Source organism: Nissabacter sp. SGAir0207 (assembly GCF_005491205.1).
Lineage (GTDB): Bacteria > Pseudomonadota > Gammaproteobacteria > Enterobacterales > Enterobacteriaceae > Chimaeribacter.
Genome location: NZ_CP028035.1, coordinates 3544855 through 3660197 on the forward strand (window position 1 = coordinate 3544855; position 115343 = coordinate 3660197).

Consider the following 115343-nt stretch of genomic DNA (forward strand, 5'->3'; position numbering starts at 1 on the left):
TTTGCGCTCTACCCGGCTGGCAACCAGTGGCGGTTGCAGCTCACCCGCCCGGAGAACAATGAGCAGTGGATCTCCCAGCCCTTCAGTTTCGGCACCCTGCCGTCCGCGCTGGAGATGCAGGCGCAGCAGACGCCGCCCGAGGGGGAGAAGGCCACCCTGCGCGTGATCACCCAGAACCGGCAGGCGATGACGTCGCTGGTGGCGCACCTGCCGACCGGCGGCGACCTGCGCATGAGTTCGCTGCGCCAGTTCTCCGGCACCGCCCCGCTCTACACGCTGGCGGAGGATGGCACCACCCTGACCAACAACCAGACGCAGGTCACCTATCGCCCCAACCCGGACACCGGCTTCTATCAGGCGGTGGACGCCAGCGGCCAGTGGCAGGCGGAGCGGCTCAGCCCCGGCTTTACCGTCGGTATCGGCTGGAAAAACTTCAGCCGCGTGATTGAGGATAAGGGCATCCAGCAGCCGTTCCTGTCGATCTTCCTCTGGACGGTGATCTTCTCGGTGCTGACGGTGATTTTGACCGTGGCGGTCGGCATGGTGCTGGCCTGTGTGGTGCAGTGGGAGGCGCTGCGCGGCAAGGCACTCTACCGCGTGCTGCTGATCCTGCCCTACGCGGTGCCCTCGTTTATCTCGATCCTGATCTTCAAGGGGCTGTTCAACCAGAGCTTCGGTGAGATCAACCTGATGCTCGGCGCGCTGTTTGGCGTGAAGCCAGCGTGGTTCAGCGATCCGACCACCGCCAAGGCGATGGTGCTGATCGTCAACACCTGGCTCGGTTACCCCTACATGATGATCCTCTGCATGGGGCTGCTGAAGGCGATCCCGGACGATCTCTACGAGGCCTCGGCGATGGATGGCGCGACGCCGTTCCAGAACTTCTTCCGCATCACCCTGCCGCTGCTGATCAAGCCGCTGACGCCGCTGATGATCGCCAGTTTCGCCTTCAACTTTAACAACTTCGTGCTGATCCAGCTGCTGACCAACGGCGGGCCAGACCGGCTCGGCACCACCACGCCCGCCGGCTACACCGACCTGCTGGTGAGCTTCACCTACCGCATCGCCTTTGAGGGCGGTGGCGGGCAGGACTTCGGCCTGGCGGCGGCCATTGCCACCCTGATTTTCCTGTTGGTGGGCGCGCTGGCGATCCTCAACCTGAAAGCCACCAAGATGAACTTTGATTAAGGAGAGCGCCATGGGCATGGTTAAACCAAAATCGCAGCGTGTGCGCCTGCTGGTGACCCACCTGCTACTGATCGCCTTTATCGCGATGATTATGTTCCCGCTGCTGATGGTGGTGGCGATTTCGCTGCGGCCCGGCAACTTCGCCACCGGCAGCCTGATCCCGGATCAGGTCTCCTGGGATCACTGGCGGCTGGCGCTCGGCTTTAGCGTCACCCACGCCGACGGCAGCGTGACGCCGCCGCCCTTCCCGGTACTGCTCTGGCTGTGGAACTCGGTGAAGATTGCGGTGATCACCGCCATCGGCATTGTGGCGCTCTCGACCACCTGCGCCTACGCCTTTGCGCGTATGCGCTTCCGTGGCAAGGGCAATCTGCTGCGCGGGATGCTGATCTTTCAGATGTTCCCGGCGGTGCTGTCGCTGGTGGCGCTCTACGCGCTGTTTGACCGCCTCGGCCAGTACCTGCCGTTCATTGGCCTCAACACCCACGGTGGGGTGATCTTCGCCTATCTGGGTGGGATCGCGCTGCATGTCTGGACGATCAAGGGGTACTTCGAGACGATCGATAATTCGCTGGAGGAGGCGGCGGCGCTGGATGGCGCCACGCCGTGGCAGGCGTTCCGGCTGGTGCTGCTGCCGCTGTCGGTGCCGATTCTGGCAGTGGTGTTCATTCTGTCGTTCATTGCCGCCATTACCGAGGTGCCGGTGGCCTCCCTGCTGCTGCGCGACGTGAACAGTTACACGCTGGCGGTGGGGATGCAGCAGTACCTGAACCCGCAGAACTACCTGTGGGGAGACTTTGCCGCCTCCGCCGTGCTCTCCGCGATTCCCATCACCGCCATCTTCCTGTTGGCGCAGCGCTGGCTGATTGGCGGCCTGACCGCCGGCGGGGTGAAGGGCTGACATTTTCGCTGTGGCAGTATGATTCCCTGTGTCTTGGGCGGCCTGGAGGCCGCCCTCTTTTTTTACTCGCGCTTCAGGCGGTCAGAGTTGGCGAGCCAGAGCGTCACCACCAGCACCAAAATGGCGGCGGAGTAGAGCAGCGTATCGACCGGGTTTTTGTGGTCGACGATAATCAGCCGCACAATCGCCGTGATGCCGATGTAGATGAAGTAGCGCAGCGGGAAGTGGTAGCCCGAGGCGAAGTACTTCACGATCAGGGCAATGAATTCAAAGTAGAGGAAGTAGATCACGATCCCCTCAATCAGCAGGTACGATGACGGCTCATCACCGTTCACAAACAGCACCAGCGTCAAGTGGTAGGTTTCCCGTCCCAAGAACAGCAGCAGGATCGCTCCCAGCCCCATTAAAAACAGATTCAAAATCCGCTGCATGGTTTTCGCCACCACCATGCCGCGTTGTGACGCAGCCATAAGATACTCTTTAGTAATGTAAATTGGTTGCGCAGCATACCGAAGCGCAAGGAGAGGCGGCAAGGGGAGATAAGAAGGAAAAACGGCCCGGTGGGGAGGGCCGTTGTTTGGCGGTCAGGCGTCGGCTGGCAGGCACTCTTCAGGATGGGCAAGGATAGAGACGCGTTCAGCGATCATCGCTTCATTTTGCGAAGCGCGGATACGCAGGGCCAGGTTCCAGGCATTTAACTCTTTCGCATTGTCGACCAGACCCGACTCAGCCGCTATGCGGCCACAACCCTCCAGCCAGGCCGCCACTTCAGCCCAATCCCACAGCGGTGACTGGCCTGAGAGTCGCTGGATCGGGTTGGGAAAGTCCCCCCTTCCCCGGTCGCCATCTTTCAGCATGGTAATGGCCTGACGTGACAAGTTGGAAAGCTGCGCAATATCACTCAGCCCCACCAACGTGGAGTCGACCGACTCCACGCGCGCGCCAATACCGGCCCCTTCAATGTCCCGGATGGCGGACGCGATGGCGCGCTTCAGGGAGGGGGCGTCGCGCTCGAATTCCAAATAGATGGCTTTGCCGTAATAGCTCAACAGCGCGTCATCACAGCCGGCGGCAAAGAGCGCGTCTTCGTGGCCCGCTGTCTCAAGGGTGATCCCGGAAAGGGTCAGGGTGAAATTATAGAGTGCCATGCGGACTCCTTCTCTCCTGGGGTAAATAAGGCGGCGGAAAGCACCGCCTTAATGTCAGTTAACTCGCCTTGTGCCCGGCCAAGCGCCCATTACTGTGAAGGGGGCTGGCACTTACTGACCGCACGGAGAATTTGGCGGGCAAATCGTTCAGGGTCTTTGGGCGTGCTCCAGATACTGTGCATATGCTCGGTATGGCCTGGTATGCCACAGCGGATTTTACAGAACCCATGCGCATGGCCGTTACACGGCACGACGACCCATCCATTGGCTAGCGCATACTCTATGGCGTCTTGAATGGCTTTGTGAGGATGCCTTTTCATCACTCTCCTGTCGCAGGAATAGTACATCGGGTGTGAACATCCGTCAACACTGTGCGGTTGGCGTGTTTACCCCTCTCCCTCCGGGGCGACTCCACGCCCTGGCTGCGCCACGTTATCACTCTCACGCCTTTCTGAATTTTCTATTTTTTTCTGAATCCTGATGCAGATCATGGCTCCCTCCATCATCAGATTTCCCGGGCCGCGCCCCGTTTTGCCCATAAAAAAACGGCCCTCCTGAGAGGGCCGTTTGGATTGCCGGGCCGTCAGTTGAAGAACGGCGAGCGGCTGTCGGTGATGCTGTAGAGCGAGTATTTGCGGTTGAGCATCTGGCCGCCGTCGCGGGTGAGCGGGATCCAGTTGATCTGCGCACGCGAGCGGGTCGGCTGTACTGTCAGGATATCCAGCGGCACCGAGATGTAGAAGCCCTTGGTGAACTCCCCTTCGCCATACTCGTCCGCCGAGACGTTGGTCTTGGTGGCGAAGGCCCCGACGATCACGCCGCTGTCGAAGCGTTTGGAGACGTCGAGGGTCGCGCCCTTGTCCTTCGCCAGATACTGGCCGACGCTCGCCTTGACCAGCACGCCATCCATAAAGCGCGGCTGCCAGTAGGCGGTCAGGTGGCCGGTGGCCGCCTTGTAGTTCGTGAAGCGCATCGGGCTGTCCCAGTCACGCTGCTTGACGTAGTTGGCGTCCACGCCCACCGCCCAGCTGCTGTCCAGCGGGCGGTAGAGCAGCTCGCCACCGGCACCGCCATACATCTGCTCCAGATAGCCGCCATAAATCTGGCCGTACCAGCCATCGCCGAGGCGGTTCATGTAGGTCAACTGCGCGTTGGTCAGGTAGAGGTCGTTGTTATCGACATACTCGCGGATGCGGGTACGCACGCGCGGCAGGCTGCTGTCTCCCGGCGGCCCCTTGTAGTTGAACTTGTCGTAGTTGTTGTAGAGGTTGAGGAACAGCGAGCCGGAAGCGAGGAAGTGCTCCGTCATCCACCAGTCGGCATCACCTTGCAAGCCCACTTGGTACATGTAGAAGGACTCCGGGCCGCCGAGCGACTGGTTCAGCACCGGTGACAGGCGCGCGTCGAAGTGGCTCTTCTCGGCGTAGTAGCCCTGCTCGGCGCTCTCTGGCAGGTGCGGATCGGCGCGGTGCTGCAACAGCGGCTTCTCCTGGCCGAGCGGGTAACCCTGCAACTGCTGCTTCAGGCTCTCGGCATTGGTGACCGTGCTGGAGATCGGCATGTTCATGCTGGTGTCAGTGACCGTGATGGTCTCCACACCTGCTGGCAGGTGGTTCACCAGAATGCGGTTGGCGCGGGCCACCGCCTCATCATTGTCGCGGTAGCGGTTCTGGCTGCCGGTCATGTAGAGCGTGCGATCCTTCACCTGGATATGCGGCGCGCTGTAGCCCGCGTTGTCCTGCAAGTCCGCCAGTTGGCCGCCCACGACCTGATGGTCGAGCAGCGCGTCCTGCGGCTGCGGCTGGTAGGGTTGCGGCGGCGGGTCGATGTGGCGTTGCTTCAGGTCGTTGAAGTTGGTGCGCAGGGTGACACCCGCCATCAGGGTATTGCCGCGCTCCCAGCTCAGGTTGACGTCGGCCCAGTCAAAGACGCGGTAGATCGCCCCGACGTTCACCTTCGAATCCTGTTTCAGCGTGCCCGCAAAATCGCCCTGATAGTCGTTGCCCTCATACTCCACTTTCAGGCGCAGCGGCTGCCACGGGGTCTGGTACTCGACGCCGCCAAACAGCGCCGCCGGGCCGTGGAAGAAGTTTTTGCCGTTGAACTGGCCAGCCTCGCCCTGCTGGTTGTCGCGGTAGCAGAAGCTCGCTTTCGCCTCACAGAACGGGTTTTTGATATTGCCGCTGTTGCCGAGGTAGCCCCAGCCGATGCCGAGGGTGAAGTCCAGCGGCCCCCACGCCTTGCTGGCAGCAAGGTACTCGCTGTCAAACAGGCCGGTGCCGCCGAAGTCGCGGATGCCGACCGAGGTCTCCGGCAGCCAGAAGCCCTCTTTCCACAGACGCAGCTTCAGGTCGAGGCCCTTGTCCTTGTAGGTCTGGTCGCCGCTGAAGGCCGCATCCTGGCTATATTGGCGGGTGCGCACGTCGGTATAGCGGATGGTCGCCTCCAGCCAGTCAAAGGGCTGGACTGCCAGTGAGTAGAAGCGGTACTGGTCGTTGTCACGGTAGTTGAGGCTGAACTCCCCCTCTTTCGCCATGCGTCCGGTCGGGGTCTGCAACAGGCCGACGCCGCCCAGATCCCCTTGGGATGGCCCCAGCGGCTCGGTGTAGGTGGCGGCCTGCGCGCCCGCCGCCACGGACAGCGCCAGCGCGCTGATCACAAATGGTATTTTCATCAGTCAGGGACCCGGTTGGTCAACAGTGCCAGAATCTGCTGGTTCAGATCGCGGTAGGCGCGGGGTAAGGAGGAGAAGCCGACAAACAGCGTGCTGCCGGGAGCCGGTTGCACATGGCGGTGGTTCCAATAGGCCACCGGCACCAGCTGCACCGTGCCGTCAGGCTGGATCAGCCACACCTGATTGCGGTCACGCCCGGCCAGCCTGTCGTGGCCTGCCAGGTAGTCACGCGTATCCTGCCCCGGCACAAAGGGGGTCAGGCCGCTGTGGCTGATCAGGCCAAACAGGCGAAGGGTGGTGGGGCGTGGCAGGGTGTAGAGGTGGTACTCCCCCTCCAGCCGACGGTTCCACTCCGGGCGGATGCGCACCGCGTCCGGGTCCAGCGTGACGAACTGGCGACCCGTGACGGCCAGTTGCGTCACCTGCTGGTGCAGGTTCTCCACTGCCGCCGCCAAATCGTTATCCTCGTCTGCGCGGTAGTGGGCCGCCAGCGCGCCCAAAGACGCCAGCACCTGGCGCTTGAGCGCCTGCTGTTTCAGCGTGGCCTGCGGGGTGGCAATCACCGTGCCCGGCCACCAAGTCTGCCCGGCAAGCGCCGGGTTCATCACCAGTTCACTGAGATCGTTGGCACCCTCAAGGGTGACGGTCTCAGCCCGCTGCGGGAACGACACCACCACGCGGCTCTGCGCCAGCGCAGACGCGGCCAGGCCAACGCTCAGGCTGACCCCAAGTAAGAGACGTTTTTTCATCGTATTCAGGGCTTTAAGATAGTGAGGTTAACGTGGAAATCCGGGCCGACGGACTGCTCGGCCTTCCTGACGATGCCCGTGGCGGGATCGATCCAGAACCGGTTGCGGTAGTGCTGGCCCAGCGCCGGCACCGAGACCTCCTCCTTCACGCGCAGCGTGTTGAGGGTGGTGCCAGCCAGCGTCAGCGGCTCGGCGCCGTCCAGGTGGAACACCGAGGTGACGGTGGCGCTGCGGAAGGCCTTGCCCTCCGTCCAGCTCAGGGTGCGTGTCCAGCTGTCGCCCTCTTTCAGGCGCAGTGGGTGCAGCAGAGGATCATGGCGCAGATCGGTGGTCTCCAGCAGGTTATCGGTGTAACCCACGGTCTTGACCAGACGGCCATTCTGGGTGACCAGCAGTACGCGGTCGGAGGTGAGCCACTTGACCTGATCCTCTTCGGCGAAGGCCGCGACCACAAAGATTTGTGGGCCGTCATTGATCGTCGCGTAGAGGCTGGAGTACGGCAGGTCGTTGATCGCCTGATCGTCCATCTCCACATCCGGCATCCCGACGGTGGCGAGCGCCAGCGTATCCTGGATGCTGTGTTGGGTTTGGCTACAGGCGGCCAGCAGCAGGCACAATAACAGTGAAAAATAGCGCACGTTTCTTTCCCGAATAAACAGGCCCGTAACAGGTGCCGGCACAGGCCGGCAGCCGATAAACCTCCCCCGTAGCCGGGAGAGCATATGGTTATTGGCCGGGCCGGGGCGTTCCCGGTCAGTGTCTGCGGGCCGGAGAGCCGGCATCCCCTTCCGCCAGCGCGGCAAAACCGGCGCTGATTCCTTGCGAAAAGCGGGGCGCATCCACTGAATGGCCAGAGCAAGCCGCCTGCCGATACATTCCGAAAACTAAATGGTGTCCCTATGCTTATCAAATGGTTGCTGCATGGGTGACCCAAAGGGTATTCAGGCGTGCAGGCGTGGCTGGCTGCTTATTTATAATGCAATAAACAGTTACGAAGTGTCATCATGGATGGGGTGAATGAGTCGGCCAGCGGCGTTTTCACGCGTGGATCTGGGATTTTATAAATTAACTTAACGTTATGATTTAGCGGAATTTTTATTGGGCGGCACTGGCGGGTATTTCACTTGACGCTTTTTCAACCTTCTGGAAAATCTTGCAGCCGAGTGGACAGAAAAGCGCCTTAACAGCATCTCCTGCTGACAGGATGACTTAAGTTAAGCATTTTATTCGACCAACCGGCTGTTAGCAGGGTAAATCGCCGGGTATGGCTGGTGAAATAATAAACGCCTTAGGAACTCGCTGATTTTATGCTTTTTCAGATAAAACCCACCCTATCCGGCGGAAAAGTCACGAAAAAAATGGCCCGCGGGGAGATATCCACGCGGGCCATGCCACTTTTAACGCTCAAAGCTTAATCGTTTGTTAAGTATTAGCGCCAGGATTTGAACTGGTTGATCAGCGCATTGGTAGAGCTGTCGTGGCTGCTTACCGGCTCATCGCCCTGCAACTCAGGCAGGATGCGGTTGGCCAGCTGTTTGCCCAGCTCCACGCCCCACTGGTCGAAGGTGAAGATGTTCAGGATCGCGCCCTGGGTGAAGATTTTGTGCTCATACAGCGCGATCAGCGCGCCCAGGCTCTCCGGGGTGATTTCACGCAGCAGGATGGAGTTGGTCGGGCGGTTGCCTTCGAACACCTTGAACGGCGCAACGTGTTTCACGTCGTCCGGCTGTTTGCCCTGCGCCGCGAACTCCTGCTCTACCATCTCCAGCGACTTGCCGAACGCCAGCGCCTCGGTCTGGGCGAAGAAGTTGGAGAGCAGCTTGGCGTGGTGGTCGCTCAGCGGGTTGTGGCTGATGGCCGGCGCGATGAAGTCACACGGCACCAGCTTGGTGCCCTGATGGATCAGCTGGTAGAAGGCGTGCTGGCCGTTGGTGCCCGGCTCACCCCAGATGATGGGGCCGGTCTGGTAGCTCACCGGGTTGCCGTCGCGGTCAACGTACTTGCCGTTGGACTCCATGTTGCCCTGCTGGAAGTAGGCAGCGAAGCGGTGCATGTACTGGTCATACGGCAGGATTGCTTCGGTTTCGGCCCCGAAGAAGTTGTTGTACCAGATGCCAATCAGCGCCAGCAGCACCGGCAGGTTCTGCTCCATTGGGGTGTTGGCGAAGTGTTTGTCCATCTCGTGCGCGCCGGAGAGCAGCTTCTCAAAGTTATCAAAGCCCAGTGAGAGCGCGATGGAGAGGCCGATGGCCGACCACAGGGAGTAGCGGCCGCCCACCCAGTCCCAGAATTCGAACATGTTGTCGGTGTCGATGCCGAACTCGCCGACCGCCTTGCCGTTGGTGGAGAGCGCCGCGAAGTGCTTGGCGACGTGCTGCTGGTCGCCCGCCGCCTGCAGGAACCAGTCACGCGCGCTATGGGCGTTGGTCATGGTCTCCTGGGTGGTAAAGGTCTTGGAAGCCACCAGGAACAGGGTGGTCTCCGGGTTGAGATCCTTCAGCGTCTCGGCGATGTGGGTGCCATCAACGTTGGAGACAAAGTGCATGTTGAGGTGGTTTTTGTACGGGCGCAGCGCCTCGGTCACCATGTAGGGGCCAAGGTCGGAGCCGCCGATGCCGATGTTAACCACGTCAGTGATTGCCTTGCCGGTGTAGCCCTGCCACTCGCCGCCAATCACGCGCTCGCAGAACTGCTTCATCTTCGCCAGCACCGCGTTCACGTCTGGCATCACATCCTTGCCATCCACCACAATCGGGGTGTTGCTGCGGTTGCGCAGCGCGATGTGCAGCACGGCGCGATCTTCGGTGCGGTTGATCTTCTCGCCCGCGAACATGGATTTGATTGCTGATTGCAGATCGGTTTCCGTGGCCAGCGCCTGCAGCTTTTCCAGGGTCTCCGCCGTGATGCGGTTCTTGGAGTAGTCCACCAGCATCTGGTCGTTAAACGTGCCAGAGAACGTGGAAAAGCGCTCGCTGTCCTGCGCGAACAAGTCGCTGATCTGGACATCCTTCATCTGTTCAAAATGCTGCTGCAGGGCCTGCCAGGCAGCGGTTTGGCTTGGATTGATATTTTTCATAGCAACGCTCTCGTTTGAGTTTCACGTAGTGAGATTAAAGACCGCATTGAGCCGATTGTATCTTGTAACTTCCCCGATGATATCCCTTTTCTTGCAATAGGCGACAACTGTTAATGGATATTTATTAAACAGTTACCTAGTGTGGCAGAAGAAGTGCTTTCAGCGTTAATAATTCAAAAATGAAAATCCCTCACCCCCCCGCCATTGACAGCGCAAGCAGAGTCGGTTATTCCTACTCCCCTACTCGCGCAGCCAGCGCGAGCCAGAAGAGGCGCGTCGCCCAGGTAGAGTGTCAGAGGAGCCGTAACCCGCTGAAGACACTTGAGGGGGAGCAACGCCGAGGTGCGGTGACAGGCGGCTGTCCCCGTATCGACTACAGAGGCTGAATCCTCTGGGTTGTCACCAGAATCGCCCCAGAAGGGCGATTAACAAGGTGGGGCGCTTCTGGGTGTATCGTAGCCATCTCTACGTCTGCCCCCTGTTTACTGCTCTCCCCTTGTGCCAAGGTTATGTTTTTGATTGTTGCCATCACGAATGGCCCCTGACACGAGGTCTACCATGACTCAAGCAGTACCCCCCAGCGCCGCCCAGCCGATTGTCGTTGCCAAATTTGGCGGCACCAGCGTGGCCGATTTTGATGCCATGAACCGCAGCGCCGATGTTGTGCTCTCCAACCCTGACAACCGTCTGGTGGTGCTCTCCGCGTCGGCGGGCATCACCAACCTGCTGGTCGCGCTGGCCGAGGGGTGCGACCAGCCGCAGCGCGACGCGCATCTGGCTGAGATCCGTCGTATCCAGTACGCCATCATTGACCGTCTGGCGCAGCCAGAGGTGATCCGGGAAGAGATTGACCGGATGCTGGAGAATATCGCCATGCTCTCTGAGGCGGCCGCGCTGGCCACCTCGGCGGCGCTGACCGATGAGCTGGTCAGCCACGGCGAACTGATGTCCACCCTGCTGTTCGTGGAGATCCTGCGGGAGCGCCAGGTGGCGGCGGAGTGGTTCGACGTGCGCAAAGTGATGCGCACCAATGACCGCTTTGGCCGCGCGGAGCCGGAGACCGCCACGCTGGCGTCACTGGCCGCGCAGCAACTGGCACCGCGTCTGGCACGTGCGCTAGTGATCACCCAGGGCTTTATCGGCAGTGAAGAGAAGGGGCGCACCACCACGCTGGGCCGCGGCGGCAGTGACTACACCGCCGCGCTGCTGGGCGAGGCGCTGCACGCGGTGCGCGTCGATATCTGGACGGACGTGCCGGGCATCTACACCACTGACCCGCGCGTGGTGCCGACCGCCAAGCGCATCGACAAGATCGCCTTTGAAGAGGCGGCGGAGATGGCGACCTTCGGTGCGAAGGTGCTGCACCCGGCCACCCTGCTGCCGGCGGTGCGCCGTGGCATCCCGGTGTTTGTCGGCTCCAGCAAGGCCCCGGAAGCGGGCGGCACGCTGGTGTGCGGCAGCACGGAGAACCCGCCGCTGTTCCGTGCGCTGGCGCTGCGCCGCAAGCAGACCCTGCTGACGCTGCACAGCCTGCACATGCTGCACGCGCGCGGTTTTTTGGCAGAGGTGTTCAACATCCTGCTGCGCCACAACATCTCGGTCGATCTGGTCACCACCTCTGAGGTGAGCGTCTCCCTGACCCTCGACACCACCGGCTCCACCTCCACTGGCGAGAGCCTGCTGACCACCTCGCTGCTGACCGAGCTATCTTCGCTCTGCCGGGTGGAGGTGGAAGAGAACCTGGCGCTGGTGGCCCTGATCGGCAACCAGCTCTCACGCGCCAGCGGCGTGGGCAAAGAGGTGTTTGGCGTGCTCGACCCGTTCAGCATCCGCATGATCTGCTACGGTGCCAGCAGCTATAACCTCTGCTTCCTGGTGCCGGGCGACGATGCCGAGCAGGTGGTCCAAACCCTGCACCGCAACCTATTTGAATAACTGACGGCGCGCAGGGCGAAGCCGGGCGCATGCCCGGCTTTTTTGTCTCTGCCGTCTGGCGAAAAAACACCCCACCCTGCACCATGAAAAGAAGGAATCTGCTCCATGTTAGCGAAGATTACCCGGCTGTTCCCGTTATGGGCTGTGTTGCTCTCCGTCGCGGCCTACTTTGCGCCCGCCACCTTTACGCCGATTGGCCCGCACGTCAGCACGCTATTGATGCTGATTATGTTTGGCATGGGCGTGACGCTGGAGTTCGCCGACTTCAAGCGCGTGCTGTCACGCCCGGCCCCGGTGGCCGCCGCCACTTTCCTGCACTACCTGATCATGCCGCTGGCCGCCTGGGTATTGGCGAAACTGTTCCAGATGCCGCCTGACCTGTCCGCTGGCATGGTGCTGGTCGGCAGTGTCGCCAGCGGCACCGCCTCCAACGTCATGATCTACCTGGCCAAGGGCGACGTGGCGCTCTCGGTAACCATCTCGGCAGTTTCGACGCTGGTGGGGGTGTTCGCCACCCCGCTGCTGACGCGGCTCTACGTTGATACCCACATTCAGGTGGATGTGGCGGGGATGCTGTTGAGCATCCTGCAAATCGTGGTGATCCCGATTTTCGCCGGGCTGGTGATCCACCACCTGTTCACCGGGCTGGTGAAGCGGGTGGAACCGCTGCTGCCGCTGTTCTCGATGGCCTGCATTTTGGCGATCATCAGTGCGGTGGTGGCCGGCAGCCAGGGCTTTATCGGGTCGGTTGGGCTGGTGGTGATTGTTGCGGTGATCTTGCACAACGGCATCGGGCTGCTGAGCGGCTACTGGGGCGGCAAGCTGTTTGGCTTTGACGAAACCACTTGCCGCACGTTGGCGATGGAGGTGGGAATGCAGAACTCCGGGCTGGCCGCCACGCTCGGCAAGATCTACTTCACCCCGCTGGCCGCCCTGCCCGGCGCGCTCTTCTCGGTGTGGCACAACCTCTCCGGCTCGCTGCTGGCGGGCTACTGGTCTGGCAAACCGGTCGATAAATCAGATGCTAACCCGGCCACCGCGCAGCGCGCGGACAAGGCCTGACTCCCCGGCGCTGCACTTGCAGCGCCTTTTTTTGCCTAGAGCGACGCGGCCTCGCCGCTCTCCTCATCCCGCTCATCATCCTCCAGCTCCTGCTCCAGCACGTTATAGGCCACGGCGCAAAACAGCGAGTTGAGGCGCTTCATGTCCCCCAGCAGGCCCAGATGCAGTGAACTGGTTTCGATGCTCTGCACGTTTTGCTGGTGCAGGCGATCGACGTGGGCGTGGGCGTAGCGCCGATCCAGTAGGCGAAAACGGTGTTTGGAGCGGCGCAGGCGGCGGGCGCTGGTCAGGTCGCCAGAGAGGAACACCGATAAACTGAGGCGCAAGTTGGAGAGCAGCCGCTCATGCAGCGCATCCAGCTCTGCCAGCCCGGCGGCGGAGAAGGCGCGGCGGGCGTTGTGGGATTTCACCGCCACATCGCCGGTCATGCGTTCGATGATGTCGCCCGCTTGCTCCAAATTGAGCGCCATCTCAATGATCTCCGCCCAGCGGCGGGAGTCGCTCTCGCCCAGATCCTCCTTCTGTATCTGCGCCAGATAGAGCTTGATGGCGGTGTAGAGCACGTCCACATCATCATCCAGCCGGCTCACCTCACGCTCCTGCGTCAGGTTGCCGTGCATCACCTCATGGTGGAGGATCAGCATATGCTCCACCACGTCGCCCATGCGCAGCGTCTCGCGCGCGGCATTGGCCAGCGCCAGCGAGGGGGTGTCCAGCGCGCTGGTGTCGAGGTGACGCGGTGCCAGCCGGGGATCGTCCTGCGGCGAGGCGGCCACCAGCCGCTGGCAAAGGTGCGCCATCGGCTCCGCCAGCGGCACCATCGCCAGGCAGCGGATCAGGTTGTAGAAGACGTGGAAGTAGATCACCAGCTCCTCGTCGGAGACCGGCAGGCGGTCGAAGTAGTCCGCCAGCGGGGTGACGAACGGCAGCACCACCACGCAGCCCACCAGCTTGAACAGCAGGCTGCCGAGTGCCACCCGACGCCCCTCGGCGTTCTGTTTGCTGGCGTTGATCATCGCCAGCAGGCCGCTGCCAAAGTTGGCACCAATTACCAGACAGAGCGCGACCTTCAGCGAGATGACGCCGGTGGAGGTCAGGGTGGCGGTCAGCAGCACCGCCGCCAAGCTGGAGTAACTGATGATGGCGAACAGCGCACCGGTCAGGGCATCGAGTAGCACGTCGCCGGTCAGCGAGGAGAAGAGCACCTTGACGCCCGAGGCTTGGGTGATGGGCGTGGCGGCGGTGACAATCAGCTCCAGCGCCAGCAAAATCAGCCCCAGCCCGATGGCGACCCGCCCCATCTGCCCGGCGCGCATCTGTTTGCGGCTGAGGAACATCGCCACGCCAACAAAGATCAGCAGCGGCGAGAGCCAGGAGAGATCGAATGTCAGGACACGCGCCATCAGCGCGGTGCCGACGTCCGCCCCCAGCATGATCACCAGCGCTGGCGAGAGCGCCACCAGCCCTTGCGCCACAAAAGAGGTCACCAGCAGCGCGGTGGCGTTGCTGCTCTGCACCAGCGCGGTGACGCCGATGCCAGCGGCGAAGGCCAGCGGTTTCTTTTCCACGCTGCCGCTCAATACCTGACGCAGGTTTGCACCATACACCCGCATGATGCCGGTACGGACAATATGCGTTCCCCAGACCAACAGTGACACGGCTGAAAGCAAGTGAAGAAGCGTTAACACAAATAGTCACTCCTTTAACCCCAGGCATTAACCGGCCCCGCCGCCTGCCTGGTGAGTCGGAACGGCGGGGCATCCACATCGGCGCGGCGGCGTCCTGCCCCGGCCAACGGCAAAGAGATTAAGGGAAATTAAGCATCATAGATGGCCCGCCCGCCTGCCCAGAAAGAGGCGTTGGCGGTGAGCGCCCGTTAATCAGTGACTTACCACTTAAAACTGCAAGCAAGTGGCGTGCCACACCCCCAACGGGGGCTGTAGTTAACTGTAGACCAAGATGACTTTGACCAGCCGGCAGCCCGGTGAATATGCGCCGTCCGCCGCAATTTTAGGGCGCGTGTGAGAAAAGATGAGGGAGGTGATGGCCTGCGCGGCGAACGCGCGCAGGCCAAGGGGGATCAATCGGCGTCATAGCCCAGGTTGGGTGCCAGCCAGCGCTCCACCTCGCTGGCGCTCATCCCTTTGCGCCGGGCGTAATCCTCCACCTGATCGCGCTGGATCTGCGCCACGGCAAAGTACTTGCTCTGCGGGTGGCTGAAGTACCAGCCGGAGACCGCCGCACCCGGCCACATGGCAAAGGACTCCGTCAGCTTCATGCCGGTGTGCGCCTCGACATCCAGCAACTGCCAGATCTGCCCCTTCTCGGTGTGCTCCGGGCAGGCCGGGTAGCCGGGCGCGGGGCGGATGCCCTGATAGTTCTCGCGGATCAGCTCCTCGTTGCTGAGGTTCTCATAGGGCGCGAAGCCCCAGTAGACCTTGCGCACCCGCTCATGCAGGTACTCGGCGAACGCCTCCGCCAAGCGGTCAGAGAGCGCCTTGACCATGATTTTATTGTAGTCATCATGCTGCCGCTCATAGGCCTCGGCCAGCGCATCCTCCTCCAGCCCGGCGGTGACGGCGAACGCGCCGAGGTAGTCGGGCTGGGTGCCCTTTGGCGCGACAAAATCGGCCAGACAGTAGTTGGCAAAGTCGCTCTTCTCCGTCTGCTGGCGCAGGTGGTGACTCACCAGCAGCACCTCGTCGCGGCGCTCATCGCGGTAGATTTCGATGTCATCGCCCACGCGGTTGGCCGGGAACAGCCCCACCACGCCGCGCGGCGTCAGCGCACTATTGGCTGCCAGCCTGTCGAGCATCTCGTTGGCGTCGGCGAACAGGCGCGTCGCCTCCTCGCCCACCACCTCATCTTGCAAAATGCGCGGGTACTTGCCAGCCAGCGACCAGGTCATGAAGAACGGCGTCCAGTCGATGTAGTTGCGCAGCGTGTCGATGCTGGCGCTCACCTCCTGCACGCCAAGGCGATGGGCCACCGGCGGGGTGTAATCTTCCCAATCCAGCGTCAGGGCATTCTCGCGCGCCGCCGCCAACGTCACGGGCGGGGTACGCGGCTTTTTGCGGCCATGCTGGATGCGCACCGTCTCATACTCCTTACGGGTACGGGCGACAAAGTCATCGTGCTGGGTCTCTGAGAGCAGCGCGGAGACCACGCCCACGGTGCGCGAGGCGTTCTGCACGTAGACCGTCGGGCCGCTGTAGTTCTGCTCAATTTTCACTGCGGTGTGCGCCTTCGAGGTGGTCGCGCCACCAATCAGCAGCGGCAGGGTGAAGCCCTGCCGTTCCATCTCCTTCGCCACGTTGACCATCTCATCCAGCGACGGGGTGATCAGGCCGGAGAGGCCGATGATGTCCACCTTCTCCTCAATCGCGGTCTTTAGGATCTTGTCGGTCGGCACCATCACGCCGAGGTCGATAATTTCGTAGTTGTTGCACTGCAACACCACGCCGACGATGTTTTTGCCGATGTCATGCACATCGCCCTTTACCGTCGCCAACAGGATTTTGCCAGCGCTGCTGCCCTGCTGCTTGCTGGCCTGAATATAAGGCTCAAGGTAGGCCACCGCCTGCTTCATCACGCGCGCCGATTTCACCACCTGCGGCAGGAACATTTTGCCCTCGCCAAACAGGTCACCGACCACGTTCATGCCATCCATCAGTGGGCCTTCGATGACCTCAATCGGCCGCGCTGCCGCCTGCCGCGCCTCTTCGGTGTCCTGCTCAATGAATTCGGTGATGCCCTTGACCAGCGAGTACTCCAGCCGCTTGTTGACCGGCCAGCCGCGCCACTCGGCCTGCACTTTGTCCGCTTCGCCGCCGCCCTTGTTGCCGCGATACTTCTCCGCCAGCTCCAGCAGGCGCTCGGTGCCATCCGCCCGGCGGTTGAGCACCACATCCTCCACCGCATCGCGCAACTCGGCCGGCAGGTCATCATAGATCGCCAGCTGGCCAGCGTTGACGATGCCCATGTCCATGCCATTGCGGATGGCGTGGTAGAGGAACACCGCGTGGATCGCCTCGCGCACCGGGTCGTTGCCGCGGAAGGAGAAGGAGACGTTGGAGACGCCGCCGGAGATCAGCGCGTGGGGCAGCTCCGCCTTGATGTCGGCGCAGGCCTCGATAAAGTCCACCGCGTAGTTGTTGTGCTCCTCAATGCCGGTCGCCACCGCAAAGATATTCGGGTCAAAGATGATATCTTCCGGCGGGAAGCCCACCTGCTCGGTCAGGATCTGGTAGGCGCGGCGACAAATCTCAATTTTGCGGGCGCGGGTGTCCGCCTGCCCCACCTCATCAAATGCCATCACCACCATCGCCGCGCCATAGCGCCGCACCAGTTTGGCGTGATGGACAAAGGCTTCTACCCCCTCTTTCATCGAGATGGAGTTGACGATGCCCTTGCCCTGAATGCACTTCAGCCCCTTCTCCACCACCTCCCATTTCGAGGAGTCGATCATAATCGGCACGCGTGCGATGTCCGGCTCGCCAGCGATCAGGTTGAGGAAACGCACCATCGCTGCCTCGGCGTCGAGCATCCCCTCATCCATGTTGATGTCGATGATCTGCGCGCCGCTCTCCACTTGCTGGCGTGCCACCTCCAGCGCCTCGCTGTACTTTTCCTCTTTGATCAGGCGCTTGAAGCGGGCGGAGCCCGTGACGTTGGTACGCTCACCGACGTTGACGAACAGGGTGTTGGCGTCAATGGTCAGCGGCTCCAGCCCAGAGAGGCGACAGGCCACCGGAATGGCGGGCAGCGCGCGCGGTGCCACGCCCTCCACCACGGCCGCGATGGCGGCAATGTGCGCTGGCGTGGTGCCGCAGCAGCCGCCGACGATATTCAGGAAGCCCGCGCGTGCCCACTCGCCAATCTGCGCCGCCATCTCATCTGCCCCCAGATCATACTCGCCGAAGGCGTTGGGCAGCCCGGCGTTGGGGTGCGCGGTGACATAGCACTCGGCGATGCGCGACAGCTCTTGCACATACTGGCGCAGTTCATCTGGCCCCAGTGCGCAGTTCAGGCCGAAGGAGAGGGGCCGGACGTGGCGCAGCGAGTTGTAGAAGGCCTCGGTGGTCTGGCCGGAGAGTGTGCGGCCAGAGGCGTCAGTGATGGTGCCGGAGATCATCACCGGCAGCTCAACGCCCAGCGCCTCAAACTCGCTCTCCACCGCGAAAGTGGCGGCTTTGGCGTTGAGGGTGTCAAACACCGTCTCAATCATGATCAGGTCAACGCCGCCCTCAATCAGCGCGCGCGTCGATTCGCGGTAGGCATCCACCAGCTGGTCAAAGGTGACGTTGCGATAGGCCGGGTCGTTGACGTCTGGCGAGATGGAGGCCGTGCGGTTGGTCGGGCCGAGCACCCCGGCGACGTAGCGCGGTTTCTCCGGCGTGCGGGCCGTCCACTCATCGGCGCAGATGCGCGCCAGCCGGGCCGCCTCATAGTTGATTTCAGCGGAGAGCGACGCCATCTGGTAGTCCGCCATCGCGATGGGCGTGGCGTTGAAGGTATTGGTTTCCAGGATGTCCGCGCCCGCCTCCAGATAGGCGTAGTGGATGGCGGTGATCACCTCCGGCTTGGTCAGCACCAGCAGGTCGTTATTGCCCTTCAGGTCGCTGGGCCAATCGGCAAAGCGCGCGCCACGGTAATCCTCCTCCTCCAGCCGGTAACTCTGGATCATGGTGCCCATACCGCCATCCAACACCAAAATACGCTGGTCAAGCTGCGAACGCAGCGCTTCTGCTCGATTTGTCACTGTAACCTCAACCTTACTGCCGGGGCACAGCCCGGAACCTGTAAACGACGGCGCACCTGCGGGGTGCCGAAAAATCAGACAAGCGCCATCCTAACACAAGTTTTTCACCGGCCACTGCGGCGTATATTGAGACTTTTTCAGTTAGCGTGTTAAACAGATCGGATGAGCAAAGCAGCGCCTTGCCAACCATACTGAGTAAATGAAAATAAATTCCAATTTCCTTCCCTTTTCCGCTTACAAAAGGATGCCCCATGGCTACCCCACTTCCTGTCAAACGCGGTAAAAAGCCCCGTGCCGCAGCCGCCAGCCCGGCCGCCACGGGCCAGGTGCAGTCGTTGACCCGCGGCCTGACGCTGCTGGAATTTATTGCCGCATCGCACAACAGCGTGGCGCTCACTGAACTTGCGCAACAGGCTGGCCTGCCAAACTCCACCACCCACCGTCTGCTGACCACCATGCAGCAGCAGGGGTTTGTACGGCAGGTGGGCGATCTCGGCCACTGGGCGATTGGCGCGCAGGCATTTATTGTCGGCAGCAGCTTTTTGCAGAGCCGTAACCTGCTGGCGATTGTGCACCCGGTGCTGCGCCGCCTGATGGAGGCCTCCGGCGAGACGGTGAATCTGGCGGTGTTCGACCACGCGGATTCCCAGGTGATCATCATCGATCAGGTGCAGTGCAACGCCCTGATGCGCATGTCCGCCCCGATAGGTGGCAAGCTGCCGCTGCACGCCTCGGGTGCGGGCAAGGCGCTGCTGGCGCAGTTCAGCGAGGCGAAGGTGAGTGAATTGCTGCACCGTACCGGCCTGCACAGCTATACCCACGCCACGCTGACCTCACCGGCGCACCTGAAGGAGGATCTGGCGCATACCCGCAAGCGCGGTTACTCCTTTGATGATGAGGAACATGCGCTGGGGCTGCGCTGCGTGGCTGCCTGCCTGTTTGACGAGCATCACGCGCCCTTTGCCGCCCTCTCGCTCTCCGGCCCGCTGTCGCGCATCACCGACGACCGCGTCACCGAACTGGGCGCGCTGGTGATCCAGGCCGCGAAAGAGGTAACGCTGGCCTATGGCGGCGCCCGAGGTTAGCGCCGACGGCAGCGTAACGGGGTTAACGCATTGCGCTAGCCCGTGCCCGCTTGCCGTGCAACCTGCCCAATTGCCTCCTACTGCTGGCTGAAACGCTGGCAGTGCGGATAGGCAAACACATCCTCAATATATCCCTGCCGGATGCGCTGTTGCAGGCTGCGCCAGTAGGCGGCGCTGAAGAGATCGGCGTGCAGCTCCTCAAACAGCGCGCGGTTACGGCGGTCAGCGCACAGGAAGTGGCGAAACTCCTCCGGGAAGACATCATTCGGCGCGACGCTGTACCACGGCTCGGCACCCAGCTCCTCCTCAGGGTGGCGCGGCGGCGGGATGTCACGGAAGTTCACCTCCGTCATGTAGCAGATCTCGTCATAGTCATAGAACACCACCCGCGCATGGCGCGTGACGCCAAAGTTTTTGAACAGCATGTCGCCGGGAAAGATATTGGCGGCGGCCAACTGCTTGATGGCGTTGCCATACTCTTCAATCGCCGCACGGCGCGCGGCGTCATCTGCCTGTGCCAGATAGAGGTTCAGCGGGATCATGCGCCGCTCCATATAGAGGTGTCGGATCAGCAGGCGATCGCCCAGATCCTCCAGCTTCTCCGGCACCTCTCGCCACAACTCCTCCAGCAGCGCCGGGCTGATGGCCGCCTTGGCTATCACAAAATTTTCATACTCCTGGGTATCGGCCATGCGCCCCACGCGGTCATGCTCCTTGACCAGCTGGTAGCAGTCCCGCACCCGCGCCGCGCTCATCTCCTTCTGCGGGGCGAAGCGATCCTTGATCACCTTGAACACCCGGTCAAAGGAGGGCAGCGTGAACACCAGCATCACCATCCCCTTCACGCCGGGCGCAATGATGAACTGCTCGCGATGCTGGACCATAAAGGCCAGATACTCACGGTAATACTCCGTCTTGCCATGCTTCTGGCAGCCGATGGCCATATACAGCTCTGACAGGTTTTTGCCCGGTAAGATTTCGCGCAGCCAGCCCACCAGCGCCGCTGGATGGGGCGCATAAACCATGAAATAGGCGCGGGCAAAACCAAAGACAATGCTGGCCTCATCCGGCTCCGTCAGGCAGGTATCGACAAACAGCGCCCCCTGACCGTTGTGATGGATCGGCAGCAACAGCGGCAGCACCCGATCGCCCAGACGGATCTTGCCCACCAGCCACGCCGCCTTGTTGCGGTAGAACAGCTCATTGGCGATCTCAATACGTGCGTCAGCCAGCGCCCGCCAGCCAATGCGTTTTTCCAGCACCTGCACAATGGCCGAAACATCCCGCATGAGATCCTCCCACGGCAGGCGCAGCGGCAGGGTGCCCAACAGCCCCTGAAACAGCGCGGGAAGGCCCTCACGCGGCATTAAATGACGATCCAGCGGCCGCGCCACCGTGTGGGTGCCCCCTTCAGGCTGGGAACTGAAGAGAAATAGCGTGTCCGGGGTGATCGCCCGATGGTGGAACAGCCGACAGTAGACGGAGTTGAAAAAGCTTTCGGCAATCTCATAACGCGGGTACTCCGGCAACAGCGTGGTGTAGATCGCCTTGACCCGGCCGATAAAGGCTGGCTCCTCCACCCGGCTGCCCACAATCTGATGCAGTTGCGCCACCACCAGCCCTACATGGTGGTCATAGAGATGGATGCGCTGCTTCATGGCGCGCTGTATGCCATGCCAGTCCGCCTGTTCAAAACGCTGCTGGGCACCGGCGGTGATCTCCAGAAAGCGTCCATACTGGGCATCAAACCCTTGCAGGATGGTGTGGGCGGTCAGGCTCTCGACGCTCTGCTCCATCGCTTTTTCCCTCGCGAGTGGGGAGGATTACCCTCCCCGCCGCATCAGAACTGCCGCTCTTCCGTGGAGCCGGTGAGCGCCGTAACCGAGGAGCTACCGCCCTGAATCAGGGTGGTGACCTTATCAAAGTAGCCGGTGCCCACCTCCTGCTGGTGCGAGGCAAAGGTGTAACCATGCTGGCCAGCGGCAAACTCCGGCTGCTGCACCTTTTCCACGTAGTGCCGCATCCCCTCCCCGCGCGCATAGGCATGGGCCAGGTCAAACATGTTGAACCACATGCTGTGGATACCCGCCAGCGTAATGAACTGGTAGGCATAGCCCATCTCTGCCAGCGCATCCTGGAAACGGGCGATGGTGGCGTCGTCCAGATTTTTCTGCCAGTTGAAGGAGGGCGAGCAGTTGTAGGCCAGCAGCTTGCCGGGGAAGCGAGCGTGAATGGCATCAGCAAACTGGCGCGCGGCGCGCAGATCGGGGGTCGAGGTTTCACACCAGACCAGATCGGCATAGGGCGCATAAGCCAGCCCGCGACTGATGGCCTGCTCAATGCCAGCATGGGTACGGAAGAAGCCCTCCGGCGTGCGTTCGCCATTGAGGAAGGGGTGATCGTTGGGATCGCAATCTGAGGTCAACAGGTCGGCGGCATCCGCGTCGGTACGCGCAACCAGCAAGGTGGGCACGTCCAGCACATCTGCCGCCAGACGCGCCGCCACCAGTTTTTGGATCGCTTCCTGCGTCGGCACCAGCACTTTCCCGCCCATATGGCCGCACTTCTTCACCGCCGCCAATTGGTCTTCAAAGTGCACGGCTGCCGCGCCCGCCTCAATCATGCTTTTCATCAGTTCAAAGGCATTCAGCACGCCGCCAAACCCGGCCTCAGCATCCGCCACAATCGGCAGGAAGTAGTCGATATACCCCTCATCCCCCGGCCCGATGCCGTTTGCCCACTGGATTTGGTCTGCCCGTCGGAAGCTGTGGTTGATGCGCCGGATCATCGCCGGTACGGAATCCGCCGGATAGAGCGACTGATCCGGGTACATCTGGCCGGCGGTGTTGCCGTCTGCCGCCACCTGCCAGCCGGAGAGGTAGACCGCCTCCAGCCCGGCTTTCGCCTGTTGCAGCGCCTGCCCACCGGTCAGCGCGCCCAGGCAGTTCACATAGCCTTTGCGCGCCTCACCGTGCAGCAGCCGCCATAGTTTTTCCGCGCCCAGCTGCGCCAGGCTACAGGCCGGGTTTACCGAGCCACGCAAGTTGATAACCGCTTCTGCCGCATAGGGGCGAACAATTCCCGCCCAGCGCGGGCTGCGCCACTGTTGCTCCAGCATCTCTGTCTGTTGGCTACGTGAAAGGGTCATGGCAAAGACTCCTTATATCAGGAAGGGTTACGCCAGCAGGGCGTAGCCGGGCAAGGTCAGGAAATCGACCAGCGTGTCTTGGGTGGTGATCTGCGCCATCAGGCGCGCCGCATCGGCAAATCGCCCGCTGTCGTAGCGTTGTGCGCCCAGCTCCTGCCGGATGGTCTCCAGCTCTTCAGCCAGCATCTGTCGGAACAGCGCTTCCGTTACCGGGCGTCCATCACTGAGGTGTTTTTGATGGTGAATCCACTGCCAGATAGAGGTGCGTGAAATCTCTGCCGTTGCCGCATCCTCCATCAGGCCATAGATCGGCACACAGCCATTGCCGCCGATCCACGCCTCGATGTACTGCACCGCGACGCGAATGTTGGCGCGCATTCCCGCCTCCGTGCGCTCGCCGTCACAGGGTGCCAGCAACTGGTCGGCCGTGATGGGGGCGTCCTCTTCACGCAGCACATCGAGCTGGTTCTGCCGCTCGCCCAGCGCCTGATTGAACACCTCCATCACCGTATCCGCCAGACCCGGATGGGCAATCCAAGTGCCATCATGACCGTTTGCCGCCTCGCGCATTTTGTCGGCCCGCACTTTCTCCAGCACTTCAGCATTGCGAGCCGGATCCTTACTCGGGATGAGGGCCGCCATGCCCCCCATAGCGAAGGCGCCGCGCCGATGGCAGGTTTTTATCAGCAGCCGCGAGTAAGCGTCGAGGAAGGGTTTATCCATGGTGACAGACTGGCGATCGGGCAGGACGCGCGACGGATGGTTTCGCAGTGTTTTGATATAGCTAAAGATGTAGTCCCAGCGCCCACAGTTCAGACCAACGATGTGGTCGCGCAGGTGGTAGAGGATCTCATCCATCTGGAATACAGCTGGCAAGGTCTCAATCAAGACGGTGGCTTTGATGGTTCCCCGTGACAGGCCCAGTCGATCCTCCGCAAAACTGAACACCTCTGCCCACCAAGCTGCTTCCTGCCAGGATTGGGTTTTCGGCAGATAGAAGTAGGGGCCACTGCCCTTCTCGAGCAGTGCACGGGCGTTATGGAAAACGTAGAGGGCAAAATCAAACAGGCAGCCAGCAATCGCCTCACCCTGCCACTGCACATGCTTCTCCGGCAAGTGTAGGCCGCGCACCCGGCAGACCAACACAGCGGGGTTGGGCTTCAATTGGTAGATTTTACCGCTCTCATTGGTGTAAGAGAGGGTGCCGTTGACCGCGTCACGCAGGTTGGTCTGGCCATCCATTATCTTGTCCCAACCTGGCGCCAGCGAATCTTCGAAATCTGCCATGAAGACCTTCACGTTGGCATTCAGCGCATTGATGATCATTTTGCGCTCGACGGGGCCGGTGATCTCCACCCGTCGATCGCACAGATCCGCAGGGATGCCACGAATTTTCCACTCTGTTTCGCGAATGGAAGCCGTTTCTGAAAGAAAATTGGGCAGTGCACCCTGATCGATCTGCTGCTGAACCTGTTGTCGCATCACAAGTAACTGGTTGCGGCGCGGCATAAATTTGCTCACCAGCTCGTTAAGGAACTGGATCGCGGGTTCCGTCAGGATTTTGCTGTCGCTCTCCCGGAACATGCGGGTGAAGTGCAAAGGTGAAGTCAGTGTGGGCTGGTTCATCACATCCTCCTGCTTATGCATCATGGTGTTAGTGGATAGTCGCATGTCGGGACAGCGAATCTGCTCGGGCTAAACATCAGCTACCGGGCAAAATTGATGAATATTCATCCGACCTTATTGAGCATAATCTAACCATTCCAAAATGCAAAAACCATTTCCATTTTATTTGTATTTCTTGGAAACGTCATACAAAGCAGTATGTTGAATGAGGTAATAATGCAGATGCGTTGGGAAACAGATCCCAGATTTTAAAAAGGGGAGTAGTCAGAGAGGTGGCAATGGAGGAGAGTGGCGCTGCGGCAACAAGGGGCTGCCGCAGCGAGAAAATCAGTCGAGCGTGGGGTTCATCTGGCGCAGATCAAACGGCGTGATCTGATAAACGTAGTAGTTCAGCCAGTTGGAAAACAGCAGATGACCATGACTGCGCCAGCTCGCTTTCGGCGGCAGGTCAGGGTTGTCATTGGTGAAGTAATTCACAGGCAGCACCGCCTCTACGCCCGCGGAGATATCCCGTAGGTATTCACCAGCCAGCGTGCCAGCATCATACTCTGGGTGGCCGGTAACAAACGCCATGCGCTTATCTTTAGTCGCGAACAGGTAAGCGCCCGCCTCTTCTGATTCGGCCAGAATATCCAGGTCGGTCAGTTCACGCAGCGTGTGCGCCGGGAAGTCGGCATAACGTGAATGGGGCGCCAGGAAGGTCTCATCGAAACCACGGGTCAGCAGCGCGTGTGGTTGCAGCGTCTGATGCTGGTACACGCCCGACAGCTTGGTTTCACGTGTCATTTTCGGCAAGCCATACAGCACGTTCAGTGCGGCCTGTACTGCCCAACAGACAAACAGAGTGGAAGTGACATGCTCCTTCGCCCAGTGAATGATGCGTTCAATCTGCGGCCAGTAAGCCACATCATTAAAATCGACCAGTCCTAATGGGGCGCCAGTCACAATCAGGCCATCGAAGTTTTCATTCTGCACATCTTCAAAGTTGCAGTAGAAATTATTGAGATGCTCAGCCGGCGTGTTTTTTGACTCACGGCTGTCGATGCGCAGCAACTGGATGTCGATTTGCAGCGGGGAGTTGGAAAGCAGCCGTAGAAACTGATTCTCAGTCTCGATTTTCTTCGGCATCAGATTGAGCACCAGAACCTTTAACGGACGGATCTCTTGTGTTTTTGCTCGTGAAGAGGTCATGACAAAGACATTCTCTTCACGCAAGAAATTCACGGCTGGTAACTCATCCGGAACCCGAATCGGCATAGCTTCTTTCCTCGCAACATACGTTTATACGTTTAGACTTCTAGATGCCCGAAGATAGCCAATTTAGGCCAAGTTGTCGAGCTTTCATGCGGTTTATGAAAATGTTTCACTACATTTCGCATAAGGATCTGACACGAGTAAATACGTGCTTAATAGCGCCAGTAGAGAGTAATAAACAGGCAGTTTTGATCGATCAAAGAGGATCTGAGAGAGGCCACGGCCAAGAGATAAACATGCTAAATGATGAAATAACGCGCAAATCATAAAGCAGTTGAGAGGAAAAGGCTACTTTTTGAACTCGATGGGTATCCATAAGACAAACAAAAAAGCCCCATGCTTATCGCATGAGGCTTTTCTGTTTTTTTGATGCCTGGCAGTTCCCTACTCTCGCATGGGGAGACCCCACACTACCATCGGCGCTACGGCGTTTCACTTCTGAGTTCGGCATGGGGTCAGGTGGGACCACCGCGCTCGTGCCGCCAGGCAAATTCTTTTTAAATGCCGAACATTAACCACTAAAAAACTGGTGCTGATACCCAGAGTCGAACTGGGGACCTCACCCTTACCAAGGGTGCGCTCTACCAACTGAGCCATATCAGCACGCTAAATTGGATGCCTGGCAGTTCCCTACTCTCGCATGGGGAGACCCCACACTACCATCGGCGCTACGGCGTTTCACTTCTGAGTTCGGCATGGGGTCAGGTGGGACCACCGCGCTCGTGCCGCCAGGCAAATTCTGTGCTCTGACCGCCCATCGGGCCATCAGATATCTGAACCAAGCTGAATATTGTGTCTCTGAAAACACCTTCGGTGTTGTAAGGTTAAGCCTCACGGGTCATTAGTACCGGTTAGCTCAATGCATCGCTGCACTTACACATCCGGCCTATCAACGTCTTCGTCTTAAACGTCCCTTCAGGGGACTCAAGGTCCCAGGGAAGACTCATCTTGAGGCAAGTTTCGCGCTTAGATGCTTTCAGCGCTTATCTTTTCCGCACTTAGCTACCGGGCAGTGCCATTGGCATGACAACCCGAACACCAGTGGTGCGTTCACTCCGGTCCTCTCGTACTAGGAGCAACCCCTCTCAATCTTCCAACGCCCACGGCAGATAGGGACCGAACTGTCTCACGACGTTCTAAACCCAGCTCGCGTACCACTTTAAACGGCGAACAGCCGTACCCTTGGGACCTACTTCAGCCCCAGGATGTGATGAGCCGACATCGAGGTGCCAAACACCGCCGTCGATATGAACTCTTGGGCGGTATCAGCCTGTTATCCCCGGAGTACCTTTTATCCGTTGAGCGATGGCCCTTCCATTCAGAACCACCGGATCACTAAGACCTGCTTTCGCACCTGCTCGAGCCGTCACTCTCGCAGTCAAGCTAGCTTATGCCTTTGCACTAACCTCACGATGTCCGACCGTGATTAGCTAACCTTCGTGCTCCTCCGTTACTCTTTAGGAGGAGACCGCCCCAGTCAAACTACCCACCAGACACTGTCCTCACCCCGGATAACGGGGCCGAGTTAGAACATCAAACATTAAAGGGTGGTATTTCAAGGTTGGCTCCATGCAGACTGGCGTCCACACTTCAAAGCCTCCCACCTATCCTACACATCAAGGCTCAATGTTCAGTGTCAAGCTATAGTAAAGGTTCACGGGGTCTTTCCGTCTTGCCGCGGGTACACTGCATCTTCACAGCGAGTTCAATTTCACTGAGTCTCGGGTGGAGACAGCCTGGCCATCATTACGCCATTCGTGCAGGTCGGAACTTACCCGACAAGGAATTTCGCTACCTTAGGACCGTTATAGTTACGGCCGCCGTTTACCGGGGCTTCGATCAAGAGCTTCGCGTTGCCGCTAACCCCATCAATTAACCTTCCGGCACCGGGCAGGCGTCACACCGTATACGTCCACTTTCGTGTTTGCACAGTGCTGTGTTTTTATTAAACAGTTGCAGCCAGCTGGTATCTGCGACTGGCTTCAGCTCCGGGAGCAAGTCCCTTCACCTACATGCCAGCGTGCCTTCTCCCGAAGTTACGGCACCATTTTGCCTAGTTCCTTCACCCGAGTTCTCTCAAGCGCCTGAGTATTCTCTACCTGACCACCTGTGTCGGTTTGGGGTACGATTTCGTGTTACCTGGAGCTTAGAGGCTTTTCCTGGAAGCAGGGCATCAGCTACTTCACCACCGTAGTGGCTCGTCATTGCGCCTCAGGGTTAACAAGAAAGCGGATTTACCTGCCTTCTCCCCCTACACGCTTAAACCAGGACAACCGTCGCCTGGCCAGCCTAGCCTTCTCCGTCCCCCCTTCGCAGTAACACCAAGTACAGGAATATTAACCTGTTTCCCATCGACTACGCTTTTCAGCCTCGCCTTAGGGGTCGACTCACCCTGCCCCGATTAACGTTGGACAGGAACCCTTGGTCTTCCGGCGAGCGGGCTTTTCACCCGCTTTATCGTTACTTATGTCAGCATTCGCACTTCTGATACCTCCAGCAGACCTCACAGTCCACCTTCGCAGGCTTACAGAACGCTCCCCTACCCAACAACGCCTAAGCGTCGCTGCCGCAGCTTCGGTGCATGGTTTAGCCCCGTTACATCTTCCGCGCAGGCCGACTCGACCAGTGAGCTATTACGCTTTCTTTAAATGATGGCTGCTTCTAAGCCAACATCCTGGCTGTCTGTGCCTTCCCACATCGTTTCCCACTTAACCATGACTTTGGGACCTTAGCTGGCGGTCTGGGTTGTTTCCCTCTTCACGACGGACGTTAGCACCCGCCGTGTGTCTCCCGTGATAATATTCTTCGGTATTCGCAGTTTGCATCGGGTTGGTAAGCCGGGGTGGCCCCCTAGCCGAAACAGTGCTCTACCCCCGAAGATAAATTCACGAGGCGCTACCTAAATAGCTTTCGGGGAGAACCAGCTATCTCCCGGTTTGATTGGCCTTTCACCCCCAGCCACAAGTCATCCGCTAATTTTTCAACATTAGTCGGTTCGGTCCTCCAGTTAGTGTTACCCAACCTTCAACCTGCCCATGGCTAGATCACCGGGTTTCGGGTCTATACCTTGCAACTAGACGCCCAGTTAAGACTCGGTTTCCCTACGGCTCCCCTATACGGTTAACCTTGCTACAAAATATAAGTCGCTGACCCATTATACAAAAGGTACGCAGTCACCCTGATAAATCAAGGCTCCCACTGCTTGTACGTACACGGTTTCAGGTTCTATTTCACTCCCCTCGCCGGGGTTCTTTTCGCCTTTCCCTCACGGTACTGGTTCACTATCGGTCAGTCAGGAGTATTTAGCCTTGGAGGATGGTCCCCCCATATTCAGACAGGATGTCACGTGTCCCGCCCTACTCATCGAACTCACAACTTGTGTATTTTTGTGTACGGGACTATCACCCTTTACTGTGCGACTTTCCAGACGCTTCCACTAACACACAAACTGATTCAGGTTCTGGGCTGTTCCCCGTTCGCTCGCCGCTACTGGGGAATCTCGGTTGATTTCTTTTCCTCGGGGTACTTAGATGTTTCAGTTCCCCCGGTTCGCCTCACTGCACTATGTATTCATGCAGAGATAGTGTGACGTATCACACTGGGTTTCCCCATTCGGGTATCGTCGGGTATAACGCTTCATATCAGCTTACCGACGCTTATCGCAGATTAGCACGCCCTTCATCGCCTCTGACTGCCTAGGCATCCACCGTGTACGCTTAGTCGCTTAACCTCACAACCCGAAGATGTTTCCATCAGGGTGTGATTATTTGAGAGACTCTCTTACATGCGCCATCTCTCAAGACTTCTACGGAGAGAGACAGGGCTGTAAGGTTTCAATTTTCAGCTTGTTCCAGATTGTTAAAGAGCAAATATCGTAAACCTGACTCGTAAGTCAGCTTTAAGATATCGGTTGATAATGTCTTTCACCCATCATCAGCAAGTGGCGTCCCCTAGGGGATTCGAACCCCTGTTACCGCCGTGAAAGGGCGGTGTCCTAGGCCTCTAGACGAAGGGGACACGTGGTCAGCTTCGCAGACGCTTTGCTCGTACATCTATCAGACAATCTGTGTGAGCACTGCACAGTCAAATATCTCTAGGTAAGGAGGTGATCCAACCGCAGGTTCCCCTACGGTTACCTTGTTACGACTTCACCCCAGTCATGAATCACAAAGTGGTAAGCGCCCTCCCGAAGGTTAAGCTACCTACTTCTTTTGCAACCCACTCCCATGGTGTGACGGGCGGTGTGTACAAGGCCCGGGAACGTATTCACCGTGGCATTCTGATCCACGATTACTAGCGATTCCGACTTCATGGAGTCGAGTTGCAGACTCCAATCCGGACTACGACGCACTTTATGAGGTCCGCTTGCTCTCGCGAGTTTGCTTCTCTTTGTATGCGCCATTGTAGCACGTGTGTAGCCCTACTCGTAAGGGCCATGATGACTTGACGTCATCCCCACCTTCCTCCGGTTTATCACCGGCAGTCTCCTTTGAGTTCCCGACCGAATCGCTGGCAACAAAGGATAAGGGTTGCGCTCGTTGCGGGACTTAACCCAACATTTCACAACACGAGCTGACGACAGCCATGCAGCACCTGTCTCAGAGTTCCCGAAGGCACCAAGGCATCTCTGCCAAGTTCTCTGGATGTCAAGAGTAGGTAAGGTTCTTCGCGTTGCATCGAATTAAACCACATGCTCCACCGCTTGTGCGGGCCCCCGTCAATTCATTTGAGTTTTAACCTTGCGGCCGTACTCCCCAGGCGGTCGATTTAACGCGTTAGCTCCGGAAGCCACGCCTCAAGGGCACAACCTCCAAATCGACATCGTTTACAGCGTGGACTACCAGGGTATCTAATCCTGTTTGCTCCCCACGCTTTCGCACCTGAGCGTCAGTCTTCGTCCAGGGGGCCGCCTTCGCCACCGGTATTCCTCCAGATCTCTACGCATTTCACCGCTACACCTGGAATTCTACCCCCTCTACGAGACTCTAGCTTGCCAGTTTCAAATGCAGTTCCCAAGTTAAGCTCGGGGATTTCACATCTGACTTAACAAACCGCCTGCGTGCGCTTTACGCCCAGTAATTCCGATTAACGCTTGCACCCTCCGTATTACCGCGGCTGCTGGCACGGAGTTAGCCGGTGCTTCTTCTGCGAGTAACGTCAATCGATAAGGTTATTAACCTTACCGCCTTCCTCCTCGCTGAAAGTACTTTACAACCCGAAGGCCTTCTTCATACACGCGGCATGGCTGCATCAGGGTTTCCCCCATTGTGCAATATTCCCCACTGCTGCCTCCCGTAGGAGTCTGGACCGTGTCTCAGTTCCAGTGTGGCTGGTCATCCTCTCAGACCAGCTAGGGATCGTCGCCTAGGTGAGCCATTACCCCACCTACTAGCTAATCCCATCTGGGTTCATCTGATGGCGCGAGGCCCGAAGGTCCCCCGCTTTGGTCTTGCGACGTTATGCGGTATTAGCTACCGTTTCCAGTAGTTATCCCCCTCCATCAGGCAGATCCCCAGACATTACTCACCCGTCCGCCGCTCGCCGGCAAAGTAGCAAGCTACTTTCCGCTGCCGCTCGACTTGCATGTGTTAGGCCTGCCGCCAGCGTTCAATCTGAGCCATGATCAAACTCTTCAATTAAAAGCTTGATGTGCTACACAAGGTAGCGATGCTCAAAGGTTACTGTTTGAATTTTACTTCAGTTAGTCACTCTTCAAGACTTAATATTTTGTGCATCCGAGAATGCTTGATATCGTCTTGTGAGTGCCCACACAGATTGTCTGATAAATTGTTAAAGAGCAGTGAGTTACGCGCTTTCGCTTGCTAACTCGAGGTGGCGTATATTACGCTTTCCTCTTTCAGAGTCAACATCTTTTTTCAGAAGTTTTTTCTCTTTCGCTCCGGTCGCTCTGTGAAGTGAATCACTTGCGCCGTGTCGATGGAGGCGCATTATAGGGAGTTCCGCGCAGGCCGCAATAGGTTTTTTGAAGAAAAATGCCTGTTTGCTGCATTCCACAGCAGATCGCGCCCTTATACCCTTTTTTACACAAACTTATCCACAAAGACGATCTCAGGCCAAATTTTACGGGCGCTGCGCAATCGTTTTCGCTACAATCCCTGCCGACATTAATGACGTTAAACTGGCTGCCCCCGTGGGGGCGTTATCTGAATCTTGCTCTTTATAGAGAGAGACAAGGGCAAAATTCACGTAACGCTCTTTATTGAGACTCCAAAGCCAAGGGATAAAACCACCATGCAACAACGTCGTCCTGTTCGCCGCGCACTGCTCAGTGTTTCTGACAAAGCCGGTATCGTCGAATTCGCCCAAGCTCTGTCTCAGCGTGGGGTTGAATTGCTCTCTACAGGCGGAACCGCCCGTCTGCTGGCAGACGCGGGTCTGCCGGTCACTGAAGTGTCTGACTACACCGGTTTCCCGGAAATGATGGATGGACGCGTCAAAACCCTGCACCCGAAAGTCCACGGCGGCATTTTGGGCCGTCGCGGTCAGGACGATGCGATCATGCAACAGCATGACATCTCGCCTATCGACATGGTGGTCGTTAACCTCTATCCCTTTGCCCAGACCGTGGCCCGCCCGGACTGCTCATTGGAAGATGCGGTAGAGAATATTGATATCGGCGGCCCAACCATGGTGCGCTCCGCTGCCAAGAACCATAAAGATGTCGCCATTGTGGTGAAGAGCAGCGACTACCGTGCCATCCTGCGTGAGATGGACGACAACGATAACTCCCTGACGCTGAAGACCCGCTTTGACCTGGCGATTAAGGCCTTCGAGCATACTGCCGCCTATGACAGCATGATCGCCAACTACTTCGGTACTCTGGTGCCAGCGTACCACGGTGAAACCCAAGAGCCGTCTGGCCAGTTCCCGCGTACCCTGAACCTGAACTACATCAAGAAGCAGGATATGCGCTACGGTGAGAACAGCCACCAGAAAGCCGCCTTCTATATAGAAGAAGAGATCAACGAGGCCTCCGTGGCCACGGCCGAGCAGTTGCAGGGCAAAGCGCTCTCCTATAACAACATTGCCGATACCGATGCGGCACTGGAGTGCGTGAAAGAGTTCAGCGAGCCGGCCTGTGTGATCGTCAAGCACGCCAACCCGTGTGGCGTGGCAATTGGCAGCTCCCTACTGGATGCCTATGAGCGCGCCTATAAGACTGACCCGACCTCAGCCTTCGGCGGCATCATTGCCTTTAACCGTGAGCTGGATGCTGAGACCGCCAAGGCGATCATCAGCCGCCAGTTTGTGGAGGTGATCATCGCCCCGTCAGTGAGTGAAGAGGCGCTGGCGCTGACGGCCAGCAAGCAGAATGTGCGTGTGCTGCGCTGCGGCGAGTGGAGCGGCCGCCATGCGGCGCTGGACTTCAAGCGCGTCAACGGTGGCCTGCTGGTGCAGGATCGCGATCTTGGTATGGTCGCCGCCCGTGACCTGCGCGTGGTGTCCCAGCGCCAGCCGACTGAGCAGGAGCTGCGCGACGCGCTGTTCTGCTGGAAAGTGGCGAAATTCGTGAAATCCAACGCCATCGTCTATGCGCGCGATAACGTCACTATCGGCATTGGTGCAGGCCAGATGAGCCGCGTCTACTCCGCCAAAATCGCCGGCATCAAAGCCGCGGACGAAGGGCTGGAGGTAAAAGGCTCGGTCATGGCGTCAGACGCCTTCTTCCCGTTCCGTGATGGCATTGATGCCGCTGCGGCCGTGGGCGTGACCTGCGTGATCCAGCCGGGTGGCTCTATCCGTGATGACGAAGTGATTGCCGCCGCCAATGAGCACGGCATCGCCATGCTGTTCACCGACATGCGCCATTTCCGCCACTAGTTTTTACTGCGGGTGCATGAGGCACCCGCCGCTCCGGAGTTATGTAAATGAATATCTTGATTATCGGTAACGGTGGCCGCGAACACGCGCTGGCCTGGAAAGCCTCCCAATCCCCGCTGGCGGATAAAGTCTTTGTCGCACCGGGCAATGCTGGCACCGCCCTGGAGCCGCTGCTGGTGAATGTCGATATCGCCGCCACGGACGTCAACGGCCTGCTGGAGTTCGCCAAACAGAATGAGATTGGCCTGACCATCGTTGGCCCGGAAGCGCCGCTGGTGATTGGCGTGGTAGACGCCTTCCGCGCCGCGGGCCTAAAGATCTTCGGCCCGACGCAAGCGGCTGCCCAATTGGAAGGCTCCAAGGCGTTCACCAAGGACTTCCTGGCGCGCCATGCCATTCCGACAGCGGAGTACCACAATTTTACTGACGTCGAGCTGGCGCTGGCCTATGTGCGCAGCAAGGGCGCGCCGATTGTCATCAAGGCCGACGGTCTGGCGGCGGGCAAAGGGGTGATTGTTGCTATGACGCTGGAAGAGGCGGAAGCGGCAGTGACTGACATGCTGGCAGGCAATGCCTTTGGCGACGCCGGCCACCGCATCGTGGTTGAGGAGTTCCTGGACGGCGAAGAGGCCAGCTTTATCGTGATGGTCGATGGCACCCACGTCTTGCCGATGGCCACCAGCCAGGATCACAAACGCGTTGGCGATGGCGATACCGGCCCGAACACCGGCGGCATGGGCGCTTACTCCCCTGCCCCGGTGGTCTCTGAAGAGATCCACCAGCGCATCATGGAACAGGTGATCTACCCGACCGTGCGCGGCATGGCGGCGGAAGGCAATACCTACACCGGTTTCCTCTACGCCGGCCTGATGATCTCCGCCGACGGCCAGCCGAAGGTGATTGAGTTCAACTGCCGCTTTGGCGACCCGGAGACCCAGCCGATCATGCTGCGTCTGCGTTCCGATCTGGTTGAACTGTGTCTGGCGGGCGCGGAAGGCGACCTGAGCGGCAAAAGCTCTGACTGGGACGAGCGCCCGGCGCTGGGCGTCGTGCTGGCCGCGGGCGGCTATCCGGGCAACTACCCGACAGGCGACGTGATCCACGGCCTGCCGCTGGAAGAGGTTTCAGATGGCAAGGTGTTCCACGCCGGTACCCGCTTGCAGGATGAGCAGGTGGTGACCAGCGGTGGCCGCGTGCTGTGCGTCACCGCGCTGGGCGAAACCGTGGCCGCCGCGCAGCGTCGCGCCCACCAGCTGGCCGAGAGCATCCAGTGGCAGGGCTGCTTCTGCCGCCATGACATCGGCTACCGTGCGATTGCACGGGAAAGCCAGCAGGATAAATAAAGGTACAGGTTTACAGGGGCGCTACGGCGCCCTTTTTTATGGGCGGCATTTGGCGGGATTTACAGATTGTCGGGCTTGGGTTCCCAGCGGCAGAAATCCTCATTCGCCACCAGCAGCAGTTCCGTGCCTTCCGGCGCGCTCAGCCACGCCAGCCCCAGCCGGTCATTGGACTGACTCGCCCGTTTCGCCAGCCAGACTTGTGAATAGGCACCGAATTGAGGTTTCACCGTCTCACCACTGCACAGGGTAATGACGCCCTGATTCCAGCGCCCCTGATTCAGGCTAACCTGCCCGGCGCGCAGGGTATCGCTCAGCTCACGCACGGCCTGCGCCTGATACTGGTAGCGGCCAATATCATCCGCAGAGAGCTTCTGCCGACCGCTGGCTCGCTGGCGCTGCATAAAGCTCACCTGCCCCTCACGGTCAAAGCGGATCTGGATGGTCTCCCCCTCTGGGCCAAGATGGGTCTCGCGGATCTGGTGCAGGAGATTGTCCTGATACTCGTAGCGCGTGATGACCGTCTCTTTGCCACGATAGGGGCTGTAGACATTGATAAGCGTTTGTGGATGGTTCTGAGCATCATCCTGACGCCAAAGGCGGTTGATGCCCTGATCAGCGATGTAACCGCTGGCAGTGAAGGTGGGGGGATCGTCGTGGAAACTACAGCCCGCCAGGCCGCTCGCCAGAAGGGTGGCGATCAGGCAGCGGCGGGCAAACAAAAGGGGCGTGATCGCCCCCCTGTCTATTCTTTTCACAGAAGCGCGATTATTTAACAGCGTCTTTCAGTGCCTTGCCAGAAACGAAAGCCGGTACGTTTGCAGCAGCGATTTTGATTTCTTTACCGGTTTGCGGGTTGCGGCCAGTGCGCTCGCTACGATGGTTTACTTTGAACGTCCCGAAGCCAACCAATTGTACTGCATCACCGTCTTTCAGAGACTCAGTAATCGCGTTCAGGGTTGATTCCAGTGCGGCTTTAGCCTGAGCCTTGGACAGATCAGCCTTGTCTGCGATTACATCAATCAGTTGAGTCTTATTCATAAGTTATCCTTACAGTGTGTTTATCGTTTGCAAAGCATCGAGTGCGACGGATATGCCGATGGACAGCACTCTCCTGCATACACGCACCGATAGCCACTTTTTTTACGCCCCCCAAATGTAGACCAGACAGGGTGCGGATGTGAAGCCTTAAGGCACGACAAATCAGGCGTTAAATCACGTTTTGTTGCCTTATTGCGTTAAATTTATCCCAATGTTACTGACCGCTGCTTCGCGCAGGTCAGAACGTAACCCCTTAATCAATTCCAGGTCACGCTCCTCGCAGGCAGCCAGCAAGCGGAAAATTTCCCATTGGATATCCCACTCTTCCTCGACAGCTGGCACAATTTTCAGTTCTGCGTCGGTCATCTCTTTGCCTGCCTGAGTCATCTCCAGCATGGCGACGGTTCGAATGGAAGTTTCGCTGATTGCCACGGCGTGAGAGTAAGTCTCGCCGCTAAGTCGCGAGTGGATAAGTTCCCCTAATGCGATACAGGCATCGATTGCCGGGTAAACGCCGTAAAGATCGTAATCTTCTGCCGAAGGGATCGCCTCTTCCAGCTTCTCGAGCTGGCTGTCAAAATTGACCTTGGCATCCTTTACCACCAGCGTTTCCCAAACCAGATCCAAAATGCGGCGATAGACTTGTGGATCGCCAAAACCGGTTTGCAGACAGAACATCTGATAGTTGGGGTACATGCGCTCGCACAGGCTGGCCATAAAGGTGACGTGTTGCCAGCTCTCCAGCTTTTCAAGCCGCAAGTGGATCGGGTTTTGTAACATGTTCGGTTCTCAGTAATGTTGCTGCGCGGCAGTGTACCCGAAAACTTCCAGGAACCCTATTCTTCGATTCCTAAAGCGGGCGGCAGGGCCTGCCAGCGCTGGAACGCGGGCCGGTTGGAGGCCACCGCGTCTGCCCAGCGGGTGGGTTCCGGCAGGCGGTAGCCACGCGTGCAGCGCTCCACCCATGCCAGCGCGCTGTCGAGGCCGACGCGGTGGCCGGTGGCGACAAACAGCGGGTTGCAGCGCGCCTTGCTGCGCCACACCCACGCCAGCTGTTCGCCCTTGTCCATCAAGGGCTGCTTCGCCCCGACCTCCGGCCCCAGCGGCTCGAACTTGCCGCACAGGCGGCGCTTCGCCACGCCGATGGTTGGCACGTTTACCAGCAGGCCAAAGTGACTGGCAACGCCCAGCCGGCGCGGGTGGGAGATGCCGTGGCCATCAACGAACAGCAGGTCAGGCTTCTGTTGCAACTGATCCCAGGCGGCCAGCAGGGCCGGGTACTCACGGAAGGAGAGAAAGCCCGGAATATAGGGCATGGTGGTCTTGATCCGCGCGATGCGGTACTCCACCAGCTCCAGCGAGGGGTAGCGCAGCAGGGCGATGGCGGCGCGTGTCACCTCCCCCTCCTGCTCAAACCCGACATCCGCCCCGGCGATGAACGCCGGTTGCTCAAACTCATAATCATCATGGCGGATCACTTCCGCCGCCTTGATTATCTGCTCCTGACGCAACGCCTGAGTATCAATCAAACCTGCTCCTTATTGGTGGTACTTCGCCGATTGGGCATGTACCGCATTGACGAATGCGCCGGCGTGCTCCGGCGGCACATCCAGATGGATACCGTGGCCAAGGTTAAACACATGGCCCTCCCCGTGACCAAAGCCCGCCAGGATGGTTTCGACCTCCTGTTCGATGCGGGACGGTGGCGCATAAAGCATAGACGGATCCATATTGCCTTGCAGGGCAACCTGATGCCCCACGCGACGGCGCGCATCGGCGATGTCGGTGGTCCAGTCGAGGCCCAGCGCGTCACAGCCGGTGGCGGCCATCGCCTCCAGCCACTGCCCGCCGCCTTTGGTGAACAGCGTTACTGGCACGCGGCGCCCTTCGTTCTCGCGGATCAGGCCATCGACGATCTTATGCATGTAGTGCAGGGAGAACTCTTGGTAGTCGCGGCCGGTCAGCACGCCGCCCCAGGTGTCGAATACCATCACCGACTGCGCGCCCGCCTTGATTTGGGCATTCAGGTAGAGAATGACACTGTCCGCCAGCTTGTCGAGCATCAGGTGCAGGGTCGCTGGCTCGGCGTACATCATCTTCTTCAGCTTGGTGAAGGCCTTGCTGCTGCCGCCTTCCACCATGTAGGTAGCCAGCGTCCACGGGCTGCCGGAGAAGCCAATCAGCGGCACCTCCCCCTCCAGATTGTGGCGGATGGTGCGCACCGCATTCATCACATAGCCCAGCTCCTGCTCAGGATCGGGAATCGGCAGCTTCTCTACGTCCGCGCGGCAGGTTACCGGATGGGAGAAGCGCGGGCCTTCACCGGCCTCGAAGTGCAGCCCCAGGCCCATGGCGTCCGGGATGGTCAGGATGTCGGAGAACAGGATCGCGGCATCCAGCGGGAAGCGGCGCAGCGGCTGCAATGTCACTTCACACGCCAGCTCGGCATTTTTGCACAGTGACATAAAATCACCGGCCTGTGCCCGCGTCGCCTTGTACTCCGGCAAATAACGCCCGGCCTGACGCATCATCCAGACAGGGGTAACATCGACCGGCTGACGCAGCAGCGCGCGCAGATAGCGATCGTTCTTCAACTCTTTCATGTAGGGCTCCTCATTAATCCGGCGCCATTGTACCACGCGCGCCCCGGCTTTCGCTCTCTGCACGGCACAGTGCCACGGTGTCCTCAATCAGGCGGCGGGCGATGGTGCCGGGCGGCGGCAGTTGCGGCAGCTGGTCATAGCGATACCAAGCGGCGCTGAGCAATTCGCTGGGATCAACACGGATCTCGCCGCGATCGTAATCCGCCATAAAGGCCATCATCAGCGAATTGGGGAAGGGCCAAGGCTGGGAACTGACATAGCGCAGGTTTTTCACGCAGAGGTTGCTCTCCTCCATCACTTCGCGCGCCACCGCCTGCTCCATTGTCTCGCCGACCTCGACAAAACCGGCCAGCACCGTGTGGATGCCGTTGCGGTGGCGAACGTGCTGGGCCAGCAGGATCTCTTCACCGCGGCGGATCGCCACGATCATGCAAGGGGCAATCTGGGGATAGTAGCGCTCATGGCAGTGCTGGCAGTGCACCGCCCACTCTTTTTTGCTGGGATGCATCTCATGGCCGCAGTAGCCACAGAAGCGGTGCGAACGGTAGAACTCCGCCAGCTGCACACCGCGCCCGGCCAGCTGGAACAGCTCGCGATCCTGGTCGATAAGCTGCCGCACAGAGGCCATCTCCGCTGGCCGCGGCTCGCGCACCAGCCAGATCGGCAGTCCCTGCCATTCGCCCAATTGGCGGGCGGCTTTGCCCACCAGTGAGAATTGTGTGGCCGGGCCAACCGGCAGTTCGCCCTTCGGCAGCCACAGCTTGCCCTCGTGGCTGATCACCCACCAGCCCTGATGTGATTCTGTGAGTTGAATTTCCATATTGTTATTGCATAACCTCGACTACACTGACACTCTGGGATTGTGACTTTTACATATTAGTAACGATTAAACACGTTTTCTTGCTCACGGAGTCCACCATGCTAAACCGTCTGGAAAGACTGACTCAGCGCGTTGGCGGCAGTAATGAGTTAATTGATCAATGGCTGCATGAACGTAAAGAGCTATTAGTCGCCTATTGCACGCTGGTCGGTTTAAAATCGCATAAAGAAAAGCATACGCCACTGGATGAAGAGGCGCTGAATAACTTCTGCCATCGTCTGGTGGATTACCTCTCGGCTGGCCATTTCCACATCTACGACAAAATCATCCAAGGGATTGAGGGCACGCAAAGCCCGCGCATGGTGATCACCACCCAGCTCTATCCTGCCCTGCAAGGCAATACCGAAAGCATCATGGCGCTCTACGATCGCTCGATGGAAACCACCCTGGATCACGACAACATCCTCGAATTCCATGAGGCGTTGGCCGAAATCGGCGTGGCGTTGGATGCCCGTTTCCAGTTTGAAGACCAGTTGATTGGCCTGGCGCTTGAGGCCGCCGCCCTGCCGCTGGAGCAGCCGGTCGCTAACGATCCGGCGATTGCTCGCCCAGCCTGATTTGCAGTCCCGATGACCCTACAAGGGTTGTCGTTTTTTATCCGCCTCGTATACTGAGGCTTCTTGTCGGAGTGCCTAGCGCATCATGTGGATGCCAGGCTGAGACCGTTAATTCGGGATCCGCGGAACCTGATCGGGTTAGTACCCGCGAAGGGAACAAGAGTAATTTCGTGTCCGGGGCTGCGCGCACCCTTTTTGCGCGCGCCCCCGGCCCCATTCTGTTACTCCCGCCGAAAACCACTCCAGACAAGCAACGTTCCCATACTCATACGGAAGGAATTTGCTATGTCTATCACCAAACCTGTCTCCCGCCGCCAGCAGCAACGCGCTGAGGCTCAGGCATTCATTGACGGCCTGCAGGGCGTCGCGTTCCCCAACTCTACCCGCATCTATTTGACCGGCTCACGCCCGGACATCCGGGTGCCGATGCGCGAGATCCAGCTCAGCCCGACGATGGTCGGCGGCAGCAAAGAGGCCCCGCGCTATGAGCCAAACGAGGCGGTGCCGGTCTATGACACCGCCGGCCCCTACGGCGATCCCGAGGCCACGCTGGATGTGCACGCTGGCCTGCCGAAACTGCGCGCCGGCTGGATTGCCGAACGCGAAGATACCGCGCCGCTCTCCCACGTCAGCTCCCATTTTACCCAGCAGCGACTGGCCGATGAGGGGTTGGATCACCTGCGTTTTGAGCACCTGCCGCAGCCGCAGCGCGCCAAGGTGGGCCGCCGGGTCACCCAGTTGCACTATGCCCGTCAGGGGATCATCACGCCGGAGATGGAGTTCATCGCCCTGCGCGAAAACATGGGGCGCGAGCGCATCCGCAGTGAAGTGCTGCGCCAGCAGCACCCCGGCCAGAGCTTTGGTGCCCTGCTGCCACCTGACATCACGCCCGAATTTGTGCGCCAGGAGGTGGCAGCGGGCCGGGCCATCATCCCAGCCAATATCAACCACCCAGAGTCCGAGCCGATGATCATTGGCCGCAACTTCCTGGTCAAGGTGAACGCCAATATCGGCAACTCCGCCGTGACCTCCTCCATCGAAGAGGAGGTAGAAAAGCTGGTGTGGTCAACCCGCTGGGGCGCGGACACGGTGATGGATCTCTCCACCGGCCGCTACATCCACGAAACGCGGGAGTGGATCCTGCGCAACAGCCCGGTGCCGATTGGCACGGTGCCGATCTATCAGGCGCTGGAGAAGGTCAATGGCGTGGCCGAAAACCTGACCTGGGAGATGTTCCGCGACACGCTGCTGGAGCAGGCCGAACAGGGCGTGGACTACTTCACCATCCACGCGGGCGTGCTGCTGCGCTACGTGCCGATGACCGCCAAGCGCCTGACCGGCATTGTCTCGCGCGGCGGTTCCATCATGGCGAAGTGGTGCCTCTCCCACCACCGTGAGAACTTCCTCTACCAGCACTTCCGCGAAATTTGTGAAATCTGCGCCGCCTATGACGTCTCGCTGTCGCTGGGCGATGGCCTGCGCCCCGGTTCTATTCAGGATGCCAACGACGAGGCGCAGTTTGCTGAACTGCATACGCTGGGCGAGCTGACCAAAATTGCCTGGGAGTATGACGTGCAGGTGATGATTGAAGGCCCCGGCCATGTGCCGATGCACATGATCCGCCGCAACATGACCGAGGAGCTGGAGCACTGCCATGAAGCGCCGTTCTACACCCTCGGCCCGCTGACCACCGACATTGCGCCGGGGTATGACCACTTCACCTCCGGCATCGGGGCCGCCATGATCGGCTGGTTCGGCTGCGCGATGCTCTGTTATGTCACCCCGAAAGAGCACCTCGGCCTGCCCAATAAAGAGGATGTGAAGCAGGGGCTGATCACCTACAAGATTGCCGCCCACGCCGCCGATTTAGCGAAGGGACACCCCGGCGCGCAGATCCGCGACAACGCGATGTCCAAGGCGCGCTTTGAGTTCCGCTGGGAAGACCAGTTCAATCTGGCGCTGGACCCCGCCACCGCCCGCGCCTACCACGATGAGACGCTGCCGCAGGAGTCCGGCAAGGTGGCGCACTTCTGCTCCATGTGCGGGCCGAAGTTCTGCTCAATGAAGATCTCCCAGGAGGTGCGCGACTACGCCGCCGCCCACCCGATTGAGGTACGCGATGCTGGCATGGACCAGATGTCCGCCGCCTTCCGCGCCCAAGGCAGTGAGCTTTACCAAGAAGCCGCCCTGCAACCGGAGGCCAGCAATGAGTAACCTGCCCGCCTTTCCGCCCGTACCGCACCGTCTTGGCCTCTACCCGGTGGTGGACAGCGTGGCGTGGATCGCCCGCCTGCTGGAAGCTGGCGTAAGAACCCTCCAACTGCGCATCAAGGATCTGCCGGACGCCGAGGCAGAGCCAGCGATTGTCGAGGCCATCGCCCTTGGCCAGCGGTATCAGGCTCGGCTGTTCATCAATGACTACTGGCGGCTGGCGATCAGGCATCAGGCCTATGGCGTGCATCTGGGGCAGGAGGATCTGGACAGCGCCGATCTGGCGGCGATCCGGCAGGCCGGGCTGCGCCTTGGCGTCTCTACCCATGATGAGGCGGAGCTGGCGCGCGCGATCGCCGTGCGCCCCTCCTATCTGGCGTTGGGCCACATCTTCCCGACCCAGACCAAACAGATGCCCTCTGCCCCACAAGGCGTGCGCGATTTGGCGCGGCACATTGATCGCCTACAGGGTGCCTTCCCGACGGTGGCGATTGGCGGCATCAGTATCGCGCGCGCGCCGGAGGTGCTGGCTACCGGCGTCGGCAGCATCGCGGTGGTCAGCGCCATCACACAGGCACGCGACTGGCGTCAGGCCACCGCGGAGTTACTGGCGCTCTGCGCGGAGGCGGATGATGCTCAATGACGAAGATTTCCTGCGCTACAGTCGGCAGCTGTTGCTTGAGGAGGTTGGCCCACAGGGGCAGGAGGCGCTGCGGGCCGCCACGGTACTGATTATTGGCCTCGGCGGGCTTGGCTCGCCGGCGGCGCTCTATCTGGCGGCGGCCGGTGTCGGCACGATCCTGCTGGCCGATGACGATCGGCTGGAGATCACTAACCTGCAACGGCAGATCCTCTACCGCACGGCCGATCTCAAACAGCACAAAGCCGGGCTGGCCAGCCAGCGGCTGCGCGATCTCAACCCGCAAGTTGAAGCGATCGCCCTGCCGGTGCGGATGCAGGATCAGGCGCTGGCAGACGCCGTGAAGCGCGCCGATTTGGTGCTGGATTGCAGCGACAACATGGCGACCCGCCACGCGATCAATCAGGCGTGCATCTCGGCGGGCAAGCCACTTATCAGCGGCAGCGCGGTGGGCTTCAGCGGCCAGTTGCTGGTGCTCACGCCGCCCTATCGCCACGGCTGCTATGCCTGCCTCTACCCTGACCGCGATCTGCCGGAACGCAACTGCCGCACCGCCGGGGTGCTGGGGCCAGTGGTGGGGGTGATCGGCACGCTACAGGCTCTGGAGGCGATCAAGATGCTGGCTGGGATGCCCGCCGCGCTCGCTGGCAAACTGCGGCTATTCGATGGCAAGCAGCAGAGCTGGGCGACCCTGCAACTGAGCGCCGATGCCGGTTGCACCGTCTGCGGAGGGCGTGATGGTCATCAGCATTAATGACGAGCGCCTGCCCCTCACTGCCCCCCTGACGTTGGCGGCGCTGCTCCACCAGCTTGGCCGCCACCAGCCCGGCACGGCGCTGGCCGTAAACCAGATCATTATCCCGCGCGCGCAGTGGGAGACCCACATGTTGCAGGACGGCGACGCCATTCTGCTGTTTCAGGCCATTGCAGGAGGCTGAGATGCTGACGATTGCCGATGTAACTTTTGACTCTTCCCTGTTTACCGGTACCGGCAAATTCGCCAGCGCCGATCTAATGCAAGCGGCGCTGGCCGCTTCCGGCAGCCAGTTGGTGACGATGGCGATGAAGCGCGTTGACCTGCGCGGCGGCAATGACGCCATTCTGGCCCCGCTGCGGGCGCTGGGGGTGCGGCTGCTGCCCAACACCTCCGGGGCGAAAACGGCGGAAGAGGCGATCTTTGCCGCCCAGCTGGCGCGTGAGGCGCTTGGCACTCACTGGGTAAAGCTGGAGATTCACCCTGATGTGAAATACCTGCTGCCCGACGCCGTCGAAACCCTGAAGGCGGCGGAGAAGCTGGTGAAACTGGGGTTCGTGGTGCTGCCCTATTGCAGCGCTGATCCGGTGCTGTGCAAGCGGCTGGAGGAGGTGGGCTGCGCGGCGGTAATGCCGCTCGGTGCGCCTATCGGCTCCAATCAGGGGCTGAAGACCCGCGACTTCCTCGAGATCATTATTGAGCAAGCACAGGTGCCGGTGGTGGTGGATGCGGGCATTGGTGCGCCCAGCCATGCCGCCGAGGCGATGGAGATGGGAGCCAGCGCGGTGTTGGTGAACACGGCGATCGCCGTGGCCCGCGACCCGGTTGCCATGGCCCGTGCCTTCCGGCTGGCGGTGGAGGCTGGCAAGCTGGCCCGCGAGAGCGGCAGCGCGCCGGTGCTCTCCCACGCCTCCGCCTCCAGCCCGCTGACCGCGTTCCTCAGCCAAAGCACTGAGAGGCTGCTATGAGCAACTTCAGCGATTATTGGCAACAGCTGGATTGGGACGATACCAGCCTGCGCATCCACAGCAAGACCGCGCAGGATGTGGAGCGGGCGCTGGCGGCAGACCGGATCAGCCGTGAGGATTTTATGGCGCTGATCTCACCCGCGGCGCTGGCCTACCTGGAGCCGATGGCCCAGCGCGCCCAACGCCTGACCCGCCAGCGCTTCGGCAATACGGTCGGCTTTTACGTGCCGCTCTACCTCTCCAACCTGTGTGCCAATGAGTGCACTTACTGCGGTTTTTCGATGAGCAACCGCATCAAACGCAAAACACTGGATGAGGCAGAGATTGCGCGTGAGTGCGCCGCCATCAAGGCACTGGGTTTCGACCATCTGCTGCTGGTCACCGGTGAGCATAAGAGCAAAGTGGGGATGGACTATTTCCGCCGCCACTTCCCGGCGATTCGCCAGCAGTTCAGCTCGCTGATGATTGAGGTGCAGCCGCTGGCGCAGGAGGAGTATGCCGAGCTGAAAGAGCTGGGGCTGGATGGCGTGCTGGTCTATCAGGAGACATACCATGCCGCGACCTACCAACAGCACCATCTCCGCGGCCAGAAGCAGGATTTCTTCTGGCGGCTGGATACGCCGGATCGCCTTGGCCGGGCAGGCATCGACAAGATTGGGCTGGGCGCGCTGATTGGCCTATCGAACAGTTGGCGCACCGACTGCTATATGGTGGCGGAGCACCTGCTCTATCTCCAGCGCCACTACTGGCAGAGCCGCTACTCGATCGCCTTCCCACGGCTGCGCCCCTGCACCGGCGGCATTGAGCCAGCCTCCCTGATGAGCGAGCCGCAGCTGGTGCAACTGGTGTGCGCCTTCCGCTTGCTGGCGCCGGATGTCGAGCTGACGCTGTCGACCCGCGAGTCGCCCTATTTCCGTGACAACCTGATCCCGCTGGCGATCACCAACGTTAGCGCCGGCTCGAAAACCCAGCCTGGCGGCTATGCCGACGATCACCCGGAGTTGGAGCAGTTCGCCCCGCATGATGACCGCTCGCCGAGGCGGGTGGCCGAGGCGATTGCGCGTGCGGGCTTGCAGCCGGTCTGGAAAGATTGGGACAGTTTTCTGGGAAGGGGCGCGCAGGAGTCCTGCAACGTTGCAGCACAGAAAAATACGTCTTGGAGGGCTGCCGAAGGATAAGAGACAGCCTCTTGCCGTGCCACACTGAGTGAAATATTGTCGCCTCGTTGGGTTTACTGACCAACCGGGGCGGCAACCTTCCCTGCCCATCGCCGCCCCGCTTTCCGTCAGTAGACAGTGACGTTTGCCACCTTGGTCACTTTCCCATCACGGGAAGGCATATCTGGCGTGACGCCCAGCGCAATGGCGCGGTACAGACCTGCCAGCTGCGCAAAGAGGACGTAGAGCAAGGTGGCCCAGGATTCGTGGTAGTCGGCCAGCTCTGGAGAGGCAAAATGGAAATAGAGATCCGCAGGCTTTTTGCCCTCAGGCAATACATCATGCCCGATGGCGACCACCTGAGCGCCTGCGCTGCGCTCGCCTGTCAGTTCCACCAGCATGTCATAGTCATAACGGTGGATTTCAGGGCGCGCCGCAAGGTAGCCGATCACGGTGACATCGCGGTTAATAATCAGCTTTGGCCCGTGGCGGAATTCCAGCATCGAGTGCCAGGCGGTCATCACCTGCCCGTTGCCCATCTCCAGCAGTTTCAGGCTGGTTTCACAGGCCACCGCCTTCAAGGAGAGAGAACCTATCGCCACCATCGTGTTGCGCGGCTCGGCCGCCCACTGTTCCAGGGTGTCGGCATAGTGGGTCAGGAAATAGCCCGCTCCCCGCTGCAAAACAGGCAAGACGTGTTCAGCCTCATCCCAGCACTCTGGCGCAAGCAGCAGCATTAAGTACCACAAGGGCATGGTGAACTCAGAGGTAGCGGCAAAACTGCCGTTAGAGGTGCCGTCAGGAACCGGGATAAATAGGCCCGCCGGGTGCTGTTCCGCCAGGGTTGCCAGGCGGCTGCCCGCATTATTGGTAATCGCCAGATGGCACAGCTGGGGATGCGCTGCCAGTGCCTGCTCAACAACCGTGACAGTCTCCGGCGTGTTGCCCGAGCTGCTGACGGAAACCAGACAGACATGGTCATCAATCATGCCGGGCGTCAGCACGAGATCTGTCGCCGGGATAACGTCTATCTGGCGGGGTAATACCGTGCGCAGCCAGTTAACGCTCGCCTGCGCCGCCAGTAAAGATGAACCTGCCCCAGTCATGACCACGCGGGTATGCGCCCCGCACTGCTGCCAGAAAGCCTGAATATCAGACCGCCGCGCTTTGACCTGTGCCAGCCCCTCCTGCCATAAACGGGGCTGAGCAAGGATCGCCTCGACGGTTAAGCTGGCGCCCTTTTGCTGCCAGTACGCTTGGTTATGATTTAACATGCTTATTTGCTACCTGTATGTCACTTGCGTCGCGTCGGAAAAGTGCTTTAGCATCCCGACACCGCATCACCCTATTTATCCATAGCCCTGACGGGAGAGCCATGAAACCGGTCTATGTCCTTATTCGCGATACGCTAAAACGCGAGATTCAGAATCAAAAATACCCGGTTGGTTCACTCATCCCCTCGGAACGCGAACTGGCAGAGACCTACCAGGTCACGCGGGCCACCGTCCAAAAAGCCATTGCTCATATGGAGCAGGAGGGCCTGGTCAAAAAAATCGTCGGCAAAGGCACCTTTGTCAGCCGCGCTTTTGCTCCGCCGGTTTACCTACTCAACCCGGATGGCGCAGACAGTGCGCTGGGCGTCACAAATGAGCTAAGCGGTACAGTGACCATCACCAGCCGCCTTATCTACCACGTCCAGCAAACGGCCGGCGCTTATCTGGCAAGCCAGTTTGGCGTCGCGGAAGATGAACCGCTCCACGCGATTCGCCGTGTCCGCCTGTTTGACGGCACGCCGGTGCTGATTGAAGACAGCTACATTCCACTGGCGGTGGTGGACACCATCGACGACGACGTGCTGCAAAACCATTCGCTGTATGCCTTTATCGAACAAAAGTGCCAGCAAAAGATTGGTGGTACGGACTCGCAGATCGGCGCGAGCCTGTTCGATGCAGAGATGGCCGCCCTGCTGGACATCCCGGTTAATTCACCGATGCTGTACATCAAAGAGAGCACCTGGCTTGAAGATGGCACGGTCTTTAACTATTCATGGAGCTATAACCGTGGCGACCTTTTCCGTATGCGTAGCCGTAAAGTGCTTACGCCTTAAAGAATTGAGGCAAATATTCGCGATGCGCTTCCAGTAGCTCATCCAGCACGACTTTCGCCACTTTACCTGACGGCACCAGCGGGTTAAGCGTCAGCGCCTGCAGGGCCGCGCCGTAATCGCCGGTCACGGCTGCCTCAACGGCCATCTCTTCCCACGCTTTCATCAGCGAGACCAGTCCAGACACGGTGGCTGGCAAAGGATCGTTATTCAGCGGGATGGCGCCGTAACGCCCAATGACGCAGGTGGTTTCGATAGCGACATTATCCGGCAATGAACGGATAGCGCCGTTGTTACGCACGTTAACCGTCATCAGCAGGTTTTTGTCGTTATAGATGGCGCTAATCAGCTCGCAGGCTGCTTCGGAGTAATACGCGCCGCCCCGCTGCTCCAGCTGCTTGGGCTTTTCATGAAGCTGCGGGTTTCTATAAAGTTCAAACAGTTCATGCTCGACGGCCTGTACCACCTCGCCACGCGTACCGTGCTCTGCAAATTCATGAAGCTGCTTTTCCAGCACGTCGCTGGTGGCATAGTAGTACTGATGATAGGGGCATGGGATCACGCCAAGATGCTGGATTTGTTCCTGCAACCACGGAATGTCAGGGATATTTTTGGGCTTATGGGCGCTGTCATATTTCAGGTTCTTCAGCACGTCCGGCATCACATCCTTGCCGTCCATATAGACATGCGTGCCATAGAGGAAGTGGTTAAGCCCAACCAGCTGTAGCAGAAAACGCGATCGCTCGACGCCAAGTATCTCCGCCACCATATGCTGCATGGACTGCGAAAGATTGCACAGGCCAATGCACTTTATGCTGCTGTACTTCAGCACCGCCTCGGTGACAATGCCGCTGGGGTTGGTGAAATTAACCAGCCAGGCATCCGGGCAAAGCTCTTCCATATCCCGGCAGATATCGAGGATCACCGGAATGGTGCGCAGCGCCTTAGCCAGACCACCCGCCCCATTGGTTTCCTGGCCGATTAAACCGTGAGAAAGAGGAATACGTTCATCTTTAATTCGCGCCTCTAATTGCCCGACACGCAGCTGGGTGGTCACGAAGTCCGCGCCTTTCAGCGCCTCCCGGCGATCCAGCGTCAGGTGCACCTGACAATGAATGCCCGCCGCCTCCACCATCCGTTTCGCGAGATTACCCACTACCTCCAGTTTTTCACGCCCGGCCTCGACATCCACTAACCAAATTTCGCGAATGGGCAGCTCTGCATAGCGCTGGATAAAGCCTTCGATAATTTCCGGCGTATAAGAGCTACCGCCGCCGATAGTGACAATCTTTAAACTCTTATTCATTACACACTCCTTAATTCATTCCAGGGCAAGGGCATGTTGATTCAGGGTATTTTTTGCCTGTTCATTTTCATCGCGTAAATAGTGTTTATCGAGCGTCATGACGAATGGGTAGTAAATGGTCATGGCCACCAGCAGATTAATTGCCTGAAAGAGCATTCCCTTCCAGCCGCAGATTAAGAAGCCGCTGATAAATATCGGTGTGGTCCAGGGGATTTCCAGACCAGAGGTTAAAGGCAGCCAGCCGAAGGCCATCGCGCTATAAGTCATTACACACAACACCACGGGCACGATAATAAAAGGGATAAACAGCAAGGGATTGAGCGCGATGGGCACGCCGAAGATAATAGGCTCATTGATATTAAAGAGAGCCGCGGGTGAAGCAAGTTTTGCAATTTCACGCATACGCTTGCTCTTAGCCCGGAACAGCATTACCAGCAGCATTGCCAGCGTAAAACCGGTGCCGCCGCAAATCAGAAAGACATCACGGAACTGTTGGGTAATGATATTTACCGGCGGCAGGCCCTGTTTCATCGCCTGCATATTCTCAAGCGTTAAAGAGCGCCAGATGGGGCCCATAATGGCGGTGACAATAGAGTCGCCATGCAGGCCAAAGAACCAGAAGAAGCTTATAAAAAATTCGGCCACCATCTGTGAAGGCAAGGTATTACCCAACTCCATCATAGGAGCCTGTAGCACTTTGAAGATCATCTCCTGAGCCGTACCAAATGGGGTCATTTCAAACAGCAGACGGGCCAGCCAGAAGATGACCACAATCAGGAAGGAGGGGATCAGTGAGCTAAAGCTGTTTGAGACGGCAGGCGGCACACTCTCTGGCATGGAGATAGTCAGACGCGGATGGTTGAATAAGCGATACAAGCGTACTGCGGTGACCGTTACGATCAGTGAAAGGAATAATCCTTGCGCCCCGAGCGCGAACGTAGGGATTACGTCACGCATAACCGCGCCACTCTCCTGCGGGTATTGATAAGGGGTAATCACCAGAAAACTGATAAGTGATATTAACGCACAGGAGATCTCATTCAAATTCCAGCGTTTCGCCAGACTGATACTGGTGCTGGTGACAACCAGCAGCGCCATAATCGAATAAGTCGCATCCAGAACGTAATTCAGTTGGCTAATAAACTTCTCGCCAAAATGGCGAACGATAAATTCGCCGTAACCTGGGATCGGTAAGTTGGCTATTAGCAAGAAAAACGAACCGATAATCAGGAAAGGCATAATTCGAATAAAACCATCTTTGATGGCACCTAGATAGTCATTCCCTTCAATCTTCATTGCCAGCGGCAATATTTTCCGTTCCATAAATGCAGTGAAATTATTCATATTTGGCTCACTGTGCGGATTATAGACCAAGTGGTATATACCACTTAGAGTGAGACTATGCACTTCGGGTTTTGCTGTCAACGAGCCAAACAGAGAACGGGGATGATTAAGCCTATTTTGTGATTAGCCACACAATTGAAATGGAGAGCACGCAGAAAGAGAGTGGTTTACTAAACTATTGGGCTGGATGCGGACACGGGTAAACTGCCGGGCAATTTGCAATCTTCATCAACCTTATCCATGTAACGCTTACCTCTAGCATTGCCGGAAAGCGCCCATAAAAAAACCCGCCGAAGCGGGTTTTTTATTTAGCGTTGGCGCTTGCGAACGATTATTCGTCGTCGCCGCCAAGGCCTGCGTTCAGCAGCTCAGCCAGGTTGGCTGTAGCTTCTTCCGCGCTGACCTGAGGAGCAACCTGCTCTTCATTCTGTGCGCGGCGACGCATACGGTCCTGATGATAAGCGTAACCGGTACCGGCTGGGATCAGACGGCCCACGATCACGTTCTCTTTCAGGCCGCGCAGTTCATCACGCTTACCGGCAACTGCCGCTTCGGTGAGAACACGCGTCGTTTCCTGGAACGAAGCCGCAGAGATGAAGGACTCGGTCGCCAGAGATGCCTTGGTGATACCCAGCAGGTCACGATGGTACGTTGCTGCGATCTTGCCGTCTGCTTCCAGCTGACGGTTGGCAATCTTGATGCGAGACACTTCAGCCTGTTCGCCTTCCAGGAACTCAGAGCTGCCTGCGCTGGCAATGGTGCCTTTACGCAGCATCTGACGAACGATAACTTCGATGTGCTTATCGTTAATCTTAACGCCTTGCAGACGGTAAACGTCCTGCACTTCGTTCACGATGTAACGGGTCACCGCGTGAACACCACGCAGACGCAGGATGTCGTGCGGGGACTCTGGGCCGTCAGATACGACGTCACCACGTTCTACACGTTCACCTTCGAACACGTTGAGCTGACGCCATTTCGGAATCATCTCTTCGTACGGATCGCTACCATCCAGCGGGGTGATCACCAGACGACGCTTGCCTTTGGTCTCTTTACCGAAGGAGATGATCCCGCTGATCTCAGCCAGGATTGCCGGCTCTTTCGGACGACGCGCTTCGAACAGGTCAGCAACGCGTGGCAGACCACCGGTGATGTCCTTGGTACCGCCGGATTCCTGCGGAATACGCGCCAAGGTGTCACCTGCGTTGATCTGGATACCATCTTCCAGCTGAACAATCGCTTTACCCGGCAGGAAGTACTGGGCAGGCATATCCGCGCCTGGGATCAGTACGTCGTCGCCGCTGGCGTCAACGATTTTCAGTGCCGGACGCAGGTCTTTACCGCTACCGGTACGCTCTGCGCTGTCCAGTACCACGATAGAGGACAAACCGGTCAGTTCGTCAGTCTGGCGGGTAATGGTTTGGGTATCGACCATATCGGCGAAGCGGATGAAACCACTCACTTCACTGATAACTGGCATGGTGTGCGGATCCCAGTTAGCGACGGTTTCGCCCGCGCTGACTTCCTGACCGTCACCTTTCGCCATGACCGCACCGTAAGGCACTTTGTAGCTCTCTTTCGTACGACCGAATTCGTCAATCAGCTTCAGTTCGGTGTTACGCGAGGTGATAACCAGCTTACCGTTGGAGTTGGTTACGTGCTTCGCGTTGGTCAGCTTGATGCTGCCCTTGTTCTTCACCTGAATGCTGGACTCTGCCGCCGCACGGGATGCCGCACCACCGATGTGGAAGGTACGCATCGTCAGCTGGGTACCCGGCTCACCGATGGACTGTGCTGCAATAACACCGACCGCTTCACCTTTGTTGATGATGTGGCCACGTGCCAGGTCACGACCGTAGCAGTAAGCACACACACCAAAGTCGGTTTCACAACCTACTACGGAGCGTACTTTCACGGCGTCGACGGAGTTCTCTTCCAACAGATCACACGTCTTCTCGTTCAGCAGGGTGTTACGCGGCACCAGAATGTCCGCCGTACCCGGCTTCAGTACGTCTTCTGCAGTTACACGACCCAGTACACGCTCACGCAGCGGCTCTTTCACGTCGCCACCCTCGATAACCGGAGTCATCAGGATGCCTTCGTGGGTGCCACAGTCGTCTTCGGTCACAACCAGATCCTGCGCCACGTCAACCAGACGACGGGTCAGGTAACCGGAGTTCGCAGTTTTCAGTGCGGTATCCGCCAGACCTTTACGCGCACCGTGGGTCGAGATGAAGTACTGAAGTACGTTCAGACCTTCACGGAAGTTCGCGGTGATCGGCGTTTCGATGATGGAGCCATCCGGCTTCGCCATCAGACCACGCATACCGGCCAGCTGACGAATCTGTGCCGCAGAACCACGCGCACCGGAGTCGGCCATCATGAAGATGCTGTTGAACGAAACCTGCTGCTCAACTTCGCCGTCACGGTTAACCACGTCTTCAACAGACAGGTTTTCCATCATCGCCTTCGCCACGCGCTCGTTCGCCGCGGCCCAGATATCGATGACTTTGTTGTAACGCTCGCCCGCGGTAACCAGACCAGACTGGAACTGCTCCTGGATCTCGGCCACTTCGGTTTCGGCTTCTTCGATGATCTCGGCTTTCTTCTCCGGGATAACCATGTCGTCGATACCAACGGACGCACCAGAACGTGCTGCATACGCAAAGCCGGTATACATGATCTGGTCAGCGAAGATAACGGTCGGCTTCAGGCCCAAAATGCGGTAACAGGTGTTCAGCATTTTGGAGATCGCTTTCTTGCCCAGCGGCTGGTTGACGATGGAGAACGGCAGGCCGTTCGGCACAATCATCCACAGGATCGCACGACCAATGGTGGTGTCCACCAGAGAGGTCTTGGATTCCCACTCGCCTTCCGTGTTCTTCACATCTTCAGTGATACGGACTTTTACACGTGCATGCAGGGACGCCAGGCCAGCGCGGTAGATGCGCTCAGCTTCTTTCGGCCCAGTCAGTACCATGCCTTCGCCTTTGGCGTTAACACAGTCACGCGTCATGTAGTAGAGGCCCAGTACAACGTCCTGAGACGGAACGATGATTGGCTCGCCGTTCGCAGGGGACAGGATGTTGTTGGTGGACATCATCAGCGCACGCGCTTCCAGCTGGGCTTCCAGCGTCAGCGGTACGTGAACAGCCATCTGGTCACCATCGAAGTCGGCGTTGTATGCCGCACAAACCAGCGGGTGCAGCTGGATCGCTTTACCTTCGATCAGTACCGGCTCGAACGCCTGGATACCCAGACGGTGCAGGGTCGGCGCACGGTTCAGCAGTACCGGGTGCTCACGGATCACTTCGTCCAGGATATCCCAGACTACCGCTTCTTCACGCTCAACCATCTTCTTAGCAGCTTTGATGGTGGTCGCGAGGCCACGCAGCTCCAGCTTGCCGTAGATGAACGGTTTGAACAGCTCCAGCGCCATCTTCTTCGGCAGGCCGCACTGGTGCAGACGCAGGTACGGGCCTACGGTGATAACGGAACGACCGGAGTAGTCAACACGTTTACCCAGCAGGTTCTGACGGAAACGACCTTGCTTACCTTTGATCATGTCTGCCAGGGACTTCAGCGGACGCTTGTTCGAGCCAGTGATGGCGCGACCGCGACGGCCGTTGTCCAGCAGGGCGTCTACCGCTTCTTGCAGCATACGCTTTTCGTTGCGCACGATGATGTCAGGCGCAGCCAGATCCAGCAGGCGTTTCAGACGGTTGTTACGGTTGATCACGCGACGATACAGATCGTTCAGATCGGACGTTGCGAAACGACCACCATCCAGCGGAACCAGCGGACGCAGATCCGGCGGCAGTACCGGCAGCACGGTCAGGATCATCCACTCCGGCTTGTTGCCAGACTGTACGAACGCTTCCAGCAGCTTGATACGCTTGGTCAGCTTTTTACGCTTGGTTTCAGAGTTGGTTTCGTTCAGCTCTTCACGCAGCTGCTCGCACTCTGCTTCCAGATCCATGTTTTTCAACAGGGCCTGGATAGCTTCGGCGCCCATCTTCGCGTCGAACTCATCGCCGAACTCTTCCAGCGCGTCCAGATACTGCTCTTCAGTCAGGATCTGACGACGCTCCAGGTTGGTCATGCCGCCTTCAACCACCACGTAGGACTCAAAGTAGAGTACACGTTCGATATCACGCAGCGGCATGTCCAGCAGCAGGCCGATACGGGACGGCAGCGACTTCAGGAACCAGATGTGGGCAGTCGGAGAAGCCAGCTCGATGTGACCCATACGCTCACGGCGCACTTTAGTCTGGGTAACTTCAACGCCACACTTCTCACAGATAACACCACGGTGTTTCAAACGCTTGTACTTACCGCACAGGCATTCGTAATCTTTAACCGGCCCAAAGATACGGGCGCAGAAAAGGCCGTCACGCTCAGGTTTGAACGTACGGTAGTTGATCGTTTCCGGCTTTTTAACTTCACCAAAAGACCAGGAACGGATCATGTCTGGCGATGCCAGAGCAATTTTGATCGCATCAAACTCTTCGGTTTTAGTTTGCGCTTTCAGAAACTTTAATAAGTCTTTCACGGATTGGCTCCTGTCGGAGTTAGACCTGTCAGGCGCCTGAACCGAAATTCAGGCGCCCCTGTGACGAGTGCGAACTGCACTATCGAACGGGAGGAGACTATTCGTCTTCCAGTTCGATGTTGATGCCCAGTGAGCGGATCTCTTTCAACAGTACGTTGAAGGATTCCGGCATGCCCGGTTCCATCTGATGATTGCCATCCACGATGTTCTTATACATCTTGGTACGGCCGTTGACGTCATCCGACTTGACAGTAAGCATTTCTTGCAGCGTGTAGGCGGCACCGTAAGCTTCCAGTGCCCATACTTCCATCTCACCGAAGCGCTGACCACCGAACTGCGCCTTACCACCCAGCGGCTGCTGAGTAACCAGGCTGTAAGAACCGGTAGAACGCGCGTGCATTTTGTCATCGACCAAGTGGTTCAGTTTCAGCATGTACATGTAGCCAACGGTAACCTGGCGCTCGAACTGCTCACCGGTACGACCGTCGAACAGTGTGATCTGACCGGAAGTCGGCAAACCACCCAGCTGCAACAGCTCTTTGATCTCTTTCTCTTTTGCACCATCGAAGACAGGCGTCGCGATCGGCATACCCTTTTTCAGGTTCTCTGCCAGGCGCAGTACTTCGTCATCGCTGAAGGTATTCAAATCAACCTTCTGACGGGTATCGTCGCCCAATTCGTACGCTTTCTGGATGAACTCGCGCAGCTTGGAAACTTCTTCATGTTTCTTCAGCATAGCATTGATCTTTTCACCAATGCCCTTCGCGGCCATACCCAAGTGGGTCTCCAGAATCTGACCGATGTTCATACGAGATGGAACGCCCAGCGGGTTCAGAACGATGTCAACCGGCGTACCGTTTTCATCGTAAGGCATATCTTCGATCGGGTTGATCTTGGAGATAACACCCTTGTTCCCGTGGCGGCCTGCCATCTTGTCACCCGGCTGGATCTGACGTTTAACGGCCAGATACACTTTGACGATCTTCAGCACGCCCGGTGCCAGATCATCACCCTGGGTGATCTTACGACGCTTGGCTTCCAGCTTCTTCTCGAAGTCGGATTTCAGTTCGTCGTACTGCTCAGCCAACTGCTCGAGTTGGTTTTGCTTCGCTTCGTCAGTCAGCGACAGTTCCAGCCAACGGTCACGCGGCAGTTTGTCCAGCTTCTCAGCTTCAACACCACCAGATACCAGTGCGGCATGGATACGCGCAAACAGACCGGCTTCCAGGATCTGCAGCTCTTCAGTCAGGTCTTTCTTCGCCTGCTTCAACTGCATCTCTTCGATTTCCAATGCACGTTTGTCTTTTTCCACGCCATCGCGGGTAAAGACCTGTACATCGATAACCGTACCGGAAACGCCGTTCGGTACACGCAGGGACGAATCTTTCACGTCCGATGCTTTCTCACCGAAAATCGCACGCAGCAGCTTCTCTTCTGGCGTCAGCTGGGTTTCACCTTTCGGCGTTACCTTACCAACCAGAATGTCACCGCCGGTCACTTCAGCACCGATATAGACGATGCCGGATTCATCCAGTTTGGAGAGCGCAGCTTCACCCACGTTCGGGATGTCAGCGGTGATCTCTTCAGGCCCCAGCTTGGTGTCACGGGACACGCACGCCAGTTCCTGGATGTGAATCGTGGTGAAGCGATCTTCTTGTACCACGCGCTCGGAGACCAAGATGGAGTCTTCGAAGTTGTAGCCGTTCCACGGCATGAACGCGACGCGCATGTTCTGACCCAGTGCCAGTTCACCCAGATCGGTAGACGGGCCATCAGCCAGCACGTCGCCGCGCTCGATTGGCTCGCCCAGCGAGACACACGGCATCTGGTTGATGCAGGTGTTCTGGTTGGAACGGGTGTACTTGGTCAGGTTGTAAATGTCGATACCTGCTTCGCCCGGGTACATCTCGTCTTCGTTGACTTTAATCACGATACGGGATGCATCAACGTACTGAACAGTACCGCCGCGTTTCGCTACGGCTGTTACACCGGAGTCAACCGCTACCGCACGTTCCATACCAGTACCTACCAGCGGCTTATCAGCGCGCAGGGTCGGAACTGCCTGACGTTGCATGTTCGCACCCATCAATGCACGGTTGGCGTCATCGTGTTCCAGGAATGGAATCAGGGATGCACCAACAGAAACAACCTGCTGGGTGGATACGTCCATATAGTCAACCTGATCGCGGCTAAACAGGCTTGATTCGCCTTTGCTACGACAGGTAACCAGATCGTCTACGAAGTGGCCTTCTTCATCCAGGTTGGTGTTCGCCTGGGCAATAACGAAGTTGCCTTCTTCAATCGCAGACAGATAGTGAATCTCGTCCGTCACCACGCCATCAACCACACGACGGTACGGGGTTTCCAGGAAACCGTACTCGTTGGTCTGTGCGTACACAGACAGGGAGTTGATCAGACCGATGTTCGGACCTTCCGGCGTTTCGATTGGGCACACACGACCGTAGTGGGTTGGGTGTACGTCTCGAACTTCAAAGCCGGCGCGCTCACGGGTCAGACCGCCCGGGCCCAGTGCGGAGATACGACGCTTGTGCGTGATCTCAGACAACGGGTTGTTCTGGTCCATGAACTGGGAGAGCTGGCTGGAGCCGAAGAACTCTTTTACCGCCGCCGAAATAGGCTTGGCGTTGATCATGTCCTGAGGCATCAGGGTGTCCAGATCGCCCAGAGACAGACGCTCTTTCACCGCACGCTCAACACGCACCAGACCGACGCGGAACTGGTTCTCCGCCATCTCACCGACAGAACGGATACGACGGTTGCCCAGGTGGTCGATATCATCGACTTCGCCTTTGCCGTTACGGATATCGATGAGCTTCTTCATCACCTGAATGATGTCGTCTTTGCTCAGGATACCGGAACCTTCGATCTCGTCGCGCAGCAGAGAACGGTTGAACTTCATCCGGCCAACGGCAGAGAGATCGTAACGATCTTCGGAGAAGAACAGGTTCTCGAACAGCGTTTCCGCTGCTTCACGCGTCGGCGGCTCGCCCGGACGCATCATGCGGTAGATCTCAACCAGCGAGCTCAGACGATCGTTGGTTGGGTCGACGCGCAGCGTCTCAGAGATGTATGGGCCGTGATCCAAGTCGTTGGTGAACAGCGTCTCAATGCGCTTGTGACCAGACTGGCTCAGCTTGGCCAGCAGATCCATGGACAGCTCCATGTTCGCCGCACAAATCAGCTCACCGGTGCTCTCGTCGATGTAGTCTTTACCGACCACTTTACCCGCAATGTACTCAACCGGGACTTCGATGCGCTCAACGCCATCTTTCTCCAGCTGACGGATATGGCGAGCCGTGATACGGCGGCCTTTTTCGACGTAAGTTTTGCCATCAGCTTCGATATCGAAGGAGGCAGTCTCACCGCGCAGGCGCTCAGGCACCAGTTCCATCTGCAACTTGTTGTCACGAATTTCGAAGACAACTTTGTCGAAGAACAGGTCGAGGATCTGCTCAGTGGTGTAATTCAGTGCACGCAGGATGATGGTCGCTGGCAGTTTGCGGCGACGGTCAATACGTACAAACAGGTTGTCTTTCGGGTCAAACTCGAAATCCAGCCAGGAACCACGGTAAGGGATGATACGTGCGTTATAGAGCACTTTACCCGACGAGTGGGTTTTACCCTTATCGCTGTCAAAGAAGACACCAGGACTACGGTGCAGCTGAGATACGATAACCCTCTCAGTCCCGTTGATTACAAAGGTACCGTTTTCGGTCATGAGCGGAATTTCGCCCATGTAGACTTCTTGTTCCTTGATGTCTTTAACCGTACCTTCCGGTGCTTCGCGCTCATAGATAACCAGGCGCAATTTAACGCGCAGTGGCGCAGAATATGTTACACCGCGGATCTGGCATTCTTTAACGTCGAATACCGGCTCACCAAGACGGTAGCTAACGTATTGCAGCTCCGAATTACCGCTATAGCTCTGGATGGGAAAAACAGAACGGAATGCCGCTTCAAGCCCGTACTGCCCTTCTGGATCTTGCTCGATAAACTTCTGGAACGAGTCAAGCTGGATAGAAAGGAGATATGGTACGTCCAGAACTTGTGGACGCTTACCAAAGTCCTTACGAATGCGTTTTTTCTCGGTATAGGAGTAAACCATAGGGTTCCTCAGCTCGCTGATCAGTGACCCACTCTGTCCGTCCTAAAGGACAGTTCTACAACACCATTTATGTCGATCGGAAAGCGAAAGACTTTCCGCAATATTCGTTTCTATCACTCTTAAATCATTTCATTGCACTTTGATCGAGAAGCGGTCTGTCACAGGGAGCGGCAGTATATTAAGGCGTCGATAGAAATAAATATTGAGGCTGTTCAGTGGTTAAACAGTGTGAAAGACCACTGACGCCTAGAGCGCAAAAAGGCTGGTGACCAAAAAGTCACCAGCCATCAGCCTTTTAAGTCAGGCTGCAACCTGGGAAGTTAACTTATTTAACTTCAACAGAAGCACCAGCTTCTTCCAGGGATTTTTTCAGAGCTTCAGCGTCGTCTTTGCTGATGGCTTCTTTCAGAACTGCCGGAGCAGATTCTACCAGGTCTTTAGCTTCTTTCAGACCCAGGCCAGTTGCGCCACGTACTGCTTTGATAACAGCAACTTTGTTAGCGCCAACAGCAGCCAGAACTACGTCGAACTCGGTTTTTTCTTCAACAGCTTCAGCCGGGCCAGCAGCTACAGCTACAGCAGCAGCAGCGGAAACGCCGAATTTTTCTTCCATCATGGAGATCAGTTCAACAACGTCCATTACGGACATTTCTGCAACTGCGTCCAGAATTTGTTCTTTAGTGATAGACATAACAATTGTTCCTAAAATTCAGAAATAGATTATACGTTAGCAACGCGATGGAAAAGCGGGCGATTAAACCGCGTCTTTCTGATCGCGCAGTGCAGCCAGAGTACGAACCAGTTTGCCAGCAGAGGCTTCTTTCATGGTTGCCATCAGGCGTGCGATTGCTTCTTCGTAAGTCGGCAGCGTTGCCAAGCGGTCGATTTGCGCCGCAGGGATCAGCTCACCTTCAAAGGCCGCAGCTTTAACCTCGAATTTTGCATTCGTTTTAGCGAACTCTTTGAACAGACGAGCAGCAGCGCCCGGGTGTTCGTTAGAGAATGCAATCAAGGTCGGACCGACAAACGTGTCTTTCAGGCACTCGAAAGGAGTACCTTCAACGACGCGACGCATCAGGGTGTTGCGAACAACACGCATGTATACGCCAGCTTCACGGCCTGCTTTACGCAGTTCGGTCATTTTGTCAACGGTAACGCCGCGGGAATCCGCAACAACCGCAGACAGCGCGCCTTTGGCTACTTCGTTGACTTCAGCAACAATCGCTTGTTTGTCTTGAAGATTTAATGCCATTAGCTTTTGCTCCTGGATTGGGCCGGGGAAAACCCCCGGAACTCACTTCGCCTGCTATCGAGTATCGATGACAGACGTTCAAACACGGTGAGCAGAATCCAGCAAAGACAATTAAAAATTTTCTTTAGGCTCTGTCACCGTCTACGCAGGAAAATTAAGCCCCTGACGAAGCACCTGCGGTCTTGGACGGAGGCCTGGATTAGGCCAGGCTCCAACCGAAAAAATCTTGGTTTCGCACTTAGCGAAACAACGGGCGTCAGATTTTATACAAAACCAACGCCCGCGTAAAGCGTTAAATACAGCGCGATTAGTTCGCTGCTGCGTTCAGGCCGCTTTGGTCAACCGCAACGCCAGCACCCATGGTGGTGGAGAGGCTAACTTTCTTGATGAAAACGCCTTTAGCAGTAGACGGTTTTGCTTTTTTCAGCGCAACCAGCAGTGCTTCCAGGTTCTCTTTCAGTTTGTCAGCGTCAAAGTCCACTTTACCGATGGTGGTGTGGATGATGCCGTTTTTGTCGTTACGGTAACGAACCTGACCTGCTTTAGCGTTCTTAACCGCTTCAGCAACGTTCGGAGTTACAGTACCAACTTTCGGGTTCGGCATCAGGCCGCGCGGGCCCAGAACCTGACCCAGTTGACCTACAACGCGCATTGCATCCGGGGAAGCAATCACTACGTCGAAGTTCATTTCGCCTTTCTTGATCTGGTCAGCCAGATCTTCCATACCTACCAGCTCAGCGCCTGCAGCTTTAGCAGCTTCAGCGTTTGCGCCCTGGGTAAATACGGCAACGCGAACAGAACGACCGGTGCCGTGCGGCAGAACGGTAGCGCCACGAACGTTTTGGTCAGATTTACGAGCATCGATGCCGAGGTTAACAGCAACGTCAACGCTTTCTACGAATTTAGCAGTGGCCAGCTCTTTCAGCAGGGCAACGGCTTCGTTGATGTCATACTGTTTAGTTGCATCAACTTTGTCACGGATCACGCGCATGCGCTTGGTCAGCTTAGCCATCTCTTAATCCTCCACTACCAGGCCCATGGAACGAGCAGTACCTTCGATGGAGCGAGTCATCGCTTCAACGTCAGAACCAGTCATGTCCGCAGCTTTGGTCTCTGCGATTTCACGTACCTGAGCACGGGTCACAGTACCCACTTTATCTTTGTTCGGCTTGCCGGAACCAGATTTGATACCAGCCGCTTTTTTCAGCAGCACTGCTGCCGGCGGGGTTTTGGTAACGAAAGTGAAGGAACGGTCAGAGTAAACAGTGATAACAACCGGAATCGGCAGACCTTTTTCAATGCTGTCAGTCTTAGCATTGAACGCCTTACAGAATTCCATGATGTTCACACCCTGCTGACCCAGAGCCGGACCTACCGGTGGGCTCGGGTTAGCCATGCCAGCTGCAACTTGCAGCTTAACGTAGGCTTGTACTTTCTTAGCCATCTAAATATCCTCGATTTGGGTTATATCGCCTGGTGACAGGCTCCCCGTTCTTTTACGAAGCCGCCGCCATAATGGCGACGTCTAAAAACAAAAGGCGCGAAATTGTAGTTCAATTTCGCGCCTCTTACAACTAGCAAATAGAGAAAATTGGGTGAAACGTAATCAGCCCTTCTCTACCTGACTAAAGTCCAGCTCAACCGGTGTTGCGCGACCAAAGATAGAAACAGACACCTTCAGGCGGCTCTTCTCATAGTCAACGTCTTCAACCACACCGTTGAAGTCAGCGAACGGACCATCGTTAACACGAACCAGCTCACCCGGCTCAAACAGCGTTTTCGGACGTGGCTTGTCACCCACCTGTTGCAGGCGGTTCATGATCGCATCCACTTCTTTATCGCTGATCGGCGCAGGACGATCGGAAGTACCCCCGATGAAGCCCATTACACGCGGTACGCTGCGAACTAAGTGCCAGCTTGCATCGTTCATAACCATCTGGACCAGAACATAGCCAGGGAAGAACTTGCGCTCGCTCTTACGACGCTGACCGCCACGGATTTCAACAACCTCTTCGGTCGGAACCATGACGTCGCCAAACAGCTCTTCCATGTCATGTAATTTGATATGCTCACGCAGCGATTGGGCTACGCGGCCTTCAAAGCCGGAGAACGCCTGAACGACGTACCAACGTTTTTTTGGAGCTTCAGACATCTTAGAACCTCAGGCCAGTAATAAATGATACCAGGCGGACCAGAATACCATCCAGGCCCCACAGAATCAGTGACATCACGGCAGTAACCGCGGCGACGATGAGTGTGGTGTGCAGCGTTTCCTGGCGGGTCGGCCAGATTACTTTGCGTACTTCAGTACGCGCTTCGCGGGCGAAAGCGACAGTGGCTTTACCTTTCGTCGTCGTCAGTGCCAGCGCGCCCGCCAGGGCGATCAGGATGACAACAGCCAATGCTCGCAGTGGCAGGCTATACTCACGGTAGAGATAGTTACCGACGATGGCGACGACCAATAATAGGGCGACACCCAACCACTTTACCGCTTCCAGGCCGCGTCCGCTCCCTTGAGCTTCGGTATTCGCACTCATAAACCAACCTGTCACAATGATTTAGAACAAACAACTTTGCCTCGCGTCGCGAGGCAAACCAAACCGATTGATGCTCGTAGAGCGCAAACTCGGTATTTACGCTATTGCCCAGAGCCCATCTCACCAATGATTATGACATAAAATCGCTGATGAGATAGGTTCTAACGTCACAGCGTAGAAAAGGGCATCGAATGATGCCCTTTCAGTACGTATTGCGTCAAATATTATCAGCGATTAAGCGATAACTTTAGCAACAACGCCCGCACCAACAGTACGGCCGCCTTCACGGATTGCGAAACGCAGACCGTCGTCCATCGCGATCGGGTGGATCAGGGTAACAACCATCTGGATGTTGTCGCCCGGCATTACCATCTCAACGCCTTCCGGCAGTTCGATGGTACCAGTCACGTCAGTTGTACGGAAGTAGAACTGCGGACGGTAGCCTTTGAAGAACGGAGTGTGACGACCGCCTTCTTCTTTGGACAGGATGTACACTTCAGATTCGAACTTGGTGTGCGGCTTGATGGTGCCCGGCTTAGCCAGTACCTGACCACGTTCGATCTCTTCACGTTTGATACCACGCAGCAGAACACCTACGTTCTCGCCTGCACGGCCTTCGTCCAGCAGTTTGCGGAACATTTCAACGCCGGTACAAGTGGATTTCGCGGTGTCTTTGATACCAACGATTTCAACTTCTTCACCCACTTTGATGATGCCGCGCTCTACACGACCGGTCACAACGGTACCACGGCCGGAGATGGAGAACACGTCTTCGATCGGCAGCAGGAACGGCTTGTCAATCGCACGCTCTGGTTCCGGGATGTAGCTGTCCAGTGCTTCGGCCAGTTCTACAATCTTGTCTTCCCACTCTGCTTCGCCTTCCAGCGCTTTCAGAGCAGAACCACGGATTACCGGAGTGTCGTCGCCCGGGAAGTCGTACTGAGACAGCAGCTCACGCACTTCCATCTCAACCAGTTCCAGCAGCTCTTCGTCATCAACCATGTCACATTTGTTCAGGAACACGATGATGAAAGGAACGCCTACCTGACGACCCAGCAGGATGTGCTCACGGGTCTGCGGCATCGGGCCGTCAGTCGCAGCAACAACCAGGATCGCGCCGTCCATCTGAGCAGCACCGGTGATCATGTTTTTCACGTAGTCGGCGTGCCCTGGGCAGTCAACGTGTGCGTAGTGACGGCTCGGGGTATCGTATTCAACGTGAGAGGTGTTGATGGTGATACCACGTGCTTTTTCTTCCGGTGCGTTATCGATCTGGTCGAAAGCACGAGCCTGGCCACCGAATTTCTTAGCCAGTACGTTAGTGATTGCAGCGGTCAGCGTTGTTTTACCGTGGTCAACGTGGCCGATAGTACCGACGTTAACGTGCGGTTTTTTACGTTCAAACTTTTCTTTAGACATCGATTGTCCCTCTAATACACGAGTAAATCGGTGGTTTCACCACATTAACCAAGCAAGTGCTTGCTGAATCCACAACAGAAAGATAATCAGGGGCGAGAAAAAAAGAAGTGGTGCTGATAGGCAGATTCGAACTGCCGACCTCACCCTTACCAAGGGTGCGCTCTACCAACTGAGCTATATCAGCACATCTTGGAGCGGGCAGTGGGAATCGAACCCACATCATCAGCTTGGAAGGCTGAGGTAATAGCCATTATACGATGCCCGCATCCTGGAACTCGGCTACCTGATTTTTCTGTAGATTGTTAAAGCTGAAAGAGGATTGGTATCGTTCGTCTCTTCCAACTTCACCTGAAGCCTTTTGAGTGGCTCCAAGCTTACCCTATCGCTAGGGTGAATTTGGTGGTGGGGGAAGGATTCGAACCTTCGAAGTCTGTGACGGCAGATTTACAGTCTGCTCCCTTTGGCCGCTCGGGAACCCCACCTGAGTACTTGATAATGGTGCCGGCTACCGGAATCGAACTGGTGACCTACTGATTACAAGTCAGTTGCTCTACCTACTGAGCTAAGCCGGCATCAAGTGCAGCGCATTCTAGGGAGACATCGGCACCTATGCAACAAAAAAATTGCTTTCTGTGTGCTTCCGCTCAGTTTTCATCCAAAACAGGCTGATTTGTTATCGAAGCTGCCCTGTCTTGTTGAAATAATACTCAAAAAATCATTTTTACCCGTCTGCACCAGACCCGTTATTGCTCAAAATCAATTCGTCCCGCTTCTCTATTTACACGCCTTTCTGCACCCCTAAGGTCGAGTGTTCGCTCTTATCTTACTGGTGATACCGCGTTTTAGAGTGGTTACGTTACACTCTTCTGGTAGCAATCAATCAAGCTGACTTGTGGATCTGCATAAGGAGTTGTAATCCAGCTCCCAAAGAAAACATGTGCTTGTGAGAAAATTGTCTACGGAAAAAACGAAGGTGTTTATAATGGTCGGCTTGTTTACTGTCTGGGCTGGCTATTACGCCTCTCCCGACCTGCGCTAACAGGCAGACGTAGCTTATGACCAAGAAAGACCAATCGCTGGCGACGCCCTATCTACAGTTTGATCGAACCCAATGGGCGGCGCTGCGTGATTCAGTCCCCCTCACGCTGACGGAAGAAGAGATCGTCAAGTTAAAAGGGATCAATGAAGATTTGTCTTTAGAGGAAGTGGCACAGATCTATCTGCCCCTTTCACGACTGTTAAATTTCTACATCAGCTCTAACTTGCGTCGTCAGGCGGTGCTCGAGCAATTCCTTGGTACTGATGGGCAAAAAATTCCCTATGTTATCGGCATTGCCGGTAGTGTGGCGGTCGGGAAAAGCACGACAGCTCGCTTGCTTCAGGCGTTACTCAGCCGGTGGCCTGAGCATCGTACTGTTGAACTCATTACCACCGATGGCTTCTTGCATCCGAACAAGGTATTGCAGGAACGTGGATTAATGAAGAAGAAAGGCTTCCCGCAATCCTATGATATGCACAACCTGGTGCGTTTTGTTTCTGAAGTAAAATCTGGTGCCCAGAAAGTCACTGCGCCTGTTTACTCGCATCTTATTTACGACATCATTCCTGATGGCAATAAAACAATAGAGCAGCCAGATATTTTGATCCTTGAGGGATTGAATGTCCTACAGAGCGGCATGGATTATCCGCATGATCCACATCGTGTATTTGTCTCTGATTTTGTGGACTTTTCTATTTATGTTGATGCCCCGGAAGCGTTGCTGCAACGGTGGTATATCAATCGTTTCCTGAAGTTCCGCCAAGGCGCATTCTCAGATCCCAACTCCTACTTCCATAATTATGCGAAGTTGCCAGAACCGGAGGCGATTAATATCGCTACGCAGTTATGGCAGGAGATTAATGGGTTGAACCTGCAACAAAATATATTACCGACCCGGGAACGCGCTAGCTTAATTATGACGAAAAGTGCCAATCATGCCGTCGAATCGGTACGCTTAAGAAAATAGAGGCGGGGGTGTCCCCCACCCTGAGTTATGCGCTGCGCAGGGAGATTTCGCCACCAATAAAGGGCTTGATCTCCCCTTCACGTTCCAACAGCAGCCCGCCCTGATTATCGATTCCTCGTGCAATGCCGAATATCTCCTGTTCGCCAATCAACAGTTTTACCTGGCGATCCTTGAAATTATCCAGCCGATTCCAGCGCGAAATAAATGGCACTAAGCCCTCAATCTCAAACTGGCGTAAGGCCTGACGCAACTCTTTTAAGATCATGGCTGTCAGTTGATTGCGATCAATATTCACGCCCGCCTCTTGCAGGTTAATCCAGCCCTGATTGATAGCCTGACTGGATGATTCACGCATTGCCAGATTGATACCGGCACCGATAACCAGTTGAGCCGCATCACCGGTTTTTCCTGTCAGTTCTACCAGAATTCCAGCCAGTTTCCGGTCACGCAGGTAGAGATCATTAGGCCATTTGACCCGCACATCTTCTGCACCCAGGTTCTGCAAGACTTCCGCCATCACGATACCGATAACCAGGCTCAATCCCATGGCGGCAGCAGGCCCCTGCTCCAGACGCCAGAACATCGATAGATAGAGGTTTGCTCCAAATGGCGAAACCCATTGCCGGCCGCGCCTTCCCCGGCCTGCTTGCTGATATTCAGCCACACACGCGTCACCCGATTTCAATTGGTGAATGCGTTCCATCAAGTATTGGTTGGTGGAGTCGATGACGGATAACACCGTCACTTGCCCTTCCGCCAGGGTCGTCAGAATCTTCTCTTCATCCAGTAACTGTATGGGTGCAGGCAAGCTATAGCCCTTACCTGGAACGGTAAAGATATCCAAGCCCCATTCGCGGATAGTGTGGATATGCTTGTTAACCGCAGCGCGGCTCATGCCCAATGCTGTGCCCAGCTGTTCGCCAGAGTGGAACTCGCCGTCAGCAAGGATCGCGATCAGCCGTAAAGGGGTGGTGTAATCTTTCATGCCAATGCTCCTACTGCGTCCACTTCTCCATGAGCCGCAATAAAACGCACCTCAGGCTCCAACCAAATACCAAAGCGTTCTGCTACCGTTTCACGCACATGCCGGGCCAGGGCCTTAATTTCTGCACCTGACGCTCCACCCTGATTAATCAATACCAGCGCCTGATGACGGTGAACAGCTGCGGCGCCTTGGACATATCCTTTCAAATGGCACTGGTCAATTAACCAGCCAGCCGCCAATTTGATAGCCCCATCGGGCTGAGGGTAGGCCGGCACGGTCGGAAACTCTTCTTTAATTTTCTCAAATGCCGCCGGCTGCACAACGGGGTTTTTGAAGAAGCTACCTGCATTCCCAGTGACAGCAGGATCAGGTAATTTACTGCGCCGCATTTGGCAGACCGCTTCAAACACCTCTTTTGCGGTAACCGTGGTGCTGTCCAGATTACGCAGATCGCCATAGGCCAATACCGGCTGCCACTGTTTGGTGAGTTTGAAACCAACGGCAATGACCGCGTATCCTTGGCGATAATGATGCTTGAATACACTTTCACGGTATCCAAATTGACAGGCTTCGTTACTTAAGCGGAATGTTTTACCGTTCTCCAGATCGAGCACGTCCACATATTCACATACCTGTTTTAATTCGACGCCATAGGCACCGATATTTTGGATTGGCGAGGAGCCTACACATCCTGGGATGAGCGCCAGATTCTCCAGGCCCATAATCCCCTGTTCCAGGGAATAACACACCAACTGATGCCAATTCTCACCGGCACCAACGTGCAGATGCCAATCAGTGGCCGTCTCAGTCAGGGCGATACCCATGATGCGGTTCAGGATAACAGTGCCACCAAAATCCTCGAGGAAAAGCATATTGCTCCCCTCGCCCATCAACAATACATCGTGTTGTTGATGCCTGGCTTCCTGCCATGCCGCGTGCAGCTGCTCCACAGTCGTCGCAATAACCAGCTGTTGGGCGCTGGCTGCTATATGGAAAGTATTATAGGGATGCAAAGATACCGGATTAGCCATTACGAAAAACTCATCTCAACGTGATCCCAGGTAGTCTACCCGATCCTCATCAATGCAGATCGCTTGTTTATCAGTTATCGCTTCTGTAATGGAAATATTGAATTGATCAGCAGTGATTTTGGCGGGATAAACTAAACAAATAGCAGGAAAAATAAGCAAATTGCTGATTTTAAGACAACAAAAAAGCCCCATGCTTTCGCATGAGGCTGTTTTGTGAATGGATGCCTGGCAGTTCCCTACTCTCGCATGGGGAGACCCCACACTACCATCGGCGCTACGGCGTTTCACTTCTGAGTTCGGCATGGGGTCAGGTGGGACCACCGCGCTCGTGCCGCCAGGCAAATTCTGTGCTCTGACCGCCCAGGGGGCCATCAGATATCTGAACCAAGCTGAATATTGTGTCTCTGAAAACACCTTCGGTGTTGTAAGGTTAAGCCTCACGGGTCATTAGTACCGGTTAGCTCAATGCATCGCTGCACTTACACATCCGGCCTATCAACGTCTTCGTCTTAAACGTCCCTTCAGGGGACTCAAGGTCCCAGGGAAGACTCATCTTGAGGCAAGTTTCGCGCTTAGATGCTTTCAGCGCTTATCTTTTCCGCACTTAGCTACCGGGCAGTGCCATTGGCATGACAACCCGAACACCAGTGGTGCGTTCACTCCGGTCCTCTCGTACTAGGAGCAACCCCTCTCAATCTTCCAACGCCCACGGCAGATAGGGACCGAACTGTCTCACGACGTTCTAAACCCAGCTCGCGTACCACTTTAAACGGCGAACAGCCGTACCCTTGGGACCTACTTCAGCCCCAGGATGTGATGAGCCGACATCGAGGTGCCAAACACCGCCGTCGATATGAACTCTTGGGCGGTATCAGCCTGTTATCCCCGGAGTACCTTTTATCCGTTGAGCGATGGCCCTTCCATTCAGAACCACCGGATCACTAAGACCTGCTTTCGCACCTGCTCGAGCCGTCACTCTCGCAGTCAAGCTAGCTTATGCCTTTGCACTAACCTCACGATGTCCGACCGTGATTAGCTAACCTTCGTGCTCCTCCGTTACTCTTTAGGAGGAGACCGCCCCAGTCAAACTACCCACCAGACACTGTCCTCACCCCGGATAACGGGGCCGAGTTAGAACATCAAACATTAAAGGGTGGTATTTCAAGGTTGGCTCCATGCAGACTGGCGTCCACACTTCAAAGCCTCCCACCTATCCTACACATCAAGGCTCAATGTTCAGTGTCAAGCTATAGTAAAGGTTCACGGGGTCTTTCCGTCTTGCCGCGGGTACACTGCATCTTCACAGCGAGTTCAATTTCACTGAGTCTCGGGTGGAGACAGCCTGGCCATCATTACGCCATTCGTGCAGGTCGGAACTTACCCGACAAGGAATTTCGCTACCTTAGGACCGTTATAGTTACGGCCGCCGTTTACCGGGGCTTCGATCAAGAGCTTCGCGTTGCCGCTAACCCCATCAATTAACCTTCCGGCACCGGGCAGGCGTCACACCGTATACGTCCACTTTCGTGTTTGCACAGTGCTGTGTTTTTATTAAACAGTTGCAGCCAGCTGGTATCTGCGACTGGCTTCAGCTCCGGGAGCAAGTCCCTTCACCTACATGCCAGCGTGCCTTCTCCCGAAGTTACGGCACCATTTTGCCTAGTTCCTTCACCCGAGTTCTCTCAAGCGCCTGAGTATTCTCTACCTGACCACCTGTGTCGGTTTGGGGTACGATTTCGTGTTACCTGGAGCTTAGAGGCTTTTCCTGGAAGCAGGGCATCAGCTACTTCACCACCGTAGTGGCTCGTCATTGCGCCTCAGGGTTAACAAGAAAGCGGATTTACCTGCCTTCTCCCCCTACACGCTTAAACCAGGACAACCGTCGCCTGGCCAGCCTAGCCTTCTCCGTCCCCCCTTCGCAGTAACACCAAGTACAGGAATATTAACCTGTTTCCCATCGACTACGCTTTTCAGCCTCGCCTTAGGGGTCGACTCACCCTGCCCCGATTAACGTTGGACAGGAACCCTTGGTCTTCCGGCGAGCGGGCTTTTCACCCGCTTTATCGTTACTTATGTCAGCATTCGCACTTCTGATACCTCCAGCAGACCTCACAGTCCACCTTCGCAGGCTTACAGAACGCTCCCCTACCCAACAACGCCTAAGCGTCGCTGCCGCAGCTTCGGTGCATGGTTTAGCCCCGTTACATCTTCCGCGCAGGCCGACTCGACCAGTGAGCTATTACGCTTTCTTTAAATGATGGCTGCTTCTAAGCCAACATCCTGGCTGTCTGTGCCTTCCCACATCGTTTCCCACTTAACCATGACTTTGGGACCTTAGCTGGCGGTCTGGGTTGTTTCCCTCTTCACGACGGACGTTAGCACCCGCCGTGTGTCTCCCGTGATAATATTCTTCGGTATTCGCAGTTTGCATCGGGTTGGTAAGCCGGGGTGGCCCCCTAGCCGAAACAGTGCTCTACCCCCGAAGATAAATTCACGAGGCGCTACCTAAATAGCTTTCGGGGAGAACCAGCTATCTCCCGGTTTGATTGGCCTTTCACCCCCAGCCACAAGTCATCCGCTAATTTTTCAACATTAGTCGGTTCGGTCCTCCAGTTAGTGTTACCCAACCTTCAACCTGCCCATGGCTAGATCACCGGGTTTCGGGTCTATACCTTGCAACTAGACGCCCAGTTAAGACTCGGTTTCCCTACGGCTCCCCTATACGGTTAACCTTGCTACAAAATATAAGTCGCTGACCCATTATACAAAAGGTACGCAGTCACCCTGATAAATCAAGGCTCCCACTGCTTGTACGTACACGGTTTCAGGTTCTATTTCACTCCCCTCGCCGGGGTTCTTTTCGCCTTTCCCTCACGGTACTGGTTCACTATCGGTCAGTCAGGAGTATTTAGCCTTGGAGGATGGTCCCCCCATATTCAGACAGGATGTCACGTGTCCCGCCCTACTCATCGAACTCACAACTTGTGTATTTTTGTGTACGGGACTATCACCCTTTACTGTGCGACTTTCCAGACGCTTCCACTAACACACAAACTGATTCAGGTTCTGGGCTGTTCCCCGTTCGCTCGCCGCTACTGGGGAATCTCGGTTGATTTCTTTTCCTCGGGGTACTTAGATGTTTCAGTTCCCCCGGTTCGCCTCACTGCACTATGTATTCATGCAGAGATAGTGTGACGTATCACACTGGGTTTCCCCATTCGGGTATCGTCGGGTATAACGCTTCATATCAGCTTACCGACGCTTATCGCAGATTAGCACGCCCTTCATCGCCTCTGACTGCCTAGGCATCCACCGTGTACGCTTAGTCGCTTAACCTCACAACCCGAAGATGTTTCCATCAGGGTGTGATTATTTGAGAGACTCTCTTACATGCGCCATCTCTCAAGACTTCTACGGAGAGAGACAGGGCTGTAAGGTTTCAATTTTCAGCTTGTTCCAGATTGTTAAAGAGCAAATATCGTAAACCTGACTCGTAAGTCAGCTTTAAGATATCGGTTGATAATGTCTTTCACCCATCATCAGCAAGTGGCGTCCCCTAGGGGATTCGAACCCCTGTTACCGCCGTGAAAGGGCGGTGTCCTAGGCCTCTAGACGAAGGGGACACATGGTCAGCTTCGCAGACGCTTTGCTCGTACATCTATCAGACAATCTGTGTGAGCACTGCACAGTCAAATATCTCTAGGTAAGGAGGTGATCCAACCGCAGGTTCCCCTACGGTTACCTTGTTACGACTTCACCCCAGTCATGAATCACAAAGTGGTAAGCGCCCTCCCGAAGGTTAAGCTACCTACTTCTTTTGCAACCCACTCCCATGGTGTGACGGGCGGTGTGTACAAGGCCCGGGAACGTATTCACCGTGGCATTCTGATCCACGATTACTAGCGATTCCGACTTCATGGAGTCGAGTTGCAGACTCCAATCCGGACTACGACGCACTTTATGAGGTCCGCTTGCTCTCGCGAGTTCGCTTCTCTTTGTATGCGCCATTGTAGCACGTGTGTAGCCCTACTCGTAAGGGCCATGATGACTTGACGTCATCCCCACCTTCCTCCGGTTTATCACCGGCAGTCTCCTTTGAGTTCCCGACCGAATCGCTGGCAACAAAGGATAAGGGTTGCGCTCGTTGCGGGACTTAACCCAACATTTCACAACACGAGCTGACGACAGCCATGCAGCACCTGTCTCAGAGTTCCCGAAGGCACCAAGGCATCTCTGCCAAGTTCTCTGGATGTCAAGAGTAGGTAAGGTTCTTCGCGTTGCATCGAATTAAACCACATGCTCCACCGCTTGTGCGGGCCCCCGTCAATTCATTTGAGTTTTAACCTTGCGGCCGTACTCCCCAGGCGGTCGATTTAACGCGTTAGCTCCGGAAGCCACGCCTCAAGGGCACAACCTCCAAATCGACATCGTTTACAGCGTGGACTACCAGGGTATCTAATCCTGTTTGCTCCCCACGCTTTCGCACCTGAGCGTCAGTCTTCGTCCAGGGGGCCGCCTTCGCCACCGGTATTCCTCCAGATCTCTACGCATTTCACCGCTACACCTGGAATTCTACCCCCCTCTACGAGACTCTAGCTTGCCAGTTTCAAATGCAGTTCCCAAGTTAAGCTCGGGGATTTCACATCTGACTTAACAAACCGCCTGCGTGCGCTTTACGCCCAGTAATTCCGATTAACGCTTGCACCCTCCGTATTACCGCGGCTGCTGGCACGGAGTTAGCCGGTGCTTCTTCTGCGAGTAACGTCAATCGGTAAGGTTATTAACCTTACCGCCTTCCTCCTCGCTGAAAGTACTTTACAACCCGAAGGCCTTCTTCATACACGCGGCATGGCTGCATCAGGGTTTCCCCCATTGTGCAATATTCCCCACTGCTGCCTCCCGTAGGAGTCTGGACCGTGTCTCAGTTCCAGTGTGGCTGGTCATCCTCTCAGACCAGCTAGGGATCGTCGCCTAGGTGAGCCATTACCCCACCTACTAGCTAATCCCATCTGGGTTCATCTGATGGCGCGAGGCCCGAAGGTCCCCCGCTTTGGTCTTGCGACGTTATGCGGTATTAGCTACCGTTTCCAGTAGTTATCCCCCTCCATCAGGCAGATCCCCAGACATTACTCACCCGTCCGCCGCTCGCCGGCAAAGTAGCAAGCTACTTCCCGCTGCCGCTCGACTTGCATGTGTTAGGCCTGCCGCCAGCGTTCAATCTGAGCCATGATCAAACTCTTCAATTAAAAGCTTGATGTGCTACACAAGGTAGCGATGCTCAAAGGTTACTGTTTGAATTTTACTTCAGTTAGTCACTCTTCAAGACTTAATATTTTGTGCATCCGAAGATGCTTGATATCGTCTTGTGAGTGCCCACACAGATTGTCTGATAAATTGTTAAAGAGCAGTCGTTACCGTTTCGTTTCGGTAACGTGGGAGGCACATATTACGCTTTCCCACCGGAGAGTCAAGCACTATTTTCTAGTGTTTTCAGCGTTTCCGCTGAGGGCCTCTCCGCTGACCCGGCGACGTGTTGGTCGTTGTTCCCGGTCAGTGGAGGCGCATTATAGGGAGTTCTCGGCGGGCCGCAACCCCTAATTTTAAAAAATTATCTGACCGCAGTTTTTTTCACCATAACGCGGCAATAAACGGCGATATGCCTACTATTTACCCGCGATTCGCGCGATTTCCTGGGCAAAGGCGGCCACATCGTTCCAGTCGGTGTACTCCACCTCTTTACTGGTGTCCGTCTCACCGCCAGTCATTTTCATAATAAAGCGGATCATCACCTTATCCAGCCAGCGGTAGCGAGGGTAACGCAGGGCGCCAGCAAACACCGCGCTGCGTGTAGGCTGCCAGGGGGAAGCCAGCAGGAACTTGCGGACATAGGGATTGGTCTGCGGCGTACGCTTTTCCGGTTTGCGTGCGGTGAGGTTCACGCCATAAAAAGCAGTGGGTAGCCGGTTCAGCATTTCGGCATGTTGTTTTACGAACTTATCCAGCGCCGGATTGAAGTGCCCATAGCGAATCGATGCGCCAATCACCACCACGCCATACTCTGCCAGCGGCAATTGCCCAGCGTCCTGAAGATCCACCACGTCGCATGGCAATGTCTCTTTCAGGCAGCTCGCCAGATAAGAGGCGATGGCACGGGTTTGTCCATCAGTAGTGGAATAGAGAAGGAGTGCTTTCATCTGTTGCTCCTGTTTTGGTTAGTCACGCCAGAAGGTCGGGGTGAACAGTACCAAAAGGGTAAAAACTTCGAGCCGGCCGAACAGCATGGCAATCATCAGTATCCACTTTGCCGGCTCATTCATCGTATTAAAGTTGTCGGCGACCCCGCCCAGCCCTGGGCCAAGGTTATTCAGCGTCGCGGCAACCGCAGAAAAAGCGGTGAACTCATCCACGCCGGTGGCGCACACCGCCAGCATACAGACGATGAACACCAGCGCATACGCGGAAAAAAATCCCCAGATGGCCTCAATGATGCGATCCGGCAGCATCCGGTTCCCCAGCTTAATGGTATAGACCGCATTGGGATGCACCAACCTTTTCATTTCACGTGAGCCTTGCAGGGAGAGCAGCAGCACGCGGATCACTTTCATCCCGCCGCCGGTCGAGCCAGCGCAGCCACCGATAAAGGAGGAGCAGAGCAGCAAAATTGGCAGGAACAGTGGCCAGCCCGCGATGCTGACCGTGGTATAGCCCGCGGTGGTGGACATGGAGACCGCCTGGAAGAAAGCCTGATTCAGCGCCAGCAGGCTGGATGGGTAGAGTTCATGCCGCCACAGCACCAGCGTGCAGATCGCCGTCAGGGTGCACTGTATCAGAATAAAGATGCGGAACTCCGGGTCACGCCAATAGACACCGATCCGGCGATTGGTGATCAGGGCGAAGTGCAGGCCAAAATTGCAGGCGGAGATCAGCAGGAACAGCGCCACCAGCGTATTAATGGTGGGATTGTTGAAGTAGCCGATGCTGGCATCGTGGGTGGAGAACCCGCCAATGGCGATGGTCGAGAAGCTGTGGGTAATGGCATCGAACCACGGCATCCCGGCACCGCGCAGCGCCAGCGCACAACTGATGGTCAACAGTAAATAGATAAGCCAGAGCGTTTTGGCGGTCTCCGCGATGCGCGGGCGCATTTTATTGTCTTTCAGTGGCCCCGGCATCTCTGCCCGGTAGAGCTGCATTCCCCCGACCCCCAGGATCGGCAGGATAGCCACGGCCAGCACGATAATGCCCATCCCACCAAACCATTGCAGCATCTGCCGGTAGAAGAGGATGGCCTTCGGCAGGTGGTCCAGCCCCACCAGCACCGTAGCCCCGGTAGTGGTTAACCCGGAGAAGGATTCAAAGAGGGCATCGGTCAGTGAAAGCGCTGGCTTGTCAATAAAGAGGAAAGGGAGTGCCCCGACGCTGCCGAGCACTGTCCAGAACAGCACGACAATCAGGAAGCCCTCGCGCGCTTTCAGCGGCTGCTTCTGGGTTCGGTTGGGTAGCCAGAGCAGCACACCGATCAGCAGCGCGGCGACAAACGTTTGGATAAAGGCACGTCCCGCGCCGTCACGGTAGATCAGGGCGACCGCGCCGGGCACCCACATGGTGCCGGAAAAGAGCATGACCAACAGCCCGACGATCCGGGTAATGGTGCGATATTGCATGGCGCCTCTCCGTAGGCGATTTATGACGGCGGAGAGGATACCGGTTTTAGTGTGAGCGCCCCCCGGCTCAGATCACGCAAACGTGCGGAAACCGTTTCGGTCACGGTTTGCGGCAGCGCCACCCGTAACCTGACCTGCGCGCCATACTCGCCCTCCAGCAGCGTGCCCTGATACTGCGCCAGCAGCGTCTCAATCATGGAGAGCTGCGCATAGTCACACAGCAGGAAGAACTCGGCCTGCGGCACCTTCTGCTGGGTGGGCAGGCTTTTCAGCGCCTGTTGTACGCCGCTGCCATAAGCTTTCACCAACCCGCCGGTGCCCAGCTTGATGCCGCCATAGTAGCGCACTACCACGGCGACCACCTCCCCTACCCCGCTGCCGAGCAGTTGGGCAAGGATTGGCTTGCCCGCCGTGCCGGAAGGCTCGCCATCATCAGAGAAGCCGAGCTGCTGGGAATCCCCCGGCGCGCCCGCCACAAACGCCCAGCAGTGGTGCCGGGCGTCGGGGTGTTCCTGTCGGCACTGCTGGACGAACGCCTTGGCGGCTTCCGTTCCCTCCGCATGGGCCAGCAGAGTGATGAAGCGGCTCTTTTTAATCTCTTCGCTGACGGTGACCGTTTCAGCGGGTATTGGGTAGGGTTGCATCAGGCCAGTTTCAGGTCGCGGGTCATGTTCTCAATGCGATCCGCGTGGATGACCACGTTGTCCTCAATGCGGATACCGCCGTAAGGCTTCAGCGCCTCAATGCGCGACCAGTTGAAGTGCTGGCTGAACTCCCCTTCCCGCCACGGTGCCAACAGGGAATCAATAAAGTAGAGGCCCGGCTCGATGGTCAGCACCATGCCCGGCTCCAGCACACGGGTACAGCGCAGGAAAGGATAGCGGGAGGGCGCGGCGAGATGGGTGCCGTGGTCATCCTGCATAAAGCCGGCGACGTCATGCACCTGCAACCCCAGCGGATGTCCCAGTCCATGTGGCAGGAATGGCGTGGTCAGCCCCTGCTCCACCATTGCTTCCTCACTCAGCCCCTGCACCAGATCGTGCTTTTTCAGCAGGCTGGCGATGCGGTGGTGCATCTGCACATGGTAATCGGTGTAACGGGTGCCCGGCTTGAGGGTGGCGATCACCGCCAGCTCCTGCTCATTGAGATCGCTGACCAGCGCCGCGAAATCGCTCTCTGGCTGGGCGGCATAGGTGCGGGTGATGTCAGCGGCATAGCCGTTATACTCCGCGCCCGCATCCAGCAGGAAACTGCGTAGCTCCGCCGGGGCGCGCTGCTCCAGCTGCGTATAGTGCAGCACCGCCGCATGCTCATTCAGCGCCACAATGTTGCCGTAGGGCACATCGGTATCGCGGTGGCCGGTGGCGGTCAGGTAGGCCATATTGATGTCGAACTCGCTAAGGCCAGAGAGGAATGCCTCATACGCCGCCTGATGGCCCGCCACCGCCAGCTTCTGCGCCTCACGCATACAGGCCAGCTCATAGCCGGTCTTGTAGGCACGGTAGTAATGAAGATAGTCAATCACGCCCTGCGGGTTGATGTTATCGGCGCTAAAGCCAAGCTGGCGCGCGCGCGGCTGGGCGTAACCGAGGTAAGCGATGCGCTCGCGGGCGGCGGGCAGCAGGCTGGCAATCTCATCGGCGCTCTTGAGCGCGATGACTTCGACCTCTTCCGTCCAGAAGCTCTCCGGCAGCGGTTCCACCTTGTGCCAGTAATCCACCGGCGCGTAGAACCACAGCTTCGGCTTGTTCACGCCATCCACCCACAGCCAGCAGTGCGGCACCTGGGTGACCGGCACCCACGCCTTGAACTGGGGATTGACCTTGAAGGGGTAGTCATGGTCATCCAGGAATACCGTCAGCGGCTCGCCGGAGTGGATCAGCAAACCGTCGAGCTGATGGCGCGTCAGCGCCTCGCGGGTCCGTTGCTGGAGGGTAGCGATATGGTCTTTATAAAGCGAAGAGAGCGTTTCCATCACAGTATCCTTTTAGCTTCACATGATCCGGGCATATTACCACAGCCGCAGTAGGGGCGTAGCCTCCAGAGGTTTGTGATCCCCCCGGCAAATAAACAACGTTTCATTTGCAAATTATTAACATAATCACCACACTCCCTGACATCTGGTCATACCAGTTCATGCGCTGATTCAGGAGAGAGAGATGCTCTATCAAGGCGATACCCTGCACCTACACTGGCTGGAGAACGGCATTGCCGAGCTGGTGTTTGATGCCCCAGGCTCGGTCAATAAGCTCGACACCAAAACGGTCGCCAGCCTGGGCGAAGCCGTTGCGGTACTGGAATCCCTGCCCAATCTGCAAGGTGTACTGCTGCGTTCCAGCAAGGCCGCCTTTATTGTTGGGGCGGATATCACCGAATTCCTGTCACTGTTTGACGCGCCGCCAGAGAAGCTGACCGCGTGGCTGGGCTTTGCCAACCAAATCTTCAACCGGCTGGAGGATCTGCCCGTCCCGACGCTGTCGGCGATCAATGGCTATGCCCTTGGCGGCGGGTGTGAGTGCGTACTCGCGACCGACCTGCGCGTCGCCACGCCAGACGCCCGCATCGGCCTGCCGGAGACCAAGCTGGGCATCATGCCGGGCTTCGGCGGCTCCGTCCGCCTGCCACGCCTGCTGGGGGCGGACAGCGCGATGGAGATCATCACCGCTGGCAAAGATCTCCCGGCGGCGGAAGCATTGAAACTGGGGCTGGTGGATGCAGTGGTCAGCGACGAGAAGCTGCTGCCAGCGGCCTTGCAGATGTTGCGTCAGGCGATCGACGGCCAGCTCGACTGGCGTGCGGCACGCCAACCAAAGCTGGAGCCACTGAAGCTCTCCAGGATTGAGGCGGCGATGAGTTTCAATGTCGCCAAGGGGCTGGTGATGCAACAGGCTGGCCCGCACTACCCGGCCCCGCTGGCGGCGGTCAAGACCATTGAGGCCGCGGCGAAGCATGGCCGGGAGGAGGCGCTGAAGTTGGAGACCGCCGCCTTTGTGCCGCTGGCTGGCTCGCCGCAGGCGCGCGCGCTGGTGGGCATCTTCCTCAACGACCAGTATGTGAAGGGCGAGGCGAAAAAGCGGGCTAAGCAGACTCAGGCACCGACCAAAGCGGCAGTGCTGGGCGCGGGCATCATGGGCGGCGGCATCGCTTACCAGTCAGCGCTGAAAGGCGTGCCGGTGCTGATGAAGGATATTAATGAGAAGTCCCTGACGCTCGGCATGAATGAAGCGGGCAAATTGCTCAACAAGCAACTGGAGCGCGGCAAGCTGGATGGGCTGGGGCTGGCAAAAACCCTCGCCGCCATCCAGCCGACGCTGGCCTACGCCGGTCTGGATCAGGTGCAGGTGGTAGTGGAAGCGGTAGTAGAGAACCCGAAAGTCAAAGCCGCGGTGCTGGCCGAAGCCGAGGCGCAACTGGACGCACAGTGCGTGCTGGCCTCCAACACCTCCACTATCCCCATTAGCCAGCTGGCGCAGGCGCTGAAGCGGCCAGAAAACTTCTGTGGTATGCACTTTTTCAACCCGGTGCACCGGATGCCGCTGGTCGAAGTGGTGCGCGGCAAGCAGACCTCTGACCGCACGCTGGCGACGGTGGTGGCCTACGCCCTCCAGATGGGCAAGACGCCGGTGGTGGTGAATGACTGCCCCGGCTTCTTCGTCAACCGCGTGCTGTTCCCCTATCTGGCCGGTTTCAGCCTGCTGCTGCGCGACGGCGCGGACTTCCGCCAGGTCGATAAGGTGATGGAGAAACAGTTTGGCTGGCCGATGGGGCCAGCTTACCTGCTGGATGTGGTCGGCCTCGACACCGCCCACCACGCGCAGGCCGTGATGGCGCAAGGCTTCCCGGATCGGATGGGCAAAGATTACCGCGATGCGGTGGACGTGCTGTTTGAACAGCAGCGCTTTGGCCAGAAGAGCGGCGCGGGCTTCTACCGTTACAGTGAAGACAGCAAAGGCAAGCCGCGCAAAACGCCGGATGAGGCGGTTGATCCGCTGCTGGCGGCGGTGCGTGGCGCGGATCGTGATTTTGGCGGTGAGGAGATTATCGCGCGCATGATGATCCCGATGATCAACGAAGTGGTGCGCTGTCTGGAGGAGCGGATTATCGCCAGCCCGGCCGAAGCGGATATCGCGCTGGTCTACGGTCTGGGCTTCCCTCCCTTCCACGGCGGGGTGTTCCGCTATCTGGACACGCTGGGCAGCCGCCACTATGTGGCACTGGCCGACCGCTACGCCGCGCTGGGGCCGCTCTACCAGGTGCCCGCCGGGCTGCGTGCCAAGGCGGAGAGCAATGGCCGCTACTACCCTGAAACCACGCCGCCGGTGGATATCGCCGCCGGCACGCCGGCATGAGGTGAATGATGGAAAATGTCGTAATCGTAGATGCACTCCGCACGCCGATGGGCCGCTCCAAGGGCGGTGCCTTCCGTCAGGTGCGGGCGGAAGATCTCTCGGCGCACCTGATGCGGGCGCTGCTGAACCGCAATCCGGCGCTGGATCCGGGCGAAATAGATGACATCCACTGGGGCTGCGTGCAGCAGACGCTGGAGCAGGGTTTCAACATCGCCCGCAACGCCGCGCTGCTGGCGGAGATCCCGCACCGCGTGCCTGCCGTGACGGTCAACCGGCTGTGCGGCTCCTCCATGCAGGCGCTGCATGACGCCGCCCGCGCCATTATGGTCGGCGATGCGCAGGTGAGCCTGATTGGCGGCGTCGAGCACATGGGCCACGTGCCGATGCACCACGGCGTGGATTTCCACCCTGGCCTGAGCCGCACCGTCGCCAAAGCAGCGGGCATGATGGGGCTGACGGCGGAGATGCTGGCGAAGATGCACCACATCAGCCGCGAGATGCAGGATGAGTTTGCTGCCCGCTCCCACCAGCGCGCCCATGCTGCCACGGTGGCTGGCCGCTTCAAGCGTGAGATCGCGCCCACCGGCGGCCATGATGCCGATGGCGTGCTGTTCCGCCTCGACTATGACGAGGTGATCCGGCCGGAGACCAATGTGGCAGCGCTGGCGGCGCTGAAACCGGCATTCGATCCAGCCAACGGCACAGTCACCGCTGGCAGCTCGTCCGCCCTTTCGGACGGCGCGGCCGCGATGCTGGTCATGAGCGAGTCCCGCGCCCGTGCGCTGGGACTGGCCCCTCGGGCGCGCATCCGCGCGATGGCGGTGGTGGGCTGCGATCCCTCGATCATGGGCTATGGCCCGGTGCCAGCCACCCAACTGGCGCTGAAACGCGCCGGGCTGAGCGTGGGGGACATCGGCCTGTTCGAACTGAATGAGGCGTTTGCCGCCCAGACGCTGCCTTGCATCAAGGATCTCGGCCTGTTGGAGCAGCTGGATGAGAAAGTGAACCTGAATGGCGGCGCGATTGCCCTCGGCCACCCGCTGGGGTGCTCTGGCGCACGCATCTCCACGACCCTGCTGCACCTGATGGAAGATCGTGACGTGCAGTTTGGCGTGGCCACCATGTGCATCGGACTGGGACAGGGGATCGCGACGGTGTTTGAACAGCTGGCCTGACGGCAGACGAAAAAAAACCGCCCACTTGGGCGGTTTTTTTATGGCGCGCAATCAGCAATCAGAGGAAGGAGAAGGCATCGCCAAACATTTGGGCAGCAACAGCCCCGCGCTCATTGCAGAAGCGCTCACGCGCAATTTTCGCCATCTCAAAGCGGCCCGCGATGTAGATATCATGGCCAGCCAGCGAGGCGTGATCCTGCAACACCGCGCTCAGCACGGTGCCAGTGCGCCCCTGCCAATCCTCGGCAGGCTGCTCCACCACCGGAATGACTTTCAGGTTCGGGTACTGCACGCTCAGCGCTTCCAGCTCGTTCAGGTCATACAAATGTGACAGCTCGCGCCCGCCCCAGTAGATGGAGATGTCGCGCCCCGGCTGCTGCTCCAGCGCGGTGATCAGGATCGAGCGCGCATAGGAGAAGCCGGTGCCGCCAGCGATCAGGATCAGCGGGCGGGTGCTGTCGTCGCGCAGCCAGGCATCGCCATGCGGAATGTCCACGTTAATGGCGCGCTCTTGCAGGATGCGATCCATCACCGCCATCGCATACAGGTTCAGCTCGGATGCGCCAATGTGCAGCTCAATATAGGCGTTTTCCGCTGGGGTGGACGCGATGGAGAACGGGCGCTTGTCACGCTCATCCATCACCACCATCAAATATTGCCCGGCGCGGAAAGTCACCGGCGTTTCAGGCACCAGCCTGACCCGGTATACGGTATCGGTAATGGCCTCTACGGAGGCCACTGTACAGCTTAATATCGTCATGCGTTCCCTCTGTCGGGTCAATAGTGCAACACTAAGGAGAGGCCGGCCTAGCGCCCCGGCTTCCTGTCACTGAAAATCGCCAGCTCGTCCCAGATGGCATCCACGCGGGCGGTCACCGCCGGGTCTTTGACGATCGGGCGGCCCCACTCGCGCTGGGTTTCGCCTGGCCACTTGTTGGTAGCGTCAAGGCCCATCTTCGAGCCGAGGCCCGACACCGGTGAGGCGAAATCGAGATAGTCGATGGGGGTGTTTTCCACCAGCACCGTATCACGCGCTGGGTCCATGCGGGTGGTGATGGCCCAGATCACATCATTCCAGTCGCGGGCATTAACATCATCGTCACACACGATAACAAACTTGGTGTACATAAACTGCCGTAAAAATGACCATACACCCATCATTACGCGCTTGGCATGGCCAGCGTACTGTTTTTTCATCGTCACCACCGCCATACGGTAGGAGCACCCCTCCGGCGGCAGGTAGAAATCGACGATCTCCGGGAACTGTTTTTGCAGGATCGGCACGAACACTTCATTCAGCGCCACGCCCAGCACCGCCGGCTCATCCGGCGGGCGGCCGGTGTAGGTCGAGTGGTAGATGGCATTCTTGCGCTGGGTGATGTGGGTGACGGTGAAAACCGGGAAGTGATCGACCTCATTGTAGTAGCCGGTGTGGTCGCCATACGGCCCTTCGGGCGCCAGCTCCTGCGGATCGATATACCCTTCCAGCACAATCTCGGCGCTGGCCGGCACTTCCAAATCGTTGGAGAGGCACTTCACCACTTCGGTCTTGTTGCCGCGCAGTAGCCCGGCAAAGGCATATTCAGAGAGGGTATCTGGCACCGGCGTTACCGCGCCGAGGATGGTGGCCGGATCGGCACCCAGCGCCACTGACACCGGGAAACGCTGGCCGGGGTTGGCCTGGCACCACTCCTGGAAATCGAGCGCGCCGCCCCGGTGGGAGAGCCAACGCATGATCAGCTTGTTACGGCCCAGCACCTGCTGACGATAGATGCCGAGGTTCTGGCGCTCCTTGTGCGGGCCACGGGTGACGGTCAGGCCCCAGGTCACCAGCGGCGCGGCATCCTCCGGCCAGCAGTGCATTACCGGGATGCGGCTCAGATCGACCGCATCGCCCTCCCACACCTGCTCCTGACAGGGCGCGTTGCCCTGGCGCTTGGTCGGCATGTTCAGCACCTGCTTGAACTTCGGCACCTTGTCGAACAGGTCGCGGAAGCCCTTCGGCGGCTCCGGCTCTTTCAGGAATGCCAGCAACTTACCGACTTCACGCAGCGCGCTGACCTCCTCTTGCCCCATACCCAACGCCACCCGCTTCGGCGTGCCGAACAGGTTGCACAGTACCGGCATCTGGTAGCCCTTCGGGTTCTCGAATAACAGCGCCGGGCCACCGGCACGCAGGGTGCGATCGGCAATCTCGGTCATTTCCAGGTAGGGGTCGATGGGCTGGCTGATGCGTTTGAGTTCGCCCCGCTGCTCGAGCAAGGCGATAAAGTCACGTAAATCCCGGTATTTCATGCTGATCCACAGTATTTGATACTGATAATTATTGTCGTCAGTGAGAGGGCATTATAGGCGCTATCGAGGGGGGATGCTGCAATTTTGTTGCAGCATTCCCCGCCCCGCTGGCCGTCAGCAGCCGAAGGGCACCAGCCCGGCCAACGCCTGTGCGTCATGGTGTTCAGTGGCGGCGCGGCCGTGGCGGAACAGTTTGTAGCCCTCGCCACGCGCGCTGAAGTACTCCAGACGGTTGCCGCTCACCTGCAGCAGGCTCCCCTCGCGCAGGCCGATGACGCTCTCTGACGGGTTGACGGCGCAGAACTCCGCGATGCGTTCATCGCGCGTCTCGCCCATATGCCCCTCGGGATGGGTATCGATGTAGTGCGGGTTGATCTGCACCGGGAACAGCCCCAGCGCTGGCAGCACCACGTTGTTGCGTACTGGCATGTCATTGGTGGTGCGGATGGAGGGGGTCGCCACGTTGCAGCCAGCGCTCCAGCCGATGTAGGGGGTGCCGCGCTCGCGCACTGCCTGCTGGATCGGCACAATCAGGCTGTGCTCATGCAGCATCTGGTTCAGCATCCAGGTGTTGCCGCCGCAGACAATGATGCACTGGGCGTGGCTGAGCGCCTCGGCCGGGCTGCCAGCGTGGTGGATGCTACTGACGCGGATGCCGAGCGCCGCCTCCAGCTCCTGCGCCCGCTGGCTGTAGTCGCCCCGGATCAGCGCATACGGGATCAGGATGGCCGACTCCACGCCCCGGCGGGCAATCATCTCCGCCAGCCGCTCATGCGCATAGCCCAGCAGCCGGTCATCCCCGGCCAATTTTCCATTGCTCAGCAGAAACAGCTCCATTTTCATCGCCCTCATCTTATCAATCGTGACAGCAAGAGAGCCGTGCAGAGGGCCACTCCTTGGAAAGGTGCGCCTGCCCGGCCGGTTCCCCCTACGTTAATGGAAATCGCCCCGCGCCGCACCTTACCGCGATCAACGACGCGCGCCGCGCCACATCCGGCCGCTGCTATTTATCCGCCATGGCTTTTGCTATGCTTGCTTCCATAGCAGAAAGGCGTGTGAAACTATGGAATCTTGGTACTTATTGTATTGCAAGCGCGGACAGCTCCTGCGCGCGAAAGCGCACCTGGAACGGCAGGCCGTCAATTGCCTCAGCCCAATGATCACCTTTGAAAAGATGGTCAGAGGACGCCGTACCGCCGTCAGTGAGCCGCTCTTCCCGAACTACATGTTCGTCGAGTTTGACCCGGCGCGCATTCACACGACCACCATCAGCGCGACGCGCGGCGTCAGCCACTTTATCCGTTTCGGTAACCAGCCGGTGATTGTCAGCCCGACGGTGATTGGCGAACTGGCGCGCCAGCCGACACAAACGGTCAGTGACCCTGACATGCCGCAGCCCGGCGACAAAGTGTTGATCACCGATGGCGTGTTTGAGGGGCTTCAGGCCATCTACACCGAGCCGGATGGCGAGGCGCGTTCGATGCTGCTGCTGACGCTGCTCAACAAACAGGTGCACCAGAGCCTCGACAACCGCCAGTTTCACAAGCTGTGACGGTGTTCAGGCAATAAAAAAGGCACGCCGGAGCGTGCCTTTTTTGATCGCGCGGTTTAGCGCTGCATCTCTGCGTCATGCAGCCATTGGGCGACACGCTTGGCAAAGTAGGTCAGCACGCCATCGGAGCCAGCGCGCTTGAAGCACATCAGGGACTCCAGCACCGCGGGCTTCTCCTGCAACCAGCCATTCTGGAAGGCAGCCATGTGCATCGCGTACTCGCCAGAGACCTGATAGGCGAAGGTCGGCACACCAAAGGTGTGTTTCACGCGGTGGATGATATCCAGGTACGGCATCCCCGGCTTCACCATCACCATATCCGCCCCCTCTTGCAGGTCTTGGGCAATCTCCTGCAACGCCTCATCGCTGTTGGCCGGGTCCATCTGGTAGGTCTTTTTGTTGCCGCCCTTCAGGTTGCTGCTGGAACCGACCGCATCACGGAACGGGCCGTAGTAGCAAGAGGCATATTTCGCCGAGTAGGCCATGATCTGGGTATTGATCAGGCCCTGCGCCTCCAGCTGGTCACGGATGGCACCGATGCGGCCATCCATCATGTCGCTTGGCGCGATGATCTCTGCACCGGCTTCCGCGTGGGAGAGCGCCTGACGCACCAGAATCTCTTTGGTCACGTCATTGATGACGTAGCCATCGGCATCAATGATGCCGTCCTGACCGTGGGTGGTGTAGGGATCCAGCGCCACGTCCGTCAGGATGCCCAGCTCCGGCACCGCATCTTTCACCGCCCGGATGGTGCGCTGCACCAGACCATTGGGGTTGTAAGCCTCTTCCGCATGGAGTGACTTCAGGTCACCCTCAATCACCGGGAACAGGGAGAGCACCGGCACGCCAAGCTTGGCGATGGCTTCCGCCTCTTTCACCAGCTCGTCAATCGTCATGCGCTCCACGCCCGGCATGGAGGGAACGGCCTGACGGCGGTTGCTTCCTTCCATGACGAACACCGGATAGATCAGGTCGTTGACCGTCAGCTGATTCTCGGCCACCAGACGGCGGCTGAAATCATGGCGGCGCACACGGCGCATACGGCGACCCGGAAAGGTGCCCGGAAATGCATAGCTCATCGTATTTCTCCTACTCAGGCCAGTCGGAACAGCCGACGGGCATTGTCATCAGTTTTCTCACCGAGCCATTTAGGGTCTTCCTGGCGCCAGATGGCGACCTGCTGAACGATATGGGGCAGAAAACAGGGTTCGTTGCGGCGGGATGCAGGTTTGGGGGTTAAATCCCGGGGCAACAGATAGGGGGCGTCCGTCTCCAGCAACAGGCGATCCGCCGGGATCAGCGGCAGCAGCGCCCGCAGCTCCAGCCCGCGGCGCTCGTCGCATACCCAGCCGGTGATGCCAATGGAGGCGCCCAACGCCAGACACGCTTCCAGCTCCGCTTGGGTGCCAGTGAAACAGTGCACCACCACGCCGGGCAACTGCGGCACCCACGGCGCCAGCAGGGCGATGAAACGCGCGTGGGCGTCACGGCAGTGCAGGAACACCGGCTTTTGCAACTCGGCGGCCAGTGCCAGCTGGGCGGTGAAGGCGCGCTCCTGGCTGGCCGGATCGGAGAAGTTGCGGTTGAAGTCCAGCCCGCACTCGCCAATCGCCGCCACCTGCGGCAGGGCAGCCAGCTCACGCAGCCGGTCGGCCGTTGCCTCGCCCCAGCCGGAGGCCGCGTGCGGATGTACGCCCGCCGTGGCCCAGCAGAAGCCAGGGTGCTCCGCCGCCAGCGCGGCGGCCTCGGCGCTCTCTTCGGCATTGGTGCCGGTAATCAGCATACCGCGCAGGCCAGCGGCGCGGGCGCGGGCCACCACGTCCGGGCGATCCTTGGCAAACTGTGAACTGGTCAGGTTGACGCCAATATCAAACATCAGGGTGTCCAAAACAGAAGCCGCCCTGTAAGGGCGGCCTGGTCAATCGTCAGCGCCTTACGGCGCGCTGGATGAGGAGTCTGACTCATCATCAAGGGGATCGCGGCGTTTGCCCACGTAGTAGCGGCCAAAGAATACGCCGATCTCAAACAGCAAATACATCGGGATCGCCAACAGCGTCTGGGAAAAGACATCCGGCGGCGTCAGCAGCATCCCCACCACAAAGGCACCCACCAGCACGTAGGGGCGCTTAGCCTTCAGGTCTTCCGGCGTGGTCACCCCGCTCCAGCAGAGCAGGACAATCGCAATCGGCACCTCAAACGACACCCCAAACGCCATAAACAGCGCCATGACAAAATCGAGGTAGTTATTGATGTCAGTAGCAATCAGGACGCCGGCTGGCGCGGTTTTGGCGAAAAAGCCAAACGCCAGCGGGAAGACGATAAAGTAGGCAAATGCCATCCCCATATAGAACAACAGGGTGCTGGAGAACAGCAACGGCATCATCAGGCGGCGCTCGTGCTTATAGAGCGCCGGCGCGATGAAGGCCCACACCTGATACAGGATGATCGGGGCGGAGAGAAACACCGACACGATCATGGTCAGCTTGATCGGCGTAAAGAAGGGCGAAGCCACATCTGTTGCGATCATACTGGCGCCATTCGGCATCTGTTTAATTAATGGTGCGGAAACTAATTGGTAAATGTCATTGGAGAAATAGGCCAATGCCAGAAATACAACCAGTACAGCAATGATGCAGTTCAGCAGGCGCTTACGCAGCTCAATCAGGTGGCTGATAAGCGGCTGGGTATCTTCAACAGCCATGTTTTAACGATCGCCCGTTGGTTGAGGAGAAGAGGCCGACTCGGCCGGTGCCGCCGCTGGGGCTGGCGCGTTGACTTCAGGTTTGGTTGCTGGAGCCGGCGCGTCAGCCTTGGTCAGGGTAACCGGTGCCGCTGGGGCGGGCGCGGCGGGCGCTTTCGCCGGGGCGCTGGCGACGGTCGCTGCCTCCGCGGGCGTCACGCCATCATGGATGGCTTCCGGATCGGTCAGCACCGGATTGTGGATGGTCTGCGCCACCTCGTCCACGCCCTCTTTGTACCCGCGCTTCATCGATTCGGCCGCCTCTTTCAGCTCCTCCATCGACGTCTTCAGCTCCGGGGTGAGGTTCTTCAGCCCAGCCTCTTCAGCCTTCTTCAGGCTGTCCTGCAGCTCCTGCAACTTCAGCTCCTGCGACAACTCGTTCTGGACAGAGGCTGCCAGCGAGCGCAAGGTGCGGATCCATCCCGCCACTGTTCTGACTGCCACCGGCAACCGTTCTGGCCCAAGCACCACCAGACCAATCACCAGCACCAGCAACAGTTCACTAAATCCAATATCGAACACGGTTTACACCTGCTCTTTGTCTTTGCTCTTGGCCTCGTCTGACTTCACCTGCGTCGGTTTGTCAGTCAGGGTTTTGGTAAAGTCAGCGTCATTGGAGGAGTGTTCAGATTTTGCGGCGGGAGTCTGGTCATCGCCCATGGCTTTCTTGAAGCCCTTGATTGACGTCCCCAAGTCTGAACCCAGATTACGCAGTTTGTTGGTACCAAACAGCAAAACCACGATCACTGCGATAATCAGTAACTGCCAAATGCTAATGCCACCCATCGTATTTACCTCTCAGAGTCTGGGAAAAAATCATACTGCCGCATTATACGGCAGCTTTGTAAGCTTTCCTGCTAAATTCACTTGCCGGCACGCTGCCAGCCAAGTAGCCAGGCAATCACACCGCCGACCATCAGCCAGGCCGGGTAGGTCTCCTGATCGCCCACCAGCATGATGGTGCCGCTCAACAGCAGCGTCGCGCCAATGCCAAACAGATAGCGCGACTGGCCGTTACGCACCCGATGCTCACGCAGCTCGGCGGAGATCTTCTCCACGCTGTGGTGTAGCTGGCGATTGCGTTGCAGGTTCTCGTACACCAGATCCGGCAGCTCAGGCAGCTTTTCGGCCCAGAACGGCGCTTTCTGCTTGAAGGCGCGAACCATCGCCGGCAGGCCGACTTGGTCATGCAGCCAATTCTCCAGGAAGGGCTTGGCGGTGGTCCAGAGATCCAGCTGCGGGTAGAGCTGGCGGCCCAGCCCCTCCACGTAGAGCAGGGTCTTTTGCAACAGCACCAGTTGCGGCTGCACTTCCATATTAAACCGGCGGGCGGTGTTAAACAGGTTAAGCAGCACATTCCCGAAGGAGATATCAGCCAGCGGCTTCTCAAAGATCGGCTCACACACCGTGCGGATGGCGAACTCAAAATCTTCGACGTTGGTGTCCGGCGGCACCCAGCCGGAATCCACGTGCAGCTCCGCCACCCGGCGGTAGTCGCGATTGAAGAAGGCGATGAAGTTCTCCGCCAGATAGCGTTTGTCCGCCTTGTTCAGTGAGCCAACGATGCCACAGTCGATGCCGATATAGAGCGGATCGTCCGGGTGTTCATAGCTGACAAAGATGTTGCCGGGGTGCATGTCCGCATGGAAGAAGCTGTCACGGAACACCTGGGTGAAGAAGACCTGCACCCCACGCTCCGCCAGCAGCTTCATGTTGGTGCCCTGCGCCAGCAGGGTCGGCACGTCCGATACCGGGATGCCGTAGATGCGCTCCAGCACCAGCACCGTTTCGCGGCAGTAGTCGGAGTAGACCTCCGGCACGTAGAGCATGTTGCTGCCGTCAAAGTTGCGACGCAGTTGGATGGAGTTGGCCGCCTCGCGCAGCAGGTTCAGCTCATCGAGCAGGGTCTTCTCATACTCGCGCACCACCTCAATCGGCCGCAGGCGGCGGCCATCGGGCAGCAGTTTCGGCAACCAGCCAGCCAGACGGTTCATCAGGCGCATATCGGCCTTGATCACCGGCAGGATGTCCGGGCGGATCACCTTCACGACCACCTCTTTGCCATTCTCCTTCAGGCGGGCGGTGTGCACCTGCGCGATGGAGGCGGAGGCCAGGGCCTTCTCGTCGAAGTCCTCAAACCAGGTCTCCAGCGGGCCACCCAGCGCCTCTTCAATGTGGCGGCGGGCGCGGCGGCCATCAAAGGGCGGCACCCGATCCTGCAACAGTGCCAGCTCATCAGCGATCAGCGGCGGGAACAGGTCGCGACGGGTGGACATCATCTGCCCAAACTTGATCCAGACCGGCCCCAGCTCCTGCATTGCCAGACGCAAACGCACGCCCAGCTGCTTGTCTTTGTGGCGGTTGGGCATCCAGAACAGCAGCCGCCGGCCAAAGCGCAGCGGCAGCGTCAGGCGCATCCGGGGAATAAGCTCATCCAGACCGTAGCTCAGGAAGACGCGGACAATCAGGTAGAGGCGGCAGAGTTCACCAGGGGTCATGACTTCGCCTCCAGGGTATTCAGACGGGCATCGAGGGCCTCCAGCTGGCGCGCCAGCGCATCGGCCTCTTCATTGAACCAGACCACTTCCAGCGGGCTGGGTGCCAGACGCCACTCTTCGGTCAGCGCCTCACTGAGGTGCCCCTGCTGGCGCACGAAGGAGGAGGTGAAAAATGAGAAGCCCTTGCGCGCCGCCTGCGACAGCCCTTGCGCGGCGATGTCGCCGACGTAGGGTGCCAACAGGTCAGCGGGTTCCCACTCGGCCATATCCAGCAGCGCGACCAGTCGCTGGACGACCTGCAAGTCGCCCTCCACCACCAGTTCGCCCGCGCGCATCAGTGGCGAGAGTTGCGTGCGATCGCGCAGTTTGCGCAGCACACCCAGCCGGGTGGTGACCGTGCAGTCGGCGTCGCCGGCCCACTCCCCCACCACATCCACCTGACGCTCGCTGAACACCAGCGTGATTGGGGTATCCAGCTCTTGCAGGCGAATGCGCAGGATCTTGCCAGCCAGCCGCAGCCGTGCCGCTTTCATGCTCGGTTCGCGGTAGAGCAGCCGGTTAAGGCCAGTCTCCAGCGCCGCCGTGATTAACGGGGTCAACAACATGGCATCCCCCCGTCAGAATTTGAAACCGCGATGTAAGGCAACAATGCCTCCAGTGAGGTTGTGGTAGCTGACGTGATCGAAGCCAGCGTCGCTCATCATCCCTTTCAGGGTCTCCTGATCGGGGTGCATACGGATTGACTCCGCCAGATAGCGGTAGCTCTCCGCATCCTGCGCCACCAGCTCGCCGATGCGCGGCAGCAGGTGGAAGGAGTAGGCGTCATAGGCCTTGTTCAGCGGCTCCAGCACGGGCTTGGAGAACTCCAGCACCAGCAGGCGGCCGCCCGGCTTCAGCACGCGGAACATGGAGCGCAGCGCCTTCTCTTTTTCGGTGACGTTGCGCAAGCCGAAGGAGATGGTGATGCAATCAAAGTAGTTGTCCGGGAAGGGCAGTGCCTCGGCGTTGGCCTGCACGTAGCTGACGTTGCCGACCACGCCCAGATTGCGCAGCTTCTCGCGGCCCATTTTCAGCATGGAGTCATTGATGTCTGCCAGCACCACCTCACCGGTGTCACCCACCAGACGGGAGAACTTCGCCGTCAGGTCGCCGGTGCCACCGGCCAGGTCCAGCACCCGTTGGCCGCGGCGCACGCCGCTGCAATCGATGGTGAAACGTTTCCAGATGCGGTGGATGCCGAACGACATCAGGTCGTTCATCAGGTCATATTTCGCTGCCACCGAGTGGAATACCTCTGCCACCATGCCCGCTTTTTCATCTTTCGCCACGGTGCGGAAACCGAAGTGTGTGGTTTCCTGGTTCTGATCTACCATGTTTTTCTGCCCGTTTTTCAGTCAATCTCATGGGGGTGAGGATCACCAAACCCCGCCGGTGTCCCCGTGGTCACACCCGGGGTCGCTTCATTATGGTGCCAATTATTACGTCTGCTGCTGATTGGCGGTTGCCCCTCTGGCAGCGGATAGCCGGGCCGCTGATCCTCCTGCGGCACCTCCGGCTCTGGCCATACGCCGTCCGGCGTCTCTTCCGCCCGGGCGACGGCGGCCAGTGATGGGCTGATAGGCCGTTTTACTTCAACGCCCATGGCCCGGAAACCTTCAACCTGTCCTATAAGGTTACCACGCCCTTGTGTCAGTTTGTTCATTGCCAGCCGATAACTTAGCTGCGCTTTGTCGAGGCTCTGGCCCATCGATTCCATGTCATCCACAAATAAGCGTAGCTTGTCATACAGGCGGGCGGCGCGTTCGGCGATGCGTTGCGCATTTTGGCTCTGCTGCTCGTAGCGCCAGAGGTTGGAGATGGTACGCAGCGCCACCAGCAGCGTGGTGGGGCTGACCAGCATGATATTGTGGCGCAACGCCTCGTTGATCAGCTCTGGCTCACGGTCAATCGCCAGCAGGAAGGCTGGCTCCACCGGAATGAACATCAGCACGTAATCGAGGCAGCGTAGGCCGGGCAGTTGCTGGTAATCCTTGCGGCCAAGCTGCCGGATATGGCCGCGCAGGGAGGCGAGATGCTCATTGAGCGCCGCTTCCCGCTCGGCGTCATCAACGCTGTTGAAGTAGCGCTCGTAGGCCACCAGCGACATTTTGGCGTCGATAACCACATCCCTCTCCTGCGGCAGGCGGACAATCACATCCGGCTGCATCCGGCTGTTGCCGTCGAGGCGGATGCTGACCTGCGTCTCATACTCATGCCCCTCGCGCAACCCAGACGCCTCCAGCACCCGGCTGAGCACCAGCTCCCCCCAGTTGCCCTGGAGTTTGTTGTCGCCCTTCAGCGCGCGGGTGAGGTTGAGCGCCTCCTGCGCCATCCGGGCATTGAGTTGTTGCAGGTTTTTGATCTCATGGGCCAGGGTGTGGCGCTCACGCGCCTCCTGGCCGAAGCCCTCCTGCACCTGGCGGCGGAAACCGTCGAGTTGCTCGCGCAGCGGCAGCAACAGCCGATCTAAACTCTGGCGGTTCTGCTCATCCACCCGTCGGCCAGTCTGCTCAAATACCCGGTGGGCGAGTTGCTCGAACTGGGTGCTGAGGCGCTGCTCACTGTTCATCAGCAAACGCTGCTTCTCCTCGGCCGCCAGCCGGGTCTCCTCCAGCCGGATGGTCACCTCCCGCAGCTCCGCCTCCTGCATACTGTTGATTTCACGCTGGGCGCGTAGCTCCTGATTGAGCTGCTCACACTCCGCGCGCCAGTGCGCCAGTTGCTGGAGCCGCTCCTGCCCGGCGGCCACCTCGCCGTAGAGCGTCCGCAACTCCAGTTCGCTGTCTCGCAGTTGCTGGCGGGTGCGCTGCTCTTGGGTGGCGAGCGTCTGGCGCGCCTGCTGCTCCTGCGCCAGTGCCTGCTCCGCCAGTTGCAGCGCGGCGCCGTGCCGGGCCTGCCGCTGCTGGTGGCGCATGGCTGCGCAGAGCCAACCGCCGCCGAGGCCCGCCACTGCCGCCAGCAGGGTGTAAAGGATGCTGATCTCCATGCCGGTTTCGCCCTCAATCACCGTGAACCTGCCACGTTAAGGAAAGTGGCGGGGCCTGTCCAGAACGCATTCTTGCGCCGGAACCCGGCTCGCAAAGATTGTGGCGACCCCGGTCAGAACAGCCCGCGCAGCCAGTCGATGCCAAAAGCCCCCGGCATCAGCATCAGGCTGGCCCAGATCAGCGCCGACACGCCGTTCGCCAGTTGGAAGTGCTGCTGGCGCATCCCGCACATGCCCGCCACCAGCGGCACCACTGCCCGCAAGGGGCCGATGAAGCGGCCGAAAAAGGCCCCCATCACTCCCCAGCGGGCGAAGAAGTCGTGGCCGCGCGCCAACAACTGCGGCTGGCGGGTAAAGGGCCAGAGTTGGCTGACCTGATGCTGGTAGCGATCGCCAATCCAGAAGGAGATCCAATCTCCCAAAAACGCGCCGATAGCGGCGGCCGTCCAGATCGGCCAGAAGGCCAGCCCGGCCTCGGCAATCAGTGCGCCGACGCCCAGCAAGATGAGGGTGGCGGGCACCAGCAGCGAAAGAAACGCCATCGATTCGGCGAATGCCAGTAGGAAAACCACGGGCGCGGCCCACTGCTCATGCTGGCGCACCAGCTCCAGGGTATCGGCCACGATGCTGGCAATTGTCACAGGTCACTCCATCTGATAAACGGGCAGACCCATCAGAATACCTGCCTAACGGCCATCCTGCCTGTAACCTTGGGTAAACAAGCCTTGAGTTGTGCAAAGTTGCCGCCATAAAAAAAGGGCGCCGCAGCGCCCTGTTCATGTTGGCAAAGCAATCACACCAGACGGCGCGCCGCCTCGACCACGATTTTCACCGCGTGGCTCTCGGTCTGCTTCATGGTTTCGGCATTCGGGATCTCTTGCTGGGTGCGGTTGACGATCACCCCTGCCACCATGCCCGCACGCAGCCCCTGGCTCGCGCACATGGTCAGCAGCGTGGCGGACTCCATTTCGTAGTTCATCACGCCCATTGCCTGCCACTCCTCCATCGAGCCTTTGAAGCGGTTCACCACGCGGCCAGAGAAGGTGTCATAACGCTCCTGGCCGGGGTAGAAGGTGTCGGAGGAGGCGGTGACGCCGATATGGGTGGTCGCGCCCACTGCCTTGGCGGCCTCTACCAGCGCAGTGGTACAGGCGAAATCGGCCACGGCCGGGAACTCCATCGGTGCGAAGTGCAGGCTGGCACCATCAAGGCGCACGGCCGCGGTGGTGACCAGCACGTCGCCGACGTTAATGTGGTTCTGGATGGCGCCGGTGGTGCCGATGCGCAGGAAAGTGCGTACGCCCAGTTGCGCCAGCTCTTCCACCGCGATGGAGGTGGAGGGGCCACCGATGCCGGTCGAGCAGACCACCACGGCCTTGCCGTCCAGCTCGGCGCGCCATGACGTAAACTCACGATGGGACGCCAGCTTGACCGGGTTTTCCATCAGGCGGGCAATCTTCTCTACGCGCTCTGGGTCACCGGGTACGATCGCCAGGGTGGCACCCTGCAGGTCAGCCTTGGTCAGGCCAAGGTGGAAAACATCAGACTTAGACATAGGAAACTCCTGTTAACAACGCTTTGCCGGGAATAAAAAGAGAGTGTACTGAAAAATCAGTTAATTTTTTGTGATAACCATCACTGCCAATGCAACACGTATGCACAAGTTGCCAAATTAATGTGACAAGATTCACATTAACGCCATTATCGCACCCTTTTCCGCTTCCATACCAGTGCCTGCCACCCTACCCGGCCCCTCTGCTGGCTGAAAAATATCGCGCGTGAACAGACCTCGCCGATAGGTGGCAAGAGCTGAACAGCCATGCCCCTTACCCAGTCTACCCCAAGGTTACGCCAAGAATTGAATAATTAGAATTTAACTCATTTAGATTAAATAAATAAATTTCCTAATTGTTAGTCTCCAAATTAAACAATCCTTAATGGAAATTAAATAACAAATAAATGTTTGCTTATTTTTTTAGGAATTAGAATTTCAGGCTGCGCATTTTTCCCATTTTCTGCATAAAACTTTCTACAAGGATGAACAATTGAAAACGCTCAATACAGTACGCACCCCTCTCGCCTCAAATATACTTAAAGCCTTACCGTTAATGCTCGCCGTTGGCGGCGTCGGATTCAGCGCCACCACGCACGCCACCGAAATTAATGACGGTGGTAATGATAATGCTCCACCCATCAATATCAGTGGCAACAGCGCGGAGAGTCCGCATAGTTTAACTATCTACCCAGGTGATTTATCTATTGTTACTACTGGCAATAATTCACACGGCATTTATGTCCATGATGGTGGAAGAGTCTTCGAAGAAAATATCAAAATAATTGACGATAACGGTACTAAGAGGGGAACGACCACTAGCATTTCCACCACCGGCGAGAGTGCCAAAGGTATTTATTCTCGGAATGGTAGCACCGTAGAATTATTGAGCCCACTGACAATTAAAACCAATAATATTAATTCAGACGGTGTTTATTTGGAGGGTGATAATAATACCTTCAGCCTTATGGCGGATATGTCGGTCACCACCGCAGGCGACAACAGCGCTGGCATCAATCTCAACGGCAAAAAAAACAGCGTCGAAACCGGGAATCTGAGCGTTAAAACCGGCGGGACAGGCAGCCATGCAGTGACCGCCAGTGGCGAAGGGAGCACCGTCACTGCCACCAACGCCTCACTCTCCACCACCGGTAAGAGTGCCTCAGCCATCGCCGTTGACCAAAAAGCCGCAGTCACGCTGACAGACAGCACCCTCTCCAGCACCGGCGCTGACAGCCTGACCGTGCAGGCGCACGGCGGCAGTAGCGTCTCTCTGGCGGGCACCACGCAGGACGCCACGCTCATCACCCTCGGCGCCAACAGCCACTCCATCGAAATTGATACCCAAGCCACCGTCACCGGCAACCAGCTGAATATTGATCACCAGTCTGAAAACAGCGCCGCCATTGTGCTGCAACAGCGCACCGGTGCGGCCGCCAGCGAGCAGGGCGGCACCCTAAACCTCACCCAATCGAGCCTGACCAGCCACCAATCCTCCCCGGCTCTGGCCGCGGATGGCGGCAACTGGACAGTGGATTTTAACCATACTGACCTGAACGCAGGCCAGGGTCAGGCGATCTATGTCGCTAACCAAGCCGACGCCACCAAAAGCGCCGAGTTGCAGGCCCAGTCCGCCAAGCTGAACTTCACGGCGGAAAATGGCAGCACCGTGACCGGCAACGTGGTGGTGGAAGCGCAGGACAATCTGGCGAACCAGCTCACCATGGGGCTGCTGGACTCCACCTTCAATGGCGCGTCCCAAGGCAATATCGACCTGACGGCCAAGGACAGTACCTGGAACATGAGCGCCAGCTCCACGGTCAACTCACTGGCGATGGACAACAGCAGCGTCCACTTCGCGCCAGAGGGCGACTACAAAACCCTGACCACTCAGTCGCTGTCGGGCAGTGGCAGCTTCTACCTCAATACCGAGCTGAATGAGGGCGGTGCCAGCAGCCAGAGCGACAAGATCATCGCCGCCAATGCCGCCAGCGGCAGTAATTTCACCCTGTATATCAATGGCCGGGGCGATGGTGCCGCCACCGAGGGCAATGGCATCGAGGTGGTGGAGATTCAGGATCAAAGCCACGCCACCTTCGCACTGGGGAATACGGTCAGTATCGGCGCCTATGATTACTACCTGTTTGAAGGGGATGCTGAAGGCTCGGCTGATACCAACGACTGGTATCTGCGCGCTCAATATAACGATCCCGATGACAACGGCGACGACAATGGCGATGACGACAACGGCGGCGATGACAACGGCGGTGACGACAACGGCGGCGATAACGGCGGTGACGACAACGGCGGCGATAACGGCGGCGACAACGGCGGCGACAACGGCGGCGACAACGGCGGCGACAATGGCGGTGACAACGGCGGTGACAACGGCGGCGACAACGGCGGCGACAATGGCGGTGATGACAACCGTGTTCCTGCTGATGTGAAGCCGTACCGTGAAGAGGTGCCCGGCTACGCGGTCGCCCCTTACCTGAACCTCTACTACGGCCTGCAAACGGTCGGTACCCTGCATGAGCGCATGGGTGATGCCGAGCAGTACGCACGCAACTACAACAACCTCGCCTGGGCGCGTACCGGCGGCAACAGCACCTCCTTCAATGCGGGCTACTTCGGCTATGACACCGACTCCTGGTTTGCCCAGTTTGGTACTGACCTCTATCAGGATGAGACGGACAACGGCACCCGCGTGCATGGCGGGGTGATGGTGACCCTCGGTTACCAGAACTCTGACAACCAGGATCAGGCGCGCCGGTACGGCGACAAGCCGGTAGAGACCGGCTCGCTGCATACGGATGCCTACAGCGTGGGCGGCTACTACACCCGCTATGCGCAGGATGGCAGCTACGTCGATCTGGTAGGTCAGTTCACCTACTACCGCAACAAATATGAGAGCCGTTACGATGCCCGCCAGAACAGCTTTGGTACCCTGCTCTCCGCGGAAGGCGGCAAGCCATACGCGCTCAGCGAGAACTGGAAAATTGAGCCGCAGGGCCAACTGATCTACCAATATCTGATTAGCGAAGACTTTGGCGATGCGATCTCTACCGTCTCTGGCGTCAATGAGAGCGCGCTGACTGGCCGCGTCGGGGTGCGGTTGTTCCGCGACCAGCAGGAGAACAAAGAGCAGGAGACCTTCAAGCCCTACCTGACGGCGGACGTGTTGCACAACTTCACCGATGCCCCGACCGTGCGGGTAGCCAACAGCGACGTGCAGGCTGACCTGAGCACCACCTGGTGGCAGACTGGCGCGGGCATGACCGCCCGTCTGGCAGAGAACACCTGGATCTACGCCGACGTGCAGTACCGCAAAGGCATGGATGACGATATGGAAGGCTACGTCGGCCACATCGGCATCCAAGGCAGCTTCAAGTAATGTCCCTCCCTCCGCGCCCTTGGGCGCGGAGTTTCTCCCCCGTCGTCTACCCTGCTCGTCTCCTCCCTGCCCGTTCTGGTTTTATTTCCTATAGTTAATGCTGCACAGCGCTACCCTACGACGATGCGGAGACCGCCATGAAACATGATGAACCCCTGAACACGCAGGCCAGCGACGGTTTTGCCCCCGCCGTTGCGCCGATTGCCTCCACCACCCGCCATACGGATGAACAGGATCTGTACACCAGCGAAACCACCATCCCGACGCAGGGTGAGAGTATGCCAGCCTACATGGCACGCCCGGCCGCCGCCGCTGGCCCATTGCCGGTGGTTCTGGTGGTGCAGGAGATTTTCGGCGTGCATGAGCACATCCGCGATCTCTGCCGCCGGCTGGCGAAAGAGGGCTATCTGGCGATCGCGCCGGAACTCTACTTCCGCCAGGGCGATCCGCAGCAGTACCAGAGCATTGATGAACTCTTTAGCCAGTTGGTCAGCAAGGTGCCAGACCAGCAGGTACTGGCCGATCTGGATCACACTGCCCACTGGGCGACCCGCAATGGCGGCGCGGCCAACCAATTGGCGGTGACCGGCTTCTGCTGGGGCGGTCGCATTGCCTGGCTCTATGCCGCCCACAATCCGCAGCTCAAGGCGGCGGTGGCGTGGTATGGCAAGCTGGTGGGCGACAAATCCCTGAACCAGCCGAAGCATCCGGTGGACATTGCCGTCGATCTCAACGCCCCGGTGCTTGGGCTGTATGGCGGCCAGGATCACGGCATTCCCCAAGCGACGGTGGAGACCATGCGTCAGGCGCTGCGTGCCGCCAACGCGGAGGCCGAGATAGTGGTCTACCCGGAGGCCGGTCACGCGTTCAATGCGGATTACCGTCCCAGCTATCACCCGGAAGCGGCTGCCGATGGCTGGCAACGGATGCTGGCGTGGTTCCGCCGCTGTGGTCTGACTGGCGTGGTGTAAGCGTTATGGGCGCGAGCGCGCCCTGTTTTGCCCTTTCCGATCAGGCCGATTCAGTGCGCAGGCGCTTCGCCGCCGTCACCATGTTGGCGAGGGCCTGGCGCGTCTCCGGCCAGCCACGGGTCTTCAGGCCACAGTCCGGGTTGACCCACAAACGCTCCGCCGGGATGTTTTCGGCCGCCTTGCGCAGCAGCGCCTCGATCCACTCCACGCTCGGGACGTTTGGCGAGTGGATGTCATAGACGCCGGGGCCGATGCTGTTCGGGTAGTCGAACGCCTTGAAGGCTTCCAGCAGATCCATATCGGAACGGGAGGTTTCGATGGTGATCACATCGGCATCCAGCGCGGCGATGGCCTCCATGATGTCGTTGAACTCGCAGTAGCACATGTGGGTGTGGATCTGCGTGTCGTCGCGGGCAACGGCGGCGTTCAGCTTGAAGGCCCCCACCGCCCACTCCAGATAGGCTTGCCACTCGCTGCGGCGCAGCGGCAGCCCCTCGCGCAGGGCTGGCTCATCAATCTGGATGATGCCGATGCCCGCTTGCTCCAACTCCTGCACCTCATCACGCAGCGCCAGCGCGATCTGTCTGGCGATCACCTCACGGCTGACATCTTCCCGTGGGAAAGACCAGCAGAGAATAGTCACCGGGCCGGTCAGCATCCCTTTCACCGGTTTGTCGGTCAGCGACTGGGCATACTTCGCCCACTCGACGGTGATGGCCTGCGGGCGGCTGACATCCCCGATGATCACCGGCGGCTTCACGCAGCGGGAGCCGTAGCTCTGCACCCAGCCATTCTGGGTGAAGACGAAGCCGTCCAAATGCTCGCCGAAGTACTCCACCATGTCATTGCGCTCTGCCTCGCCATGCACCAGCACGTCCAGCCCGAGGCGCTCCTGCTCCGCGATCGCGTGCCTGATGTGCTCGCTGATGCCGGTGCGGTAGCGGCTGCCATCCAGCCGGCCCTGTTTGAACGCCAAACGCAGGCCGCGGATCTCGGGGGTCTGCGGGAAGGAGCCGATGGTGGTGGTCGGCCAGGCTGGCAGCGGGAATTTGCCGCGCTGCTTCTCGGCCCGCACCGGATAAGGGTGCTGGCGCTCGCACTCCTGCGCGGTGATGGCGGTCAGGCGCGCACTGACGGCCGCATTGTGCACGCGGCCGGAGTCGCGGCGGGCACGGATTGGCGCGCTGTAGTCGGTGATTTTTTTCAGGGTCTGCGGGTCGCCGTGGTTCAGGGCGTCGCTGAGCAGCGCCAGCTCGGCGCATTTTTGCAGCGCGAAGGCGAACCAGCTCTTCACCTCCTCGTCCAGACGGCTCTCGACGCTCAGGTCGATCGGGCTGTGCAGCAGGGAGCAAGAGCTACCCAGCCACAGGGTGCGCGATTGCGCCGCCAGCGGTTGCAGGCGGTTGAGCCAGGTGGCGAGGTCAGCGCGCCAGACATTGCGGCCATTGATTACGCCCAGCGAGAGCACCCACTCCGCCGGCAGGGCCGCTGCCAACGCATGGGGATCATCGCGGCCCGCCACCAGATCGACGTGCAGGCCCTGCACGTCCAGCGTGCGAAGGGTGTCGAGGTGATGGCCGATGCTGTCGAAATAGGTGGTCAACAGCAGCTTGGTCTGGCCATTCAACGCGGCGTAGGCAGGCTTGAAGGCCGCCTGCCACGCTGGCGGCAGCTCCAGCACCAGCGCCGGCTCGTCAATCTGCACCCACTCAATGCCGCGTTTTGCCAGTTCCGCCAGCACCTGCTGGTAGACCGGCAGGAGGTCATTGAGCAGCGAGAGGCGGTCGAACGGCTCGCCCTTCACCTTGCCCAGCCAGAGGTAGGTGACCGGGCCGAGCAGCACCGGCTTCACCCGGTGGCCGAGCGCCAGCGCCTCGTCCACCTCATCCAGCAACTGGGGCCAGGCCAGCGTGAAGCGCTGGCCCTGATGGAACTCCGGCACAATGTAGTGGTAGTTGGTGTTGAACCATTTGGTCATCTCGGCGGCGGCGGCTGGCTCGCCGGTTGGCGCGCGACCACGGGCAATGCGGAACAGGGTATCCAGATCCAGCGTGCCGGAGGCATTTTGGTGGCGCGGCGGCACATTGCCGAGCAGCAGGCTGGTGGCCAGCACATGGTCATACCATGCGAAGTCGCCGACCGGCAGCAGATCCACCCCGGCGTCACGCTGCTGTTGCCAATGGCGGGCGCGCAATTCACGCCCCACCGCCAGCAGCGCTTCTTGCGTCATATCGCCTGCCCAGTAACTCTCCTGGGCTTTTTTCAGCTCACGATGCAGCCCTACGCGCGGAAAACCCAGAGTATGGTTCAGAATTGCCATGGTCAAAACCCTCATTTAGCCGTCCAGATGTTTACACATCCATATTCCGCAGGTACTGTATGATCACAAGCGCAAAATGTTCACTGTCACTGTGAAGGACTCTCATGATCGAACTCAAACACTTACGGACGCTGCAAGCGCTGCGCAATACCGGCTCCCTGGCCGCCGCCGCTGCCCAGCTCCACCAGACACAGTCCGCGTTGTCGCACCAGTTCAGCGATCTGGAGCAACGGCTCGGCTTTCGCCTGTTTGTCCGTAAGAGCCAGCCGCTGCGCTTTACCCCACAGGGGGAGATTTTGCTGCAACTGGCCGAGCAGGTGCTGCCGCAGATCCAGCAGGCGCTTCAGGCGTGTCATGAGCCGCAACAGACCACGCTGCGCATCGCCATTGAGTGCCATAGCTGCATCCAGTGGCTGACGCCAGCGCTCGACAACTTCCGCCAGCGCTTCCCGCAGGTGATCATGGACTTCAAGTCGGGCGTCACCTTTGATCCGCAGCCAGCGCTGCAACAGGGCGAGCTGGACGTGGTGCTGACCTCGGACATCCTGCCGCGCAGCGGCCTGCACTACTCGCCGATGTTTGATTTCGAGGTGCGGCTGGTGCTGGCACCGGATCATCCGCTGGCGCGCAAGGCGCAGATTGAGCCGGAGGATCTGGGTGATGAGACGCTGATGATCTATCCGGTGCAGCGTCAGCGGCTGGATATTTGGCGGCACTTCCTGCAACCGGCCGGTGTCAGCCCGGCGCTGAAGAGCGTGGACAATACCCTGCTGCTGATCCAGATGGTGGCGGCACGCATGGGCATCGCCGCGCTGCCGCACTGGGTGGTGGAGAGTTTTGAGCGCCAGGGGCTGGTGGTGACCAAGACCCTGGGCGGGGGATTATGGAGCCGGTTGTACGCCGCCGTGCGCGAGGGCGAGCAGCGCCAACCGGTAACGGAGGACTTTATTCGTTCGGCGCGCCAGCACGCGTGCGATCACCTGCCGTTTGTAAAGGACGCTGCACGACCCAACGCCGGTGCACCCAAAGCGATGCCATTATCACTGCAGCACCCAGAATAAAGCTCGGCCAATGGGGCTGCTGTTGCCAGATCGCCAGGTTAACCAGCAGCCCGGCCGGGACGTGGAAGTTATTCATAATGCCCAGCGTTCCCGCATCCACCTGCGTCGCCCCGACGTTCCACATGAAGTAGCCGAGTGCGGAGGCACCCACGCCCAGCCACACCAGCACGCCCCACTGTAGGGTGGTGGTCGGCAGCTTATTCGGGTTGCCGAACAGCACCCAAGCCACCACTGCGCAGAGTACCGCCCCCAGATAGAACCAGGAGAAAGCGCTGTGCTGCGGCATCGGACGCGTCTCCATCAGCCGCTTGTAGCCCACCTGCCCGATGGCGAAGCAGAGGTTGGCCGCCTGCACCAGCAGCAGGCCAATCACAAAGTGCTCGCTGATGTGGTCATAGCGGATGATGGCCGCACCCGCCACCGCCAGCAGCGCGCTGAGGGCGTAGCCGATGCGCACGCCGCGGCCGCTGATCAGGTCATAGATCAGCGTCACGTAGAGCGGCGTCATCACGGTAAACAGCAGGAACTCCGGCACCGTCAGGTAGAGGTACGCCTGAAAGCTGATCAGGTACATGATGCCAAGCTGCATCGCCCCGACCGCCATGTAGAGCAGCAGGGTCGTCGCCTTATAGCCGCGCCAGCGCAGGAACGGCAGGAACACCAGCGTCGCCAGTACCAGCCGCACCAGTACCGAGAAGACGCTGTCCACCTGGCCGGCCAGGTACTCGCCAATCAGGCTAAAGGAGAACGCCCATAAAATGGTGGTGATAATCAGTAAAAACACAGTGATCGTCGCTTTAAAGGGAAAAGGGAATTGTAACGGAACAGCAGGAGAAAAATTCAGCAAAGGTGGTTGACGTCTGTTTATTATTTACACAAACAGACAGGGATTTACTGCCTCCCCGGCCAGGCTGGCGTAAACTTAAGGATGAGGAAGCCAAAAGCCCGTTCCGGGCAACGGAGGAGACGATGAAAACCCTGACCCCACTCGCCTGCTTGCTGGCACTTGGCCTGATGGCCGGGCACGCGGCAGCGGACTCTCGCGCGCTGACACCACAGCAGACCCAGCAACGGATGCTGGACAACCCGGCGCAACGCAGCACCCAGCAGCGGATGCAAACCAACCAGCAAGTCCAGCAGCGGCAGTTGGAGCTGGATCGCCGCAGCGCCACCCAGCAGCAGAACCAGCAGTTGCGCAGCCAGATGCAGACTGACCGGCAGCGCGTCCAGCAGAGCCAGCCGGGCAACCGCTGACCTGATTTAGATTCGCACGCCCAGCAGCGTCAGAATCAGCGGCGTGGTGATGCCCGACAGCGCGGTGGACATCACCAGGCTGGCCGCCGCTGGGCCGCCCAGCGTATTGAACTGGCGCGACACCAGATAGACATTCACCCCCACGGCCATAGAGCCGAGCAACACCACCACGCGCGTCTCCATCTCCGGCAGATGCAGCGCCAACGCCAGTAACCAGATCACCAGCGGCTGCACCAGTAGCTTCATCACACAGATGGCGCTGCTCAGCCGCCAGCCATCGCGGATGCGGTACTCCGCCAGCCCCATCCCCAGCACCACCAGCGCCAGCGGCGAGGCCATCTGCCCCAGCATTGACACCGGTTTGTCGATCATCTCGGGCAGCGGCAGGCCGGTCAGGCTAAATACCGTGCCGCTGAGGATGCCGATAATCAACGGGTTGGTCAGCACGCTGCGGGCGGTCTTGGTGAAGCCCTTGAGCGTCAGCGAGCCGTTGCGCGCCCACTCCACCGACACCGTAACCAGCGTCCAGAGGATCAGCCCGTTGAACACCAGCACCAGCGCCACTGAGGGCACCGCCGCCTCGCCGAGCATCACGGTGGCAATCGGCAGGCCCAGCATTACGTTATTGGAAAAGATGCCGCCGAGGGCAAACACCGAGCCAGCCACCCCATCCAGCCGGAACAGGTGGCGCGCCAGCAGGCGGCCCAGCACGAACACAATCAGGCAACTGCCGAAGAAAGCGATCAGCAGCCGGGCGTCCACCACTGGCCGCTGGCTGAAGTCACACATCATGCGGAACAGCATGGCAGGCAGCGCCACGGAGAAGACCAGCCGCGTCAGGCCATCGGTCAGTGACGACGGCCACTTGCCCCAGCGGATCAAACCGTAGCCCAGCACAATCAGGATAAACAGCGGCACCGACAGCAGGATCTGGTGCCAGAGGGAGAGGATAAAGGCAGGCATAGCGCTCCTTGCATCAACAGCCGGCGCCGTAGATTGCCGCCGGGCAACAGGGTCAGCGGCCCGCCCGGCAGATAATAAGCCTGCTAAGAGAAGTCCGCCCCGAGTAAATCTATCCGGTCGGTGCAGATGCAGTCAACGCCCCAGTTGAGCAATAATCGCGCGCGCTCCGGGCTGTTGACGGTATAGACCAGAATGCGCAAGCCAGCGGCCTTGATCTGCGCCACCCGCTCCGCGGTCAGCGCCTGATGGTCAATATGCAGCGACACGCAGCCCAGTTGCTGGGTCAGCGCGCGCCACTCCTCATCCCACGCCTCCAGCAGCAGCCCGCGCGGCAGCTCCGGCGCGGCCTGTTGCGCCGCCGCCAGCGCCACCACCGAGAAGGAGGAGAGCAGCGGCGGCGTCTGCCCCTGCCATAGCAGCCGGGCGGCAGAGGCGATCACCTTGCCGCTCTCCTCGTCGGTGCCGGTGGTCGGCTTGATCTCAATGTTCGCCATCAGCCCGTGCTGCGCGCAGCGCGCCGCCACCTCGGAGAGCAGCGGCAGCCGCTCATCGCGAAAGGCGCTGCTATACCAACTGCCAGCGTCGAGCGTCACCAGCTGGTTCCACGGCAGGTTGCCCGCCACGCCCCAGCCATTGCTGGTGCGATTCAGGGTGTCATCATGCAGCAGGAAGATCTTCCCATCCTGCGCCAGCTTGGCGTCAAACTCGATCATGGTGTGGCCGTGGCGCGCGCCGGTATCAATCGCCGCCAGTGTGTTCTCCGGTGCCAGCGAGCCGCCGCCGCGGTGCGCAACAATGCGTGGGTAGGGCCAGTCTGTTGTCTCCATCACTCCATCCGTACTCCGTCAGCCGTGTCAAAAACGTGCAGCGCCGTGGGCGGCAGCACCAGATTGAGCTGGGAGCCGACCGCCGGGCAGTGCTCATGGGAGAGGCGTACCACCACGCCCTGATCGCCCCAGCGGCCATGCGCCAGATTGTCTGCGCCCAGCCGCTCGAGGGTCAGCACCGTCAGCGGGATGCCCCGCGCGCCCGGCTCCACCCACTGAATATGCTCCGGCCGGATGCCAACGGTCAACTCCCGCCCCTGCCACGCCGGGCGCGGCGCGGGCAGCGGCAGCAGCGTGCCATCCGCTAGCCGTAGCGCACGCCCCTCGGCATCGACGGTGCCGGCCAGCAGGTTCATCGCTGGCGAACCCATAAAGCCCGCGACAAAACGCGTCGCCGGCCGCTGGTAGATCTCCTCCGGCGTGCCAATCTGCTCGGCCACGCCTTTGTTCATCACAATCACCCGCTGCGCCAGCGTCATCGCCTCCACCTGATCGTGGGTGACGTAGAGGCTGGTGGTGCGCAGGCGGCGGTGCAGCTGTTGCAGCTCCAGCCGCATCTGCACCCGCAGCTTGGCGTCGAGGTTGGAGAGCGGCTCATCAAACAGGAACACCGCTGGCTCACGCACGATGGCGCGCCCCATCGCCACCCGCTGGCGCTGGCCGCCCGACAGCTCGCGCGGTTTGCGCTTGAGCAGCGGCTGCAACTCCAGAATGCGCGCCGCCTCCTCCACCCGCTCGGCGATCTGCGCCTTGCCAAAGCCACGGATCTTCAGGCCATAGGCCATGTTGTCAAACACGCTCATGTGCGGGTAGAGCGCATAGTTCTGGAACACCATCGCGATGCCGCGATCCTTCGGCTCCAGGTCGGTCACCCGCCGGTTGCCGATGTAGATGTCGCCGCCGCTGGTGCGCTCCAGCCCCGCCACCATGCGCAGCAGGGTCGATTTGCCACAGCCGGAGGGGCCAACCATCACAATGAACTCGCCGTCGGCGACATCCAGGTCAATCTGCCGGATCACCGGCGTCTTGCCGTCATAACTCTTGCTGACGGCCTGCAATTTCAGATTCGCCATAACTCACTTCTCACTGTCAACCAGACCGCGCACAAACCAGCGCTGCATCCCCAGTACCACCAGCAGCGGCGGCAGCAAGGTCAGCAGCATCGCCGCCATCACCCGGTTCCACTGGGTGGTGCCCTCGCCGCTGGCAATCATGCTTTTGATGCCAGCCACGGCGGTGCCCATCGAGGCATCATTGGTAATCAGAATCGGCCACAAATATTGGTTCCAGCCGTAGATAAAGGTGATGACAAACAGCGCCGCCAGATTGGTTTTTGACAGCGGCAGCACCACGTCCCAGAAGAAGCGCATCGGCCCGGCGCCGTCAATGCGCGCCGCCTCCAGCAACTCATCCGGCAGGGTCATAAAGAACTGGCGGAACAGGAAGGTGGCGGTCGCCGAGGCCATCAGCGGCAGCGTCAGGCCAGTGTAGCTGTCCATCAGGTGCAGCCCGGCCATCACCTCCACGGTCGGGAAGATCCGCACCTCCACCGGCAGCATCAGGGTGAGGAAGATCACCCAGAAGAACAGGTTGCGCAGCGGAAAGCGGAAATAGACGATGGCGTAGGCCGACAGGATCGAGACGCCAATCTTGCCGAGGGTGATCGCCAGCGCCATGATCACGCTGTTGAGCAGCATCAGGCTAAAGGGCGCGCTGTGGCGGCTGACGCCCTGCTGCCAGATGGTGCTGACGTTCTCCCACAGATGGCTGCCGGGCAGCAGCGTCATCGGCACCTGGAACACCGCGCGGTCATCCAGCGTGGCGGCGACAAAGGCCACATAGAGCGGGAACAGCACCACCAGCACGCCGAGCGCCAGCATCACATGGCAGAAGAGATCCAGCCCCTTGCGGTTTTCGATCATTGGTAACGCACCTTACGTTCAACAAAGCGGAACTGAAGGATGGTCAGGCCAATCACCAGCAGCATCAGCACCACGGATTGCGCGGCGGAGCTGGCCAGATCCAGCCCGGCGAAGCCTTCGCGGTAGATCTTGTAGATGAGCGTGGTGGTCGCCTGCACCGGGCCACCGCCGGTGGCGGCGTCAATCACCGGGAAGGTGTCGAAGAAGGCGTAGACCAAATTCACCACCAGCAGGAAGAAGCTGACCGGCGAGATCAGCGGCAGCACCAGATTGAAGAAGCGCCGCACCGGGCCTGCGCCATCAATCGCCGCCGCCTCCACCAGCGAGCGCGGGATGGATTGCAGCGCCGCCAGGAAGAAGAGGAAGTTGTAGCTCACCTGCTTCCAGACCGAGGCCAGCACCACCAAAAACATCGCCTGCCCACTGTGCTGGGCGTGGTTCCAGTCGTAGCCCCAGGTGCGCAGCAGATGCTCAATCAACCCCATGCCGGGGTTGAACAGGAACATCCAGAGCACCGCCGCCACCGCTGGCGCAACCGCGTAGGGCAGGATGAACAGCGTCTGGTAGAGACGCCGCCCCCGCACCACGCGATCCACCATCGCCGCCAGCAGCAGCGACACCACCAGCCCACTCACCGCCACCAGCCCGCTGAAGATCAGGGTGGTGGAGAAAGAGGCGAGGTAGGTGTCGTCCTGCCACAGCGCGCTGAAGTTCTCCAGCCCGACAAACTCGCTGGAGAGGCCGAACGGGTCGAGGCGCTGCACCGAGTACCAGAGCGCCTCCCCCGCCGGCCAGAGGAAAAATACCGCGGTGATCAGCAGTTGCGGCAGCACCAGCGCATAGGGCAGCCAGCTACAGCCAAAGCCGGGACGGGACGGCGCCATCAGCCTCTCCTTGCGTTACTTGGTGGAGGCTTCGAAGCGACGCAGCAGCACGTTGCCACGCTGCACGGCGCTGTCCAGTGCCTGCTGCGAGGTTTTCTTGCCAGTCCAGACGCTCTCCAGCTCCTCATCCACGATGGTGCGGATCTGCGGCATGTTGCCGAGGCGCAGGCCACGGGTGAACGGCAACGGCGGCTTGTTCAGCATCTGGCGGGTGGCGATGTCCGCGCCGGGGTTCTTGTCATAGAAGCCCTGCTGGCGGGTCAGGTCGTAGGCGGCGGTGGTGATCGGCAGGTAGCCGGTCTTCTGGTGCCACTCGGCGGCGATCTCTGGCTGGGTCAGGAACTGCATGAACTGCGCCACGCCCTTGTAAGTGGCGTCATCCTTGCCATTCATCACCCACAGGCTGGCCCCGCCAATGATGGCATTCTGCGGCGCGCCCTTGACGTCGGCGTCATACGGCATCATGCCGACGCCGTAGTTAAATTTGGCGTAGTGGCGGATGTCCGCCAGCGAGCCGGAGGAGGCGGTGGTGATGGCGCAGTCGCCGTTGTAGAACTTGGCGGTGGACTCATCCTTGCGGCCGTAGTAGGTGAAGCCGCCCGATTTGTTCAGGTCAGCCAGCATCTGGATGTGCTTGACCTGCTCCGGCTTGTTGAACTCCAGCACGGCGTCGGTGCCGTCGAAGCCGTTGTTCTTGGTGGCCACCGGCAGGCCGTGCCAGGCGCTGAAGTTCTCAATCTGGATCCAGCCCTGCCAACCGCTGGCGTAACCGCACTGCATACCGGCGGCGCGCAATTTGGTGGTGTACTCGGCCAGTTGCTGCCAGGTTTTCGGCGGCTGCTCCGGGTCCAGCCCGGCTTTTTTGAAGGCGTCTTTGTTGTAGTAGAGCACCGGGGTGGAGCTGTTGAACGGCTGGGAGAGCAGGTGGCCGCTCTTGGCGTCGGTGTAGTAGCCGGAGACGGTTGGCACGAACACGGTCTCATCGAAGGGCACGCCAGCGTCACTGAAGACCTGGTATACCGGTTTAATCGCCTTGCTGGCCATCATGGTGGCGGTGCCGACCTCATACACCTGGAGGATGGCGGGCGCATTGCCGGAGCGGAACGCGGCGATGCCAGCCGCCAGGCTCTGCTCATAGTTCCCCTTGTAGACCGGGACGATCTTCACCTCGGGGTGGGACTGGTTGAAGCGGTCTGCCAGCGAGTCCACCTCCACGCCCAATTCGCCCTCCATAGAGTGCCAGAACGGGATGGTGGTGACGGCCAGCGCGTTGGCGCTACAGGCCAGTGACACGGCGGTGGCAAGGGCGGCGGTTTTGATACGGCGAGAAAACGTGAGGGAAATGAACATGCCTGTCTCCTGAAAAGGTCGGTGTGCGCCGGGCGCGCTAAGCCCCTCATGCGCTGACATATTTTTTAACCGGAGCTAACATGACATGGGAAAATGACAGAAAAATAACCAATAAATGACGATAAAGTGACAGACGAGTGAAGTGCGGGTGACGGTTAGATGGCAGCGCGGCGGGAAAAGGGCGTGACGGGAGGGCAGAAAAAAGGGGGCCAGCGGCCCCCGGTGAATGGCGTGCGGTTAGCCGCCGAGGTAGGCGCTGCGCACCGCCTCGTTGGCCAGCAGCGCGTCGCCGCTGTCTTCGAGCACCACGTGGCCGTTCTCCAGCACATAGCCGCGATCGGCCAGCTTCAGCGCCTGATTGGCGTTCTGCTCCACCAGGAAGATGGTCATCCCCTCCTCGCGCAGCTGTTGGATGGTGTCAAAGATCTGCTGGATGATGATCGGTGCCAGCCCCAGCGACGGCTCATCCAATAACAGCAGCTTCGGCTGGCTCATCAGCGCGCGGCCAATCGCCAGCATCTGCTGCTCGCCGCCGGACATGGTGCCCGCGCGCTGCGCCTGCCGCTCCTGTAAGCGCGGGAAAAGTGCGTAGACGCGTGCCAGCCGCTCGCGGTAGTGCTCACGGGCGACAAAAAAGCCGCCCATCGCCAGGTTCTCCTCCACCGTCATGCGGGAGAAGACGCGTCGTCCCTCCGGCACGATGGCGATGGCCTCGCGCATGATCTGCGCGGTCTGCCAATCGGTGATGTCCTTGCCCTCAAACAGGATGCGGCCGGTGCTGGCGCGCGGCTCGCCGCACAGCGTGCCGAGCAGCGTGGTTTTGCCCGCGCCGTTCGCGCCAATCAGCGTGACGATCTCACCCTTCTCAATATGCAGGCTGACGTTGTGCAGCGCCTGAATCTTGCCGTAGTGGGCGGAAACTTGGTTTAACGACAGCATGTTCTCTCTTCCTCGCCCTTAGGCTTCGCCCAGATAAGCCCGGATCACATCCGGGTTGTTGCGCACCTCAGCCGGGGTGCCCTGCGCCAGCGGCGTCCCTTGGTTGACCACGTAGATGCGGTCGGAGATGCCCATCACCAGCTTCATGTCGTGCTCAATCAGCAGCACGGAGACGTTGTGGTGGTTGCGCAGCTCGGCGATCAGCTCATCCAGCTCATCGGTCTCTTTCGGGTTGAGGCCAGCGGCCGGCTCATCCAGCATCAGCACCTCTGGCCGCGTCACCATGCAGCGGGCGATCTCCAGCCGCCGTTGCTGGCCGTAGGCCAGATTGCCAGCCTGGCGGTTCGCCAGATCCAGCAGGCCGACGCGCTCCAGCCAGACGGCGGCGCGCTCCTGCGCCTCCGCCTCGGCACGGCGGAAACTGGGGGTCTTCAGCAGCCCGGCCAGCACGCCGCTCTTCAGATGCTGGTGCTGTGCCACCAGCAGGTTCTCAATCACCGTCATCTCACGGAACAGCCGCACATGCTGGAAGGTACGCACAATGCCCATGCGGGCGATCTTCTGCCCCGGCAGCCCGGCCAGTTGCTGGTCGCGCAGCCGGATGGTGCCACCGGTCGGGCGGTAGAAGCCGGTCAGGCAGTTGAACACCGTGGTTTTGCCCGCGCCGTTCGGCCCGATCAATGACACGATCTCGCCCTGATTGAGGGTCAGCGCCACGTTGTTGACCGCCAGCAGGCCGCCAAAACGCATCATCAGCCCATCCACTTGCAGTAAAGGTTGGCCGCTCATGCTCGCTCTCCCTTCTCACCGGCCTGCGCCGCCTGTTGCAGCGCCGTCGCCTTCATCTTCAACTGTGGCCGTTTCATCGGCAGCAGCCCCTGTGGCCGCCAGATCATCATCAGCACCATCAAGGCACCCAGCACCAACATGCTGTACTCATTCAAATCGCGCATCAGCTCGCGTGACACCACCAGCAGGATGGCCGCCAGAATCACCGCAAACTGCGAGCCCATACCGCCCAGCACCACAATCGCCAGCACAAAGGCCGACTCGGCGAAGGTGAAGGACTCCGGGCTGACAAAGCCCTGCCGTGCCGCAAACAGCGTGCCCGCGAAGCCCGCGAAGGCGGCGCTGATGGTGAAGGCGGTCAGCTTGATGCGCGTCGGGCTAAGCCCGAGCGAGCGGCAGGCGATCTCATCCTCACGCAGCGCTTCCCACGCGCGCCCCAGCGGCATCCGCAGCAGGCGGTTGATGATAAACAGCGTCAGCACCACCAGCAGCAGCGCCACCATGTAGAGGAAGATGATGCGATCGCTGGGGTCATAGCGCAGGCCGAAGAAATTGCTGAAGGTGTCCCAGCCGCCGTCGCGCGCCGTGCGGCTGAACTCCAGCCCAAACAGCGTCGGTTTCGGGATCTGGCTGATGCCGTTCGGCCCGCCGGTGATCTCGGTATTGTTCAGCAGCAGGATGCGCACGATCTCGCCGAAGCCGAGGGTGACGATCGCCAGATAGTCGCCGCGCAGCCGCAGCACCGGGAAGCCGAGCAGGAAGCCAAAGCCGGCGCTGATCAGCCCCGCCAGCGGCAGGCTCTGCCAGAAGCCCAGCCCGTAGTAGTGGTTCAACAGCGCATAGGTGTAGGCCCCGATGGCGTAGAAGCCGCCGTAGCCGAGCACCAGCAGGCCCGACAGGCCGACCACCACGTTAAGGCCCAGCCCGAGCATCACGTAGATCAGCGTCAGGGTGGCGATGTCCACCGTGCCGCGTGACACCAAAAACGGCCAGGCGATGGCCGCCACCAGCAGCAGCAGCGCCAGCGCTTTCTGTTTCGGCGTGGAGCCATCAAAGCTTGGCAGCACAAAGGCGGGCGCGTTGCCGCGCTTCATGCCACGGCTCAGCAGCGGGCGGAACAGTTGGAACAGGAACACCACGGCGCAGCCGATGCCGATCCACTCCCAGCGCACGTCCGACGCGCCATTGACCACCAGCCGCGTGCCATCGAGGCTCAATTGCAGCCCCATCAGCAGCGAAGCCATCACCAGCAGCGCCAGCGCGGAGACCAGCGCATTGACCAGATTGAGGTTCTTCATACTTTCTCAACCTCCGGGCGGCCAAGGATGCCGGTCGGCATCACCAGCAGCACCACAATCAGCAGCGCAAAGGAGACCACATCCTTGTACTCCGTGCTCAGGTAGGCGGAGGTGAGCGCCTCGGCGATGCCAAGGATCAGCCCGCCAATCATCGCGCCGGGAATGCTGCCGATGCCGCCGAGTACCGCGGCGGTGAAGGCCTTCATGCCAGCCATAAAGCCGATGTAGGGGTTAATCACGCCATAGAACTGGCCGAGCAGCACGCCCGCCACCGCCGCCATCGCCGCGCCAATCACGAAGGTGAGCGAGATGACGCGGTCGGTGCTGATGCCCAGCAGGCTGGCCATCTTCAAATCCTCGGCGCAGGCGCGGCAGGCGCGCCCCATGCGGGAGTAGCGGATGAACAGCGTCAGCGCCAGCATGGCGAGGAAGGTCACCACCCAGATGATGATCTGCATCGCGCTGATGGTGGCGGCGAAGCCATTGCTCTCGCCCAGCGTCCACTTGCCGGTGACGATGCTGGGCAGCGCCAGATCCCGCGAGCCTTGCGTCAGGCTGACGTAGTTTTGCAGGAAGATCGACATGCCGATGGCGGAGATCAGCGCGATCAGGCGCTTAGAGTTGCGTACCGGTTTGTAGGCGACGCGCTCAATGCCCCAGCCGTAGGTGCTGGCGATGACGATGGCGACGATAAAGCCCGCGCCAATCAGCAGCCAGCCGGTATCAATGCCCATCATCATCAGCGCGGCGATCACGATAAAGGAGACGTAGCTGCCGATCATGTAGACCTCGCCGTGGGCGAAGTTGATCATGCCGATGATGCCATAGACCATGGTGTAGCCGATGGCGATCAGCGCGTAGGTGCTGCCCAACGTCACGCCGTTGAACATCTGTTGCAAGAAGTAGAGAAACTGCTCTGACATACTCTGACCTTAGCCGGAGCGCCGCAGGCGGCAGAGACAAGAGGGGCGCGGTTCGCCGCGCCCCTCCCTGGCCTGCCTGCCCGCCGCATCCAGCGATAACGGGGCTTATTTAACTGGGGTAGACGTGCCGTCCGCGTGCCACTGGAAGATGCCGAATTCGAACCCTTTCAGGTCGCCCTTCTCATCCCAGCTCAGCGAACCCATTACCGTATCAACCGGCTTGGCTTTCAGATCCTTGACGATATCCTCTGGCTCGCGGCTGCCGCTGCGCTCCATGCCGGTGGTCAGCGATTGCAGCGCCGCGTAGGTGGTCCAGACGAACGGGCCAGTCGGGTCGAGTTTCTTCGCCTTCAGCGCGTCCACGATCGGCTGGTTGGTCGGCACCTGGTCATAGCGTTTCGGCAGGGTCACCAGCATCCCTTCGGACGCCGCGCCCGCGATGTTCGACAGCGAGGAGTTGCCCACCCCTTCCGGCCCCATGAACTTGGCGTTCAGCCCGGCCTGCCGGGACTGGCGCAGGATCTGGCCCATCTCCGGGTAGTAGCCGCCAAAGTAGACGAAATCGACGTTCTCTTTCTTCAGGCGCGCCACCAGTGTGGAGAAGTCTTTGTCACCGGCGGTAACCCCCTCAAACAGCACGATGTTGGCACCGGCCTTCTTCAGGCTATCCTGCACCGAGCGCGCCAGCCCCTCGCCATACTGCTGTTTGTCATGCACCACGGCGATACGCTGCGGCTTGATGGTGTCCACGATGTACTTCGCCGCCGTCGGCCCCTGATCGGAGTCCAGGCCGGTGGTGCGCATGATCATCTTGTAGCCGCGCGTCGTCAGGTCGGCGTTGGTCGCCGCCGGTGTGATCATGATGATGCCCTCATCCTCGTAGATGTCCGAGGCGGGCTGGGTGGAGGAGGAGCAGAGGTGGCCGATGACATAACGGATGCCGTCATTGATCACCTTGTTGGCGACCGCCACCGCCTGTTTCGGGTCGCAGGCGTCGTCATACTCCACGCCCACCAGTTTGTCGCCCTTCACCCCGCCCTTGGCGTTGATGTCGGCAATCGCCTGGCGCGCGCCGGTGAACTCCATATCGCCATACTGCGCGACCGGGCCGGAGAGCGCCCCGACGATCGCCACCTTAATGTCTTCCGCCAGCGCGGCCTGTGTCATTGCCATTGCCATGCATCCTGCCAGCACTGCCTTGCCCGTTTTGGTCAATTTCATCCGAACTACCCCTCGTGATCTCATCGTTGTGTTTGCCGCCGAAAGACACTGCACTCGTATCATTTATCTATACGGATGAAGGATTTAGTGTTTTTTTCGGCATCTTTTTGTAATA

General features: G+C 58.9%; 85 protein-coding genes, 7 tRNA genes, 7 rRNA genes, 1 pseudogene and 2 riboswitches (1 of these 102 running past the window's edge). Of the genes and pseudogenes, 23 read left to right on the forward strand and 77 right to left on the reverse strand.

Annotation, left to right across the window (positions count from 1 at the left end; translation table 11 throughout):
- Window positions 1-1188: the 3' portion of a maltose ABC transporter permease MalF gene (malF, locus tag C1N62_RS15910; RefSeq protein ID WP_137764548.1), read on the forward strand. Its footprint begins 384 nt before the window's first position; only the last 1188 of its 1572 coding nucleotides appear in the window; the start codon falls outside the window, past its left edge; it ends in the stop codon at window positions 1186-1188.
- 10 nt (window positions 1189-1198) lie between these two features.
- Window positions 1199-2089: a maltose ABC transporter permease MalG gene (gene malG, locus C1N62_RS15915; RefSeq protein ID WP_137764549.1), complete on the forward strand. Its 891-nt coding sequence runs from the start codon at window positions 1199-1201 to the stop codon at window positions 2087-2089.
- Window positions 2090-2151: 62 nt separating this feature from the next.
- Here malG and psiE read toward each other — a convergent pair whose 3' ends face one another.
- From psiE to pgi, 6 genes are all read right to left on the reverse strand, one after another.
- The gene (gene psiE, locus C1N62_RS15920) at window positions 2152-2559 is read right to left on the reverse strand and encodes a phosphate-starvation-inducible protein PsiE (protein ID WP_137764550.1); all 408 of its coding nucleotides are present in this window, start codon (window positions 2557-2559) and stop codon (window positions 2152-2154) included.
- A 114-nt stretch (window positions 2560-2673) separates the two neighbouring features.
- Entirely contained in the window at window positions 2674-3237 is a 564-nt protein-coding gene (locus C1N62_RS15925; protein ID WP_137764551.1) for an AlpA family transcriptional regulator, read from the reverse strand.
- A 583-nt stretch (window positions 3238-3820) separates the two neighbouring features.
- Window positions 3821-5911, reverse strand: coding sequence for a YjbH domain-containing protein (locus tag C1N62_RS15935; protein WP_137764553.1), 2091 nt, complete (start codon window positions 5909-5911; stop codon window positions 3821-3823).
- Complete coding sequence (locus tag C1N62_RS15940) at window positions 5911-6660, reverse strand: capsule biosynthesis GfcC family protein (protein ID WP_137764554.1); 750 nt, start codon at window positions 6658-6660, stop codon at window positions 5911-5913. The genes C1N62_RS15935 and C1N62_RS15940 overlap by 1 nt, the downstream gene beginning before the upstream one ends.
- A 5-nt stretch (window positions 6661-6665) precedes the next feature.
- Window positions 6666-7298, reverse strand: coding sequence for a YjbF family lipoprotein (locus C1N62_RS15945; RefSeq protein ID WP_137764555.1), 633 nt, complete (start codon window positions 7296-7298; stop codon window positions 6666-6668).
- A 791-nt stretch (window positions 7299-8089) separates the two neighbouring features.
- Entirely contained in the window at window positions 8090-9736 is a 1647-nt protein-coding gene (gene pgi / locus C1N62_RS15950) for a glucose-6-phosphate isomerase (RefSeq protein ID WP_137764556.1), read from the reverse strand.
- A gap of 258 nt (window positions 9737-9994) precedes the next feature.
- Window positions 9995-10188, forward strand: a riboswitch (Lysine riboswitch).
- Between the two features lie 106 nt (window positions 10189-10294).
- Between pgi and lysC the strand changes: the two genes are divergently transcribed.
- A complete protein-coding gene (lysC, locus tag C1N62_RS15955; protein ID WP_137764557.1) occupies window positions 10295-11671 on the forward strand; it encodes a lysine-sensitive aspartokinase 3 in 1377 nt (458 codons plus the stop codon).
- Between the two features lie 105 nt (window positions 11672-11776).
- The gene (gene panS / locus C1N62_RS15960; protein WP_137764558.1) at window positions 11777-12733 is read left to right on the forward strand and encodes a ketopantoate/pantoate/pantothenate transporter PanS; all 957 of its coding nucleotides are present in this window, start codon (window positions 11777-11779) and stop codon (window positions 12731-12733) included.
- A 35-nt stretch (window positions 12734-12768) separates the two neighbouring features.
- Here the strand turns inward: panS and C1N62_RS15965 are convergent, their stop codons facing one another.
- Window positions 12769-14421, reverse strand: coding sequence for a Na/Pi cotransporter family protein (locus tag C1N62_RS15965; protein ID WP_137764559.1), 1653 nt, complete (start codon window positions 14419-14421; stop codon window positions 12769-12771).
- Window positions 14422-14813: 392 nt separating this feature from the next.
- Window positions 14814-18494, reverse strand: coding sequence for a methionine synthase (gene metH / locus C1N62_RS15970; protein WP_137764560.1), 3681 nt, complete (start codon window positions 18492-18494; stop codon window positions 14814-14816).
- Window positions 18495-18745: 251 nt separating this feature from the next.
- Between metH and iclR the strand changes: the two genes are divergently transcribed.
- Window positions 18746-19579 carry a glyoxylate bypass operon transcriptional repressor IclR gene (iclR, locus tag C1N62_RS15975; protein WP_137764561.1) on the forward strand — a complete coding sequence of 278 codons (834 nt, stop codon included), beginning with the start codon at window positions 18746-18748 and terminating at the stop codon, window positions 19577-19579.
- Between the two features lie 77 nt (window positions 19580-19656).
- On the opposite strand, the gene aceK is transcribed toward iclR, so the two are convergent.
- The 10 genes from aceK to C1N62_RS16025 all read right to left on the reverse strand — a co-directional run bounded on the left by aceK (window position 19657) and on the right by C1N62_RS16025 (window position 31246).
- On the reverse strand, window positions 19657-21375 hold the full coding sequence (gene aceK, locus C1N62_RS15980; RefSeq protein WP_137764562.1) for a bifunctional isocitrate dehydrogenase kinase/phosphatase: 1719 nt from the start codon (window positions 21373-21375) through the stop codon (window positions 19657-19659).
- Between the two features lie 44 nt (window positions 21376-21419).
- Window positions 21420-22727 (reverse strand): isocitrate lyase, encoded by a 1308-nt coding sequence (aceA, locus tag C1N62_RS15985; RefSeq protein ID WP_137764563.1) that lies wholly within the window; start codon window positions 22725-22727, stop codon window positions 21420-21422.
- 27 nt (window positions 22728-22754) lie between these two features.
- Window positions 22755-24353 (reverse strand): malate synthase A, encoded by a 1599-nt coding sequence (gene aceB / locus C1N62_RS15990; RefSeq protein ID WP_137764564.1) that lies wholly within the window; start codon window positions 24351-24353, stop codon window positions 22755-22757.
- 327 nt (window positions 24354-24680) lie between these two features.
- Window positions 24681-25610 (reverse strand): homoserine O-succinyltransferase, encoded by a 930-nt coding sequence (metA, locus tag C1N62_RS15995; RefSeq protein WP_137764565.1) that lies wholly within the window; start codon window positions 25608-25610, stop codon window positions 24681-24683.
- Between the two features lie 368 nt (window positions 25611-25978).
- Window positions 25979-26094: ribosomal RNA gene (gene rrf, locus C1N62_RS16000) — 5S ribosomal RNA — on the reverse strand.
- 40 nt (window positions 26095-26134) lie between these two features.
- Window positions 26135-26210, reverse strand: a tRNA-Thr gene (locus C1N62_RS16005).
- 14 nt (window positions 26211-26224) lie between these two features.
- A 5S ribosomal RNA gene (gene rrf, locus C1N62_RS16010) occupies window positions 26225-26340 on the reverse strand.
- 87 nt (window positions 26341-26427) lie between these two features.
- A 23S ribosomal RNA gene (locus C1N62_RS16015) occupies window positions 26428-29337 on the reverse strand.
- 211 nt (window positions 29338-29548) lie between these two features.
- Window positions 29549-29624, reverse strand: a tRNA-Glu gene (locus C1N62_RS16020).
- Window positions 29625-29705: 81 nt separating this feature from the next.
- Window positions 29706-31246 (reverse strand): 16S ribosomal RNA (locus tag C1N62_RS16025).
- Together the 16S, 23S and 5S rRNA genes with 2 tRNA genes alongside form the textbook arrangement of a ribosomal RNA operon.
- A 613-nt stretch (window positions 31247-31859) precedes the next feature.
- Here C1N62_RS16025 and purH point away from each other — a divergent pair.
- Together purH and purD are read left to right on the forward strand one after the other, a co-directional pair.
- Window positions 31860-33449 (forward strand): bifunctional phosphoribosylaminoimidazolecarboxamide formyltransferase/IMP cyclohydrolase, encoded by a 1590-nt coding sequence (gene purH, locus C1N62_RS16030; RefSeq protein WP_137764566.1) that lies wholly within the window; start codon window positions 31860-31862, stop codon window positions 33447-33449.
- Between the two features lie 47 nt (window positions 33450-33496).
- Window positions 33497-34792, forward strand: coding sequence for a phosphoribosylamine--glycine ligase (gene purD, locus C1N62_RS16035; RefSeq protein ID WP_137764567.1), 1296 nt, complete (start codon window positions 33497-33499; stop codon window positions 34790-34792).
- 59 nt (window positions 34793-34851) lie between these two features.
- On the opposite strand, the gene C1N62_RS16040 is transcribed toward purD, so the two are convergent.
- From C1N62_RS16040 to nudC, 6 genes are all read right to left on the reverse strand, one after another.
- On the reverse strand, window positions 34852-35511 hold the full coding sequence (locus C1N62_RS16040) for a DUF1481 domain-containing protein (RefSeq protein WP_206057756.1): 660 nt from the start codon (window positions 35509-35511) through the stop codon (window positions 34852-34854).
- A 46-nt stretch (window positions 35512-35557) separates the two neighbouring features.
- The gene (hupA, locus tag C1N62_RS16045) at window positions 35558-35830 is read right to left on the reverse strand and encodes a nucleoid-associated protein HU-alpha (protein WP_137764569.1); all 273 of its coding nucleotides are present in this window, start codon (window positions 35828-35830) and stop codon (window positions 35558-35560) included.
- Between the two features lie 189 nt (window positions 35831-36019).
- Window positions 36020-36610, reverse strand: a complete 591-nt coding sequence (locus tag C1N62_RS16050; protein ID WP_137764570.1) for a YjaG family protein — start codon at window positions 36608-36610, stop codon at window positions 36020-36022.
- Window positions 36611-36666: 56 nt separating this feature from the next.
- Window positions 36667-37359 (reverse strand): deoxyribonuclease V, encoded by a 693-nt coding sequence (gene nfi, locus C1N62_RS16055; RefSeq protein ID WP_137764571.1) that lies wholly within the window; start codon window positions 37357-37359, stop codon window positions 36667-36669.
- A gap of 9 nt (window positions 37360-37368) precedes the next feature.
- A complete protein-coding gene (hemE, locus tag C1N62_RS16060) occupies window positions 37369-38433 on the reverse strand; it encodes a uroporphyrinogen decarboxylase (protein ID WP_137764572.1) in 1065 nt (354 codons plus the stop codon).
- A gap of 13 nt (window positions 38434-38446) precedes the next feature.
- Window positions 38447-39253, reverse strand: a complete 807-nt coding sequence (gene nudC / locus C1N62_RS16065; protein WP_137764573.1) for an NAD(+) diphosphatase — start codon at window positions 39251-39253, stop codon at window positions 38447-38449.
- 98 nt (window positions 39254-39351) lie between these two features.
- On the opposite strand from nudC, the gene rsd reads away from it, so the two are divergent.
- The 7 genes from rsd (at window position 39352) to thiH (ending at window position 45621) form a co-directional block, all read left to right on the forward strand.
- Window positions 39352-39870, forward strand: a complete 519-nt coding sequence (gene rsd, locus C1N62_RS16070; protein WP_137764574.1) for a sigma D regulator — start codon at window positions 39352-39354, stop codon at window positions 39868-39870.
- A 57-nt stretch (window positions 39871-39927) separates the two neighbouring features.
- A riboswitch (TPP riboswitch) is annotated at window positions 39928-40043 on the forward strand.
- Between the two features lie 112 nt (window positions 40044-40155).
- Window positions 40156-42084, forward strand: coding sequence for a phosphomethylpyrimidine synthase ThiC (thiC, locus tag C1N62_RS16075; RefSeq protein WP_137764575.1), 1929 nt, complete (start codon window positions 40156-40158; stop codon window positions 42082-42084).
- The gene (gene thiE, locus C1N62_RS16080) at window positions 42077-42724 is read left to right on the forward strand and encodes a thiamine phosphate synthase (RefSeq protein WP_137764576.1); all 648 of its coding nucleotides are present in this window, start codon (window positions 42077-42079) and stop codon (window positions 42722-42724) included. Before thiC ends, thiE begins: the two co-directional genes overlap by 8 nt.
- A complete protein-coding gene (locus C1N62_RS16085) occupies window positions 42714-43475 on the forward strand; it encodes a HesA/MoeB/ThiF family protein (RefSeq protein ID WP_137765042.1) in 762 nt (253 codons plus the stop codon). Before thiE ends, C1N62_RS16085 begins: the two co-directional genes overlap by 11 nt.
- Window positions 43459-43659 (forward strand): sulfur carrier protein ThiS, encoded by a 201-nt coding sequence (thiS, locus tag C1N62_RS16090; RefSeq protein ID WP_137764577.1) that lies wholly within the window; start codon window positions 43459-43461, stop codon window positions 43657-43659. Before C1N62_RS16085 ends, thiS begins: the two co-directional genes overlap by 17 nt.
- A 1-nt stretch (window position 43660) precedes the next feature.
- Complete coding sequence (locus tag C1N62_RS16095; protein ID WP_137764578.1) at window positions 43661-44443, forward strand: thiazole synthase; 783 nt, start codon at window positions 43661-43663, stop codon at window positions 44441-44443.
- Window positions 44440-45621, forward strand: coding sequence for a 2-iminoacetate synthase ThiH (gene thiH, locus C1N62_RS16100; RefSeq protein ID WP_137764579.1), 1182 nt, complete (start codon window positions 44440-44442; stop codon window positions 45619-45621). The genes C1N62_RS16095 and thiH overlap by 4 nt, the downstream gene beginning before the upstream one ends.
- Window positions 45622-45728: 107 nt before the next feature.
- Here thiH and C1N62_RS16105 read toward each other — a convergent pair whose 3' ends face one another.
- Window positions 45729-46874, reverse strand: a complete 1146-nt coding sequence (locus C1N62_RS16105) for an SIS domain-containing protein (protein WP_137764580.1) — start codon at window positions 46872-46874, stop codon at window positions 45729-45731.
- Window positions 46875-46975: 101 nt separating this feature from the next.
- Here C1N62_RS16105 and C1N62_RS16110 point away from each other — a divergent pair, with 101 nt between their 5' ends.
- Entirely contained in the window at window positions 46976-47707 is a 732-nt protein-coding gene (locus C1N62_RS16110; RefSeq protein WP_168195871.1) for a GntR family transcriptional regulator, read from the forward strand.
- Here the strand turns inward: C1N62_RS16110 and C1N62_RS16115 are convergent.
- The 15 genes from C1N62_RS16115 to C1N62_RS16185 form a co-directional block, all read right to left on the reverse strand.
- Window positions 47697-49010 carry a 6-phospho-beta-glucosidase gene (locus C1N62_RS16115; RefSeq protein ID WP_137764582.1) on the reverse strand — a complete coding sequence of 438 codons (1314 nt, stop codon included), beginning with the start codon at window positions 49008-49010 and terminating at the stop codon, window positions 47697-47699. The genes C1N62_RS16110 and C1N62_RS16115 overlap by 11 nt on opposite strands.
- Window positions 49011-49025: 15 nt before the next feature.
- A complete protein-coding gene (locus C1N62_RS16120) occupies window positions 49026-50354 on the reverse strand; it encodes a PTS sugar transporter subunit IIC (protein ID WP_137764583.1) in 1329 nt (442 codons plus the stop codon).
- A gap of 331 nt (window positions 50355-50685) precedes the next feature.
- Window positions 50686-54906 carry a DNA-directed RNA polymerase subunit beta' gene (gene rpoC, locus C1N62_RS16125; protein ID WP_137764584.1) on the reverse strand — a complete coding sequence of 1407 codons (4221 nt, stop codon included), beginning with the start codon at window positions 54904-54906 and terminating at the stop codon, window positions 50686-50688.
- 97 nt (window positions 54907-55003) lie between these two features.
- Window positions 55004-59032: a DNA-directed RNA polymerase subunit beta gene (rpoB, locus tag C1N62_RS16130; RefSeq protein ID WP_137764585.1), complete on the reverse strand. Its 4029-nt coding sequence runs from the start codon at window positions 59030-59032 to the stop codon at window positions 55004-55006.
- A 325-nt stretch (window positions 59033-59357) separates the two neighbouring features.
- Window positions 59358-59723, reverse strand: coding sequence for a 50S ribosomal protein L7/L12 (gene rplL, locus C1N62_RS16135; RefSeq protein WP_137764586.1), 366 nt, complete (start codon window positions 59721-59723; stop codon window positions 59358-59360).
- Between the two features lie 63 nt (window positions 59724-59786).
- A complete protein-coding gene (gene rplJ, locus C1N62_RS16140; RefSeq protein WP_137764587.1) occupies window positions 59787-60284 on the reverse strand; it encodes a 50S ribosomal protein L10 in 498 nt (165 codons plus the stop codon).
- Between the two features lie 307 nt (window positions 60285-60591).
- Window positions 60592-61296, reverse strand: coding sequence for a 50S ribosomal protein L1 (rplA, locus tag C1N62_RS16145; RefSeq protein ID WP_137764588.1), 705 nt, complete (start codon window positions 61294-61296; stop codon window positions 60592-60594).
- A 3-nt stretch (window positions 61297-61299) separates the two neighbouring features.
- Complete coding sequence (gene rplK, locus C1N62_RS16150; protein ID WP_072933574.1) at window positions 61300-61728, reverse strand: 50S ribosomal protein L11; 429 nt, start codon at window positions 61726-61728, stop codon at window positions 61300-61302.
- Between the two features lie 162 nt (window positions 61729-61890).
- Window positions 61891-62436, reverse strand: coding sequence for a transcription termination/antitermination protein NusG (gene nusG / locus C1N62_RS16155; RefSeq protein ID WP_137764589.1), 546 nt, complete (start codon window positions 62434-62436; stop codon window positions 61891-61893).
- A gap of 1 nt (window position 62437) precedes the next feature.
- Window positions 62438-62821, reverse strand: coding sequence for a preprotein translocase subunit SecE (secE, locus tag C1N62_RS16160; protein ID WP_137764590.1), 384 nt, complete (start codon window positions 62819-62821; stop codon window positions 62438-62440).
- A 234-nt stretch (window positions 62822-63055) separates the two neighbouring features.
- Window positions 63056-64240 (reverse strand): elongation factor Tu, encoded by a 1185-nt coding sequence (gene tuf, locus C1N62_RS16165; RefSeq protein ID WP_137761935.1) that lies wholly within the window; start codon window positions 64238-64240, stop codon window positions 63056-63058.
- A gap of 108 nt (window positions 64241-64348) precedes the next feature.
- Window positions 64349-64424 (reverse strand) — tRNA-Thr (locus tag C1N62_RS16170).
- 6 nt (window positions 64425-64430) lie between these two features.
- A tRNA-Gly gene (locus C1N62_RS16175) sits at window positions 64431-64505 on the reverse strand.
- Window positions 64506-64637: 132 nt separating this feature from the next.
- Window positions 64638-64722 (reverse strand) — tRNA-Tyr (locus C1N62_RS16180).
- A 14-nt stretch (window positions 64723-64736) separates the two neighbouring features.
- Window positions 64737-64812: transfer RNA gene (locus tag C1N62_RS16185), tRNA-Thr, on the reverse strand.
- A 483-nt stretch (window positions 64813-65295) separates the two neighbouring features.
- On the opposite strand from C1N62_RS16185, the gene coaA reads away from it, so the two are divergent.
- Window positions 65296-66246 (forward strand): type I pantothenate kinase, encoded by a 951-nt coding sequence (gene coaA / locus C1N62_RS16190; protein WP_137764591.1) that lies wholly within the window; start codon window positions 65296-65298, stop codon window positions 66244-66246.
- A 25-nt stretch (window positions 66247-66271) separates the two neighbouring features.
- Here coaA and birA read toward each other — a convergent pair whose 3' ends face one another.
- From birA to pepQ, 10 genes are all read right to left on the reverse strand, one after another.
- A complete protein-coding gene (birA, locus tag C1N62_RS16195) occupies window positions 66272-67231 on the reverse strand; it encodes a bifunctional biotin--[acetyl-CoA-carboxylase] ligase/biotin operon repressor BirA (protein ID WP_137764592.1) in 960 nt (319 codons plus the stop codon).
- On the reverse strand, window positions 67228-68262 hold the full coding sequence (murB, locus tag C1N62_RS16200) for a UDP-N-acetylmuramate dehydrogenase (RefSeq protein WP_137764593.1): 1035 nt from the start codon (window positions 68260-68262) through the stop codon (window positions 67228-67230). The genes birA and murB overlap by 4 nt, the downstream gene beginning before the upstream one ends.
- A gap of 223 nt (window positions 68263-68485) precedes the next feature.
- A 5S ribosomal RNA gene (gene rrf, locus C1N62_RS16205) occupies window positions 68486-68601 on the reverse strand.
- Between the two features lie 87 nt (window positions 68602-68688).
- Window positions 68689-71598 (reverse strand): 23S ribosomal RNA (locus C1N62_RS16210).
- A 211-nt stretch (window positions 71599-71809) separates the two neighbouring features.
- A tRNA-Glu gene (locus tag C1N62_RS16215) sits at window positions 71810-71885 on the reverse strand.
- An 81-nt stretch (window positions 71886-71966) separates the two neighbouring features.
- Window positions 71967-73508 (reverse strand): 16S ribosomal RNA (locus C1N62_RS16220).
- Window positions 73509-73925: 417 nt separating this feature from the next.
- The gene (gene hemG / locus C1N62_RS16225) at window positions 73926-74456 is read right to left on the reverse strand and encodes a menaquinone-dependent protoporphyrinogen IX dehydrogenase (protein ID WP_137764594.1); all 531 of its coding nucleotides are present in this window, start codon (window positions 74454-74456) and stop codon (window positions 73926-73928) included.
- 18 nt (window positions 74457-74474) lie between these two features.
- Complete coding sequence (gene trkH, locus C1N62_RS16230; protein WP_137764595.1) at window positions 74475-75926, reverse strand: Trk system potassium transporter TrkH; 1452 nt, start codon at window positions 75924-75926, stop codon at window positions 74475-74477.
- A 20-nt stretch (window positions 75927-75946) separates the two neighbouring features.
- A complete protein-coding gene (locus C1N62_RS16235; RefSeq protein WP_137764596.1) occupies window positions 75947-76570 on the reverse strand; it encodes an IMPACT family protein in 624 nt (207 codons plus the stop codon).
- Window positions 76570-77901 (reverse strand): Xaa-Pro dipeptidase, encoded by a 1332-nt coding sequence (pepQ, locus tag C1N62_RS16240; protein WP_137764597.1) that lies wholly within the window; start codon window positions 77899-77901, stop codon window positions 76570-76572. Before pepQ ends, C1N62_RS16235 begins: the two co-directional genes overlap by 1 nt.
- Window positions 77902-78085: 184 nt before the next feature.
- On the opposite strand from pepQ, the gene fadB reads away from it, so the two are divergent.
- Together fadB and fadA are read left to right on the forward strand one after the other, a co-directional pair.
- The gene (fadB, locus tag C1N62_RS16245) at window positions 78086-80275 is read left to right on the forward strand and encodes a fatty acid oxidation complex subunit alpha FadB (protein WP_137764598.1); all 2190 of its coding nucleotides are present in this window, start codon (window positions 78086-78088) and stop codon (window positions 80273-80275) included.
- An 8-nt stretch (window positions 80276-80283) separates the two neighbouring features.
- Window positions 80284-81450, forward strand: coding sequence for an acetyl-CoA C-acyltransferase FadA (gene fadA, locus C1N62_RS16250; protein ID WP_137765043.1), 1167 nt, complete (start codon window positions 80284-80286; stop codon window positions 81448-81450).
- A 58-nt stretch (window positions 81451-81508) separates the two neighbouring features.
- On the opposite strand, the gene fre is transcribed toward fadA, so the two are convergent.
- From fre to pepE, 3 genes are all read right to left on the reverse strand, one after another.
- Entirely contained in the window at window positions 81509-82210 is a 702-nt protein-coding gene (gene fre / locus C1N62_RS16255) for an NAD(P)H-flavin reductase (protein WP_137764599.1), read from the reverse strand.
- A 47-nt stretch (window positions 82211-82257) separates the two neighbouring features.
- Window positions 82258-83745: a 4-hydroxy-3-polyprenylbenzoate decarboxylase gene (ubiD, locus tag C1N62_RS16260; protein ID WP_137764600.1), complete on the reverse strand. Its 1488-nt coding sequence runs from the start codon at window positions 83743-83745 to the stop codon at window positions 82258-82260.
- Window positions 83746-83859: 114 nt separating this feature from the next.
- Window positions 83860-84582, reverse strand: coding sequence for a dipeptidase PepE (gene pepE, locus C1N62_RS16265; protein ID WP_137764601.1), 723 nt, complete (start codon window positions 84580-84582; stop codon window positions 83860-83862).
- Window positions 84583-84808: 226 nt separating this feature from the next.
- On the opposite strand from pepE, the gene rfaH reads away from it, so the two are divergent.
- Window positions 84809-85297: a transcription/translation regulatory transformer protein RfaH gene (gene rfaH / locus C1N62_RS16270; RefSeq protein WP_137764602.1), complete on the forward strand. Its 489-nt coding sequence runs from the start codon at window positions 84809-84811 to the stop codon at window positions 85295-85297.
- A gap of 56 nt (window positions 85298-85353) precedes the next feature.
- On the opposite strand, the gene hemB is transcribed toward rfaH, so the two are convergent.
- The 11 genes and pseudogenes from hemB to udp all read right to left on the reverse strand — a co-directional run bounded on the left by hemB (window position 85354) and on the right by udp (window position 95115).
- Window positions 85354-86376: a porphobilinogen synthase gene (gene hemB, locus C1N62_RS16275; RefSeq protein WP_137764603.1), complete on the reverse strand. Its 1023-nt coding sequence runs from the start codon at window positions 86374-86376 to the stop codon at window positions 85354-85356.
- Window positions 86377-86390: 14 nt separating this feature from the next.
- The gene (tatD, locus tag C1N62_RS16280; protein ID WP_137764604.1) at window positions 86391-87173 is read right to left on the reverse strand and encodes a 3'-5' ssDNA/RNA exonuclease TatD; all 783 of its coding nucleotides are present in this window, start codon (window positions 87171-87173) and stop codon (window positions 86391-86393) included.
- A 57-nt stretch (window positions 87174-87230) separates the two neighbouring features.
- Complete coding sequence (gene tatC, locus C1N62_RS16285; RefSeq protein ID WP_137764605.1) at window positions 87231-87998, reverse strand: Sec-independent protein translocase subunit TatC; 768 nt, start codon at window positions 87996-87998, stop codon at window positions 87231-87233.
- Window positions 87999-88001: 3 nt separating this feature from the next.
- Window positions 88002-88559 (reverse strand): Sec-independent protein translocase protein TatB, encoded by a 558-nt coding sequence (gene tatB / locus C1N62_RS16290; protein ID WP_137764606.1) that lies wholly within the window; start codon window positions 88557-88559, stop codon window positions 88002-88004.
- Between the two features lie 3 nt (window positions 88560-88562).
- Entirely contained in the window at window positions 88563-88823 is a 261-nt protein-coding gene (gene tatA, locus C1N62_RS16295; protein WP_137764607.1) for a Sec-independent protein translocase subunit TatA, read from the reverse strand.
- 77 nt (window positions 88824-88900) lie between these two features.
- Complete coding sequence (ubiB, locus tag C1N62_RS16300) at window positions 88901-90535, reverse strand: ubiquinone biosynthesis regulatory protein kinase UbiB (protein ID WP_137764608.1); 1635 nt, start codon at window positions 90533-90535, stop codon at window positions 88901-88903.
- Window positions 90532-91140 (reverse strand): SCP2 domain-containing protein, encoded by a 609-nt coding sequence (locus tag C1N62_RS16305; protein WP_137764609.1) that lies wholly within the window; start codon window positions 91138-91140, stop codon window positions 90532-90534. The genes ubiB and C1N62_RS16305 overlap by 4 nt, the downstream gene beginning before the upstream one ends.
- A gap of 12 nt (window positions 91141-91152) precedes the next feature.
- Window positions 91153-91908, reverse strand: a complete 756-nt coding sequence (gene ubiE / locus C1N62_RS16310) for a bifunctional demethylmenaquinone methyltransferase/2-methoxy-6-polyprenyl-1,4-benzoquinol methylase UbiE (protein WP_137764610.1) — start codon at window positions 91906-91908, stop codon at window positions 91153-91155.
- Window positions 91909-92102: 194 nt separating this feature from the next.
- Window positions 92103-93560, reverse strand: a pseudogene (gene rmuC / locus C1N62_RS16315) (DNA recombination protein RmuC); the annotation flags it as partial.
- A 113-nt stretch (window positions 93561-93673) separates the two neighbouring features.
- Window positions 93674-94201 (reverse strand): DedA family protein, encoded by a 528-nt coding sequence (locus C1N62_RS16320; protein ID WP_137764611.1) that lies wholly within the window; start codon window positions 94199-94201, stop codon window positions 93674-93676.
- Window positions 94202-94353: 152 nt separating this feature from the next.
- Complete coding sequence (udp, locus tag C1N62_RS16325) at window positions 94354-95115, reverse strand: uridine phosphorylase (RefSeq protein WP_137764612.1); 762 nt, start codon at window positions 95113-95115, stop codon at window positions 94354-94356.
- A gap of 973 nt (window positions 95116-96088) precedes the next feature.
- Between udp and C1N62_RS16330 the strand changes: the two genes are divergently transcribed.
- Together C1N62_RS16330 and C1N62_RS16335 are read left to right on the forward strand one after the other, a co-directional pair.
- Complete coding sequence (locus tag C1N62_RS16330; protein WP_240775708.1) at window positions 96089-98506, forward strand: autotransporter outer membrane beta-barrel domain-containing protein; 2418 nt, start codon at window positions 96089-96091, stop codon at window positions 98504-98506.
- 137 nt (window positions 98507-98643) lie between these two features.
- Window positions 98644-99477, forward strand: coding sequence for a dienelactone hydrolase family protein (locus C1N62_RS16335; RefSeq protein ID WP_137764614.1), 834 nt, complete (start codon window positions 98644-98646; stop codon window positions 99475-99477).
- Window positions 99478-99517: 40 nt separating this feature from the next.
- On the opposite strand, the gene metE is transcribed toward C1N62_RS16335, so the two are convergent.
- Window positions 99518-101797: a 5-methyltetrahydropteroyltriglutamate--homocysteine S-methyltransferase gene (metE, locus tag C1N62_RS16340; RefSeq protein WP_137764615.1), complete on the reverse strand. Its 2280-nt coding sequence runs from the start codon at window positions 101795-101797 to the stop codon at window positions 99518-99520.
- Window positions 101798-101901: 104 nt separating this feature from the next.
- Here metE and metR point away from each other — a divergent pair, with 104 nt between their 5' ends.
- Complete coding sequence (gene metR, locus C1N62_RS16345; RefSeq protein WP_137764616.1) at window positions 101902-102858, forward strand: HTH-type transcriptional regulator MetR; 957 nt, start codon at window positions 101902-101904, stop codon at window positions 102856-102858.
- On the opposite strand, the gene C1N62_RS16350 is transcribed toward metR, so the two are convergent.
- Entirely contained in the window at window positions 102743-103642 is a 900-nt protein-coding gene (locus C1N62_RS16350) for a carboxylate/amino acid/amine transporter (RefSeq protein ID WP_137764617.1), read from the reverse strand. The two genes, metR and C1N62_RS16350, sit on opposite strands and share 116 nt — an antisense overlap.
- A gap of 185 nt (window positions 103643-103827) precedes the next feature.
- Between C1N62_RS16350 and C1N62_RS16355 the strand changes: the two genes are divergently transcribed.
- The gene (locus tag C1N62_RS16355; RefSeq protein ID WP_137764618.1) at window positions 103828-104112 is read left to right on the forward strand and encodes a DUF2756 domain-containing protein; all 285 of its coding nucleotides are present in this window, start codon (window positions 103828-103830) and stop codon (window positions 104110-104112) included.
- A gap of 6 nt (window positions 104113-104118) precedes the next feature.
- Here the strand turns inward: C1N62_RS16355 and C1N62_RS16360 are convergent, their stop codons facing one another.
- The 11 genes from C1N62_RS16360 to C1N62_RS16410 all read right to left on the reverse strand — a co-directional run bounded on the left by C1N62_RS16360 (window position 104119) and on the right by C1N62_RS16410 (window position 115228).
- Window positions 104119-105075: an AEC family transporter gene (locus C1N62_RS16360; protein ID WP_137764619.1), complete on the reverse strand. Its 957-nt coding sequence runs from the start codon at window positions 105073-105075 to the stop codon at window positions 104119-104121.
- An 83-nt stretch (window positions 105076-105158) separates the two neighbouring features.
- Window positions 105159-105902 carry a glycerophosphodiester phosphodiesterase gene (gene ugpQ, locus C1N62_RS16365; protein WP_137764620.1) on the reverse strand — a complete coding sequence of 248 codons (744 nt, stop codon included), beginning with the start codon at window positions 105900-105902 and terminating at the stop codon, window positions 105159-105161.
- The gene (locus C1N62_RS16370; protein ID WP_137764621.1) at window positions 105902-106975 is read right to left on the reverse strand and encodes a sn-glycerol-3-phosphate import ATP-binding protein UgpC; all 1074 of its coding nucleotides are present in this window, start codon (window positions 106973-106975) and stop codon (window positions 105902-105904) included. Before C1N62_RS16370 ends, ugpQ begins: the two co-directional genes overlap by 1 nt.
- 3 nt (window positions 106976-106978) lie before the next feature.
- Window positions 106979-107824, reverse strand: a complete 846-nt coding sequence (gene ugpE / locus C1N62_RS16375; protein WP_137764622.1) for a sn-glycerol-3-phosphate ABC transporter permease UgpE — start codon at window positions 107822-107824, stop codon at window positions 106979-106981.
- Complete coding sequence (gene ugpA, locus C1N62_RS16380) at window positions 107821-108708, reverse strand: sn-glycerol-3-phosphate ABC transporter permease UgpA (RefSeq protein WP_137764623.1); 888 nt, start codon at window positions 108706-108708, stop codon at window positions 107821-107823. Before ugpA ends, ugpE begins: the two co-directional genes overlap by 4 nt.
- A gap of 15 nt (window positions 108709-108723) precedes the next feature.
- Window positions 108724-110058: a sn-glycerol-3-phosphate ABC transporter substrate-binding protein UgpB gene (gene ugpB / locus C1N62_RS16385; RefSeq protein WP_137764624.1), complete on the reverse strand. Its 1335-nt coding sequence runs from the start codon at window positions 110056-110058 to the stop codon at window positions 108724-108726.
- 237 nt (window positions 110059-110295) lie between these two features.
- Entirely contained in the window at window positions 110296-110997 is a 702-nt protein-coding gene (livF, locus tag C1N62_RS16390) for a high-affinity branched-chain amino acid ABC transporter ATP-binding protein LivF (protein ID WP_137764625.1), read from the reverse strand.
- Window positions 110998-111015: 18 nt separating this feature from the next.
- Window positions 111016-111786: a high-affinity branched-chain amino acid ABC transporter ATP-binding protein LivG gene (gene livG, locus C1N62_RS16395; RefSeq protein WP_137764626.1), complete on the reverse strand. Its 771-nt coding sequence runs from the start codon at window positions 111784-111786 to the stop codon at window positions 111016-111018.
- Window positions 111783-113084 (reverse strand): high-affinity branched-chain amino acid ABC transporter permease LivM, encoded by a 1302-nt coding sequence (locus tag C1N62_RS16400; RefSeq protein ID WP_137764627.1) that lies wholly within the window; start codon window positions 113082-113084, stop codon window positions 111783-111785. Before C1N62_RS16400 ends, livG begins: the two co-directional genes overlap by 4 nt.
- Entirely contained in the window at window positions 113081-114007 is a 927-nt protein-coding gene (livH, locus tag C1N62_RS16405) for a high-affinity branched-chain amino acid ABC transporter permease LivH (protein WP_137764628.1), read from the reverse strand. Before livH ends, C1N62_RS16400 begins: the two co-directional genes overlap by 4 nt.
- Before the next feature lie 105 nt (window positions 114008-114112).
- Window positions 114113-115228 carry a branched-chain amino acid ABC transporter substrate-binding protein gene (locus C1N62_RS16410; protein ID WP_137764629.1) on the reverse strand — a complete coding sequence of 372 codons (1116 nt, stop codon included), beginning with the start codon at window positions 115226-115228 and terminating at the stop codon, window positions 114113-114115.
- Window positions 115229-115343 lie beyond the last annotated feature (115 nt).

Bases quoted from the DNA above. Each gene is read 5' to 3' on its own strand.
- malG (WP_137764549.1), top strand. From the start codon at position 1,199: ATGGGCATGGTTAAACCAAAATCGCAGCGTGTGCGCCTGCTGGTGACC.
- psiE (WP_137764550.1), bottom strand. From the start codon at position 2,559: ATGGCTGCGTCACAACGCGGCATGGTGGTGGCGAAAACCATGCAGCGG.
- C1N62_RS15925 (WP_137764551.1), bottom strand. From the start codon at position 3,237: ATGGCACTCTATAATTTCACCCTGACCCTTTCCGGGATCACCCTTGAG.
- C1N62_RS15935 (WP_137764553.1), bottom strand. From the start codon at position 5,911: ATGAAAATACCATTTGTGATCAGCGCGCTGGCGCTGTCCGTGGCGGCG.
- C1N62_RS15940 (WP_137764554.1), bottom strand. From the start codon at position 6,660: ATGAAAAAACGTCTCTTACTTGGGGTCAGCCTGAGCGTTGGCCTGGCC.
- pgi (WP_137764556.1), bottom strand. From the start codon at position 9,736: ATGAAAAATATCAATCCAAGCCAAACCGCTGCCTGGCAGGCCCTGCAG.
- lysC (WP_137764557.1), top strand. From the start codon at position 10,295: ATGACTCAAGCAGTACCCCCCAGCGCCGCCCAGCCGATTGTCGTTGCC.
- panS (WP_137764558.1), top strand. From the start codon at position 11,777: ATGTTAGCGAAGATTACCCGGCTGTTCCCGTTATGGGCTGTGTTGCTC.
- iclR (WP_137764561.1), top strand. From the start codon at position 18,746: ATGGCTACCCCACTTCCTGTCAAACGCGGTAAAAAGCCCCGTGCCGCA.
- aceK (WP_137764562.1), bottom strand. From the start codon at position 21,375: ATGGAGCAGAGCGTCGAGAGCCTGACCGCCCACACCATCCTGCAAGGG.
- aceA (WP_137764563.1), bottom strand. From the start codon at position 22,727: ATGACCCTTTCACGTAGCCAACAGACAGAGATGCTGGAGCAACAGTGG.
- aceB (WP_137764564.1), bottom strand. From the start codon at position 24,353: ATGAACCAGCCCACACTGACTTCACCTTTGCACTTCACCCGCATGTTC.
- metA (WP_137764565.1), bottom strand. From the start codon at position 25,610: ATGCCGATTCGGGTTCCGGATGAGTTACCAGCCGTGAATTTCTTGCGT.
- purH (WP_137764566.1), top strand. From the start codon at position 31,860: ATGCAACAACGTCGTCCTGTTCGCCGCGCACTGCTCAGTGTTTCTGAC.
- purD (WP_137764567.1), top strand. From the start codon at position 33,497: ATGAATATCTTGATTATCGGTAACGGTGGCCGCGAACACGCGCTGGCC.
- hupA (WP_137764569.1), bottom strand. From the start codon at position 35,830: ATGAATAAGACTCAACTGATTGATGTAATCGCAGACAAGGCTGATCTG.
- C1N62_RS16050 (WP_137764570.1), bottom strand. From the start codon at position 36,610: ATGTTACAAAACCCGATCCACTTGCGGCTTGAAAAGCTGGAGAGCTGG.
- hemE (WP_137764572.1), bottom strand. From the start codon at position 38,433: ATGAAAGAGTTGAAGAACGATCGCTATCTGCGCGCGCTGCTGCGTCAG.
- nudC (WP_137764573.1), bottom strand. From the start codon at position 39,253: ATGGAAATTCAACTCACAGAATCACATCAGGGCTGGTGGGTGATCAGC.
- rsd (WP_137764574.1), top strand. From the start codon at position 39,352: ATGCTAAACCGTCTGGAAAGACTGACTCAGCGCGTTGGCGGCAGTAAT.
- thiC (WP_137764575.1), top strand. From the start codon at position 40,156: ATGTCTATCACCAAACCTGTCTCCCGCCGCCAGCAGCAACGCGCTGAG.
- thiE (WP_137764576.1), top strand. From the start codon at position 42,077: ATGAGTAACCTGCCCGCCTTTCCGCCCGTACCGCACCGTCTTGGCCTC.
- C1N62_RS16085 (WP_137765042.1), top strand. From the start codon at position 42,714: ATGCTCAATGACGAAGATTTCCTGCGCTACAGTCGGCAGCTGTTGCTT.
- thiS (WP_137764577.1), top strand. From the start codon at position 43,459: ATGGTCATCAGCATTAATGACGAGCGCCTGCCCCTCACTGCCCCCCTG.
- C1N62_RS16095 (WP_137764578.1), top strand. From the start codon at position 43,661: ATGCTGACGATTGCCGATGTAACTTTTGACTCTTCCCTGTTTACCGGT.
- thiH (WP_137764579.1), top strand. From the start codon at position 44,440: ATGAGCAACTTCAGCGATTATTGGCAACAGCTGGATTGGGACGATACC.
- C1N62_RS16105 (WP_137764580.1), bottom strand. From the start codon at position 46,874: ATGTTAAATCATAACCAAGCGTACTGGCAGCAAAAGGGCGCCAGCTTA.
- C1N62_RS16110 (WP_168195871.1), top strand. From the start codon at position 46,976: ATGAAACCGGTCTATGTCCTTATTCGCGATACGCTAAAACGCGAGATT.
- C1N62_RS16115 (WP_137764582.1), bottom strand. From the start codon at position 49,010: ATGAATAAGAGTTTAAAGATTGTCACTATCGGCGGCGGTAGCTCTTAT.
- C1N62_RS16120 (WP_137764583.1), bottom strand. From the start codon at position 50,354: ATGAATAATTTCACTGCATTTATGGAACGGAAAATATTGCCGCTGGCA.
- rpoB (WP_137764585.1), bottom strand. From the start codon at position 59,032: ATGGTTTACTCCTATACCGAGAAAAAACGCATTCGTAAGGACTTTGGT.
- rplL (WP_137764586.1), bottom strand. From the start codon at position 59,723: ATGTCTATCACTAAAGAACAAATTCTGGACGCAGTTGCAGAAATGTCC.
- rplJ (WP_137764587.1), bottom strand. From the start codon at position 60,284: ATGGCATTAAATCTTCAAGACAAACAAGCGATTGTTGCTGAAGTCAAC.
- rplA (WP_137764588.1), bottom strand. From the start codon at position 61,296: ATGGCTAAGCTGACCAAGCGCATGCGCGTGATCCGTGACAAAGTTGAT.
- rplK (WP_072933574.1), bottom strand. From the start codon at position 61,728: ATGGCTAAGAAAGTACAAGCCTACGTTAAGCTGCAAGTTGCAGCTGGC.
- nusG (WP_137764589.1), bottom strand. From the start codon at position 62,436: ATGTCTGAAGCTCCAAAAAAACGTTGGTACGTCGTTCAGGCGTTCTCC.
- secE (WP_137764590.1), bottom strand. From the start codon at position 62,821: ATGAGTGCGAATACCGAAGCTCAAGGGAGCGGACGCGGCCTGGAAGCG.
- tuf (WP_137761935.1), bottom strand. From the start codon at position 64,240: ATGTCTAAAGAAAAGTTTGAACGTAAAAAACCGCACGTTAACGTCGGT.
- coaA (WP_137764591.1), top strand. From the start codon at position 65,296: ATGACCAAGAAAGACCAATCGCTGGCGACGCCCTATCTACAGTTTGAT.
- birA (WP_137764592.1), bottom strand. From the start codon at position 67,231: ATGAAAGATTACACCACCCCTTTACGGCTGATCGCGATCCTTGCTGAC.
- murB (WP_137764593.1), bottom strand. From the start codon at position 68,262: ATGGCTAATCCGGTATCTTTGCATCCCTATAATACTTTCCATATAGCA.
- hemG (WP_137764594.1), bottom strand. From the start codon at position 74,456: ATGAAAGCACTCCTTCTCTATTCCACTACTGATGGACAAACCCGTGCC.
- trkH (WP_137764595.1), bottom strand. From the start codon at position 75,926: ATGCAATATCGCACCATTACCCGGATCGTCGGGCTGTTGGTCATGCTC.
- C1N62_RS16235 (WP_137764596.1), bottom strand. From the start codon at position 76,570: ATGCAACCCTACCCAATACCCGCTGAAACGGTCACCGTCAGCGAAGAG.
- pepQ (WP_137764597.1), bottom strand. From the start codon at position 77,901: ATGGAAACGCTCTCTTCGCTTTATAAAGACCATATCGCTACCCTCCAG.
- fadB (WP_137764598.1), top strand. From the start codon at position 78,086: ATGCTCTATCAAGGCGATACCCTGCACCTACACTGGCTGGAGAACGGC.
- fadA (WP_137765043.1), top strand. From the start codon at position 80,284: ATGGAAAATGTCGTAATCGTAGATGCACTCCGCACGCCGATGGGCCGC.
- fre (WP_137764599.1), bottom strand. From the start codon at position 82,210: ATGACGATATTAAGCTGTACAGTGGCCTCCGTAGAGGCCATTACCGAT.
- ubiD (WP_137764600.1), bottom strand. From the start codon at position 83,745: ATGAAATACCGGGATTTACGTGACTTTATCGCCTTGCTCGAGCAGCGG.
- pepE (WP_137764601.1), bottom strand. From the start codon at position 84,582: ATGGAGCTGTTTCTGCTGAGCAATGGAAAATTGGCCGGGGATGACCGG.
- rfaH (WP_137764602.1), top strand. From the start codon at position 84,809: ATGGAATCTTGGTACTTATTGTATTGCAAGCGCGGACAGCTCCTGCGC.
- hemB (WP_137764603.1), bottom strand. From the start codon at position 86,376: ATGAGCTATGCATTTCCGGGCACCTTTCCGGGTCGCCGTATGCGCCGT.
- tatD (WP_137764604.1), bottom strand. From the start codon at position 87,173: ATGTTTGATATTGGCGTCAACCTGACCAGTTCACAGTTTGCCAAGGAT.
- tatC (WP_137764605.1), bottom strand. From the start codon at position 87,998: ATGGCTGTTGAAGATACCCAGCCGCTTATCAGCCACCTGATTGAGCTG.
- tatA (WP_137764607.1), bottom strand. From the start codon at position 88,823: ATGGGTGGCATTAGCATTTGGCAGTTACTGATTATCGCAGTGATCGTG.
- ubiB (WP_137764608.1), bottom strand. From the start codon at position 90,535: ATGACCCCTGGTGAACTCTGCCGCCTCTACCTGATTGTCCGCGTCTTC.
- C1N62_RS16305 (WP_137764609.1), bottom strand. From the start codon at position 91,140: ATGTTGTTGACCCCGTTAATCACGGCGGCGCTGGAGACTGGCCTTAAC.
- ubiE (WP_137764610.1), bottom strand. From the start codon at position 91,908: ATGGTAGATCAGAACCAGGAAACCACACACTTCGGTTTCCGCACCGTG.
- udp (WP_137764612.1), bottom strand. From the start codon at position 95,115: ATGTCTAAGTCTGATGTTTTCCACCTTGGCCTGACCAAGGCTGACCTG.
- C1N62_RS16330 (WP_240775708.1), top strand. From the start codon at position 96,089: ATGTCGGTCACCACCGCAGGCGACAACAGCGCTGGCATCAATCTCAAC.
- C1N62_RS16335 (WP_137764614.1), top strand. From the start codon at position 98,644: ATGAAACATGATGAACCCCTGAACACGCAGGCCAGCGACGGTTTTGCC.
- metE (WP_137764615.1), bottom strand. From the start codon at position 101,797: ATGGCAATTCTGAACCATACTCTGGGTTTTCCGCGCGTAGGGCTGCAT.
- metR (WP_137764616.1), top strand. From the start codon at position 101,902: ATGATCGAACTCAAACACTTACGGACGCTGCAAGCGCTGCGCAATACC.
- C1N62_RS16355 (WP_137764618.1), top strand. From the start codon at position 103,828: ATGAAAACCCTGACCCCACTCGCCTGCTTGCTGGCACTTGGCCTGATG.
- C1N62_RS16360 (WP_137764619.1), bottom strand. From the start codon at position 105,075: ATGCCTGCCTTTATCCTCTCCCTCTGGCACCAGATCCTGCTGTCGGTG.
- ugpQ (WP_137764620.1), bottom strand. From the start codon at position 105,902: ATGGAGACAACAGACTGGCCCTACCCACGCATTGTTGCGCACCGCGGC.
- C1N62_RS16370 (WP_137764621.1), bottom strand. From the start codon at position 106,975: ATGGCGAATCTGAAATTGCAGGCCGTCAGCAAGAGTTATGACGGCAAG.
- ugpE (WP_137764622.1), bottom strand. From the start codon at position 107,824: ATGATCGAAAACCGCAAGGGGCTGGATCTCTTCTGCCATGTGATGCTG.
- ugpA (WP_137764623.1), bottom strand. From the start codon at position 108,708: ATGGCGCCGTCCCGTCCCGGCTTTGGCTGTAGCTGGCTGCCCTATGCG.
- ugpB (WP_137764624.1), bottom strand. From the start codon at position 110,058: ATGTTCATTTCCCTCACGTTTTCTCGCCGTATCAAAACCGCCGCCCTT.
- livF (WP_137764625.1), bottom strand. From the start codon at position 110,997: ATGCTGTCGTTAAACCAAGTTTCCGCCCACTACGGCAAGATTCAGGCG.
- livG (WP_137764626.1), bottom strand. From the start codon at position 111,786: ATGAGCGGCCAACCTTTACTGCAAGTGGATGGGCTGATGATGCGTTTT.
- C1N62_RS16400 (WP_137764627.1), bottom strand. From the start codon at position 113,084: ATGAAGAACCTCAATCTGGTCAATGCGCTGGTCTCCGCGCTGGCGCTG.
- livH (WP_137764628.1), bottom strand. From the start codon at position 114,007: ATGTCAGAGCAGTTTCTCTACTTCTTGCAACAGATGTTCAACGGCGTG.
- C1N62_RS16410 (WP_137764629.1), bottom strand. From the start codon at position 115,228: ATGAAATTGACCAAAACGGGCAAGGCAGTGCTGGCAGGATGCATGGCA.